Source organism: Rhodococcus sp. D-46 (assembly GCF_011290655.1).
Lineage (GTDB): Bacteria > Actinomycetota > Actinomycetes > Mycobacteriales > Mycobacteriaceae > Rhodococcus_F > Rhodococcus_F qingshengii.
Window position 1 is genome coordinate 283,394 of sequence record NZ_JAANTF010000008.1, and the last position, 112,111, is coordinate 395,504.

Here is a 112,111-nt window from a genome sequence, read left to right on the forward strand (position 1 = left end):
GTCTTCATCACCGGTGCTGCGGCTGGAATCGGGCGGGAGACGTCGCTGTTGTTCGCGCGCAACGGATACCGCGTCGGCGCGTTCGACATCGACGACGCCGGCCTTGCCTCCTTGAAGGCCGAGATCGACGGTTTCGGTGGGAGCGTCGTGACGGATGTCCTGGACGTCACCGATCCGGCCGGATGGGCGCAGTGTCTGGCCGATTTTGCCGGGGAGTCCGGGCGTCTGGACATCCTGATCAACAATGCGGGCGTGCTCTCCTCGGGACGGTTCGAGGATATTTCTCTTGCGGCGCATCGCCGAATGGTCGACATCAACATCACCGGCACCCTCAACGGCACGCACACGGCTTTCCCGTACCTCCGCGATACCGTCGGCGCCCAGGTGGTCAATCTGTGCTCCGCTTCGGCGATCTACGGCCAGCCCGAACTGGCGACGTACGGTGCAACCAAATTCGCGATCCGCGGCCTGACCGAGGCGCTCGATCTGGAATGGGCACAGCACGACATCCGTGTTCTCGCGCTCTGGCCGTTGTTCGTCCAGACCGCGATGGTCACTGGAATGGACACCGGAGCCACCAGATCGTTGGGTATCAAGCTGACTGCAACCGACGTCGCGCAGGAACTGTGGGCGGCCACACGCGGCGCCGGACGGATGCACAAGGTTCACTACCCGGTCGGAACTCAGGCGAAGCTCTTCCTCAGCGCGTCGCGGTTCTCGCCCGCGTGGCTCTCACGGCTGATGAACAAGCGCGTCACCAGCACTTAGTCGACCACACGATAGAGTGCACTGTCGGCTGTTGCTGGGCCAAGATGACGTGTGTGGAGGTAGTCGGGTGGTTCGTGTTCGGGTGGGGTTCGTCTTGTTGGGCGTCGGGTCGGCGCTAGTGCTCGCAGGGTGCGGCGGGGAGGCGGATTCAGCGCCGACCGTAGCGGCGCAGCCCAGTTCGTCCACCACTACCGCAGTGCCGACGACAACCACCACCGTCGCGCCCGTCGTCCCCACGACCACCGAACCACCGACCACGACGCTGCCACCGACGACGACACTCACGGACGTGCAGTTCGAGCGCAACGAGTCGTACTACTTCACCACTCCCGACGGAAACTTCCAGTGCGGCATCATCAAGTTGCCCACCAGAATCGAAGCCGGGTGCGAGGGAACGACCACTCCCGTTCCGCCGCGGCCGGAGAGCTGCATGGTCAACTGGGGCAACGGTATTCGCGTCACCGACGAGGGTGAGGGTGCTTTCATGTGTTCGGGCGGAGAGGTGTACACCTCTGGCGGCCCCGACGCCGATCCGGTGTTGGCGGCCGGTCAACCGCTGAGCAAACTGGGTTTCACCTGTACGACCACCGCGACAGACGTCTCGTGTGTCAACGATCAGACCACGCACGGCTTCACCGTGGCTGCAGATTCCAACGAGGTGTTCTGATGTCCGAAGTCGCAGCCGACGACGTGTCCGGCGGAGCCGGTGAACCGGGACCCACCGAGTGGGGCGAGAATCCCAACGGCGTCGGACCCTGGGCCGAGGAGCACGACACGGAACCGCCGACCGACGAGCGCTACGACCCGGTACTTCTGGCCGAGGGTGATCGTCGAAACGTCTTGGACGAGTATCGGTACTGGACGCGGGAAGCGATCGTCGAGGACATCGACTCGCGCCGTCACACGATGCATGTCGCCATCGAGAACTTCGCGCACGACGCCAACATCGGCACGGTGGTCCGCACGGCCAACGCGTTTGCCGCGGCCGCGGTCCACATCGTGGGGCGTCGGCGCTGGAATCGGCGGGGCGCCATGGTGACCGATCGATACCAACACATCGTTCACCATGCAGACATCGGCGAACTCGTCGAGTACGCCCGTGAGAATTCACTCACGATCGTGGCCGTCGACAACACCCCGGGGTCGGTGCCGCTGGAAACGGCAAGCCTGCCGCGGGAGTGCATCCTGCTGTTCGGTCAAGAAGGCCCCGGAGTGACCGATCATGCGAAAGAGGTTGCGTCCATGACGGTCTCGATCGCACAATTCGGTTCGACTCGCAGCATCAACGCCGGTGTCGCGGCCGGCATCGCGATGCACGCGTGGGTACGTGAGCATGCCGATCTCGCCGATTCCCGCTGATCTCGCTCGCGAATTCCGGCTAGCGTGTAGCGCCTCGACCAGACAGGATAGGTAGTTATGCAGGAAGTGTGGGCAGAGCGGGCCGATGCGGCTGAGGGCGCGATAGTCAGTCGTCACCTTCGGCGCCTGTGGGGAATGCCCCGGACAGCACTCGGCGTGGTTGCCTGGCCTGCTGTTCGACGCGAGCGGATGTTCAAGCCGTGGCACTACTGGTGGCAAGCGCACCTGCTCGATACTGCGATCGACGCACTCGAACGTGACCCGACCCCCAAGCGTCGTCGCCGGGTCGCGAAGGTTGCCCGCAGTGTGCGGGTCCGCAACGTCTCGGCGTGGACCAACAACTACTACGACGACATGGCGTGGCTGGGCCTCTCGCTCGAACGTGCGCAACGCATGTTCTCGGTCGATCACCGAACCGCGGTTCAGGCGCTCGAATCGCAACTCTTCGATTCGTGGTCCCCGGCCGACGGCGGCGGTATTCCGTGGTGCAAAGGCTCCGATTTCTACAACACACCGGCAAACGGACCCGCCGGAATCATGCTGGCGCGCACCGGAAAACTCTGGCGTGCGCAGGCAACGGCCGACTGGATCGACGAGACACTGCGGGATCCGGACTCCGGACTGATCTTCGACGGTATCCGCCGCGACGGCACCCTCGAGCGCGCGATCTATTCGTACTGTCAGGGCGTCACGCTGGGGTTGGAAACCGAGTTGTCGACACGATTGGGCGAACCGCGTCACCGCGAGCGAGTCCACAAACTCGTCGACGCCGTGTACGACGGCATGACCGAGTACGGAGTCATCACGGGCGGTGGCGGAGGCGACGGCGGACTGTTCAACGCAATCCTGGCTCGCTACCTCGCGTTCGTGGTGGTGAACCTGTCCTGGGAGACTCACGAGGACCTGCGAGCGCGCGAACTCGCAGCGCAGATCGTTCTGTCCTCCGCGGAAGCGGCCTGGAACAACAGACTGCAGATCGAAGGTCTGCCGCTGTTCGGGCACGACTGGACCAAGGATGCTCAGTTGCCGAGTCTGTCCGGCGACATCGCCACCTTCGCCGCCGGAACCGTGCGCTCGTCGAGCGTGCCCGAGCGAGACCTCTCGGTGCAGGTAGGTGGGTGGATGCTCATGGAGGCGGCATTTGTCGTCTCGGCGGCTGGATACCCGCGTAAGCGTTAGGCTTTTTCCTCATGGAATCCCGGCACGTGGTCGACACGGACGGCGTACGTCTTCACGTCGATGTCTGTGGGGCAGGGGCGGACGTTCTGGTTCTCTCCGGCGGCCCGGGATGCGTTCACTATCTTGCTCACGACGAGCTGGTTCCGGAAGGAATGCGCGCGTGGTGCCCTGAGCCACGCGGAGTCGGCCGGTCCGGTGGCGGCGCTCATACGATGGCGCAGGCCGTTGCGGACCTCGAACTCGTCCGCCGCACGTTCGAGATCGACAGCTGGGTCGTGCTGGGGCACTCGTGGGGATCCGACTTGGCGGTGCGGTACGCACTCGACTGTCCGGAATCGGTGTCCGGCGTCGTCGGCATCGCGGGGCACGGCCTCCACAAGGACCGGACATGGTCGAAGCAGTACGAAGCGGGAATCGAGCCGGACCCGCAGATACCTTGGGAACCTGTTGTCTGGCAATCGCTTCAAGAATCGTTCATCGAATGGATCCATGAACCACAGCTGTTTCGGCAGTTGGCCGACTCACCGGTGCCCATGACATTTCTCGCGGCGGCCGACGACATTCGCCCGTCGTGGCCGTTGCAGCAACTGGCCGAGCTCGTGCCTAACGGTAGTTTCGAGGTAGTCGACGGTGTCGCGCACAACTTCTGGCAGTCTCACCCGCTCCTGTGGAGGAAGATCGTCACCGAGGCTTGTGCGGCGCACTCTCGGCTCTCCTGATTTCCACCAGGATCCGCTCCGCGACGGTCTGGTATCCGAGGCTCCGATTGACGGTCAGCATCGGGTGATTCTCCGCGTTCACCGTTGTGTAAATCTTTCGCAGGGAGGGAAATTCAGCTGCCAATACAGTCGCTTGTTGCTCCTTGACCCACTGAGCGAGACCGTGCCCGCGGTGCTGGGGAAGTACCACGGTGTCGTGCTGCGATGCGTGGGTGCTGTCATGTTCGTCCACCGTCACCACTGTTGCTGCGGCTACTTCGCCGACGCTGTCGTCGACCGCGCAGCACACCAGGAGTACTTGAGAGCCACCCGTCATCTTCTGTTCCCACGATCTGACCTCGTCGGCTCCCCAATTACGTTCGGGTATCTGCAGTTCGGCGCCCGGCGCGTCGAGGAGTCGGTTCAATGCCTCCGAGAAGGAGTGGACCAGCTCGTCCGGGGTTCGGTTGCGCCAACTGACGATTCGATAGCCGGGGCGGGTGCTGTGTGCGGTGGGAGCACTGAGGTGCTGAACCTGGTTGGCCAACCGAAGCAACACGCGGTGACCGTCGAACGATCGCAGGAAATGCTCGGCTGCGCTTCCGACGAGCGCCGTCACTCTGATTCTTCGCACGCCGAACCCGGCGATGTCGACTTCGACGAGTTCGGCAAGCGCTCGTCCTACCCCTCGTCGCTGCGCGTGGGGTGTCACGTACATCCGAAACTCTGCGAGATCGGCTTCGGCCGAGTTGCGTCGTGCCTGGGCGATGCCGAGGACCTCGTCGGTGCCGGCGTCGCGTGCAATCCAACGCCGTACATCGGCCGAATTGTCTTCGGCCTCGATCATTTCCATCAGCGCAGTCGCTGTCGGCGCAGTCCCGGACAGGTGACGTTGGCCTTCGGCGAACACCTCACACCACTGATGAAGAACAGTTGCTGTCGCTCCGGACGGTACGAACTCGGCTACAACTACGCGGCTCACCCATGTGACGATACCGACCTGCCCACCCTGAGTTGGAATCACGCGAACCCTAACCCTGTCGGACTGCGGCGGCAGTTGCCAGCATTCAGGCATGTCTGATTCTCCGCGCCAACTGAGCCTCAACGCGTTCATCCACCCCGCCGGTCATCACGAAGCGGCGTGGCGTCATCCGTGGACAACCCCGGAACGTCTGTTCGACGTCACGTATTTCCAGGAGATCGCTCGCACTGCTGAGGCGGCGAAGTTCGACGGAATCTTCTTCGCCGACGGTCCCGCGTTGCGCAGCGACGTCGAGCACGGTCCCGCAGGGACATTGGAGCCGATCACCTTGTTGACGGCCATTGCAGTGGCGACCGAGCGAATCGGATTGATCGCGACGGCGTCGACCACGTACTACGAGCCGTACAACCTGGCTCGGCTGTTCGCCTCGCTCGACCACATCTCGAACGGACGCGCGGGGTGGAACATCGTCACCACGGGTACGGATCTGGCGGCAGCCAACTTCGGGCTGGCCAAGCACCCGGATCACGGGGACCGGTATTCGCGCGCACGGGAATTCGTCGACGCGGTGGTGCGGTTGTGGGACAGCTGGGAGGACGACGCGATCAGTCTGGACCGGGAGAACGGAATCTACGCGGACAGAAACAAGATTCACGAGATCAACTACGTCGGCCGGCATCTGCGGGTGCGGGGACCGTTCAACGCACCGCGAACTCCGCAGGGATACCCGGTGCTGGTGCAGGCCGGTGCGTCCAACGACGGTCGCGCGTTTGCCGGTCAGTATGCGGAGGCGATTTTCACAGCGCACCAGAGACTTTCCGATGCGCAGGCGTTCTACACCGACATCAAGTCGAGGGCTGCGCAGTTCGGGCGCAACCCCGATCATGTCAAGATTCTGCCGGGAATCAGCCCGTTCATCGGTGACACCGAGGAACAAGCCAAGGCGCTCGAGCGAGAATTCAACGAGTTGACTTCGCCGGAGTACGGGCTCGCGCAACTCGGTGCACTCACCGGGACCGATGTTCGGAATCTGGAACTGGATGCACCGGTTCCCGTCGAATTGTTCGCGGCGGCAGGTGATGTCACCGACAACAAGCAAAGTAGATTGCAGGTGATCGCCGGCATCGTCGAGCGTGAGCGTCCGACGGTTCGGGGACTGCTTCATCGTTTGGCGGGTGCGCGCGGACACCGGGTGTTTGCCGGAACCGCCGAGCAGGTGGCTGACACGATCGAGGAATGGTTCACCAGCGGTGCTGCTGACGGCTTCAACGTCATGCCGCCGTACTACCCGGGTGGGCTCGAGATCTTCACCGAGCGTGTGGTCCCGATCCTGCAGGATCGCGGTCTTTTCCGGACCGAATACTCGGGTACGACCCTTCGTGATCATTTCGGTTTGCCGAGGCCCGAGAGCCAGTTCTCGGGTAGTGCCTCTGCAGTGCAGTAGGCCCGCCCGCTGTTGTCGATAATGACAATGGTTACCATTAAGGAATGAAGCAGCTACCGGTAACCGTGCTGTCCGGATTTCTGGGCGCAGGCAAGACCACACTCCTCAACCACATTCTCGCCAATCGCGATGGCCGGAGGGTCGCCGTCATCGTCAACGACATGAGCGAGATCAACATCGACGCGGCCCTCGTCGCGGGCCAGGGTCATCTCGACCGCACGGAAGAGAAGTTGGTCGAGCTGACCAACGGATGCATCTGCTGCACGCTGCGTGAGGATCTGATCGACGCCGTCGGCGCCCTGGCCCGAGAGGGGCGATTCGATCAGTTGGTGATCGAATCCACCGGCATCTCCGAACCGATGCCGGTGGCGGCCACCTTCGACTGGGAATTCGAGGACGGTTTCAGCCTCGGCTCGCTCGCGAAGCTCGACACCATGGTGACCGTGGTGGACGCGTCGACCTTCCTCGGCGAGCTGGCAAAAGGCGAACGACTGGACGAGCGCAACCTCGAAGCCGGGGAGGGGGACGGACGCAGCATCTCCGATCTCCTGGTCGATCAGGTGGAGTTCGCCGACGTCATCTTGCTGAACAAAACCGACCTGGTGAGCCCGCGGGCGGCAGGAACCGTCGAGGCGACGCTTCGTAGGCTCAACCCCACCGCTCAACTGATTCGAACGGATCACGGCAAAGTCACCCTCGACCGTGTCCTCGAAACCGGTCTCTACAACCCGGAACTGGCTGCGCAGGTACCCGGTTGGGACGAGGAACTGGCCGGTGGGCACACCCCGGAAACCGAGGAATACGGAATACGCAGCGTCACATACCGCGCCTCGCGACCCTTTCATCCGGCGCGACTCGAGGCCGCGCTCGGTCAGTTCGCTGGACTCCTGCGGAGCAAGGGATTCTGCTGGATCGCCAGTCGGCCCGAGTTCGCCGCGATCTGGTCGCAGGCAGGCCCCAACCTCGTCATCGAACCGGCTCAACTGTGGGCGTCGGCGGCGGAGGTGCCAGGGCAGGAGATCGTGTTCATCGGAGTGAAACTGGACCCGGCGGCGCCGTCACGAATCCTCGATCCGGCTCTGCTGACCGATGACGAACTACGCGAAGGACCGCGGGCATGGACTCGCTACGAGGACCCGCTGCCGGCGTGGGACCAGGGACACCTGCACTGAGCAGTCAGCTTCTAGTCGAGGACTTCTTCGACCTCGACGTCTTCGGCCGGTCGGGCCATCTCCTTGCGGTACTGCCAGATTCCCAGCGCAGTACCGATGACCAAGCTGACCATCATCACGATCAGCACGGCGGGCAGCAACCACGGCACGCGATCGAGGAACGAGCCACCGTAGAAACCGAGTAGCAGGAGCACGGGCGCCCAGATGATCGCGCCGATGGTGCTCGCGATGGTGTAGCGCGTGTGGTTCATCTTGGCTGCGCCCGCGACCATCGGGCACAGGGTGCGCACCCACGGAACCCAGCGAGCAATCAGGACCGCCCAGAATCCGTGTTTTTCCAACAGGATGTTCACGCGGTGCAGGTTCTTCTCGGTGAAGTACTTGCCGCCCTTACGGGCTTTGATGTGATTGCCGGTCCGGTGGCCGATGACGTACCCGACCTGGTTGCCGGCAATGGCCGCGATCATCGCACCGACAGACAACGCCCACACGTGGCCCGCGCCGGATTCGTGGCCGGCGAGAACGATTCCGGCTGTGATCAGAAGCGAATCACCGGGGAGAAACAACCCGAGGATGATCGCGCACTCGATGAAGACGAACGTGACGACGATGATCCAGACCAACAGAGGCCCGGCAGTCTCGAGCGGGGAGAAACTGCCGGATGCGAGCGTCATCGTCGTCAGTTCTTCGCCTCGTTCTGCAATCAGGGGGTGGGGTCTTCGGGGACTGTCACCGTCGAATTGTCCGTAGTGGAAGTATTCGCCGTTTCACCACGTCTCGACGCCAGAATTCGCTTCCCGATTTCGAAGACGATCGGCAGAACCGACACCAGGACGATCAAGATGAAGATGTAGTCGACATTGTCGCGGATGAATTCGATCTGCCCCAGGAGGTAGCCGAGCAAAGTCACGCCGGCACCCCACAGGATGCCGCCGACGATGTTGTACGTCAGGAACAGTGAGTACTTCATCTTCGAAGCGCCGGCGACAACCGGAGCAAAAGTACGCACGATCGGCACGAACCGAGCCAGGATAATGGTGATCGGGCCGTGCTTTTCGAAGAAGGCGTGTGACTCGTCGATGTACTTCTTCTTGAAGAACCGCGCGTCGTCCGTCTTGAACAGGGCAGTTCCGCCCTTGGCGCCGATGTAGAACCCGACTTGGTCACCCAGAATCGCGGCGATCGGAATGGTCACCAGGAGCACCCACAGCGGCGCGAACGGTTCGATCTCGGTGGACTTGGACGCCGCGATCAGCCCTGCGGTGAAGAGGAGCGAATCGCCGGGCAAGAGCGGAAACAGCAGGCCTGATTCGATGAAGACCACCAGAAGCAATCCCACCAGAACCCACGTTCCGAAGGAATTCAAGAGGTTCACGGGATCGAGGAAGCCGGGCAGCAAGGCCAGGTTCGTCACGGATTCAGTTGCTGCCTGCACATTCACGGTGGCCAGAGTACCGGCCGAATCTGAGTGTTTCCCACCACCGCAGGTCATCGCGTCGGTGGCGGCGGGCCGAGACCGCAAAGAGACGTGACGAGTCGGACTTGCCATACTGCTAGGACCACACGAAGCGCTTTCACATCGCCGAGCGCTCCGAACGACACGTATATGGAGGACTCCCGCCGTGCCTATCGCAACTCCCGAGGTCTATGCCGAGATGCTTGGTCGGGCCAAGGAGCATTCCTTTGCCTTCCCCGCCATCAACTGTGTCGGCTCCGAATCCATCAACGCAGCCATCAAGGGCTTCGCGGACGCCGGCAGTGACGGCATCATCCAGTTCTCGACGGGCGGCGCCGAGTTCGGTTCCGGTTTGGGCGTCAAGGACATGGTCACCGGCGCTGTTGCGCTCGCCGAGTTCGCACACGTGATCGCGGCAAAGTACGACGTCACCATCGCGCTGCACACCGATCACTGCCCGAAGGACAAGCTGGACACCTACGTGCGTCCGCTGCTCGCGATCTCGCAGGAGCGCGTCGACGCCGGTCGTAACCCGCTGTTCCAGTCGCACATGTGGGACGGCTCGGCTATCCCGATCGACGAGAACCTGGCCATCGCCAAGGAACTGCTCGCCCTCTCGAAGGCTGCACGCATCATCCTCGAGGTCGAGATCGGTGTCGTCGGCGGCGAAGAAGACGGCGTCGAAGCCGAGATCAACGACAAGCTCTACACCTCGAGCGAAGACTTCGAGAAGACGGTCGATGCTCTGGGCATCGGCGAACAGGGCAAGTACCTCCTTGCCGCCACCTTCGGCAACGTCCACGGCGTCTACAAGCCGGGCAACGTCAAGCTCAAGCCCGAGGTTCTCGAAGAGGGCCAGAAGGTCGCCGCTGCCAAGCTCGGCCTGGCTTCCGGTTCGCAGCCCTTCGACTTCGTCTTCCACGGTGGATCGGGATCGTTGAAGTCGGAGATCGAGGACTCGCTGAACTTCGGCGTCGTCAAGATGAACGTCGACACCGACACCCAGTACGCGTTCTCCCGTCCGATCGCCGGACACTTCTTCACCAACTACGACGGCGTCCTCAAGGTCGACGGCGAGGTCGGAAACAAAAAGGCATACGACCCGCGCAGCTACCTCAAGAAGGCCGAAGCCGGCATGACGGCTCGCGTCGTCGAGGCGTGCAACGACCTGAAGTCGGCCGGACGCTCGGTGTCGGCAGGCTGATCGGTTTCACAACTGCGCTTCACAGAACAAAATGCGCGCCGGCGAAATTCTCGCCGGCGCGCATTTTCTGTTCAGGTACCTACTTGCTGGGATCGCAGACCTTCCACGTGCCGTCCTGGCGCTCGAGGTCGAACGTGCGCCACGACTGCTCGCCCGTGCTCGGCAAACTCGCCTGGACCTGAGCGATCGCGGTGTCGTCGGTGATGCGCACCGCGTCGACGGCTCCGACCTGCGGGATCGTCTTCTGCGCGACGGCATTGTCGTGGACCTGCGCGAACGCTGCGTCGGGAATGGTGCGGTAGTACTCGCCCAACGCCCCACAGGTCGACGTTCGCAGCGTTGCCAGATCGCCGGTCTGCAGAGCGTCGACGTACGTCGAGATGGCGGTCTGGACCTGAGCTTCGGGTGAGCTTTCACCGCTACCGCTGTTGGACGAGACGAATACGGCGACGCCGATCGCCGCGAGGACGGCGACGCCGGCCGCTGCTGCCGCGATGTACCAGCCCTTGCCGCTGCGCTTGGTCTTCTCCGGCGCGGCGGGCTCGATGCGAGTCGGCATCGGCTGAGCCGGCGGTGGGGTCGCTGCGACACCCACACGTTGAGGCGCAGCGCGCTGCGGTGGTGGTGGGGTCGGAGCCTGCCGGGGTGGTGGTGTCGGCTGCGTGGCTTTCGGAATCGCGACGGTGGCGGGCTCCGGCTTGGGCTGGGGTGTCGGTGCTGCTGTGGGTGCCTGAGTTGCCTTGGGGATCGCGACGGTTGGTGCGCTGGCAGCTTTGGCGTCGCCGTCCGTTTTCGAGGCCTTGTCTGTCTTCTGGATCGCCACAGTCGCAGGTTCGGTCGGGGCCGACTTCTCGGGCGCACCCTTCGGTGCTGCGCTCTTTGTCGAGTTGTCGTCTTTCGAGTCCGGCACGGGTAACCCTTCGGTCTTATGCAGCAATGACCATGTCAGGGTAACGACCGGTATGTAGCCTGCATAACTCCGACCGTCGGCGAGGCGGTCCTGTGGCAGAAAGGCGTAGCGGGCACAATGAGCGCATGACCCAATTCGGTGACCTGCTCGGACCCAAGCCCACTCTGCTTCCCGGCGACGACGACGCGGAATCGGCACTGCTCAACCACGCTGAACCGGCCCAGGTAGCGGCCGACCACCCCACTGCCTCCATTGCGTGGGCCTACCTGGCCGAGGCTGCCCTGGACAAGGGCGAAACCATCACGGCCTACGCCTACGCGCGTACCGGATACCACCGCGGACTCGACCAACTGCGTCGCAACGGTTGGAAGGGTTTCGGTCCCGTGCCCTACAGCCATGAACCGAACCGTGGTTTCCTGCGTTGCGTCGCAGTCCTGGCCAAGGCCGCGAAGACGATCGGTGAAGCCGACGAGTACGCGCGTTGCCTCGATCTGCTCGAAGACTGCGATCCCAACGCCGCCGAAGCGCTTGGCCTCGGTTAGCAGTTTCCGTCCGAGCCGGGCCGGCATCAAGGACCGGGCTCGCAAATCGGTGCGTCGACTTCAGACGTCGGCGCTACCGATCATTCAATGTGCCTTGGCGGCCGGATTGGCGTGGTGGGTTGCCACCACGGTGATCGGGCACCACGCGCCGTTCTTCGCGCCGATTGCCGCTGTGGTCTCGCTCGGTCTGTCGTTGGGTGCACGACTACGACGCTCGTTCGAGTTGGTTGCGGGAGTCACGGTCGGTATCGGAATCGGTGATCTGATCATCTCCGGTATCGGGAGCGGACCGTGGCAGATCAGTTTGGTTGTCGTGCTGGCGATGTCCGTCGCGGTGCTTCTCAACAGCGGGCCGATCTTCTCCATGCAGGCGGGAAACTCGGCTGTGCTGGTGGCGACGCTGATCCCGCCGGGCGGCAGCGGCGGTCCCGATCGCATGATCGATGCACTTGTCGGTGGCCTGGTGGGTATCGCGGTGGTCGCGATCATCCCCACCCATCCGGTACGACGCGCGCGCAAGGATGCCGCATCGATCCTCGGAACCGCTTCCGAGGTACTGCAATTGGTGGCAGACGGCCTCGTCGCGAATGACCCGGACCCGATCGTGAAGGCACTGCAGAAGGCGCGCGCAACTCAGAGTGCCATCGACGGGTTGCGCAGTAACCTTCTCGGCGGGCGCGAGATCAGCCGAATCTCCCCGCTGTACTGGAACAGTCGGCCTCGCCTCGAAAGGCTCATGGCGACAGCCGATCCCATCGACAACGCGATGCGTAACATTCGAGTGCTCGCGCGTCGTTCGTTGACGTTGGTCAGGGACGACGAGATCCTCGATCCGCGTCTGGTGGCTCAGGTCGAGCGCTTGTCGAAAGCCGTCGAAGTTCTCGAGGACATGATCCTGGCGGAGCCGGGGGAGCAGCCTGATCAGGCCGAAGCAGCGCGCGTCCTGCGCTCGGTCGCGAAGGAACTGAAACCGGCGATAGTGGAGAACGCGGGCTTGTCCTCGACGGTGGTGTTCGCCCAGATTCGATCGCTGGTCGTCGACCTGTTGCAGGTCGCGGGCATGAAGCGAATCTCGTCGATCGCAACTCTGCCGCCCACCGTGCCTCATCCCGCCTACGAGCCGGATCACTGACCTCTGCCGTTTCCCGCTCACTGAGCAACTCATTGTATGTATGCGAATGTATGCATATGCTCTGAGAAGGACTTGGGAGGGAACAGGACAAATGGGAGCAGGGCACGGTCATTCACATGGCCACTCGGCAGCAGATTCGGTCGGCGTAGGACCGTCACCGCAGCGCATCAGAAAAATGGCGATCGCGCTTGCGATCCTCGTTGCGTTCCTCGTGCTCGAGGCCACGGTCGGCATCCTGATCAACTCGTTGGCTCTGCTTGCCGACGCCGGTCACATGCTCACAGACGTGGTGGGTATGGCCATGGGACTGACGGCGCTGCTGCTCGCGAAGAGGGGCAGCACCACCGCGGCCAGGACCTTCGGTTGGCACCGCGCCGAAGTGCTGACCGCCATGGCCAATGCGGTGATGCTGCTGGCCGTCGCCGCCTGGGTCTTCTACGAGGCAATCGGCCGCATCGGTAACGAACCCGAGATCCCGGGCGGCGCCCTGATCATCACGGCGGCCGCCGGCCTGGCCGCGAACATCGTCGTGATGCTGATGCTGCGCGGCGATTCCAAGGACAGCCTGGCCGTGCGTGGCGCCTACCTCGAAGTGCTTGCCGACGCCGTCGGTAGCGTCGGCGTTCTGATCGCCGGTGGCCTTGTCCTGCTGTTCAACTGGACGTGGGCAGACGTCGTCGTCGGTGTTCTCATCTCGCTGTGGGTGGTGCCGCGTGCGATCAAACTGGCCGCAGCATCGCTGCGCATTCTGACGCAGGCGTCGCCGGCCGACGTCGACGTCGAAGCGGTCGAGGCCGACCTGGCGGCGCTGCCGAGCGTGATGGGTGTCCACGACCTACATGTCTGGACTCTCACCACCGGCATGGATGTCGCCACGGTCCACCTGACCAGTGACGCGAATTCGTCGAACGTTCTGGAATCCGCGCGCACCGTCCTCGAGAGTCACGGTCTTTCCCACGCCACCGTCCAGGTGGAATCGTGTGCCAACGGAGAGCACTGCGAGAAGAACGTCACTTGGTGAAGCGGGTGATATCTTTGCCCGGCTTCCAGAGGTCGACATACATGTGTTCGTCGTCGACAGTCGTGTGCACCACCTCGTCGATGTCGAGGACAAAGAGGTGCAGAGGCTTCGGAACCTCGTAGGTGTAGCTTGCGAGCACGGCTTCGAACTCGTCGCCGGTCACCTCGCGTGCGAGTCCGGCGATCTTCGCGTCACCGCCCTCCATGGTGTGCTCGCCGGGATTGCTGTGGAGGGCGTAGCGCCCGTCACGGATGAGGTCCTTCGCCTTGAGTGCGCCGAACATCGAACCGAGCACCAGACGCCCGTCGAGGATTTCGACTTCGGTGCCGCTGACCCGTGGTGAACCGTCCTTGCGCAGCGTTGCGAGGACGTGATGCTTGTGGGCTTTGAATCGTGCTTGGACCGCGTCGGCAAGAGCGGGTACTTCTTCGGAGAACTGCTTCCAGGTGACCATGACGGTCATTGTGCACCCCTATTCCTGACAACTTCTGTCAGTGATTCTCGGTAATGTTCGGTCCATGAGATCCGCGCGGTTACTCCAACTCATGCTGCGTTTGCAGGGGAGTCGCGGCGTCGTCGCCGAGCAGTTGGCCGACGAGTTCGGTGTGTCAGTGCGGACGATCTACCGCGACGTGGCCTCGTTGTCGGCTGCCGGTGTGCCGATCTGGACCGAGAGCGGCCCTGGTGGTGGCATCCGTCTGCTCGACGGATGGCAGTCCAAGTTGTCCGGCATGACGGACGACGAGACGTCCGCACTCATGCTGTTGGGTGTGCCGTCCATCGCTGCAGATCTCGGGCGATCCGACGCCGTCGGTTCGGCGGGGGCCAAACTGCTCCGCTCCCTGCCCGGTCCCCTGCGCGAGAGTGCACGACTGTGGCAGGACCGCATTCTCGTGGACGTTCCGGGTTGGTTCGGCGGCGTCGACGACATCTCGGCGCTTCCGATCGTCACATCCGCTGTGCTGGACTCGCGTCGACTGCGCTTCGCCTATCGCGATCGCGAGCGGACGGTCGATCCGCTGGGTCTGGTCATCAAAGCCGGTGTTTGGTATCTGGTGGCGGGGATGAACGGACGTACGCTCTCGTTCCGGGTCGGCCGCATCAAAAACGCCGTCGTAGAGGATGATTCGTTCGCCCGCCCGGCGGATTTCGACCTGCCGTCGTGGTGGGCAGCGTCGATGGCCGAGTTCGACCGGTCGCTGCTTCGCTTCTACTGCCGGGTGCGGTTGTCGCCCGAGGGGAGGCGCAGGCTCCCCGATGTGGTGGGAGAGCTCGCCGCTGCCGTCGGAGTGGGGCCCGAGGACGACGACGGATGGGTCAGTGCCGAGCTGAAACTCGAGAGCGAAGATGTCGCGCTCTCCCAGTTGATCGGGCTGGGAGCCGACGTCGAGGTGCTCGAACCCTCGTCTTTGCGTGAAGGGATACGCACCGTGGCGGAGCAGATGGTGCTCCGCCACACTCGCAGTGACTAGGCCGTTGCAGAACGCTTTGCGAGCAGGCGAGTGATACCCAGTTGAGCGGCGACGATGACGGCGCCAACCACCAGACCCAGTGCCGCCGACGCAAGTGTGTTGACGATCCACGCCAGTACCCCGCCGACTCCGGCGATGTCACTGACTGCTTCTTCGCCGTGATGAACGGCGTCGTAGAGCGGGTGGAAGCCCAGTTCGTCGATGCCGACCAACAGGATGTGGCCACCGACCCACAGCATCGCGGCGGTACCCACCACCGAGAGCACCGACATCACGTGAGGCATGCCGCGAACGAGGCCTCGGCCGACCTTGTGGGTGAAGCCAGACGACGTCTCGGCGATCTTCAATCCGATGTCGTCCATCTTCACGATCAGTCCGACGACGCCGTAGACGACCACGGTGATGACGACCGCCACGACGGCAAGGATCACCAATCGGCTCCAGAAGCCTTCGCCTGCGATGGTGTTGAGTGCGATCACCATGATCTCGGCGGACAGGATCAGGTCGGTGCGGACGGCGCCCGAAACCACTGCTTCTTCGTCGCGAGGATGCTCGTCAGCGGCCTCGTGGTGGTCACCGTGGCCGAAGATTGCACCCCAGATCTTGTGAACCGCTTCGTAGCTGAGGTAACAGCCGCCGACCATCAACAGTGGCGTCAGCAGCCAGGGGAGGAACTGACTCAGCAGCAGGGCGATCGGAAGGATGATCAGCAGCTTGTTGCGCAGCGATCCGATGGCGATGCGCTTGATGATGGGCAACTCGCGTTCGGCTGCGAGCCCACGGACGTACTGCGGCGTGACGGCTGCGTCGTCGATGACCACGCCGGCCGCTTTGGCGGTCGCCTTACCGGTTGCGGCGGCAACGTCGTCGATCGAGGCGGCAGCCATGCGAGCCAGGGCTGCGACGTCGTCGAGCAGGGCGAAGAGTCCGCCGGCCATCACAGACCTCCAGTGGAATCAGTGGAAAAAGGTGGCCGGACCGAACCGGTGACGCAGTTACTTGATCGCACGAGGTCTCTATCCATGATCGTCGTAGGTGAGGTCAGGTCACCTGGAACGATACCGGGGGCATCCGTCAGGGACGACCTCGCGAGGTCGGTTGCCCTACGTCACGAAAGGTCTTCCCGACCCGGTGCTCGCGTGTAAGACTGCACAGAAGATCGATCGAAACGGGGCACTATGCGTGAACCAGACACTGCACAGGTCGCCAAGACTTTCGACGCAATGGCGGCGCACTACGACCGACAGATCGGGCGCTTCGAACGCTTTGTGCTCGGTGACGCCCGGAAATGGGCCGTGGACCAGGCGCATGGCCGCGTGGTCGAGATCGCCGTGGGTACCGGACTGAACCTGCCTCTCTACGGAGACGACGTCGATTACGTCATCGGCGTGGACATCTCGACTGCGATGCTCGATCAGGCCAGGCTCAAGGTCTCCGAAGGAGTGAAGACCGAAGTCGACCTACGACTCGGAGACGTGCAAGCACTCGATGTTCCCGACGAGTGCGTGGACACGTTGGTCTCGACCTACGCCTTTTGCACGATCCCCGATCCGGACCGAGTTGCGAGCGAAGCATTTCGAGTCCTGGTACCCGGTGGTCGATTCGTCCTCGCCGAGCACGGACCGAGCAAGAACGTTGTTGCTCGTACGTTGATGAAGGTCGTCGAACCGCTTTTTGTTCGGTTCGGTGCCGATCATCTCACCCGTCAACCGGTTGAATACCTCGAAAACGCCGGTTTCCTGATCGACGAGGTGCAGCGCAGCGGCCGGGGCGGAATCGTGTTTCGGGTCGTTGCGCGCAAGCCGGATCCCGAATGGACGGCACTCGGTCACTGATGTCGGAATGCCGTCCATCGGGGATCGCTCAGCCCAGACGCTCCAGGATGGTCGCGTTTGCCAACCCACCTGCCTCGCACATGGTCTGGAGTCCGTAGCGCGCGCCGCGCTGCTCCATCGCGTTGACCAGGGTGGTCATGATCCGCGTTCCGCTGCCGCCCAGTGGGTGGCCGAGCGCGATGGCGCCGCCGTGGACGTTGACCTTGGAGAGGTCGACGCCGGTGTCCGCTGCCCACGAGAGGACCACTGGGGCAAAGGCCTCGTTGACCTCGAACAGATCTATGTCCGAGACCGTCAATCCCGCACGGGCCAGGACCTTCTGCGTAGCCGGGATGACCGCGGTGAGCATGTAGAGCGGATCGTCGCCGGCAACTGCGAAGCTGTGCAATCGTGCCTTCGGGGTGAGGCCGAGTTTCGCGGCGATCTCACTGGTCGTGATCAACACCGCCGAACTGCCGTCCGAAAGCGGGCTGCTGTTGCCCGCGGTGATGGACCAGTCGATCTGTGGGAATCGCTGTGCGTAGTAGTCGGATTCGAAGGCGGTCCGTAGGCCGGCCAGGGTCTCGACCGTGGTGCCGGGGCGGATGGCCTCGTCGACCGACAGCTGCGGGAGCGTGGCGAGTTCCTTGGTGAAGTAACCACTCTCGGTTGCCAGCGCGGCTTTCCGATGGCTCGACGCCGAGAACTCGTCGAGTTGGGTGCGGCTCAGTCCCCACTTGGCAGCGATCAATTCGGCGCTGATGCCCTGCGGTACCAGACCGTCCGGATAGCGCTCTTCGAAACCCACGCCGAGTGATTCGCGCCCGATGCTGCTCGAGCCCATAGGGACTCGGCTCATCGACTCGACTCCGGCAGCGACAACGATGTCGTACGCACCGGCAATGACGCCCTGAGCGGCAAAATGAACTGCTTGTTGGCTACTTCCACACTGTCGGTCGACGGTGGTTCCCGGTACCGACTCAGGGTAGCCGGCGGCGAGAAGGGCAGTGCGAGTGACATTCTGGCTCTGTTCACCGACTTGGCTTACCGCTCCACCGATGACGTCGTCGATCAGTGCTGCATCGATTCCAGTGCGTTCGACTACCGCCTTGAGGCTGTGGGCGAGGAGGTCGACGGCGTTGATGCCGTGCAGGGCGCCGTTCGCCTTTCCCTTGCCGATCGGAGTGCGAACGGCTTCGACGATAACTGCGTCTCTCATGACAAATTCCTTTCAGGGATGGCGGATTCAACAGGGACAACCGGGGTGGGTGTGGTCGCAGGCGTCATTCCCAGTGATGCCAGGGCAGACACAAGCGCGACGGCAAAGATCACCCACCAGGCCTGGCGGAAGGTGTCGTAGTCGACAGCAGAGCCGAGAACCGCGATCAGAACGCTCACGCCGAGAACGGTTCCGATCTGTCGGCTCATGCTGACGATTGCGCTACCGGTGGCCGATCTGGCAGGTGCCAGATCCGCCGTGGCCTGCGACAGAATGGTCGGCAGGGCAAGACCGACACCGATCCCGGCGATGATCCAGCCTGGTAGGAGTCCGGTCGCGTAGTTAGGCGTCGTATCAACCGAGACGAGAACGAGTACGGTTCCGACTGCCCACAGAAGGCTGCCGAGTGCGGCGACGCGTCCCGCCGAGTACCTGCGCGTCAGCGATCCGCCGGCGATGGCGAACAGCGGAACGAGAAGCGGACCCGGTGAGACGGCGAAACCGGTTCGCAGAGCGGAGTATCCCCAGGCTTCCTGGAGCCACAGGATGTTCGAGAGAAGACCCGCGGCGAATGCTGCGCTGAACAGGATGGCGGTGACGTTGGACCAGGCAAACGAGCGGATCTTCAGAAGATCCGGAGCAATCAACGGAGTCCGGTGACGAGAGTTGCTCCACCAGAACGAGAGTAGTGTCACGGTGGCCACGGCGAAGGCGATCAGAACGCGATTGTCGGTCCATCCCCAGTCCGGACCCTGGACGAGTGCCAGCGCGAGAGAGCCGATTCCGACGGTGAGGAGGGCAGCGCCGACGAAGTCGATACCGGCATCGGGGTCCTTGTGTGTTGTATCCGGTACGAGTCGGACTGCGAAGTAGAGCAACACGATGCCCACTGGAACATTGATCAGGAAGACCCAGCGCCACGAGGCCTCTACGAGGATGCCGCCCACGACAGGGCCGAATGCAGCTGCTGCAGCGCCGGCGGCTGCCCAGATGCGAACGCCGGATTGACGTTTCGCGGCGGGAAGCGCATTGATCAGAAGCCCGAGGCTGGCCGGGGTGAGCGCTGCGGCGCCGACTGCCTGGACGATACGGAAGGCCACCAGTGCCCACAAGGACGGGCTGAAGGCACAGGCGGCGCTGGCGAGGGTGAACAGTGCGAGGCCGGCGATGAAGGCGCGCTTGTGCCCGATCCTGTCCGCCCAGCGTCCGAGGGGTATCAACAGTGCGGCGTAGACGATCGCGTAGCTGTTGAGGATCCAACTGAACTCGCCGAGCGAGTGACCCGGGTAGCTCTTGGCGATGTCGCCGAAGGCCACGTTGACCACAAAAAGATCGAGGCTGGCGACAAACGGCGCCCCCGACAGTATCGCGAGCAGGGGTCCGGTCCGAACCGGCTGGCTATGAAGTTCCATAGTCAGCAATCTAGACTCTGGCTATGGTTATGGCAAGCCAGGGGGTATGGTGAATTGCATGGACGCTGTACGACTGACCGGAGTGCTCGAAGATCGCGACGCCTGGCGGGCCACGCACTGTTCGATCGGGCGGGCCATGGAAGTGGTCGGCACCAGGTCCGCGATGCTCATTCTGCGAGAGGCCTATTACGGCACAACGCGTTTCGACGACTTCGCGTCGCGAGTCGGCATCACCGAGGCGGTTGCGTCGGCGAGGCTGAAAGAACTCACTGAGGCGGGACTGTTCGAGCGTGTGCCGTACAAGGAGCCTGGAAAGCGGACGCGGCACGAGTACGTGCTCACCGAGAAGGGCCGTGACCTGCTGCCGGCGGTTCTCGCGCTGATGCAGTGGGGCGACAAGTATCTGCACGGCGGAAAAGGTGGACCGTTGGAGGTGGCCGACGACGCTACTGGTGAGCGCGTTCGCGTCGAGGTGCGCAGTGAGTCGGGTCGTGAAGTGCCTTTGGGGGAGTTGCGGGTCTCTGTCAACGAATCGCGTCGGCGGTTGCGCGAATAGCGATGCATCTCAACAGCTCTCGAGTGTAGGTCTTCTTGAAGTTGTCCGGTTTGTCTCTGGTTATCGAAAGTATGTTCGATTAAACTTTGAGCATGGACAGTCGGGATGCGTGGCAGCTGGATGGCGAGGACCTCAAGGGTGAGGTTCTGGATCTGGTGCGCGCCCGGCACGAGTTGCAGTCGCGGATGGTGTTGCTGATCGTGGAGATGTTTTCCCGTGAGGTTCTCGGTGGGAAGGGTTTTCGGGCGATCGCGCAGTGGTTGCATGGGTCGACGAATCTGGAGATCGGTGAGTGCAGTCTGCTGGTCGGGTTGGCGCGGTTGTTGATGCTCGAACCTGTTGTCGCGGATGCGTTTCATCGTGGTGACGTGGATGCGTTGAAAGCCCGTCAGGTGGCGTCGCTTTGTCAGCATCCACCGAAGAACATGACGCCGGCGGATGTGGACAAGGCCCGCGGGATCTTGTTGTGGTTGGCGTCGAAGAACATTGCTGATTGTGATGCGGTGCGGGCGGCGATTCGGCGGATCGAGAAGCAGTACGGCAAGCGCGAGGACGGCGTCCCGGTCGGCGAGGATTCGGAGCGTAACGAGTTCTACGCGTCGAAAGGCCTGTACGGCAGAGTAACTGTGAAGGGTGATCTGGATGCTGTGAACGGGGCCCGGTTGATGACGTTGTTGTCGAGCCTGTCGGCTCCGACACCGGAGAAGGACGGCGTCAAAGACACGCGTACGCCGGCATTACGGCGGGCGGACGGGTTTTGCGAATTACTGCGGCGGTACGAGCGGGCGGGGTTGGGTCCGATCGAAGGCGGAGTGAAACCGCACATCACGGTGACTGTGTCCGCGAAAGACATGACGGATCTGCAGGCTTTGAAAGACCTCCTGCCGTCCACTGAGGAGTTGGGGTTCGCGTGGGCGGATTGGGTGGGTCCGATCAGTATCGATACTGCGCGGATGTTGGCGTGCGATTGCACGGTGACGCGGATTTTGTTGGATGAGAATGGTGTTCCGCTCGACTGCGGCAAAGAAGCAAGGACCGCGACGGTGCCGCAGCGGCGGGCGTTGGCGGTTCGGGATGGCGGGTGTGCGTTTCCGGGGTGCGGGACGCCGTCGGGGTGGTGCGATGCCCATCATATTGTTCACTGGAACGATGGCGGCCCAACGGATCTCGACAATCTGATCTTGTTGTGCGGTCATCATCATCGGACGATGCATCACACGGAGTGGCGGGTGGAGATCGGGCCGGATCGCAAATCGGTGTTCTATCCGCCGATGTCGATCGATCCGCACCAGCATCCGATCGGCGGGAACAGCCCACCCACAGCGGCGTGAATCGCGACAACTGAAGACGTGAGCACCGGGGCACCTCTACGCCCCGGTGCTCGAGCTCGCGTTTGGGAGTCCCCGCGTTTGGGAGTTTTGTGGCAGGGCGTCAGCTCAGTGACTTCTTGAACCCGACATGGGAGGCCACAAATCCGAGTCGCTCGTAGAAGTCGTGAGCTTCCTTGCGAGTTTGATCCGAGGTGAGCTGCGCCAGGAACGCGCCGCGCCGGGCACCTTCTTCGCAGGCCCATCGGATCATCGAACTGCCGATGCCTTTACTTCGGTAGTCCTCGTGGACGCGAACAGCTTCGATCTGCAGTCGCGTGGCACCCATCCGGCTCATACCCGGAATGAAGGTCAATTGCATTGTGCCGATTACCGCGTCGCCGACCAGAACGGTGACGAGAAGTTGAGCCGGATCCTCGTCGATTCGCTTGAACGCGTCCTCGTAGATCGTTCGGGCTTCGGGGTTGGTCGTCTCCCGGGTGCTGCCGATCGGGTCGTCGGCGAGCAAGTCGATCAGTGCCTCCACGTGTCGAATCTCGGCCCGCGTGAGGGTGTACTCCACTCCGCCGGACTGAAATGACGTCGCAATCATCGATGCTCCCCTGAAGAAGAATGAATGTCTGAAATGTCAGACTCTCACGAGTCTCCTCCAGCGCACTCGATCACGTCCAAAAACGCATGAGGGCGTTACCGAGCATGGCGTAGTAGTCGGACACACCGCTCAATTCGAAGATCCAGTAGATCGCGTCGAAGAAGACGACATTGATCTGTGGGACGAACAGGAGCGCAACCAGCAGGAGCAGTCCGTACGGCTTGAACTGGTCGAGTTGGTGCCGTGTATTGGGTGCGAGGTAGGGCTCCAGCGCGTTGTAACCGTCCAGACCCGGGACTGGGAGCAGGTTCAAAACTGTTGCCATGACCTGCAAGAAAGCCAGGAAACTGAGGCCGGCCCAGAACGTCAGATGCTCGGCCGATGAGCCGTACGTACGTATGACGACGAGGAGGATCACGGCGGCGACGGCATTCGTGAACGGACCGGCGAGCGATATTCGGGCCTGCACCTTGGGCGGGAACATCCCGGTGCGCAGGTACACGGCGCCGCCGGGAAGCCCGATGCCGCCCAATGCGATGAACAGCACCGGCAGACCGATCGAGAGCATCGGATGGCTGTACTTGAGCGGGTTGAGCGTCAGGTAGCCACGAGCCTCGACGTCGGTGTCTCCATGACGCCACGCCAGATAGGCATGCGCGAATTCGTGCAAGCAGAGCGTGACCACCCAGCCGGCAACCACGAGGACAAAAACACCCGCGCGGCCCGCGATGGAACCCCACGTCGAGTTCCAAGCGACGATTCCGGCGATGACAGTGATCGCAACGACGCCGAGGAAGACAGGGCTCGGCCGAACCGCCGACCGTGCTGCTCCGGTTCTCACCTGACCAACAACCAAGTCTTGTCGTGCCGGTAGAAGGTCGAACGCTTCAGATCGCGTGGGTTGGCCACCCCGTCGCGTACCAGTCGCGCTGCCGGCGAGCCCAGTTGAATGGCTCGGCCTTCCAGCCAGCGTCGCCCGCTCCAGCGGCTCTTGCGGTCGACTGATGCCTTGATCCCGGGGAGCTTGGGGCTCGGCACTATCCGGATGCCGGGGACTGTGCCGGAGAACAGCTTGTTGTCGTCGACGTAGGCCTCGCCGATCAGTTCGTCTGCATCCGCCGGACCCGTGACAGTTGCTGCACCTACCAGCGCGATTCCAGCGTCGTCGCGAATGAGCGGCACGGTGTGGACTGTGCCTTTCAAGGCCGTGCGCGCAGCTCGTGCACCGGTCGCGAGTTTGTACGCGTCGGTTGCGTCGGACCTGTTCTCGGTGACGTAGGCGAGTTCGACGTTGAGTCGCTCCAATCGCATCAACCGCGTCAATGCCGCGGCAAACGCGCCGTCGTTACCCACGACGATCAAGCGAGGCTCCGTCACGACCTGCAGTTGGGACAGTGCCTCGTCGAAGTCTTGCTTCTCCGGAAGTTCAGGGACAGTGAACGACGTGAGTTCACCCAGGGGGAGTGGAACCGGCGAATCGCCACATTTGAGCACCACAGGGGTCAAAGCCACTCCTAGCTCGATCAAGACTTCTTCTCGGGTAGTGGGACCTCGCCACCCTTCCCCGAAATGGCCGTCCGAATCACTGCCGACGATCTTAGTGCGAGTGTCTGTGTCGACTCGCAATCGTGATGGTCACCGGCCAAATTCTGGACCGTCAGGTCTGGTCTGGTGCTCTGGGCTAGACTGCTCCTTCGGTCACTGCAACAGTTCGGCGCTGCATCATGTGCGCGGAAGCCAGGCAGTACCAATGCGGCGGGACAACTGCTGCACGTCGACCGTAGGAGACAACGTCATGCCGGCAATCGTCCTGATCGGCGCCCAGTGGGGCGACGAAGGTAAGGGCAAAGCTACAGATCTACTGGGCGAGCAGCTTCAGTGGGTCGTGCGATACCAGGGCGGTAACAACGCCGGACACACCGTGGTTCTGCCGAACGGTGACAAGTTCGCACTGCACCTCATCCCGTCCGGAATCCTCACCCCCGCCGTCAACAACGTCATCGGTAACGGTGTCGTCGTCGACCCGGGTGTGTTGTTGACCGAATTGGCAGGCCTGGAAGAGCGCGGCGTGGACACGTCCCGCCTGCTGCTTTCTGCTGATGCGCACCTGATCATGCCGTACCACGTGGCCATCGACAAGGTCACCGAACGCTTCCTGGGAGCGAAGAAGATCGGCACGACCGGCCGCGGTATCGGCCCGTGCTACCAGGACAAGATCGCCCGTGTCGGTGTCCGTGCCGCGGACGTCCTTGACGAGAAGATCCTGACCCAGAAGGTCGAAGCAGCACTCGAATTCAAGAACCAGGTGCTGGTCAAGATCTACAACCGCAAGGCACTCGACCCGCAGCAGGTCGTCGAAGAGGTACTGACGCAGGCCGAGGGTTTCAAGCACCGCATCTCGGACACGCGCCTGGAACTCAACCTCGCCCTCGAGCGCGGCGAGACCGTTCTGCTCGAAGGTTCGCAGGGCACTCTGCTTGACGTCGACCACGGCACGTACCCGTACGTGACCTCGTCCAACCCCACTTCGGGTGGTGCGGCGGTCGGTTCGGGAATCGGTCCCACCAAGATCACCACAGTGCTCGGCATCCTGAAGGCGTACACGACGCGTGTCGGTTCCGGTCCGTTCCCGACGGAGCTGTTCGACGATCACGGCGCATACCTGGCGAAGCAGGGCGGCGAGGTCGGTGTCACCACCGGACGCGCTCGTCGTACGGGATGGTTCGACGCTGTCATCGCGCGTTACGCGACGCGCGTCAACGGCATCACCGACTACTTCCTCACCAAGCTGGACGTGCTGAGCAGCCTCGACACCGTGCCGATCTGTGTCGCGTACGAGGTGGACGGTGTCCGCCACGACGAAATGCCGATGTCACAGAGCGACATTCACCACGCCAAGCCCATCTACGAAGAGATGCCCGGCTGGTGGGAAGACATCTCGGAGGCTCGCACCTTCGAGGAACTGCCGCAGAATGCGCAGAACTACGTGCTTCGTCTCGAAGAGCTTTCGGGTGCGTTCATCTCCTGCATCGGTGTCGGCCCCGGCCGCGACGAGACGATCGTCCGGCGCGAGATCGTCCGCTAGTTCGTTCCCTCGAAATCCCCGCTCATGCAAGCATGAGCGGGGATTTCGTGTTTCAAGCCAGCTTCGACAAGTGTGCGGTGACGGTCTTCCAGTCGGGAAACTTGGTGCTGCCGAACTTGATCCACTCACCCTCGAATCGATCTGCTCCGTTTGCTCCGCGGTCGTCGACGAGGTAGTCGCCTCGATTGAGGTGCTTGTGGTGCGAGAGGATCAGTCGTTTGTACGCGACGCTGCCTTCCTCCATTCCGAGGTGCTCTTGGACCCACAGAACCTTGTCGTGCCAGGCTGTGGCGTTCTTCCACGGCGCTGTCGAGAGGATGTAGGTGTCGAACTGTTGTGCCAGTTGGTGGTAGGCGTCGATAGCGCCGTCGAGAGGATCCATGCGAGAGAAGATGTGCGGCGCTTCGTCGAGGTCGTTCTTGTACTTCTCTCGGACGCTGTCGGTCAGGCGATCGATGCCCGACTGGAAGTTGACCAAGGTGTTGTCGAGATCGATATAGAGAATCTTTTTGGAAGCCGGCATGGGAACCCTCTCTGGAGACTTTCTGAGTGCGAAAAGAGTCCAGTTTTACGCAACTGGACTGAGATCAGTGAATTCTTCCCCCTGATCACAATCGCACGGGGGTCTGACAGCGTCGTTCTCGCGGTCTGAAGTCTTGTCGTGGAAGATGCCGCCGAGGGGTGCTGCCAGGCGAAACTGCTCCAACCGAATGTATGTACCTTCACCTTCGGCGGGCGCGAAGAAGTAGACGAGTGCCACGAAGAGTCCGATGCCGATCAGGGTTGCGAAGGTAGTCATGGACATATGATCAACTCGACTGGTATTGAGTTACATAGCCAAGTTGTCGATACTGGACTGCATGATGACTCGAGTTCTCGGTGCCCGTTCGCTTGCGCGCGATCTGGGATCCTGGCAGGAAGAGTCCGGACGCAGGCCCGCGTACCGTGCGCTCGCCGACGGTATCCGCCTGCTTGTGCACGACGGTCGCGTTCCGCTGGGGGTCGCACTGCCGAGTGAGCGTGAACTTGCGGCGGTACTCGAACTCAGTCGGACCACGATCACGTCGTCGTACTCGGTGCTGCGCGACGAGGGGTACCTGATCAGCAGGCAGGGTTCGCGAAGCACCGTGGCATTGCCTGCCGGCGCGCGGCCGAACGGGTTGATGTTCCGCTCCCATCAACCCGGGCCGAGTGGACCCGTCGTCGACCTCAGTTACGCGGCGATGGCAGCTCCCGCCGCTCAGGTCGAACTGGCGTATGCGTCTGCGCTGCAGGAACTTCCGAACTTCCTGCCCACGCACGGGATGGAACCGGTCGGGATCGCCGACTTGCGTGACGTGATCGCGCAGCGCTACACGGCGCGGGGTCTTCCCACCACCGCCGAACAGATCATGGTGACCTCGGGTGCGCAGCACGCGCTTCGATTGTTGCTGTCGGTGCTCACCTCACCCGGCGAGCGAGTGCTGGTCGATCATCCGACGTACCCCAATGCGCTGGAAGCGATTCGGCGAAACGGCGCTCGGCCCGTACCGGTTCCGGTCCGACCGGAGTTCGCAGCAGCCGGAGCCTGGGATCTCGACGGGATTCGTAGTGCAGCAAGGCAAACCGCTGCCAGAATGGCATACCTGATCCCCGACTTTCACAACCCGACCGGCCTCTGCATGGACTCTTCCGGCCGCGCCGAGCTTGCGAAGATTGCGCACGAAACGCGAATGACTCTGGTCGTCGACGAGACGATGGTGGATCTGTGGCTCGACGCACCACCGCCGGCGCCGGTCGCCTCACATGGGCGAGGCGCAGCGAAAACCGAAGTGGTGACGCTCGGTTCGACGGCGAAGTCGCTGTGGGGCGGGCTACGTGTCGGTTGGATTCGCGCCGATGCCGCGCTCATCACCCAGTTGGTGGGGGCGCGTGCCGCGGTCGACCTCGGTACTCCCGTCATGGATCAGTTGGCAGCCGCCTACTTGCTCGCCGACGACCGCTCGTTGCTCGAACAGCGTCGCGAAGTTCTGCGAGAACAGCGTGCGGTACTCCTCGGTGCGGTGGCCGAGCATCTGCCGGACTGGCGTCCCACCATCGGTTCCGGCGGAATGTCGGTCTGGATGCGAATGTCCGCGCCCGTCTCGACGGCGTTGGCGGCGGTGGCACCCAACTTCGGCGTACTCCTTGCCGCCGGCCCCCGTTTCGGCGTAGAAGGTGCGTTCGAACGATTCATCCGCGTGCCGTACGCACGTTCTCCCGAGGACCTCATTCGCGGCGTTGCGTCCATCGCCGCTGCGTACGACACTCTCGCGACGGATCGCGACACGGCAGACCAACGAATGGTCGTCGTCTGAGAACTGGGTACACACCCTGAAAGTGGTGTGAAACCAGGAGGTAGGGCATGACGGCGGTAGACGGTACAGGCGCAGCGGGAACCAGTGCGGCGGAAGCGCTCGCAGAACGATTGTTCGCGGCCACGCTCGGGGCATCGGAGCTGCAGGCCGTGTATCTGGGCGACCGGTTGGGCTGGTACCGCGCGCTGAGCGATCATGGCCCGCTCACGTCGACGGAGCTGGCGGACCGGACAGGGACCGTCGAAAGATATGCGCGGGAGTGGCTCGAGCAGCAGGCCGTCGCCGGTTATGTGGACGTCAATTCGGATGCCGATCGCCGGTACAGCCTGCCGCAGGCCCACGCCGATGTTCTGGTCGACGACGAGAACCTACTTTTCCTGGCGCCGCTGGCGAGGCTGTTCGTCGCGACGACGTCGTCGATGCCACGTCTACTCGACGCTTATCGTCACGGCGGGGGAGTCACGTGGGAATCGATGGGCCCCGATGCTCGCGAGGGTCAGGCGCTGCTGAACCGGCCGATGTATCTCCAGCAGCTCTGTCAGCAGTTTCTGCCGGTGGTCACCGACCTGCACGCCACACTTACGGACGGCGGGCAGGTCGCTGATCTCGGGATGGGGGAGGGCTGGTCGTCGATCGCGCTCGCCCTCGGATACCCGAAGATAGAAGTGCACGGCTTCGACGTCGACGCGGCGTCGGTGAACGCTGCCCGTCGTAACGCTCATGATCGGGGGGGTGGACGACCGCGTGCATTTCTCGTTGGTCGACGTCGCCGGACAGGCTCCTGAGGCCGGGCGAGCCGATGCCGGGACCTACGACGCCGTCTTCGCTTTCGAGTGCCTTCACGACGTTCCGGATCCGGTGGGTTTTCTGTCCACGGCTCGGGCGATTGCCCAGCCGGGCGCTCCGGTGATCGTGATGGACGAACGAACGGCGGATGAGTTCGATCCCGAGGCGGGTCCGATCGAGCAATTGCTGTACGGATTTTCGCTGACCTGCTGCTTACCGGACAGTCTTTCGCATCCGGGAAGCATTGCCACCGGGACGGTGATGAGGCACTCGACACTCGAAAGCTATGCCAAGGCGGCAGGTTTCGAGCGGGTGGACGTGCTGCCGATCGAGCACGAGATGTTCAGGTTCTACAGGTTGGGCTGACGCCCCGTGCGCCTTTTTGGTTGCAGTAACTACCAAAAAGGCGCACAGGGGCCGAAGGCCCTAGGTCCAGACCGTATCGATATCCGTCGCCTCACGCGCCGGCGCAGCAGGCGTCGTGGTGGGCGTGCGCGAGAAGCGCGGTGCGGGAGCATGCTGGGTGACGCCGTCCAGTTCGATGAGCGAACCGCGAGCCGCGATGTGTTCGTTGGACGGAGCCTCGGCGAAAGTCAGGACAGGGGAGACGCAGGCGTCGGTGCCGAGGAAGATCTTGGCCCACTCGTCGCGAGTCTTGGACAGGAACTTTTCGGTGAAGAGCTTCTTCATGTCGTCCCACTTGGACGTGTCCATCTGGTGAGGGAGCGTCGCGGGATCGAGTTCGAGGCCCTCGAGCAGCAATGCGTAGAACTGCGGTTCGATGGATCCGACGGCCATGTACTTGCCGTCGGAGGTCTCGTAGGTGTCGTAGAACGGAGCGCCGGTGTCGAGGAGATTGACGCCGCGCTCGTCGGACCAGACGCCGCGACCGCGGAATGCCCACATCATGTGGGAGAGCGCGAGGGTTCCGTCGACCATTGCCGCGTCGACGACCTGGCCCTTACCGGACGTCGAGCGCTCGACGAGAGCCGACAGAATGCCGAAGATCAGGAACATGGAACCGCCGCCGAAATCGCCGACCATGTTGAGCGGCGGCACGGGACGTTCACCCTTGCGTCCGATGGCGTTGAGGACACCGGTCAGTGAGATGTAGTTGATATCGTGACCGGCGGCGTTGGCGAGCGGTCCTTCCTGTCCCCAGCCCGTCATACGGGCGTAGACGAGGCGCGGATTGCGCTCCGAGACCACGTCGGGTCCGAGTCCCATGCGTTCCATGACGCCGGGGCGGAAACCCTCGATGAGGACGTCGGCGCGGCCCAGGAGATCGAGCACTTTCGCGACGTCGGCCGGGTCCTTCAGGTTGGCCTCGACGATGCGGCGGCCGCGCTTGATCTGGTCGGTTGCGTTCGAGTCCTGCGGAATCTGCCCTGCGCGCTGCACGATGACGATGTCGGCGCCCATGTCCGCCAACAGTGTCGCGGCGTGCGGGCCCGGTCCCAATCCAGCGAATTCCACGATCCGAATGCCCGCGAGCGGGCCCTTCTTCTCCACAGCTTCTGCAGACACACGCACTCCCAATTCAGACGGTGACAACACTTCTGACCCGACGGTAACGTGTCGAATCGATCAGGTGTGCTCCGGGGCACTGTGTCCACCGAGGGAGGCGCCGATCACTAGACGGCGGCACCCTCGAACTGAGCGTTGTAGAGACGGAAGTACGCGCCCGCCGCTGCGATGAGTTCGTCGTGTGTGCCCTGCTCGACGATCTTGCCCGCCTCCATCACGACGATCAGATCGGCGTTACGGATGGTCGAAAGCCGGTGCGCGATGATGAAGCTGGTCCGCCCGACGCGCAACGCGGACATTGCTTGCTGCACAAGCTGTTCCGTACGTGTGTCGACCGAGCTCGTCGCCTCGTCGAGAATCAGCAGCGACGGCTCCGACAGGAATGCACGAGCGATCGTGATGAGCTGCTTCTCGCCGGAGCTGATGTTCGACGCCTCCTCGTCCAGCACGGTGTCGTACCCGTCCGGGAGGGTGTGGATGAAGCGGTCGACGAAGGCAGCGCGTGCGGCTTCGTGAATCTCGTATTCGCTGGCGTCGAGTCGGCCGTATGCGATGTTGTCGCGGATCGTGCCGCCGAAGAGCCAGGTGTCCTGCAGAACCATGCCGACGTGCTTGCGCAAGTCGGAGCGGCGCATCTGCGAGATGTCGACGTCGTCGAGAGTGATTCGGCCGGAGTCGACTTCGTAGAAGCGCATGAGCAGGTTGACCAAGGTGGTCTTGCCGGCACCGGTGGGCCCGACGATGGCGACCATCTGCCCGGGCCGGGCCGTGAGGTACACGTTCTCGATCAACGGCTTGTCCGGCTCGTACCGGAACGAGACGTTCTCGAACTCGATGTGACCGACGTTGCGATGACGTCCGGCGGGCTCGGGGAGGAGCGGCACGTCGATGTCGGGCGACTGCTCGGGTTCGTCGAGAAGCTCGAAGACCCGCTCCGCCGACGCGGCTCCGGACTGCAGGCTGGTCGACATGGACGCGATCTGCGTCAGTGGCTGGCTGAACTGGCGCGAATAGACGATGAAGGCCTGAACGTCACCGAGTGACATGTTGCCGCTGGCGACCTTGAGAGCGCCGACCACAGCGAGCAGCACGTAGGTGATGTTTCCGACGAAGTTCATGACCGGCATGATCAGGCTGGAGAGGAACTGTGCGCCGAAGGACGCGTCGAGGAGCTTCTTGTTCTGCTCGGCGAATTCACGCTCGGCTTCGGCCTGATGCCCGTACACGCGTACCAGGTCGCGACCGCTGTAGTTCTCCTCGATCTGCGCGTTGATCTTGCCCGTCTCGGTCCACTGAGCCTTGTACAACACCTGTGCTCGCTTGGCGACCCTGGCAACGAGGAGCACCGATACCGGCACCGCGATCAGTGCGATCAGGGCGAGCATCGGAGAGATGACGAACATCATCGTCAGGACGCCGAGGACGGTGAGCACCGACGTCAGGAGCGAGGTCAACGTCGACGACAGCGTCGACGAGATGTTGTCGATGTCGTTGGTGACGCGGCTGAGGATCTCGCCGCGCGGTGTCTTGTCGAAATACGGAAGGGGGAGACGGTGAAGCTTCGCCTCCACCGAGGCACGCAGGTTGTAGATGGTCTTCTGGACGATGATGTTGAGGAGGAATGCTTCCAACCAGGCAAGCAGCGACGAGAGCAAGTACACGCCGATCGCGAGCATGACGACTTTGCCGATGGCGTCGAAGTTCAGACCCACACCGGGAACGACGTCGGTCGAGTTGGCGACAAGATCGGCGAACGTCGAATTCCCTGATGCCCGGATGGCGTCTGCGGCCTGCTCGCGGGTCAGTCCGGCGGGCAGGCTCTTGCCGATGAACCCGGCGAAGATGAGGTCTGTCGCGTGACCGAGGATTTTCGGCACTGCGACCGACAGCGCGATGCTGGCGATCGTCGCAACGACGACACAGAAGACTGCAAACTTGTGCGGCTGCAGAAGCGAGAGAAGCCGCTTCATCGTCGCCTTGAAGTGGCGAGGTTTGGTGTCCGTCGCGGTCAGCGCGGGCTTCGGCTCTTTGTCGGGGGTCTCGGGGTTACTCGACTTCGCATCCCCGTCCGCGGATTCAGGTTCGCTCGGGATCTTGGCGAACACCACCGTCGGGGCATCGTCGAAGTACTGGCTGTTGGGGCCGCCCCATGTCGGGTCCTGCGGGCTGGTCATGCGCTCATCTCCGCGGGAATCTGGGAAGCCACGATCTCTTGGTACGTCGGACAGTTGGCCAGAAGGAACTGATGGTCGCCGAGGCCGACCGGCGCACCGTCTTCGAGGACCATGATCTGGTCGGCATCGATGATCGACGCGACGCGCTGAGCCACGATGATGACCGTCGAATGAGTCGAAACCGTCCGGAGTTCGCGTCGGACCGCGGCGTCCGTATGCATGTCGAGAGCGGAGAACGAATCGTCGAAGACGAAGATCCGGGGTCTGCGGACCACCGCTCTGGCGATGGCGAGACGTTGTTTCTGTCCGCCCGAGAGATTGCCGCCGCCCTGCGCGATCGGTGACTCGAGACCGTCGGAGAGTTCCCGGACGAAGTCGTCTGCCTGGGCGATGGTGAGGGCTGCCCAGATGTCGTCGTCGGTGGCGGTCGGGTTTCCGTAGCGGATATTGCTCGCGATCGTGCCGGCGAACAGATAGGCCTTCTGGGGCACGTATCCGAAGTTGGCGAAGAGTTCGTCCTGATCCCAGCCACGGACGTCCAAGCCGTCGACCAGGACGGCGCCGGCTGTGACGTCGAAGAGCCGGGGGATGAGTGAGACGAGGGTCGATTTGCCACTGCCCGTACTGCCCACGATCGCGGTGACCGTGCCTGGCATGCATCGCATCGAAACATTCGACAGAACCGGCGTTTCTGCTCCCGGATACGTGAATCCGGCTCCACCGAACTCGACCACGCCGTATGGGCTGGTCGGGCGAAGGGGCTGGGCCGGCGCGGGCACGGTCGGCTCGGTGTCGAGTACTTCGGTGATGCGGTCGGCGCACACGGCTGCGCGGGGGATCACGACGGCCAACATGGTCGCCATGACCACCGACATCAGGATCTGCATGACGTAGGCGAGGAAGGCGCTGATCTGTCCGATCTGCATGTCTCCGGTGTCGACCAGATGCGCGCCGAACCACAGGACCGCCACGCTCGACAGGTTGGCGATCAACATGACGGTGGGCAGCAGAACCGCCTGGTACCGGCCGATGAGGAGCGAAGTGTCGGTCAGTTCCTTGTTGGCCTTGTCGAAGCGGATCGTTTCGTCGGGTTCGCGAACGAAGGCGCGAATGACACGCATACCGGTGAGCTGTTCGCGCAGTGATCGATTGATGTTGTCGATCCGCGTCTGCATCGTCCGGAAATGTGGGATCAGCTTGGCCACCACGACCGAGACGGTGATGCCGAGCAGTGGTACCGAAATCGTCAGGAGCCAGGACATCTGCAGGTTCTCGCGCAGAGCCATGATGATGCCGCCGATGCACATAAGTGGGGCGCTGACGAGCATCGAGGACGTCAGCATGACCAGGGCCTGGATCTGCAGGACGTCGTTGGTGTTGCGTGTGATCAGCGTCGGCGCACCGAAACTGTTGAATTCGCGATCCGAGAAACTGCCGACTGCCTTGTAAAAGGCGCCTCGAACGTCGTGGCCGAAGCCCATCGACGATTTTGCAGCCAGATAGGTCGATGCGACCGACGCGATGATCGACGCAAGCGAGACCAGGAGCATGATCCCGCCGGTGGACATGATGAATCCGGTGTCGCCTCGGGCGACGCCGTCGTCGATGATCCGCGCGTTGAGTGTGGGGAGGACCAACGACGCGATGGCCCCGAAGAGTTGCAGTGCGAGGACCCCGGCAAGCAACCAGCGGTACGGCGGCAGGTACGTCTTGAGGAGTTTTGCTAGCACGACGGTTCCCGGTGAGTTGCCTCGGTTGCCACTCGTTCGCGATTGATCACACGCACACGGTATGACAGATCGCGGTCGAGGTTGGCACCGACTCTGACGATTGCATCCTTTTGTCCTAATTGACTGTGATCTCGAACACACTCGAATTCGAGATTGGATTCAGGTCACAGCACCTGAACTGCAGGTTTACATATTCATCCAATGTGTCACGTTTTCGATTGGACAGAAACAAACTGGACGTACGTATTTAGCTTGGCTACAAAGACGTGCAGCGAACAAAACGTGCGCCGCGTCATAGATATTCATGCAAGGAGTCACATATGGGATCCCTCGGAAACCTCCTCAAGGCCAACGGTATGGGCTGGGGCATTCTCCAGCTTCTGCCCCTGGTCAACATGCTCAAAACCCTTCAGGGGCTGGACACCGCGAGCTCGAACTCCTGACGTTCGACCTCGAGAAATCTTCCGAAACAACACAGGAGTAGTCGCATGACCTCGATTCAGAATCTCGACGCCTTCCTCAAGAGCGTTCTTGCATTCGTGACCAAGTTGAACGCGGGATCGGCAGACGGCTCGGGTTCGGCCGGTTCGGCCGCCGAGTAGTTCTCGGTCCTCACTTCATCTCAACTGCATTCCGACAAAAGGAGGCCCGACATGGGTTCATTCGAAGACTTCAGCGGCGTCGTCAAGACGTTCATTCCGGTGCTCAAGGACCTGTTCACGGCACTCGGTGGTGGCTCTCTCACCCCTGGGACGGGATCGGCGGCCGATAAGTAAGTCCAGTTTGTCCGAAAGTGTGGCTCGCAGTTGTCTGCGGGTCACACTTTTCGGCATTTCGGTGTGAGCTAAATCACATTATGTGACATTCTAGAGGGTGAATTTGCGCTTTGAACTGCAATTATCCGTAAAGGTGTGACCGAAAGTCCGCATTGATAGCTATTAGGTAGCTAGACAAGTGTGGAAAGCCGGTCTATAAATGCAGGCAGCGCCAAGTAAGTGCGCTACATCACAGCTCGGGATGTTGTTCGGGGGGCGGTTCAGCCATCCGTGCGGCAGAAGTTCCCGAACCATCTCGGCCACCGCCTGCGGCCGGAATGGCGCTGGAACATCACACCACCTCACATACAGGAGAACCTCCTATGTTCGGATCACTCAGCACCCTCGGACCCCTGCTCACCGCGCTCGGAGCTTTCCTCAAGTCCGTTCCCACCGAATCGCTGTCCGGCAAGGGCGAGGGCTCGTCCACCGGTTCACTCTCGGGTCTGTCCAGCGGATCCGCCGAGTAGTCATCCCTTCCGGCAGGTCCATTCGGCTCTGCCGATCGGATTGCATGCAGGTGCCCTCTGTCCACTGTCGTGGCCGGAGGGCACTCGCGTTTGCGGAGATGGTCGCAGCTGCCGTTTTGGCATGTGAACACAGAACTGCGAGTGGCAGCACCTGCGTACGATGGTTCGACGACATCGGCATACGGTCACCGCGACGTCCGGTGCTCCCGAATTCAGAGGTAGCCGACCGCGAGGTGACGCATGGTAGGGACGAGTCGCTTTCTGTGCCTTCTCCTAGTGCTGGCCGTCGTACTTGCGGCATCGTTGATCGGCATCCTCACGCGCCCACCAGGTTTGCTCGCGACATTCTGGTGCGCCAACGCCATTCTGCTGGGAATGATGGTCAGATGGCCGGTCCTGATCGAATGGCGGACGTGGATCGCCGCGGCCGTCGGATACGTCTGCGCTGACCTGATTACGGGCAACTCGCTGTCGCTTGCCCTGCAGCTGAACGGGGCCAACCTCGCCGGAGTGACGCTCGGTGTTCTCGTTCTGTACTACTTGAAGCGCACACCGTTCCGATTGGTCGATTCGCAGTCGCTGGTATGGATGGTCTTCGTCTCGTTCGTCGCGGCGACTGGTACCGCGGCCACGGCCGGCGCCTTGGACCGGCTCCTACGCGGTCTGTCCTTTGCCGACACGTTTTTCCACTGGGGTGCCACCGAGGTCATGGCGTACCTGCTGGTCCTTCCTCTCATTCTCACTCTCACCATCCCGTCGAGCCTTGCCGAGTTCCGCAGGAAACTGACCGCCAGAACTGTCGCCGCTCTGAGCGTTCCGCTACTCGCCACTGCAGCCTGCGTGCCGATCGCCCTCAGTATCGAAGGGCCGATTGCGCTGGTCTTGCCGATTCCAGCTCTCCTCTGGTGTGCCACTCGCATCTCGGTTCCGAGCACTGCCTTCGTTTCAGTGGTCTGGTCGGTGTGGTCACTCATGATGGCGGGTAGCGGTCGACTCGACATCGGAGATCAAGCCGCCTCGACGTGGAACGAGGACGTCATCACATCCATAGCGGTCACGCTGATCGCGTTGGGGCCGATAGCGGTTGCCTGTGCGACCGAGGAACGCCGTGCTGCCGAGCGTGAGCTCTTCCTTGCCGTCGAATTCGACCATCTGACCGGGGTCCTCTCGCGCGGTGCGTTCCTCGGCCACGCGGAAGCGGAACTTGCCGACGCGGCTCGCACACAATCTCCGGTCGGCCTGCTGATGCTCGACCTGGACCACTTCAAGAGCATCAACGACACGCATGGACATATGACCGGTGACAGCGTTCTCGCGAACTTCGCCGAGCGGGCCGCTGACCGATTGTCGGACGGCGATCTGATCGGAAGGCTCGGCGGCGAGGAGTTCGCCGTTCTGCTTCCGGACTGCAGCTACGCGCGAGCAATCGATGTCGCCGAGGCGGTCCGCGGCGCGCAAGTCGAGTACTCGGCCGAATCAGATGTGACGAGCACCGTCAGCGTCGGCGTCGCGTGGGTCGATCATGCGACGCCGGCGCTGTCGACCCTTATGAGCGTCGCAGACGAGGCTCTGTACGACGCCAAGCGTGCTGGGCGCAACCTCGTGAAAGTGCACCGCGTCGGCAACGACACCGTGCCGCAACGGAATTCCGAGCCGGACACTGCCACCCGCACCTATCGCAAACCTGCGCTACCCCGAACGATCCGGCGAGGATTTGGCCGCGAAGGTGTGGTGGACGGCCGATAACCGCGCTGACCTGCATCGGGATTGGCATATAGTCGCACCCATGCAGCTTGATTCGACGCCTTCGCCCCTGCCGACGCTTCCGCTCCGATTCGGAACCCCACTGACCGAGAACTCCATCCGCGTGATGATGTTGGGATCAGGCGAGTTGGGTAAGGAAGTTGTCATCGCGCTGCAGCGTCTGGGGATCGAAGTGATTGCGGTGGATCGGTATCCCGATGCCCCTGGGCACCAGGTGGCTCATCGTGCTCATACCGTCGACATGACCGATCCGGAAGCACTGCTTGCCGTCATCGAGTTGGAAAAGCCTCACTTCGTGGTTCCCGAGATCGAGGCCATCGCGACGGATGCGCTTGCACTCGTCGAAGAACGCGGGGGTGCGGTGGTCATTCCGACCGCCCGAGCCACCCAGCTCACGATGAACCGTGAGGGAATCCGTCGGCTCGCGGCCGAGGAGTTGGGCCTGCCCACTTCGCCGTACGCTTTCGCGGACTCGCTTGCCGAAGTGCAGGCAGCGACAGACCGAATCGGTTTCCCGTGCGTCATCAAGCCAGTCATGTCCTCGTCGGGGAAGGGACAGTCGACGGTTCGATCCGCCGAAGATCTCGACGCCGCATGGGATTACGCGATGGCCGGAGGTCGTGTGAATCACGGCCGGGTGATCGTCGAAGGCTTTGTCGATTTCGATTACGAGATAACGCAATTGACAGTTCGAGCCGTCGGTGAGAGCGGTCAGGTCGAGACGTCGTTCTGCGAACCGATCGGGCACCTGCAGGAGGCCGGAGACTACATCGAATCGTGGCAGCCGCAGCAGATGTCCGCGGTTGCCCTCGCCTCGGCCCGAGACGTCGCCGAGAAGGTGACCACGGCTCTGGGCGGGCGAGGCATCTTCGGCGTCGAGCTATTCGTGAAGGGCGACGACGTCTTCTTCTCCGAAGTGAGCCCACGGCCGCACGACACCGGATTGGTGACTCTGCGGACGCAGCGACTTTCGGAGTTCGAACTGCATGCCCGCGCGATCCTGGGCTTGCCGGTCGACACGACGCTCATGTCTCCGGGAGCATCGGCAGTGATCTACGGCGGAGTGGAGGCAAAGGGGATCGGATTCGACGGCGTCGCCGAGGCGCTCGCGGTTCCCGAGACGGACCTGCGGCTCTTCGGCAAGCCGGAGAGCTTCACGCGTCGTCGCATGGGTGTTGCAGTGTCGACGGCCGCCGATGTGCCTACTGCACGCGACCGTGCTCGCGAGGCTGCGTCGAAGGTGCGTCCCGTCGGATGAGTCCAGCGGCCGAGGTCCTCGTCGGGCTGGTCATCCTGGTCGGTCTGATCGGTGTCGTCGTTCCGATTCTCCCGGGGACGCTTCTCGTTTTCGGTGCAATTCTGGTGTGGGCGATCATGACCGGTGGTGCCACGGCGTGGACGGTGTTCGCGCTGTCCGCGCTGGCACTGGTGGTCACCGGGATCGTGAAGTACACGTGGCCGGGCAAGCGGATGAAGTCCGGGGGAGTGCCCAACCTGTCGGTTGTGGTCGGCGGCGTCGTCGGCATCATCGGGTTCTTCGTGATTCCGGTCGTGGGGTTGTTCCTCGGATTCATCGTTGGAACGTATTTCGCGGAACTAGCGCGGCTGCGCCGTTACGACATCGCTTGGTCGTCGACGCTTCACGCGGTGAAGGCAGTCGGATTGTCCATGCTGGTGGAACTGTTCGGAGCGCTGATCGCGGCGGGGCTGTGGCTGGGAGCCGTTGCGTTCACCTGAGCGCAGCGGTACCAGGAGCGGGCGTTGTCGCACATGACCGCGGGCAGGTCGTCGCCGACAGCGTCGGCGATCACGTCCAGGTCGTGGACCTCGAACGCTCGACGTGCCCGTGTACCGGGTAGATCGGTGCCGAACATCAGCGCAGCGGGATTGACCGCGTGGATCTGGCGCAGCACATCGCTGACGTCGGAGATGGTGGTGCGGCCGAACCCGGTGGCTTTGACGCGCACTCCGCGGTCGACGAGGTTGAGGAGATACGGCAGTCCGCGGGTGGACATTCCCAAATGGTCGATGCTCACCGCGGGCAATTTGGCGAAGACCGGTTCCAACGACAGCAACAGCGTGGCATCGACGTAGAACTCGGCGTGCCAACCGACCAGATCGAATGCGCGGTTGGCAAGATCGGCAAGCAGACGCAGGTCGGTGGCGCCGCGGCGCAGGTTGAACCGGACGGCACGTACTCCCAGTGCGTCCAGAGCAACGATGTCTTCATCCGTCGCATCGAGCGGCAAAGCAGTGACGCCCACCCAGCCTTCGCCAAGTTCGGACAAGGCAGCTTTCAGGTATTCCTGGTCATTGCCCTGGTACGACGCGGTCACCACCGCGCCGCCGTCAACGCTGAGGCCCTTCAGCGAGGCAATCCGGGCCCGGTAATCGGCCACGGTGAAGGGCTCAGGCAGGTACCCGTGATTCTCGACCAGCGGGAAGCGCGGGTCGATGATATGCACATGGGCGTCAAACACGGGGTCTATTTTGCCCTGTTGCCCTGGGTCCCTGCACACACCACCGGCCCGATGTGACCTGGGTCGCGTCGGGCCGGTGGAGGGCTTCTGTTCAGTTACTTCCGCGCACTCAGTTCGCGCGGTCGGGCTCGGATGCCTTCAGCATGTCGTGACGCTCGACGACCTTGATGCGCTCACGGCCCTCCGGCTCGCCCAGGCTGCGCTCGTGCGCGTCGAGGCGGTACCAGCCCTGCCAGGTCGTGTACGGAACCTGCTTGCCTTCGAGGAACTCGATGACGGCGTTCTCGTCGGGGTTCGCGGCGCCCGCGAAGTCGACGGAGTCCTCGAGAAGATTCGCGACGGTTTCGTTGGCGTCACCCTTGGTGTGGCCGATGAGGCCGACGGGGCCGCGCTTGATCCAGCCGGTGACGTAGGTGGCCGGCATGAACCGGGCTGCGCCCTCGGCGTTGTCGTCGGCGACGACGCGTCCGGCGTCGTTGGGGACGGTGCCGGCCTGGTCGTCGAACGGCAACTGCGTGATGTTCTGCGAGAGGTAACCGACGGCGCGGTACACGGCCTGGACATCCCAGTCCTTGTACGTGCCGGTGCCCTTGACGTTGCCGGTGCCGTCGAGCTGAGTGCGCTCGGTGCGCAGGCCGACGACCTTGCCGTCTTCACCGAGGATCTCCGTGGGAGATTCGAAGAAGTGCAGGAACAGCTTGTGAGGACGGGCTCCGACGTCGCGAATTGCCCAGTCCTGCAGCGTATTCGCAACCATGTCGACCTGCTTGGAGTTGCGGCGAGCCTGCTCGGAACCCTCGTCGTAGTCGATGTCCTCGGGGTCGACGATGACCTCGATGGTCGGCGAGTGGTCGAGTTCGCGCAGTTCGAGAGGGGTGAACTTGGCCTGGGCCGGGCCGCGGCGTCCGAAGACGTGAACCTCGACGGCCTTGTTGTTCTTGAGGCCCTCGTAGACGTTGGCGGGGATCTCGGTCGGCAGCAGTTCGTCGCCGGTCTTGGCGAGAACGCGGGCGATGTCGAGGGCAACGTTGCCGACGCCGAGGACGGCGACCTTCTCGGCTTCGAGCGGCCACGTACGCGGTACGTCGGGGTGGCCGTCGTACCAGGAGACGAAGTCGGCCGCGCCGTAGCTGCCGTCGAGTTCGATGCCCGGGATGCCGAGCGCACGGTCGGCGTTGGCGCCGGTGGAGAAGATGACCGCGTCGTAGAACGACTGCAGGTCGTCGAGGGTGATGTCGGTGCCGTAGTCGATGTTGCCGAGCAGGCGTACCTGAGGCTTGTCGAGCACCTTGTGCAGGGCGGTGATGATGCCCTTGATGCGCGGATGATCAGGCGCGACGCCGTAACGAATCAGGCCGAAGGGCGCGGGCATGCGCTCGAAGAGGTCGATGCTGACGCCGCGGCCGGAAACTGCGGTGTCGGATTTCATGAGGGCGTCGGCGGCGTAGATGCCGGCGGGGCCGGCGCCGACGATCGCGACCCGGAGTGGGCGGTTGGAGTCAGTCATCGTGAGGACAGCTACCTTCTTCGAAGTTCGGACAACATATCGACAAGTATCCAATTTAGCCGAACCTAAGCACAGTGCCTCGGTTGCGGCCGAACGGATCCACACTCTCACTCGATCGGTTGTGGGTAAACCTATTCTTTCCTCCCATTCTCCTGTTGTCTCGGGTATCCGGGGTAGGGGCCTGATCCTTGACGGGCCACAATTTCAAGTTGTGGGGGACTATTGGCGTTATGAGTGACGAGCTGCGCGAATCCGACAACATCGATGGCAAGAAGGCGTCTGCGGGGCCGTTCCTCTTGGCTGTCGCCATCGTCGCCTTGATCCTGGGTGGAATCTTCGTCGCATCGTGGATCTCGCCGGCCGAGGAGAACGTCACCGAGTCGGACCGCGTGAGCCGCTCCGTCACCGACTACGTCGATGCCGAGAATCGGAATGACGCGGAGACGATCAAGACCCTGACCTGCGCGAGCTTCAATTCGAGCAACGGTCCTATGGCCGGCGTCGACGGGACGGTCGAGCTGAAGGGTGTGGACGGGGTCGCGGTCAACGGCGATCGCGCCCGGGCCGACGTGACGATCACCGGTGGCGGAGCGGGCGAGCGAGTCTCGACCTGGGCCCTGACCCGTGACGGCAACCGTTGGGTCGTCTGCAACTGACGGCCCGCTCAGGCGCTCACGGCAGTCTTGTGAAAACATGGACTACGTGAGTTACGCAGGCGATCTGACGCCGGAGCAAGCCTGGGAGCTGCTCCGCGAAAACCCCGACGCCGTGCTGGTCGACGTGCGGACCGATGCGGAGTGGAAGTACGTCGGTGTCCCCGATGTGTCCTCCCTCGGCAAGCAGGCTGCACTGATCGAATGGGTGAGCCACCCGACCGGCGCGCGCAATGACAACTTCGTCGACCAGTTGAAGGAAGCCGGCATCACTGCTGATTCCTCCGGGTCGGAGCGTCCGGTGATTTTCCTGTGTCGATCCGGACAACGTTCCATCGGTGCGGCGGAAGCTGCGACTGCGGCGGGCATCGGCCCGTCGTACAACGTGCTCGACGGGTTCGAAGGCGCATTGGGTGCCGACGGACATCGCGGACTTGTAGGTTGGCGGGCCATCGGCTTGCCATGGAGGCAGCAGTGAGCGGAATTCCCCAGGGTGGCGCATTTCAACGAGCGCTGCCGGACGACGTCGGTCTCGGCACCCTCGGTGTTCGCGGCGGACTGATGCGTACCGGGTTCGAGGAGACTTCCGAAGCGCTGTTCCTCAACTCCGGATTCGTCTACGAGAGTGCAGAAGCCGCCGAACAAGCCTTCACCGGCGAGGTGGATCATTTTGTCTACTCCCGCTACGGCAACCCGACCGTCAAGATGTTCGAAGAGCGTCTGCGTCTCATCGAAGGTGCAGAAGCCTGCTTTGCGACTGCCAGCGGAATGTCGGCAGTCTTCACGGCGTTGGGCGCACTGTTGGCCAACGGCGACCGATTGGTGGCTGCGCGCAGTCTCTTCGGATCCTGCTTCGTGGTGTGCAACGAGATTCTTCCGCGCTGGGGAGTCGAGGTCGTCTTCGTCGACGGTGAGGACAACGCGCAGTGGGAAGAGGCGCTGTCCGTGCCTACCACGGCAGTGTTCTTCGAGACGCCGTCCAACCCGATGCAATCTCTCGTCGACGTTCGACGGGTGTCGGAGCTTGCTCATGCAGCCGGTGCAAAGGTAGTGCTGGACAACGTCTTCGCGACGCCGCTTCTGCAGCGCAGCCTCGATCTGGGGGCCGACGTCGTGGTGTACTCCGGCACCAAGCACATCGACGGTCAGGGGCGCGTGCTTGGTGGCGCGATTCTCGGTACCGAGGAATACATCAGCGGTCCCGTTCGAGAACTGATGCGGCACACCGGTCCTGCGCTCAGCCCGTTCAATGCGTGGACTCTGCTCAAGGGCCTGGAGACGATGCCGGTTCGTATTCGGCACTCCGTGGCTTCGGCACTCGAGATCGCCGAATTCCTCGAAGGACACTCCGGCGTCAAGTGGGTCAAGTATCCGTACCTGACGTCGCATCCGCAGCACGAGCTCGCGAAGTCTCAGATGAGCGGTGGCGGAACGGTTGTCACGTTCGAGCTCGATGCGCCTGACGGAGAGGGCAAGAAGCGGGCGTTCGAGGTTCTCAACGGCCTGCGCGTCATCGACATCTCCAACAACTTGGGAGATTCCAAGTCGTTGATCACTCACCCCGCCACGACAACGCACCGGGCCATGGGGCCGGAAGGCCGTGCAGCAGTGGGTCTTACAGACGGCGTTGTCCGTCTGTCCGTCGGGCTCGAAGACACGGCTGATCTGTTGGCTGATCTGAAGCGAGCACTCGGCTGAATCGCTGGAGCGCCTTGCCTCGAACTTCCGACGGCAAGGCGTTCTACGGTGCGGGCGTGAGACCCAGTTGTTTGACGTCGATCGTCAACGCCGTCGTATTCAGTGTGAGACCTGAGCTTGTCGTGTCGGTGGGGTAGATCGTGAACAACACCTGCGCCGTCAGATTGGTGTTGTTCAGGGCCGACGTGACCGCGATGAGGTTCGGCGTCGGTGCTGTGCTGTCGTACAGCAGATTGTTGCTCTGATCCGTGACGTACGTGCGAAGGTCGATGTTGGCGGCTGCGAGCCCGCCGCTCAACTTGGTCTTGTCGACTGTCACGTTCGCTTTCAGACGTGGGCCGGTGGCCATCACCTTCGAATCGCAGAAATACGTGTAGTTGAATCCGGGCTTGAGCCGGTAGGTAGTGATGTCCGGGATATATACGAGTGGATTCGGATTGGTGGGCGCGTTGACGTAGACCTGCGAATACCAGCCCCCGCCGTTCGTGGTCACGCATGCTCCCAGATCCAGGGTCCCGGACTGGACAGCGGCGCTTGTCAGGGTCGCACTGTCGGTCCACTTCGCCAATGTGCCCGAGCCGCCGAGCAATACAGCTCCGGCCGCGGCGACTGCCATTGCAGCCTTCGTCGTCTTCTTCATCACGGCACCAGTGCCTTGATTTCGTCCGGAAGTTCGCTCGGGGTAGGAGATTCGGCCCAGACTCCCGTTGACGTGTCGATGACGGTGACTCCGGAAGGGGTGATTACGTATAGCTGATCGGTACCGGTGAGCCAATGCAGGACAGCGTCGCTGTCAACGGGACCTCGATATACCTCAGCGCCCGATGAATTCGACACGGACACAACCGTTCCGCTGGCAGTCGAGAGCTTCTGGGCGCTGAGACCGGTCGTGGTCGCCGGGGCGTCGACGGGAACCTCGCTCGGGGTGGTCGTAGTTGGTGGCACCGTTGTCGTTGTCGTTGTCGTTGTAGCGGTCGTCGTCTGGGGCGCCGTAGTTGTAGCCGGTGACGAGGTGGTTGTCGACGGTGCAGTTGTGCTGGTGGTTGTCGACGGTGCAGTTGTGCTGGTGGTTGTCACAGCCGGCGCCAATGTCGTGGTGGGCGTGGTGGATGAGGCGGTCGTGGAAGTGACGGCCGTAGTAGGAGTGCTCGGAGCGTCTGCCGCCAGTGCCGGCGCTGCCGATCGACTGAGAGCAGATGTCCCGCTGATCGGACCGCCACACGAGTAGAGCAGGCCGACGAGAATGCTGAATTGGTAGCCGGAGTACGACGGCGTGACCGACGTGCCGCTCAGTCCATGGATTTCGATGTTGTAGGTGCCGACTATGAGCGGGAACGCGACTGTTGTACCGCCCGAGCCGTATCTCATGGAGCCTGTAGTAGACGTTGCGGTGTAGTCGTTCGACCCCAAAAGGTTTCCGCTGGCGTCGCGAGCGATGAGGCGGTATGAGCTTCCGACAGTCGCGGGCCAAGTGATCGTTACTGCGACCGGAACAACGAGCGCAAAATTCACCGCGCAACTGGCTGTGCTTGGCGACGTGGGAAAGGTTGCAGCAGTGCCGAACTGAATGCTTGTTGCCGCGGCTGTGTCGGTGTACCCCGCCTTGGTACCACCGATCTGGGACACACCGACCACCGTGAGACCGACCGTAGCCAAGGCGACGATGGCCTTGAGGGCATGGGAGTCGCCGCGTATGTCCTGACGATCCCGCTGAGGTTCCTCCGCGTCGGAAGCCTCACGTCGACGGAACGCGATGTACAGGAGCCCGCCGACGGCAATCGCACCAAGCACAAGCCCACTCGGTCCGGACAGCCAGACTGCCACGTATCCGAGGCGGTTGATGCTGAAGAAGACGCGATCGGCTTCGGTGATGACGTAGGGATCGGGATCTGTGATCGGATTTGCGTCACCACGCAGTTGTGCGACGGCAAGGTTGTTGCCTTGCTGATCTATTGATTCCACACGATGGGTGATGCGCGTGCCTTGGCTGTCGGAGACGCTGACGATGTCACCGACCAGCACTTCCGAAGCAGGCACGGTGCGCGCGAATGCGAGAGCACCAGTATCGATCGTGGGTGACATCGATCCACTCCGAAAGATCAGCGGGGTGATACCGAAAGCCAGACCGGCGATGAAAATGATGATGGATACCAAGCCTGCGAGGGCTCCCAGGCTGAGCAGGACTTCCCGTACCCGGTTCTGCATCGAGGCCTTTGCATGTTTTTTCGTGTGTCGAGCCATTGCCATCACACCTTTGCCGTGAAGGTCAGGACGATGTTCGACGTGCTGTTCGTCGGCGGTGTCGGTGTTGTCGGAAGCTGCACCGAGACACATAAATTCTCGGTAGCCCCGACCGCCAGTGGGCGGTCGGGGCTACCGATGGCTTGATTCGCGGTGAGTGTCAGCGCGAGCGAGGACACAACGTTGGCGCCGTCAGTGCACTTGTTGGCAACAGTTCCGTTGGAGGAAACCGTCATTCGTAGAGAAGTCGTCAACGCACCGCTACTCGTAGACGTGATCGTGTACTTCAGTGGGACAGTTGCCGCTGTGCCCAGGTTGTTGACCTTGATCAGAGCGGTGTTCGAATCGCCGGGAATCATCCCGGTTTTGCCGAGTTCGCTGAAATTCAGGGTCGTGGTCAGGCCGGGATTGGTGGTGCTGTTCAACTGCAGATTGATCGACCCGGTCGTGATGTTTCCCGAAGTCGCAGTCGCGGAAGACGTCCAGGCGGCGAGCGTGGTCACGCCGCCGACGCCCAGTACCATCCCCAGTGCGAGCAGCGCGCGAAAGCGCGTGCTGGTCAGCAGGTGACGAATCCGGTGAGCCGGACGGTCAGGGCGCGAGGGCATCGTGCTGGCCTTTCTCGATCTGGGCGTTGTCTGCGGGCTCGAAAGGTGCAGGGTCAGTAGCCAATTGGGCGCGAGTTCGCTCCTTCCGGCCGTCACGGATGCCGCTGATCATCATGTACGACGCGTACAGCAGTAGAGCGGTCACTACGATCACCACGATCACGGTGCGCTGCTCTCCCGTCAGCCAGGTGTTCACGTAACCGAGATAAGGCAGGCTGTACCAGACCTTTCCCCGGATCTGCACCGGCCGCACTTCCTTCTCGTCAGGCTCACCGTTCGCATCGCCCTGGGTGATGAAAGTTCTTTCACCCTTCTGGTTTTCACTTGTGGCGATGATCCGGTGCGTGACGACGGTCGGCTGACCCGATTCCAGCTGGTACGTAATAGGTGTACCGATCCCCAGTTCGGACGGATCGACAGGTTTGACCACTACCAGTGATCCAGGGTTGTACGTCGGGCGCATCGAACCGGTCAGAATCGTGAAGCGCTGTGCTCCGGCAAAGAAGGGAACGACAATCGTTGCGACGATGACTGCCGAAATTGCCAGCAGCAGTGTCCAGCTGACAATCGAGGTGACCCACCACAGAGGGCCGGTACGTTCACCGCGTTTGGTCGAGTGTTTTGTCATACCGGACCTGCCTGGAACGTGAAGGTGGCCTTGTTCGTTTGACCGGAGACCGCACCAGAGTCCACCGCGAGCCGCAGACACAAGACGTAGGTGCCGCCAGGCACGAGCGGATCCGGCATGTACGCCGGTGAAACCGGGTGCTGCAGCGACGCGGTCATCGGTGCTGACAGCAGGGATGGAACCGCAGGAGCTGCCGTGTTCACGCCGGTCGGGCAGGCGCCTTCGTTGTCGACGCCGTACGTGGTCAACGTGAATCCCGGAAGTGGCGTGGTCGTCGACTGCATTCGCCACCGCAGAGGATCAGCCCCCGAATTCTTGACGGTGAGCGGTGCTTGCACCGTGTTTCCCGGGACAACGGGCGTCGCGGCCGTCGTCAAGTTCGCCAGGGTGTACGCCGCACTGGTTCCGGCAGATGTACCAACCGTGAGGTTGACGCTGGCAGCAGTTGCCGTGCCGCCATTCGCGCTCGCCGAATCGGACCACAGCGCGAGCGACTGCTGCGACGATGCGAACACCGCTACAGCAGCCACCGCGACTGCGATCGCTCCCCAGACCTTTTTCCTCATGAAATTACGGGGCCGGTGTCAGTGCTGTCTGAGTGACGACCAACTTCATCGCCGACAAGTTCAGCGACTGGTTCTGCGCGACCTGATTGGCCACCTCGTTGAAGTTCAGCCGGACTCCGACGTGGACGATCGTTCCGTTCTGGGCTTTGGTGATCTGCGAAATCGGGTTGCCACCAGTGTCCTTGATTGTCGTCACGGGCACGACAGCAGCGGCAAGCTCGGCGCTGTTCGCACCCGGAACGATTCCGGCCGTATCAGCGGTTAGAACAGCCGCGAGACGATCGCCCACTGCGGTCACAGTGACGTCGCAGGTGTATTCGATGCTTTCGGTCGTGACGATGCGGTAGGCCGAAATGTTGGTGATCGCGGTCTTCGTCGGGTTGAGGGAGTTCCAACCCCCGCCGACCGGTGCGCAAGAGCTCAGGTCGAGGGCGCCGGACGTGACGGGCCCGCCGCCACTGACGTCGGCCGAATCGCTCCAGACTGCGAGCGAGCCGGCACCGCCGAGGAGGAGGGCACCGGCCGCCGCAGCAGCGATCGCACCCTTGGTCTGCTTCTTCATGAAAATCTCATTTCATGTCTGGGACCCGAAATGGGGCCATTCAGACATGAGTATCAGACACGGCAAACGATTCGTTACCACTTTTCGAAAAATCAATTTTACGACTGGAGTCCAACTGTCACTCGGTGTCGAAATGATCTTTGACCTGCGTCTAACTACTCGTTTGTAAGTTTGGTGCGAATAAAACCGTTGGTTTGTTCAGTTGGACAAAGCGGACGAGTCGGAACTTGGCAAATCTGCTGTTTTTTACCAGTTAATTACCGAGTTTCGGTTTTGTTTTGCAATTTGAATCAATTGTTTGTGTTGCTACGGAATGGATCGGTTGTTGTTCCCACAAGATCGGCGACCGACTCGAGGACGATGGTCGGGCGGTAGGGATAGAGCTCTACCGACGCGCGGGTCGAGATCCCGGTCATCACCAGAATCGTCTGCAGTCCGGCTTCGAGGCCACAGACGATGTCGGTGTCCATGCGGTCGCCGATCATCAACGTATTGGCGGAATGAGCGCCGATGGACCGCAGGGCTGAGCGCATCATCAAGGCGTTGGGCTTGCCGACGTAGTAGGGATCGCGTCCGGTTGCCTTGGTGATGAGTGCCGCGACCGAGCCGGTGGCCGGCAGCGAGCCGTCTCGTGACGGTCCAGTGGCGTCCGGGTTGGTGGCGATGAACCGCGATCCACGCTCGACCAGTCGAATAGCGGTGGTGATCGCTTCGAAGGAGTACGTGCGCGTCTCGCCGAGTACGACGTAGTCGGGGTCGCTGTCCGTCAGCACGTAACCGATGTCGTGCAGGGCAGTGGTCAGGCCCGATTCGCCGACCACGTAGGCGCTGCCGCCCGGCCGCTGGTTGGCCAGGAACGTCGCGGTTGCGAGCGCTGACGTCCAAATCGACTTCTCCGGGATGTCGAGTCCCGAATTGAGCAGGCGTGCTCGCAGGTCACGCGGGGTGCGGATGGAGTTGTTGGTGAGCACCATGTACGGGATGTCGTTCGACGCCAGCTCTGCCAGGAACGTGTCCGCTCCAGGTATCAAGTGCTCCTCGTGGACGAGAACCCCGTCCATGTCCATGAGGTAGGTCCAACCGGTCTGATCTTCTGTACTGGTCATTACTCCAGTATGTGCGGGTGGCGCCCGATGTGGGCGGTCAAGCGAGAAGGCGCCACAGTCCGATCAGGCCGACGACGACAATCGTGTAGCGCAATGCAGTGGGGGACAGGCGCCGTCCGTAGCGGGCACCGAGAACGCCACCACCGAGTGAGCCGACGGCGATCAAACCGGCTGCTGCCCAATTGATCTGATCGAATGCCAGAGTGATGTACATCCCTGCTGCAACGATGTTGACGAGCAGCGACAGCAGGTTCTTCGCGCCGTTCATGCGCTGGAGGGTTTCCGGGAGGATGGCACCCATCACACCGATGAGAAGGATGCCCTGCGCGGCAGTGAAGTATCCGCCGTAAATGCCGACTGCAAAAGTGCCGGCGGTCAGGAGCATCAGCCTCTTGGTGGACAGCGTCGTTTCTTCGGTGGAACGCTTCTTGGCCCACGCCTGGATGCGTGGTTGGAGGAGGACGAGCGCGAGAGCGAGGACCAAGAGCACCGGAACGATGGTCTCGAACAGTTTCTCGGGTAGGTGCATGAGCAACCACGAACCGAGTAGTGCTCCGGCGAGGGACGCCGGAATCTGCCACTTCAGTCGGTCCCACTGTCCGGACAGCTCACGTCGGTAGCCCCAGGTACCCGAAACTCCGCCGGCGACGAGCCCGACCGCGTTGGACATGGTTGCGGTCACGGGCGGCATGCCGAAGGCGACCAGGGTGGGAAACGTGATCAGCGTTCCACTGCCGACCACGGCGTTGATCGCGCCCGCGCCGATACCGGCCAACAAGATGAAGAAAGCGTCGAGTCCACTCACTCCGCAGACGGTACGGCAGAGGAAAAGTCAGTCCGGACGGCGGTCCCGGTCTTCATTCGAACGCTCCATTCAACACGCCGAACGCGGCTGCGGACACCGTTGGAATCAATGCGATTTCAACATCGTGGACCCTTCATTTCCCTTGCAGTGCAGGGAAATACAACATTTGACGACTCGACATTTCGCGTCTAGTCTTTGCTCACCATCCAGAGCGACCGAGAGACCTGGCTCGTCGACGTCGCAGCAACCCCCCGAGTGATCGGGAGCGGGTGCTACCGCCAGGACCGATGGAAGGCATCACATGGGTACCACTTCGCACGCTGCGCACAAGCGACGTCACATCGATCTGTGCCGCACCGCTTCGTGTCACTGTCGCTGACCGAACTCTCGTCGTCTTCGCAACTCGAGCACACCAACTCGAGGACACAGCTGCGTTCCCATTTCCCCGAAAGGTCTATTCGTGATGTCCACTCCGTCAGGTAGCGCGCCGTGAGCGCGCCCACCGATGTCCGCCCCGAAAAGTCGGTGTCCGAGTCGCAACTACCCGACTCGGAGCTTGTCGTCGCTCGCACCTGGCACCCGCTGCGCTGGGTGATCAGTGCGGTCGTGCTGGTCCTGCTTGCTCAGTTCATCCACGGGCTCGTCGTCAACCCCGGCTGGGACTGGCCGACGTTCGCGCAGTACTTCACCGCGAAATCAGTGCTCGCCGCGTTGTGGATGACGATCAAACTGACCCTGTGGGGGACGATCCTCGGGTTCGGTCTCGGTGTTTTCCTGGCACTCGGTCGGTTGTCGAAGAATCCGGTCCTGCAGGTGATCGCCTGGACCTACATCTGGGCCTTCCGCTCGATTCCACTCATCGTGCAGTTGCTCTTCTGGTTCAACATCACTTACCTGTACCAGACACTTTCTCTCGGAATACCTTTCGGTCCCGAGTTCTTCACCTTCCAGGTCAGCGGTGTGATCGGCGGATTCACCGCGGCAGTCATCGGTTTGGCGCTGCACCAGGCTGCATACTCGGCCGAGATCATTCGCTCCGGAATCATCTCGGTGGATCACGGTCAGATCGAAGCTGCTCACTCGCTCGGCATTCCGCGCAGTCGCCAGTTCTTCAAGATCGTTCTCCCGCAGGCAATGCGGGCGATCCTCCCCAACGCCGCCAACGAGGTCATCGGACTCTTCAAGGGAACGTCGATCGTCTCCACCATGGCAATCGCCGAACTGTTCTACCAGGTGCAGGTCATCTTCGGACGCAACGGACGAGTCGTGCCCCTGCTGATGGTCGCCACGATCTGGTACATCATCCTCACGACGTTGCTCTCGATCGGTCAGTACTACGTGGAGCGCCACTATGCACGAGGATCCGCCCGTGCTCTTCCGTTGACTCCGGTACAGAAGGCGCGCAAGAAGTTCGAAGAGATTCGCGATGCGCGTCTCGATATTCCGAGAGGTGCGACCCGATGACCGCAGAACTGGCCGAAGAGACGGTGTATGCCGTCGAAGCGCGCGGAATTCACAAGTCCTTCGGCACGCTGGAAGTACTTGCCGGCGTTGATCTCCTGGTCCGCAAGGGCGAAGTGACCGTCATTCTCGGTCCGTCGGGTTCCGGTAAGTCCACCTTGCTGCGAACCCTCAATCACCTCGAAAAAGTCGACCGCGGAACCGTACGGATCGACGGAGAGCTGATCGGATACCGGCGCAAGGGAAATCGACTCCACGAACTGCGTGACCGCGAGATCCTGAAACAGCGTTCGCACATCGGATTCGTGTTCCAGAACTTCAACCTGTTTCCGCACCTGACCGCGTTGGAAAACGTGGTGGAAGCGCCGCTCTCGGCCCAGAAGCGTGATCGTGACGAGGTGTACCGCGAGGCCCGCGCACTGCTCGAGCGAGTGGGAGTGGGGGACAAGGCGGACGAGTATCCCCGCCAACTCTCCGGTGGCCAGCAACAGCGCGTCGCGATAGCGCGAGCGCTGGCACTGCGGCCGGCGGTCATTCTCTTCGACGAGCCGACGTCGGCGCTCGACCCGGAACTGGTGGGCGAGGTTCTCGAAGTCCTGGCTCAGCTGGCCCGTGACGGCGCCACCTTGGTGATCGTCACACACGAGGTCGGATTTGCTCGGGAAGTGGCGGACACTGCGGTCTTCATGGACGGCGGCGTCATCGTCGAACAGGGCCCGCCTTCGCAGGTGATCGACAATCCGGTCCACGAACGGACCAAAGCCTTTCTCTCCCGCGTCCTCTGACGCGACCCAGACTCTTCCCGGAAGGAAAAATTGATGTTCTCCACATCCCGTCGCGCGACTTTTCTGATCTCGGCGCTTGCCACCGTCGGATTGCTCAGCGCTGCATGCAGCAGCGCGGACGCCGAGTCCGACGGCGCCCAGGTCACCGCTGCTGCGGGTTACAACCTCACGGCCGATCAGAACCGCATCACCACCGACAAGGTGGATTCCATCGCCGCCGAGCTACCTCAGGACATCCGCGATCGTGGCACGCTGCGCGTCACCGGTAGTGCCGGTTCCGCTCCGCCGCTCCGTTTCTACGCCGACGACGACACCACCCTCATCGGTTCCGAGACCGACTTCGCCTATCTGATCGGTGACGTTCTCGGCTTGAAGGTCGACCTGCAGACAGCAGATTGGGCACAGAACTTCGTCCGGATCGACTCCGGTGAGGCCGACGCCTTCCTCTCCAATGTGACTGTCACAGAAGAGCGTAAGGAGAAGTACGACTTCGCGACCTACCGTCTCGACACCCTCGCCTTCGAAGCCAAGAAGGGTGCCGGAATCTCCATCAAGGAACCCAAGGACGTCGCGGGCAAGAAGATCGCCGTCTCCTCGGGCACCAATCAGGAAGCGCTGCTGGTCAAGTGGAGTGAGCAGAACGTCGCGGCCGGCCTGGCGCCTACCGACATCTCTTACTACCAGAACACCACCGACTACTACCTCCCGCTGCAGTCCGGCCGGATCGACGCCTACTTCGGCCCGAACCCGTCGTCGCAGTTCCACGCCAAGCAGTCGGGGGAGACCGAGGTTGTCGGTGAGTTCTCCGGGGCCGGCGACACCCTGCAGGGGCAGATCGCGGTGCTGGTGAAGAAGGACAACGGCCTGATCAAGGCGATCAACGACGCGATCAACCACACGATCGAGAACGGCACGTACCAGCAGATCCTCGAGCGCTGGAACATCACCAGCGAAGCCGTCGACACGTCCCTGATCAACCCGCCCGGCCTTCCGAAGACCAAGTGAGCTCTCGTCCATGAGTGAGATTTTCGATGTGATCGTCATCGGCGGAGGACTCGTCGGGTCCTCCGCCGCCTGGCGGCTCGCGGCACGCGGACGTAGCGTCGTTCAGCTGGAACAGTTCGGGCCGGGGCACAAGCACGGTGCGTCGCACGGTACTTCGCGCATCTATCGGCAGGCGTACGACAATCACCTGTACACAGGTTTGGCGGCCGGCGCGCTGCCGCTGTGGCGGGAGTTGGAGACCACGACGGACATCGGGTTCCTGGAACTCACCGGTGCCGTCGATCACGGCCTGCCGCAGGCAGTGCAGTCCAAGGCGAAGATACTTCGCGAGGCGGGCATCAAGGGTGAGATCCTCACTCCTGCCGAGGCGTCCGCCCGTTGGCCGGGGCTGCGATTCGACACCACGGTGCTCCATCATCCCGACGCAGGCCGGTTGCACGCGGACCGCGCAGTGACCGCTCTGAAGGCAGGAGCGGTGTTTGCGGGCGCCGAGGTCCGTCACGATGTTCGGGTGTTGGCACTCGCGCGGGCGTCCTACGGCGTGGACGTGGTGACGGACAGTGGAACGCTCGCAGCTCGTCAGGTCGTGATCGCGGCCGGTGCGTGGACTGCAGATCTGATCGCAGACAGCGGTCTCGGCTCCGAGATCGTACTGCCGACATTGCGCACGACACAGGAACAACCGGCACACTTCGCACCGCTCGATCCCGGAGTCGAGTGGCCGAGTTTCGTTCACCACACCGGCGCAGAATTGGAGACCGCGGGGATCTACGGGCTCGGTTCCGAGGACGGGATCAAGATCGGCGAACACGCGACCGGGCCGGTGGTGACTCCGCAGACCCGTGACTACACCCCTGGTGTCGACGGAGAGCAGCGATTGGTGGAGTACGCCGAGTCGTGGTTACCCGGTGTCGACACCACCCGTGTCGAGTCGCTCACCTGCCTGTACACGAGCACGCCGGACAGTAACTTCGTCATCGACCGAGTCGGCGCCGTCACGGTGGCAGCGGGATTCTCGGGGCATGGGTTCAAGTTCGGTCCGGCCCTGGGTGAACTTGTGGCGGACCTCGTCGACGGAACCACCCTCGCTCCGGAAGTTTTCAGGCTGGGGGAGCGTTGACCAGATTCATGGAGGAAAGTGTTGTGGCACTGGAGCTCGGAACTCGACAGCTCGAGGGTGTCGGAGCGGTAGAGGTCTATTCGGTATCGCAGGACGATCCCTTGGCAGCTCCACTGATCGCGGAGTTGGCACTCGAATACAGTTCGCGTTACGGCGGGACTCACGAAGCGATGCTCGAGGATCTCACGACGTATCCGGCAGAAGAATTTGCCTACCCGCAGGGTGCGCTTCTGGTGCTCACCCACGACGGTCTGCCGATCGCCGGTGGTGCGTTTCGTCAATTCGATTCCACCACTGCCGAACTGAAGAGAATCTGGACATCGGTCGACCATCGGAAGCGCGGCCTCGGCAAGGCCGTCGTTCGCGAGTTGGAACGAGAGATCGAACTTCGTGGATACAACCGGGTGTTTCTCACGACGGGTCCTCGGCAACCCGAGGCCGTCGCGCTGTATCTGTCCAGTGGATACACACCGCTTTACGACGCGTCACTCTCGCCCGAAGAGGTGGGCATCCACCCGTTCGAGAAACAACTTCGGGTCCTCGAAAATGTGACTCGAGCAGCAATTCCTACCGACCGGGTTGACAACACCCGGGTTTAACCTCGTAGACTTGCGAACGACCATCCAGAGCGACCGAGAGACCTGGCTCATTGAAGTCGCAGCAACCCCCCGAGTGATCGGGTGCGGGTGCTACCGCCAGGACCGATGGAGGAACACGAAATGAAGGCAGTCGAAGGCGGTTTCGATACCGCCTGGTCGCGTCGTCACGTAGACCTGTGCCGCACCGCGGGATCTTTCTGTACCAACTGACCTCGGTCAGTCATTCACACTCAGGCGAGTCGTCGACAAGTCTGTTTTCTCTTCTCTCACAAGTGATTCGTGCTCGATCGCCTTTCTCGTCTCAGGCGACGGGTGCGCTCTTCGGCATGCCTCTTTAGGAGTTCTTGGTGTCTTCGCCCTCATTCGGTGCCCGCAAACGCGCGACCGTAATCGCCGGTATCGGTGCTGTCTCGGTTCTCGGCACCGTCCTCGCCGGCTGCAGCAGCGGGAGTGACAGTGCTGCCGACGCAGGCCCCGCCCAGTCCGGCGGAACCCTTCGCTACGGTCTGTCGCAGGCGCCGACGTGCGCCGATCCGGCCCAGGCCGGCAGTAACCAGACCGTGTATGTCACTCGGACCGTGGTGGATTCGCTGACCGATCAAAATCCCGACACCGGAGAGATCACCCCGTGGCTCGCCAAGAGCTGGGAGATCAGCCCCGACGCCGCTAGCTTCACGTTCGTCCTTCGCGACGACGCCACCTTCAGCGACGGCACCCCGGTGACGGCGGATTCGGTGAAGAAGACCTTCGACTCGGTCAAGAACCTGGGACCGAACGCGTCGTTGGCGAAGAGTTACCTGTCCTCGTACACCGGTACCGACGTCGTAGATGCTCACACGGCGAAGATCAATTTCTCCGGACCCAATGTTCAGTTCCTGCAGGCAACTTCGACACCACAGCTCGGAATCCTCGCCGATTCCACCACCGCGCTGGCATCCGAGCAGCGCTGCCCCGGTGCAGCGGTGATCGCCTCCGGACCGTTCGTGTACACCGACTGGCAGCAGGACAAGAGCGTCAAGATCGCCAAGCGTGCGGGATACAACTGGGCCTCGGATGCGGTCGCGCATCAGGGCGAGGCGTACCTCGATGGCGTCGACTTCACGGTGGTTCCCGAATCCGGTGTGCGGGCGGGCAGCGTGGCCTCCGGCCAGCTCGATGCGGTCAGCGATGCGCTTCCGCAGGATGCGCCGCAAATCGAGGGCGCGGGTGGACGAATCCTCACACGGCCGAACCCGGGTGTGAGCTTCTTCTTCCAGCCCAACGTCAGTCGCGGCGTTCTCGCTGATCAGGCTGTTCGTCAGGCCATCATTCCCGCGATCAACCGCCAAGAACTCGTCGACACCGTTCTGGATCCGTCGTTCTTCCCGGCCACGAGCCCGCTGGCTCACACCACTCCGCTCTACAGCGACGAATCCAGTGTCGTGACGTACGACGCCGACAAGTCGGCGAAACTCCTCGACGCGGCTGGTTGGAAGACCGGCAGCGACGGTATCCGCGAGAAGGACGGGCAGAAGCTCACTTTCAGCGTCACCTTCAGTCCGGTGTTCTCGGGTAACCAGGCCATCCTCGAGCTCGTGCAGCAGCAGCTCAAGAAGGTCGGCGTCGACCTGCAGCTCAACCTGGTCTCGAACGGTGAATGGACCGAGAAGGGAGTATCGGGTGATTACGATTCGCTGTATTACAACAGCACTCGCGCGGACGCCGACATCTTGCGGGCATCGTTCAGCACCGAAGGCCGCAACCTGAACCGTCGCGGCGCAGATCCGGAGCTCGACAAGGTACTCACAGACCAGCTTGCAGCCACGGACAACGGCCAACGCGGCGAACTGGTATCCACCGCACAGGAATTGATCCTCGACCGTGGACTCTCCATCCCCACCATCGAGCTCTCGCAGGCCATCGGCGCCGGATCGAGTGTGCAGGACCTGAACTTCGAAGCCTCCTCGCGCCTGCAGTTCTACGACGCATGGTTGTCGGGTAAGTAATCATGACTCGATACGTACTCACCCGACTGGGCCAGGCCGCAGTGGTTCTGTGGGCCGCCTTCACCATCTCGTTCGTGATTCTGTTCCTCCTGCCGAGTGATCCCGTCAGCATGGCTGCCGACTCGTCCGGTCAGGGTGTTGCAGTGGATCAGGCTGCGCTCGATCAGCTTCGGGCACGGTACGGCTTGGACCAGTCGGTGTGGGTGCAGTACTGGACGTCGCTGACGAATGCTCTTCGCGGCGATTTCGGTACGTCCATCTCCACCGGTCAGTCGGTGACGGATGCCATCTTCTCGGCGCTGCCGAGCACTCTGGTCTTGGCAACCACCGCTTTGGTTCTGGCCGTGTTGTTCGGAGTGGCGATCGCGTTCTTCGCTACCTACACCCGCAAGCGGTGGCTCGCGAATCTGTTGTTCTCGCTGCCGCCGCTGGGTGTGGCAGTGCCCACTTTCTGGGTGGGCCTGATTCTTCTGCAACTCTTCTCGTTCCGTCTGCACATCTTCCCGGCATTCGGAGACAAGGGATTCGCAACGGTGATTCTTCCGGCGATCACCTTGGCGATCCCGACCGGCGCGGTGATCGCGCAGGTACTCACGACCAGCCTGCAGTCGACGCTGCGTTCGCCGCACGTGGAGACTGCGTATGCCAAGGGCGCCAGCCGCTGGCGCGTGCAGACCCGTCATGCGTTGCGACTGGCGAGCATTCCGGCATTCACCATCGCCGGTGTACTGGTCGGCACGCTGCTGGCGGGCTCGGTGGTTGTGGAAACGGTGTTCTCTCGCGCGGGCGTCGGCCGTCTGACACAGACGTCGGTGATGGCGCAGGACATCCCGGTGGTGCAGGGAGTCGTTGTGTTCGCCTCTCTCGTGTTCGTGCTCGTCAACCTCGCGGTCGACCTCTTCTACCCCTTGATAGATCCACGGATCATCCAGACGAAGAAGAGTCACACCGAAAAGTCGAATACCGAAAGCTCGACCGATCTGGAGCCGGCTCATGTCTGACACATTGATCGAACCCCTACTCCTCGATCCGAGCGTCGAGGCGAAGGCACCTGTTGTTTCGCGCCGAAAGTCCACGGCCATCGGCTGGATCCGAAAGCCCGGCTTGGTGATTCCGGTGTTGATCGTGTTGCTTGCCATCGGCTTTGCCGTCGCACCCGGATTCTTTGCCAGCGGCGATCCGTTGTCCGGTGTCCCGGCGGACAAACTGCAGGGCCCGAGCCTGGCTCACTGGTTCGGAACCGACAATCTCGGGCGTGACCTCTACACACGGTTCGTGCACGGTGCCGCGCTGTCCCTGACCGCAACCTTGGTGGCGGTCGGAATCGCACTGGTGGCGGGATCGATAATCGGTTTGCTTGCGGGCTTTGTCGGTGGCGTCGTCGACGCCGTGCTGATGCGCATCGTCGACGTGCTGCTGTCCATTCCGGCGCTGCTGCTCTCGTTGGCACTGGTGACCGCACTCGGCTTCGGCACCATCAACGTCGCCATCGCGGTCGGCGTCAGTATGGTCGCGAACTTTGCGCGAGTGATGCGTGCCGAAGTGATGCGGGTGCGCGGCGCTCAGTACGTCGAGGCCGCGTTCAGTTCGGGTGTGCAGTGGCTCGGTGTCCTGCGTCGGCACGTGCTTCCCAACTCCTACGCGCCGGTGGTCGCGCTGTCCGCTGTCGAGTTCGGGCAGGCAGTACTGGCGGTGTCGGCTCTGAGCTTCTTGGGATTCGGCGCCGTTCCGCCTACCCCGGAATGGGGATCGCTGGTATCCGAGGGACGTAATTTCCTCGCCAATGCCTGGTGGATGACCACACTTCCCGGTCTCGCGATTGTCGCCGTGGTCATCTCGGCACACCGTATCGGCCACGAGATCGAAAGGAACAACCGGCGATGAGCACGACCGAGGAACAGTTGCTTTCCGTCACCGACTTACAGATCGCCTACGGCGCCGAGCCCGCGGTATCCGGCGTGAGCTTCACCGTCGGTCGGGGCGAAGTAGTTGCGGTGGTCGGGGAATCGGGTTCCGGTAAGTCGACCACGGCCCACGCGATATTGGGTCTGCTCGCCGGCAGTGGCCACGTCACCGGCGGGACCGTCGAGTTCGAGGGTGAACAGATCGACTCGTATTCCGACCGTGCGTGGCAGCGAATCCGCGGCGCGCGTATCGGTTTGGTGCCGCAGGATCCGACGACCTCGCTCAACCCGGTGACGAGGATCGGCGACCAGGTTGCAGAAGTCCTCCGGATCCACGGCCTCGCAGACCGTCGCAAAGCCCGGTTGGACGCCGTCGAGGTGCTCGAGCGCGCGGGTATCGACCGGCCGGAAATCCGAGCACGCCAGTACCCGCACGAGCTCTCCGGCGGTATGCGGCAACGCGTTCTGATCGGTATCGCGCTTGTCGCGAACCCGGCCCTCGTAATCGCCGACGAGCCGACCAGTGCTCTGGACGTCACGGTTCAACGGCGCATTCTCGACCATCTCGACGAGCGGATTGCCGAATCCGGTGCCGCCGTGCTCCTGATCACGCACGACCTGGGTGTGGCCGCAGACCGCGCGGACCGGATCCTGGTGATGCAGGGCGGCAGGATCGTCGAATCCGGCCGCACCGCGGATATTCTGGACAACCCGCGAGACGAGTACACGAAGAAACTTCTGAGCTCTGCGCCGAGCCTGTCCTCGGGACCAGTCGTTCGCCCGGTCCGCCAGGACACCAGCCCGCTGCTGACCCTGACGGGAATCACCAAGCACTTCAACGTCGGACGCGGGAGTTCGATCACCGCGGTGAACGAAGTGTCGCTGACTGTTCCGAGGGGTCAGACGGTGTCGCTGGTGGGGGAGTCGGGCTCCGGCAAGTCGACCACGGCGCGCATCGCCGTGCGGTTGGAGCAGGCGGATGCCGGCACCATCTCCTTCGACGGACACGACATCACGAAGGTCAAGGGCAGCGATCTGCGCGAGCTGCGCCGAAAGATCCAGCTCGTGTACCAGAACCCCTATGCATCACTAGACCCGAAATTGTCCGTCCAGGACATCGTTGCGGAGCCGCTGCGGGCCTTCAAGGTTGGTGGACGCAGCCAGCAGCAGACTCGTGCGGCAGAGTTGCTCGATCAGGTTGCACTTCCCGAGCAGTTTCTGAGCCGCAAACCGGCCGAACTCTCGGGCGGCCAGCGTCAACGGGTGGCGATCGCTCGTGCGCTCGCGTTGAAGCCGGACCTGCTCGTTCTCGACGAACCTGTGTCCGCTCTCGACGTCTCGGTGCAAGCGCAGATTCTGGCGCTACTCGACGAGTTGCAGCGCGAACTGGGCCTGACCTATCTCTTCATCTCCCACGATCTTGCGGTTGTTCGCCAGATCAGCGACGTCGTCGGCGTCATGCAGGCCGGGCGATTGCTCGAAATCGGCACTACCACCGAGATTTTCGACAATCCCCGAAACGAGTACACACGCACACTTCTCGACGCGATCCCCGGGCGGGATCATTCGACACGAAAGGCCGAACATGTCCGAGCGTAGTTCCGGAGCATTCCTGGTCGGCCTCGAATTCGAGGGAACCGGAGCTCATCCGTACTCCTGGCGACGCGAGGATTCGCGCGCCGAAGATCTGTTCACGCCCTCGTACTGGGTGGACCTGGTGACCGCCGCGGATCGGGGTGGGGTGGATCTGGCGTTCCTCCCTGACTCGTTCGGACTGCAATCCGAAGGCCGGCACGCAGTGCGCGGGAGATTGGAGGCGGTGGCAACTGCGGCGCGGCTGAGTGCCGTGACCTCGCGCATCGGTCTGATCCCCACTGCGACAGTCACGCACACCGAGCCGTTCCACATTTCCAAGGCCGTCGCGAGTATCGACTACTCGTCTGCTGGGCGGGCCGGTTGGCAGGTCGCGGTGTCCGACACCGCCGAGCAGGCGGCGTTGTTCGGCCGAAAGACAGTGCAGGGTCCTGAGTCTGCGTGGGAGGAAGCGTCCGAGGCTGTCGAGGTGGTCAGTCGGCTGTGGGACAGCTGGGAGGACGACGCCGAGATACGGGACGCTGCGAGCGGACGATTCATCGATCGGGACAAGCTGCACTACATCGACTTCGAGGGAAAGAACTTTTCCGTCAAGGGCCCGTCCATCACGCCGCGCTCCCCGCAGGGGCAGCCGCTGATCGCCGTCGACGCGAGCAGGCCGGAGGCACGCGAACTCGCGGTTGCGCGCGGAGATCTGATTCGGATCTCGGCAACCGATCTCGCCGAGGCCAAAACTACGGCCAAGCTGGTCCACGCGAGTGCCGCCGCCCTCGGGCGCAGCGTCAGGGTTCTCCTCGACGTCGACGTGCTTCTCGGCGCTGATCGCGGAGCCGCCGACGACGCTCTGGCGGAACTCGAGGAATGGGCGGGAGCGCCGTACGCCCCGCACTCGCTGTTCTATCGCGGTGACAGTGCCGGCCTGACTGTCCTCCTTCGCGAGATCGGTGGGCTGGCCGGGGTCGACGGTGTTGTCCTGCGTCCCTTGGCTTTGGCTGCCGCAGTGGAGAAGATCGCGGCGGACGTGGTGCCGACTCTCAATCCGCGACCGACTACCGGCCCGACGCTGCGCGAGCGGTTGGGTTTCGAGTTGCCCGTCAATCAGTTCGCGTAGCGCGAGCAAAGAACAGGAACACCGATGACACAGAACAGGATTCGCAAGCAAGTTCACCTGGGTGCTCACTTCCCCGGCGTGAACAACACCACGGTGTGGACCGATCCGGCGTCCAAGAGCCAGATCGAGTTCAGCTCGTTCGAGCATCTCGCCCGCAGTGCCGAACGCGGATTGTTCGACTTCTTCTTCCTCGCAGAAGGGTTGCGCCTGCGCGAGCATCAGGGCAAGATTCACGACCTCGACGTGGTCGGCCGCCCGGATACGTTCAGTATTCTCAACGCGGTTGCCGGTGTGACAACGCATCTCGGCCTGGCCGGGACGATCAACACCACGTTCAACGAGCCGTACGAGTTGGCCAAGCAGTTCTCGACGCTCGATCATCTCTCCGACGGCCGCGCCGCCTGGAACCTGGTCACCTCCTCGGACGCCTTCACCGGCGAGAACTTCCGCCGCGGTGGCTATCTGGAGCATTCCGAGCGGTACGCACGCGCAAACGAGTTGGTCGACGCAGTACGGACGCTGTGGGACAGTTGGAGCATCGATCGTCCAATCGTCGACCGTGAGCGCGGCGTTTTTGCCACCGACCAGCAGGTCGGTCAGTTCCACCACGCCGGTAAGCAGTTCGATATCACCGGACGCTTCGAAGTTCCTCGGAGTCCGCAGGGGCACCCAGTTCTGTTGCAGGCAGGTGATTCCGACGAAGGACGCGAGTTCGGCGCGGCCAAGGCGGACGCGATCTTCACCGGGCACGGAACGCTCGAAGCAGGCAAGGCGTTCTACGCCGACGTGAAGGGACGCTTGGCCAAGTACGGACGCACGCACGCAGACCTCAAGATTCTCCCCGCCGCCACCTTCGTCCTCGGTGACAACGCCGCGGACGCACAGGAGAAGGCGTATCACATCCGGCGGCAGCAGGTCGGACCCCAGACTGCCATCGCTTTTCTCGAACAGGTTTGGGGCAGAGACCTTTCCCAGTACGACGCCGACGGCCCGTTGCCGAAGGAAGATCCGTCGGACGACGTCAACATCACCCGCGGACGCGTCCGCCACGTCAAGGATCCGCGAGCGGTCGCAGATCAGTGGCGTGCCAAGGCCGAGGCCGAAAACCTCAGCATCCGTGAACTCATCATCGAAGTGACTGCCCGCCAACAGTTCGTGGGTAGCGCCGCCGAGGTCGCTGCCGAGATCGACAGCTACGTCCAGGGCGACGCAAGCGACGGATTCATCCTCGTTCCCCACATCACCCCCGCGGGCCTCGACGAGTTCATCGACACCGTCGTACCGGAACTACAGGACCGCGGCAGTTTCCGGACCGAGTACTCAGGAACCACCCTGCGCAGCCATCTCGGGCTGCGTCACCCGCACGAGCAGGCTGAAGGAGTCCGCGCATCATGACCGTTACCGACACTTCCACCAGCACCTTCACCGGCGATTGGAATGCCTGGCACGCCTCGCGCGACGCCACCTTCGGCGAACCCCTCGGCTGGCTGAGCCTGACTGCGTTGCATTGGCTGGTGGACACCGATTCCACCTTCGCAGACCTACCTGGTGCATGGCGCGCCGACGCGAATGCCGTGGTCGTCACAGCAACGGCGGCAGACGATCTCTCGATCGACGGAGCCGCAGTGGACGGTTCAGCCACTCTGAATCCGATCGAGGGGGCGCCGGGACTGATCGTCAAGCAGGGCGCGCGGTTGGTCGAGGTCATCCGCCGCACCGGCGAGGTGGCTCTGCGGATCCACGATTCGTCGGCCCCGGCTTTGGCGCAGTTCAGTGGTATCCCGACCTTCGAGCCGAACCCGCAGTGGCGCATCGAGGGTGTCTTCACAGCTTTCGAGGAGGCTCGCACGGTGACGACAGGTGCGGTCGTCGAGCGCCTCGAGCATCATCACGACGCCCGCGGAACCATCAGCTTCGAACACGACGGTGCAACGCATACGCTGATTGCGTTCGCGGGCAGGGACAACGGCTTTCACATCCTGTTCACCGACGCGACCAGTGGTGTGTCCACCTACCCGGCCGCCCGCTCGCTGCACGTGAGCGCACCTGAACCCGGTGGCGCGGTAGTCCTCGATTTCAATCGGGCGTCGAACCTGCCCTGCGCGTTCACCGATTACGCGACGTGCCCGGTGGCCCCCGCCGAGAACCGCCTGGCGTTCGCGGTGGAAGCCGGCGAGAAGACACCGGACACCCGCTCCGAAAGCGGGCCGAGGTGAGCGCGCCGCTGTCCGTACTCGACCTCTCGCCGATCAGTGAGGGCGGAACGGCCCGCCAGGCTTTGCGGAACTCGCTGGACCTCGCTCGTTCTGCCGAAGCGTGGGGATACAAGCGTTACTGGGTCGCCGAACACCACTTCGTCGGCGTTGCCTCTTCGTCGCCAGCAGTGCTTGTCGGGCTGATCGCGGCCGCCACCAACACCATTCGTGTCGGCTCGGCCGCCGTGCTGCTGGGCAACAACACGGCGGCTCAGGTGGTCGAGGCCTTCGGTACCGTCGAAGCGTTGTATCCGGGTCGTATCGATCTCGGTATCGGGCGCAGCGGACAGCGTCGGGTGGAGGCACTTCGCGCCGTCGCTGCCGGAACGCCTGCGCCGGCAGAATCGAAGCGAGAGAACGTCGTACGCGACGGCGTCGTGATCCCGGCACCCTTCGATCCAACCGGTCTTCTCACGTCACCGCGGTTGCAGGCGTCGTTCGAGGCATTGGCGTTTCCGGGCGCGCAGGCGCCCGATTTCAAGCAGCAGGTCGACGACATACGCTCGCTCCTGAACGGTACCTACAGAACCCGCGACGGCATCGAATTGCACGCCAGTCCCGGCGAGAATGCCGACGTCGAACTGTGGGTGTTCGGAAGCAGTGCGGGCCCGAGTGCCGAGCTCGCCGGACGACTCGGATTGCCGTTCGGTGCGAATTACCATGTGGCGCCGTCGAGTACGCTCGATGCCGTCGAGGCATACCGCACAGCATTCCGTCCGTCGGACGTCCTGTCGGAGCCGTATGTCGTCGTCTCCGCGGATGTTGTTGCTGCGGAAGACGATGCGACGGCGAGAGAGTTGGCGTCTACGTTCGGGCACTGGACGCACAGCATTCGCAGCGGGCACGGCGCCATCCCGTACCCCGATCCCGCGACAGCGCTCCCACTTTCCGACGCCGACGAAGCAGTGGTGGAGGATCGGCTGATCACGCAGTTCGTCGGTTCACCGTCTACCGTCGCCGACAGGCTCGACAGTTTGCAGAAGCTCACCGGAGCGGACGAATTGGTAATCACCGGGGTGACCCATCGGCACGAGGATCGTCTGCGCTCGTACGAGCTGCTTGCCAAGGAATGGGGACTACCCGCACTACTGGCAGCGTGAGTTTGCCTTGGTCCATTAGTGTCGAGTGATGTTTTCACCTCGAGATGCCCTTGCGGTTGCTCTTGACGTAGCGCGTGAGGGCATGGAGCTCGGGGAAATGCCGATCGGCGCAGTCGTGTTCGACGACGACCGTGTGCTCGGACGGGCGTATACGCAAGAACGGGCACTCGGCCGACGGGTAGTCCATGCGGACCTTCAAGCGCTCTTGCAGGCCGACGAGGCTCTCGGATTCACTCGAGCGTCCGGTGAATTGACATTGGCGGTCAATCTCGAACCATGTCTCATGTGTATGGGTGCCGCGATCACGCTCGGCGTGACCCGGGTGTGGTTCGCTGAATACGCCACCGGCACTGGCCCCGCCGGGATGCGGGACTGGGCGCGCAGTCTCACCTGACGCCATGGCTTGTAAGGAGGGCCGTGAGGCTCACGCCCCGATAGCGCCCGCGATCATCGGCCACGACGCGCGCATGTCGGCTTCGAAGAGCCCCCAGGTGTGGGTGCCTTCGGGTCGGAAGCTGAACGTCGCGGGAATGCCGAGCTGACCGAATCGCCCCTGCAGGGCAGCGGTGCACATGTTGGTGATGCCTTCGAGGACCGCGCCGGGAACGACGCCGGCGGCCATCGCCAGCGAGTTGATTCCGTCCACCGGGCCGGGGAGGCCGTTGCCGGTCGAGATGAACAGCGCTGTGCCACGCAGTTTCTCGGCGTTGATCAACGGGTCGTGCGCCGCCCACTGCGGGCTACCCCACGGCCCCCACATGTTGGCCGCGTTGCCGCCGCCGAGTATCTCGACCATCGAGCGCACCGCTGCCTGGCCGAGCGGGTCGCCGGCGCGCGGACAGCCGCTGTACGAGCCGACTGCGCGGTAGGTGCCCGGCGACTGGATCGCGAGGTCCAGAACCGGTCCGCCGGCCATCGACACACCACCGAGTGCGTTGACACCGGTCGTGTTGTACCGAGCGTTGACCGCCGCCGGTAGTTCCTTGGTGAGGTACGTCTGCCACTTGTTACGGCCCAGCACCGGATCGTCGGCGTTCCAGTCGGTGTACATGCTGAACTTGCCGCCGACCGGCATGACCACGTTGACGTGTTTGTCGTCGAAGAAGTCACGAACTCCGGTGTTGTTGAACCACGAGATCCCGTCCTCGCCGCCGCCGACACCGGTCAACAGATAGAAGGTCGGGGCCGGGCCTCCTCCGGCCGGCGAAATCACGTCGTTGGCGATCCAGCGGTCCATCGAGGGGGAGTAGACGTCGATGCGACTGACCACGGAATCCGCACTCGCGGTCGGCGCGCTGAGGCCGAGAAAGCCGGCGGCCATGGCCACCGCCATCGTCAGCCGAACCGTGAAACGACGTGTCTTCATATTTCCCCCCAGGCGCAAGCCGGACAGCGTATTTGTGCCTTCCAACAGTGGCACAATGCGAAGAGGAGTGACGAATGTCCGGGTAACAGTCGTATAAGAAGATGGAGACAATTGCGTGGGATCGCAGTCGCACCACCCCGAATCCGACGTGATTCGGCTGGCCTTCGGGCTGGCCGCGATCACGGCTGGTGCGGCGCGCAGAACCGCTGGTCTCGCACTTGATTCCGTGCAGCGGATCCCTGTCGTCGGTGACGCACTCGACGGCGCGATCACCCAGGTCACCACTCGCGGCACGGAAGCGATGCACTCGACCGTGGAGTTCGCCGACTCGACCTTGCGGACGGTGATCAAAGCTGTCGTCGACGCTGCTCTGTCCGAAGTCGACATCACCAAGATCGTCGTCGACCACGTGGACATCGACAAGATCGCCGAGAACATCGACGTGGACAAGATTGCCGAACGGGTCTCGCTCGAACCGATCATCGACCGGGTCGACGTGGACGAGATCGCAAGCCGCCTCGACGTCAAAGCGGTGATCGATCGCCTCGATCTCGACGGGATAGTCGACACGGTCGACCTCGAACGCCAGGTCAACCGCATCGACCTCGTCAAGATCGCCGACCAGGTCATCGAGGGCGTCGACCTGCCCCAGATGATTCGTGAATCGACCGGTTCACTCTCCACGGAAGCCGTGCACGGAGCTCGAGTGCAGGGCATGCAGGCGGACGACGCTGTCGCCGGCTTCGTCGGGCGACTCTTCGGCCGCGACAACGCACCGTCATCAGATAAACCGTCATCAGATAAACCGTCACCAGAAAAACCGTCGACAGAGACCGATCCGAAGACAAACGCAGGCGAACGCTAGTGGCCCAGGAGAGTTCCGGCCCAGCCGGCATCGTCACCCGTGGACTCGCCGGACTGATCGACCTGGGCGTCGTCCTGCTCCTGATGGGTTCCGTGTACGTGGGCTTCGCCTTCGTCCGACTGCTCTTCTCGCCACAGAGTTTCACTTTCTCGGAACCGGGAATCTTCCTGTCCACGACGGCATTTCTCGGTGTCTCGGTGGCGTATCTGACCGCCTGCTGGGCGACCACCGGTCGGACCGTCGGGTCCCTCGTGATGGGGCTGCGGGTGATCACGTCCGGGCATCGCCTCGTGCGCTGGCCGTTGGCCTTCATCCGTGCGGTGCTCTGCGTGCTCTTCGCCTTCGGATTGCTGTGGTCGGCGGTCGATCGACGACGACGTTCGTTGCAGGACATCGTTCTGCGCACCGAGGTCGTCTACGACTGGCGTCAGGACCCGGATCTGGTGGCACCGCACGGAGGTGAGCACGCATGAGTGAACCGAACCGCCCGGACGAGCGCTTCACCCTTGCCAGCGAGCGCACCTTCCTCGCCTGGATGCGTAGCTCACTCGCCCTGCTGGCCGGAGGCATCGCCGTCGTCCAATTGGTACCGGAATGGAGTACCGGGTGGGTTCGCACGACTCTCGGTCTGACCCTGATCGCACTCGCGGCGGCAGCCGCACTGGTAGGTATGCGACGCTGGCTACAGGTGAAGAAGGCGCTCGAGGACGGAGCGGCGATGCCGGAACCGCACGCATTGTGGCTGTTTGCACTGGCACTGGCCGGGGTTGCCGTCGCAGCCGGCGTGGCAACGGTGGTCACCAGCCTCGCTCGCTGAGATACGCAGAGAAGTCCCAGCGGTGTCTGGATAGTCTGCAAAGAACGTGAAGCATGTCAGAGAAGTAAACGAAACAGACGACAAGGGAGTGCACGGTGGCGCAGGAACTCAAGCTCGGATACAAGGCATCGGCTGAGCAATTCGGCCCTCGCGAACTGGTAGAGCTGGCAGTTCTGGCAGAGCAGCACGGCATGGATTCCGTTGCGGTGAGCGATCATTTCCAGCCGTGGCGCCACAACGGTGGCCACGCACCGTTCTCGCTCGCCTGGATGACCGCCGTCGGTGAGCGCACCGAGCGCGTGCAGATCGGCACGTCCGTGATGACGCCGACGTTCCGCTACAACCCGGCAGTCATCGCTCAGGCGTTCGCGACGATGGGATGTCTCTACCCGGGACGCATCATGCTCGGCGTCGGCAGCGGTGAGGCTCTCAACGAGATCGCCACCGGCTTCCAGGGCGAGTGGCCCGAGTTCAAGGAACGCTTCGCGCGGCTGCGTGAGTCCGTGCGGTTGATGCGTGAGCTGTGGCTGGGCGATCGTGTCGACTTCGAAGGCGAGTACTTCACCACTCGTGGCGCGTCGATCTACGACGTTCCCGAGGGTGGGATTCCCGTGTACATCGCGGCCGGCGGACCCGTTGTCGCCCGGTACGCGGGACGTGCCGGTGACGGCTTCATCTGCACCTCCGGAAAGGGCATGGAGCTCTACACCGAGAAGCTGCTTCCAGCCGTTGCCGAGGGCGCAGCCAAGGCCGAGCGCGACGTCGCCGACATCGACAAGATGATCGAGATCAAGATCAGCTACGACACCGATCCGGAGGCTGCACTCGAGAACACCCGCTTCTGGGCTCCGCTGTCCCTGACGCCGGAGCAGAAGCACAGCATCGAAGATCCGATCGAAATGGAAGCCGCTGCCGACGCTCTGCCCATCGAGCAGGTGGCCAAGCGTTGGATCGTCGCTTCCGATCCGGACGACGCCGTCGAGCAGGTCAAGGCCTACGTCGATGCCGGTCTCAATCACCTGGTGTTCCACGCACCGGGCCATGATCAGCGCCGGTTCCTCGAACTGTTCGAGCGTGACCTCGCGCCTCGCTTGCGTGCTCTGGGCTGATCCTCGAGATCAACTGAACGGTGTCTGCCACTCGACGTGTGGCAGGCACCGTTCGTCTTTCTCGTAGCCGCCGGTTGTCGGCACGAGCGTGAGCGTGACCACGATCAGTGGCAAGGTGGGCGGCGGCCCACACTAGGCTGTTGGGCATGCCAGAAGCGCCCGCTGCCGTGTCGAGTGTCTACGTTGCCTCTCCTGAAGGTGACACCGGAAAATCCACCATCGCGCTTGGCGTGCTGCAGATGCTGTGCGCGACCGTCGCCCGGGTCGGTGTCTTCCGCCCGATCGCCCGCTCTACCGAGGAAACCGACTACATCCTCGAACTGCTGCTCGAGCACACCACCGCCGATCTCTCCTACGCCGACGCACTCGGCGTCACCTACGAGCAGGTTCACGCCGATCCTGAAGCCGCGCTGGCCGACATCGTCGCGAAGTACCACACCGTGGCCGAGCAGTGCGACGCCGTCGTCATCATCGGAAGTGACTACACCGACGTAGCAAGCCCGAGCGAGCTGAGCTTCAACGCCCGCATCGCCGTGAACCTCGGCGCGCCGGTTCTGCTGGCGGTTCGAGGCGCTCGGCGCAGTGTCGAGGAGGTCGCCCAGCTCGCGCATCTATGCGCCGCCGAGTTGGCCGCCAACCACGCTCATCTGCTCGCGGTCGTCGCCAATCGTTGCGATCCCGACAAGCTCGACGAGGTCACCGCAGCGCTGTCCGACATCGGAGTTCCGACGTGGAGCCTGCCGGAGATTCCGTTGCTCGTCTCGCCCACGATGGCCGAGTTGATGGAGGCCACCGGCGGCGAGTTGTATTCGGGTGACCCGGAACTGCTGCACCGCGAAGCGCTCAAGGTGATGGTGGGCGGCATGACCGCGGAGCACATCCTCGAGCGTCTGGTCGAGGGCATGGTCGTCATCGCACCGGGCGATCGCTCGGACGTACTGCTCGCATTGCTCAATGCACATGAGGCGGAAGGATTTCCGTCGCTCGCGGGCATCATCATGAACGGCGGAATCACACCGCACCCAGCCATCGCAGCGTTGATGGCCGGCCTCAAACAGCGTCTTCCGATCCTGACGACAACCCTCGGTACCTTCGACACCGCAAGCGCCGCAGCCCAAACCCGCGGACGCGTGGCAGTCGGTTCGCAGCGCAAGGTGGACACCGCGTTGAGCTTGATGGAACAGCGCGTCGACGCCGACGTCCTGATGGACCGACTGGCACTGCCGATCCCGTCCGTCGTGACCCCACAGATGTTCGAGTACAAGCTGATCGACCGCGCTCGACGCGATCGCAAGCACATCGTCCTGCCTGAGGGTGACGACGACCGGATCCTGCGCGCGGCCGGCCGGTTGCTGCAGCGCCAGGTTGCCGACCTGACGATCCTCGGTGACGAACCCAGTGTGCGTCGACGCGCAGCGGAACTCGGCGTCGACATCAGTGGCGCGCAGGTACTCGCACCCGCGCAGTCCGAGTACACCGAGCGCTTCGCACAGGAATACACCGCGCTGCGTGCTCACAAGGGCATGACCATCGAGCGGGCCCGCGAGGTGATCGCCGACATCTCGTACTTCGGAACGATGATGGTGCACTTGGGAATTGCCGACGGCATGGTGTCCGGCGCTGCGCACACCACCGCTCACACGATTCGACCCTCGTTCGAGATCATCAAGACCGCCCCCGGTGTCTCGACGGTCTCAAGCATCTTCCTGATGTGCCTGGCCGACCGCGTTCTCTCCTACGGTGACTGCGCCGTGGTTCCGGACCCCACGTCGGAGCAGTTGGCGGACATCGCGATCTCGTCCGCACAGACGGCGTCGCAGTTCGGGATCGATCCGCGCATCGCGATGCTCTCGTACTCCACCGGGGATTCGGGCAGCGGAGCCGATGTCGACAAGGTTCGCACCGCGACCGCTTTGGTGCGCGAGCGTCGACCGGATCTGTTGGTGGAAGGACCCATTCAGTACGACGCCGCCGTCGAGCAGAGTGTCGCCGACAAGAAGATGCCGGATTCTCTGGTGGCGGGCAAAGCAACGGTGTTCGTGTTCCCGGACCTGAACACCGGCAACAACACGTACAAGGCAGTGCAGCGTAGCGCCGGTGCTATCGCCGTCGGGCCGGTTCTGCAGGGACTGAACAAGCCGGTCAACGACCTCTCGCGTGGAGCGTTGGTCCAGGACATCGTCAACACCGTGGCTATCACGGCAATACAGGCACAGGGAGCGCAAGCGTGAGCGACGGCACCGTACTGGTCATCAATTCCGGCTCGTCATCCATCAAATTTCAACTCGTGCATCCGGATACGGCGGAATCGGTGGCACACGGACTCATCGAGCGCATCGGTGAGCCCGACGGCCACATCGTCTACAACCACCGCACCGGAGTCGAAGACCGGAGCCTTCCGATCGCCGATCACCGCGCAGGTCTGAAGATGGTGCTCGACATCGTCGCCGAGGTCGGGCGGCCGCTGAGTGAGGCCGGAATCATCGCAGTCGGTCACCGAGTCGTGCACGGTGGTGACATCTTCTATTCGCCGACTCTCATCGACGACGGCGTCGTGAAAGCCATCGCGGATTTGTCGAACCTTGCGCCGCTGCACAATCCGGCCAACGTGATCGGTATCGAGGTGGCGCGCGAGGAACTGCCCGACGTTCCGCACGTCGCAGTGTTCGACACTGCCTTCTTTCACACACTGCCCGCGGCGGCGTCCACCTATGCGATCGATCGGGATGTGGCCAAGGCCAACCAGATTCGCCGGTACGGCTTCCACGGGACCTCACACGAATACGTGTCTGGACGGGTCGCGGAGTTCCTCGGCAAGGATCCCGCCGAGCTGAATCAGATAGTCCTGCACCTCGGAAACGGCGCTTCGGCCTCGGCAATCAAGGGCGGCAAGGCCATCGACACCACGATGGGCCTCACCCCGCTCGAGGGTCTTGTCATGGGCACCCGCAGCGGCGACATCGACCCAGGCATCATCTTGCACCTCAATCGCAACTCGGGAATGAAGGTCGACGAGATCGACGACCTCCTCAACCGGCGCTCCGGTTTGAAGGGACTGTCGGGAGTCAACGATTTCCGTGCCCTGCTCGCACTGATCGAGGGCGGCGACCAAGATGCACAACTTGCGTACGACGTCTACGTACACATGCTTCGTAAGTACATCGGCGCCTTCATCGTTCAACTCGGTGGCGTCGACGTCATCACCTTCACCGGTGGCGTCGGGGAGAACAACATCGACGTGCGACGCGACAGCCTGGCCGGGCTTTCCCGTCTCGGTATCGAGGTCGACCCGGCTCTCAACGAGGCGAAGAGTCGCGACGAGCGTCGTATCTCCGCATCCTCGTCGGCCGTCGAGGTGCTGGTGGTCCCCACCAACGAGGAGTTGGCGATCGCCCGCGCGGCGAAGGCTTTGGTGGCCGCACTGTAGGTTTCTGCAGCACTGTAAGCCTCGGGGAGTCCGTCAGAAATTGCTGCGCGGACGCACCGCATTCGCCCGGTCCACGAGGGCGTAGCGGTGCGTGCGGGAGGTCGTGGCGCGAGCGAGGGCGCGAAGGCAGGCTTCGGCTCCGGTGCGCAGACCTTGCTCGGTGAAGGGCAGGTCGAGGATGGGTTCGAGTTCGGTGTGCGAGCGATTGCCGTAGCGAATCCAATCGAGTGCCGTGCCCAACACCAGGGTTCGCATCTGCAGGCTTCGGCTCTCTTCAGCAGGTAGCGCCCGAACACGACGGGCGGCTTCCCGCAGAGTCGATTCGTCGAGTTCGGCGATCGGAACGCCGGACAGCATCGTCAGAGCGCTGGACATCCGTGCGACGTTGTAGTGCCGGGAAGACGTGGGTACTTCGTCGAGGGCGGCGATGGCTGCCTTCTTGTTGCCGTGATCGGCGAGTTGTCGGGCGAGCCCGAATGCTGCGCTCACGTAGTTTCGTTCGGTCCGCCAGACGGTGCGGTAGTACTTCTCGGAGAAGCGGCACCATTGGTCCGGGTCGTCGCTCTCCCAGTGCTGGAGAATCAGTTCTGCCGTCGCTGCCAACGCCAGCTTGGGGGCAGCCTCGCCGGGCAGTGCGGTGAGAACTGTCTCGAAGTGACTGAAAGCGGGCTCGAATCGGTCCAGTTGTAACGCCGCAAGTCCTCGATACCACTCGATCTTCCAGTGGTCCCCGATGTTCTGCTGGAGTTCGCCCAGAACTGTCAGTGCGGTTTCCGGATCACCGAGATCGAGATGAGCTTTGGCCTCGGCCAGTCGAACTTCGCCCGAGACGGCGGCCGCCGGTGTGCCCGATGTTCGGTCGATTCCGTTCTCGCGGGCGTGTTTCAACGCATCGAGGGTCTGCGACGGTTCGCTGTGCACCGCTGCCGCCAGCAACGGCGCGCTGGGATCGGTGGGGTCGACCAACGGAATGGGAAGTGCGTGCGCAACTTCGCGCGGATCGAGAGCGGCGTCGTGGCTGACACCGTCCACGTACACATCCGTTTGCCCGACCAATTCATCGGTGCCGAAAGACGTTCGCTGCCTGCTGAACACGAGCGAGAGTCCGGGATTCTCCTGCCCGGTCTGCTCGGCGAGGATTTCTCGCAGAACGCCGGTGAGTTGTCCCGCGATTTCCTCGGCGGACTGAAATCGCTTCTTCGGATCCGGGTCGGTGGCGCGTAACAGTAGACGGTGGAAGAACTCGTGGTCGCGCAGTAGTGGCTCGTCCTCGGGTTCGGGAAGGCCGTCGAGGTACCGTCCGTGCTTCGAAGGCATGTCGAGGGTGAGAACCGCGAGTGTTCTTCCGACGGTGAAGATGTCGGAGGCGATGGTCGGACCGGTCTCGATGATCTCGGGTGCTTGATAGCCGGCGGTACCGTACAGGTACCCGTAGTCTTCGATTCCGGACACGGCGCCGAGATCGATCAGCTTCAACTGATCCTCGGTGACCATCACGTTCTCGGGTTTGAGGTCGTTGTAGGCCAGGCCGGTGGAATGCAGATAGCTCAGCGCCGGAAGGATTTCCAGTACGTAGCCGATTGCCTGCTCGATCGGCATGTGCTTGCCGTCCGGGAATTCGGCCAGCACCTCTCGCAATGATCGCCCACCCACGTACTCCATGACGATGTACCCCATGGGTGTGCCGTCCGGGCGCGGATGCTCGACGAAGTTGAAGATCTTGACGATGCTGGGGTTGGCGACCTCGGCGAGGAACTGACGCTCGGCCACCGCAACGGCTTGCGCTTCGGAATCACCGAAATGCAAGAGCCCCTTGAGAACTACCCACCTGTCGCTGACATTGCGGTCGATCGCGAGGTAGATCCATCCCAGGCCGCCGTGCGCGATGGGCCCTTGAACCTCGTACTGACCGGACACCAATTCGCCCTCTTCGAGGAGTGGACGGAAGTCGAAAGTGGAACCGCACTTGGGGCAGGTGCCGTGCTGAGTTGCCTTGGTGCTTGCGCTCTTACGACCGACTGGTTCGTTGCATTTCCAACAGAACCGTTTCCGCTCGGGGACGGTCGGGTCACTCATCACCGCAGATGCGGGGTCGATCTGCGGGACGGGGGGAACCTCGACCAGGCCGCCGCCGAGACGCAGCTTTCGCCCCGACCGGCTGCGGCGGGATCGAGTGGAGCGGCCGGTCGGGGAGGAGGATGCGGAGGGCGTGGTACCCCGTATCTGCGCTGAAGTCGGCTCGAGACGCTCGTAGGCGCCGGTGGCTTCGGGCTCGGGCCGCTCGTAGGCGCCGGTGGCTTCGGGTTCGGGACGCATGGAAGCCTGCGTGGCGTCGGGTTCGGGGCCGGTTTCTTCGGTCATGTCAGCCTCAATCCCGGTAGACGGCGGGCGGGGGACCGGGCGAAGGACCGAGGACGCTGAGCCAGCGGTCGTAGATACGGTTCCAGGTCCCGTCCCCGCGGATCCGATCCAGGGTTCCGTTGACGAATCGGACCAAGTCGGGGTTGTCCTTGTTCACTCCGATTCCGTACGGTTCGACGCCCAGTGAGCCACCGACCATCATCAGATACGGGTCTTGCGAGGCGAGGCCCGCGAGGATCGTGTCGTCGGTGCTGATCGCGTCCACCTGCCCCTGCTGGAGGACGACGAGGCAGTCGGACCACATCGGGACGGTGACGACGGTGGCTTCGGGTTGGAGTTGCTGGATTCGAGTCGCCGAGGTCGTTCCCCGGGCCGCGCAGACCCGCTTGCCTGCGAGGTCGTCGATGCCGCGGACGGATGACCCCTGCAAGACCTGAATTCGTTGTTCAGCGGAGAAGTACTGCGTCGAGAAGTCGACCTTCTCGCGCCGCTCGCACGTGATGGTCATGGTCTTGACGACCACGTCGACCATCGATTCCTGGAGTGCGGCGATCCGATCGTCCGACGTCAGGATTCGGTACTCGATCTTCTCCGGGTCACCGAGCAGATCTCGGGCGATTTCGCGGGCGATGTCCACGTCGAAACCCTCGAGGCGCCCGGTGGCCGGATCGCGAAAGCTCATGAGGTTGGAACCGGTGTCCAGGCCCACGATCAGCCGCCCGCGGGCGCGGATGGCGTCGAGGCTCGGCGTGGGTGGCTGCGGAGATGCGTCTGCGGGGGTGGGCCGCAGGCTCGCGGTGAGGTTGGTGCACGACGCGGTAGTCGTCGGTGTCGGGCTGGGAGCGATGGTGGCCTCGGCCGGCAGCGGCGGTTCCGTGTACGACGTGGCGCCTGCGTTGTCCAAGTCTTCGGCTCGATCCGCACCGCAACCGGCGAGCACCAGCATGGCCGCTGCCAGAACCGCGACACATACGGCCGGGCTCTTCCTCCGCATCACCGGTACTCCCGTCACTGATACTCCCGCAGTCGAGGCCAGAATCCGATGAAGATTCCGGCAACTCCGAGAACTGCCAATACAGACATGCCCGGTGCAGAGGCAGCCAACACCCGGGAGGCGTACGAGACGTCGGACCGAAGATTCGTGCGCGAATCCACGATTCCCTGCCAGAGTTCGTGATCGAGCTTTCCGTACTCCGCGGCCGAATCCTGTTCTCCGGCGCCGATGGTGATGGCTGCGGCGGACGTGAAGTCGCCGTTTCCGAGACGGTCGTACATGCGCGTGTGCGCAGCCACCCACTGCTGGCGCGAGTCGAGTGCGGCGGTCAGCACTTCGCTGTTCACTCGGGCGCGTTCGTCGCTTTGCAGGCCCTCGAGGATGTCCCGCAGAGCATCGACCTTGCGGGTGAACGTCACGTTGTCCTCGGCGGTCGAATCCCGCCTCGCCAGCGTGAGGGTTTCCACGGTGCGTGCTTGCTGCGCCATGATTCGTGCCTCGGTCAGTTCGTGCAGTGGCTCGGCCCCGGCGTCGAGCGCGCGCCCGGTGGCCAGCGCGGAGACCAGTCCGACCGTGAGCAGCCACAGCAGAGCTGCAGCGACCGCGAGCGAGGCAAGGATCAACCCGAGATTGAAGCGTCGGCGACTCTTGCGGGAGAAGTACATCTGTGTCGCCACCAGCGCGCACAGCACGAAGACGAACGCCACGATCGGCCACCACGGTGGAGTCTCGAAATCGCGCTGTACTTGGGAGACCAGCGTCTCCTGCGAGGCGTGCAGTTGCTGGGCCATCGGCAGCAGCGAGGTCTGCATCAACTGCGAGGCCTCGCTCAAATATGCTGCCCCGACCGGGTTTCCGACGCGATTGTTCGCCCGTGCAGTTTCGACCAGCCCGGTGTAGACCGAGAGGTCGGTCGAGATGGTGGTCAACGCGCTGTGACCGGCAAGATCGGTCGAGTCGAGACCGGCCGACGCCTGGACGATCTCCGCAGAGGCCTCACCGATCGACTGCGTGTATCGGTCGCGGACTTCGGCGGGTTCGAGGCCGCCGGAGATGAAGGCGGTGGCCGCGGCGGCGTCTGCCAAGGACAACGCACTGTAGAGATTCTGGGCCGAGTTGGCGAGAGGCTCGGTTTCGACGAGGAGGAGGTCGAGGTTCGCCTGGCGGTTCTCGATCGCTGCGGTGGCGAGGAGTCCGGCGATCAAAGTGATCGCGATCAGGATCAGTCCGACGACGGTCAACCGGCCAGGCGTCGAGGACATGAAGGCCTGCAGTTCGCGCCGCAGAAGTGCCTGCTCGTCCTCCGCCGACACTGATGTGGCCTCGGAGGGCGGCAGCGACCGGGGTTCGATGGACGGGACGACACGGTCGACCATCGAGCACCTCACTTCGCTGTAGGCGGGCTACCGAGAAATGATGCCGCCGAGAAATGATTCAGGGCATCTTCGCGAGCATATAAGCATCACCTACACCTGGAGCAGTTTGAAACGGTTAGTGTGGGACAACGGCGAGAGCAGGCGGAGCGAGGTAGTCGATGCGTGGTGACGGTGACGGTTGGTCCATCGGATCGGACGGTACTCGGCATTGGGGTAAACACGGAGCTGCAGGACTGCTTCTGCGTGCCCCCGATTCGGACGGAACACCCATGGTCTTGCTGCAGCATCGTGCGGCGTGGAGCCATCAGGGCGGAACGTGGGCACTGCCCGGCGGTGCGCGGGACTCACACGAGAGCACGACGCACGCTGCCGTCCGGGAAGCACACGAAGAAGCAGGTATCGCCGAGGACGCCGTCCGTGTCCGCGGGGAAGTAGTGACGATGCGCGCCGAGAGCGGGTGGACTTACACCACCGTCGTGGCTGACGCGGCGCATCCACTGTCGACGGTTGCCAATGGTGAGAGCACCGAGTTGCGGTGGGTACGCGAAGCCGACGTCGACTCACTGCCGCTGCATCCGGGCTTCGGTTCCTCATGGCCCGACCTCCGGACCGAGCCTGTTGTGGCCGTGGACGGCGATCCGCACACCGTCGTGCTCGAGGACGGCGGATTCGGATGGTTGTCGGGTAGTGCCCACCAAGGCAGTTCCCACCAAGGCAGTGAGCAGTCAGGCAGTGACCAGAACCTGTCCGAGGCGAGCAGTACCCAGTCGTAGCAGTCGAGTCTTCACAGTTCATACACAGCAGAAGGGCCGGACTCCGCGGGAGTCCGGCCCTTCGGTGTTTCGGTCGTCGACCGAAACGAGGCTCAGCTGAGCGAGTTCAGCGCCGTGATGAAGCTGACCGCGGTGATACCGAGCTTGAGCAGCTCGCTGATCTTGCCGAGGTTCAGGTCTTCGAGCGATTCGGTGCTGAGCGAGCCGGTGTCGAGGGATCCCATTTAGTGCTCCTAGGTTCAGTTAGTAACTGGAGGTAAACTACAACAAACCGAATGGGATGTGACACGCAATCGAAGCAACTGTGAGCAAGATCACTTAATCCGACTTTTCGGACATCCAATCGCACCTAGGAACTGGGAGTTTGTTGTCTGATCGGACAACTTCCGTTCACAATTCGAGTCAGGCGTGCTGACCCGTAACTGTGCGGAAATCGCCCGGCAAACACTTGACGAACGCCAGTTACCGGCTTTCAGCGCCCAGCGACGGCTGCGGCGAGGCGTTGCGCGGCCGCCTGGGGATCCGATGCTTGCGTGATTGCACGCACGACGACGATGCGCGTGGCGCCGGCATCGAGCAGCTCTGGCAGACGTTCCTCGTCGATGCCGCCGATCGCAAACCAGGGCCGCGGCGGTGCGGCGTCGGCGGTCGATCGAACCAGTTCCAAACCGGACGCACTTCGATTCGGTTTGGTCGGTGTCGCCCAGACCGGCCCGGTACAGAAGTAGTCGACGCCCTCCTCGATGGCGGCCAGACTCGCCTGCGCGCGACTGCTCGTCGAACGGCCGATGACGACGTCTTCACCGACAACGGTTCGCGCGTAGGGGACGGGAATGTCGTTCTGGCCGAGGTGGAGGATGTCGGCGCCGGAAGCCATCGCGAGATCCGCGCGATCGTTGACGGCCAACAATGCGCCGTGGCGTCGCGCTGCGGCCGCGAGAATGCCCAGCGCCACCAGTTCGTCCTTGGCCTCGAGCGGGCCGAACTCGCGCTCACCGGCAGAGCCTTTGTCACGCAATTGGATGATGTCGACTCCGCCGGACAATGCTGCCTCGGCGAACTGCGCGAGGTCGCCTTTCTCGCGGCGCGCGTCGGTGCACAGGTACAGCCGTGCTGCTGCCAGGCGCTCGCGCCGGTCGATGTCGTTACTGGGATGTGTGGGGTGCACGGAGCAAACGGTAGCCTCTAGGGAGCAAGGTTCGACACGGGAGTCCTGAAACGTCGTCGTCACTTTTTGTCGTGACTGCGAGGTTCGTAGGGCTGAGAGGGGATCGCGACCAGATCCCGACCGTCAGACCTGACCCGGATCATGCCGGCGCAGGAAGTGGAGGTGGAGTTTCGTGAGTACACACGCTCGTACGGTGTCGGTTGTCGGCGGCGGTGTCATCGGTCTCGCTATCGCGTGGCGAGCAGCCCGCGACGGGTGGGCCGTTCGGTTGTACGACCCGTCCATTGGATCAGGTGCTTCGTGGGTGGCGGGCGGAATGCTTGCCCCGCTTTCCGAAGGCTGGCCGGGTGAAGAAACCGCGTTGACAATCGGTGCAGCGTCCCTGGAACGGTGGCCGACGTTCGGCGAGGAGCTCGGAAAATTCGGGCAATCGGTCTTCACCGCGGACAGCTCGCTGACGGTTGCACTCGACGCTGCCGACGCGCAGGACCTGCAGACCATCGCCGAGTGGGTGAGCTCGCAGGGGCACGAACTCGAAGTTCTCGGTCGCGCGCGCATCCGTGAACTCGAACCGATGCTGGGCCGGGGCATCCGGTCGGGGTTGATGGCTGTCGGTGAGTCCGCCGTCGACAACAGACTTCTGCTGGCGGCGTTGCAGAAGGCCTGTGCGGAATCCGGCGTCGAATTGATCGCGCGGGCCGTCGACGACCTCGCCGAACTCGATACCGATCAGATAGTGCTCACCGCCGGTATCGCGTCACCCAAGCTGTGGCCCGGGCTACCGGTACGCCCGGTCAAGGGCGAAATCCTTCGCTTGCGCAGTAGGCCTGGAGTCACCCCGGCGCCCAGCCGCACCATCCGCGGAAGCGTCCACGGGCGGCCCGCCTACCTCGTCCCGCGCGGTGACGGAATCGTCGTCGGCGCAACACAATACGAGTCTGGTGAGGACACACAGGTCACGATGGCCGGAGTACGGGACCTGATCAACGACGCCGAGGCACTGATGCCGGCGATCGGCGAATACGAACTGTACGAGTGCGCGGCAGGTCTGCGTCCCATGACGCCGGACAACCTGCCGTTGATCGGGCGCGTGTCCGATCGTGTTGTCGTCTCCACCGGGCACGGCCGCAACGGAGTCCTGCTGACGCCCGTCACCGCCGATGCGACGGTCGCGTTGCTGAACGGCACATCTTTGGTCGAGGTAAAAGGAACCGAACCCGAGCGGTTCGCAGTAGCTAAGGAAAATTCATGAGTGAGCAGGTCCCGATCGGGATCACCGTCAACGGCGAAGATCTCGAGTTCGATCGAGCAGTCACGGTGACCGAACTTCTGACGCACCTCGAGTTGCCGAGCAAAGGCATCGCCGTCGCCGTCGACGGTGCGCTCTTTCCTCGCGGGCGTTGGGACGAATCCGTCGGACGTGGTTGGGAAATCGAGATCCTCACGGCGGTGCAGGGTGGCTGAGCAGGACCTTCTCACTATCGCGGGCCGCAGTTTCGGTTCCCGGCTCATCACGGGGACAGGCGGCGCCGCCAACCTTGCGGTCCTCGAGGAAGCGCTTGTCGCCTCCGGTACCGAACTGACCACCGTCGCGATGCGGCGAGTCGACGCGGCAGGCGGCACGGGTGTTCTGGACCTGCTTCGTCGCCTCGGAATCGAACCGTTGCCGAACACCGCCGGGTGTCGGGGCGCCGCCGAAGCGGTCCTGACGGCGCAGTTGGCACGCGAAGCGCTCGAGACGAACTGGGTCAAACTCGAAGTCATCGCCGACGAGCGGACTCTGCTGCCCGACGCAATCGAACTCGTCTCCGCCGCAGAACAATTGGTGGACGACGGATTCACCGTCCTGCCGTACACGACGGACGATCCGGTGCTGGCGCTTCGCCTCGAAGAGGTCGGCTGCGCGGCAGTCATGCCGCTCGGTTCACCCATCGGGACAGGGCTGGGTATCGCGAATCCGCACAATATCGAGATGATCGTCGAGCGCGCCGGCGTGCCCGTCATCCTCGACGCCGGAATCGGAACGGCCAGCGACGCCACCCTTGCCATGGAGTTGGGCTGCGACGCCGTCCTGCTTGCGACAGCGGTGACGCGGGCCAAGAATCCCGCGTTGATGGCGTCGGCGATGCGGCACGCAGTGGTAGCAGGTTTCGAAGCGCGTCACGCCGGCCGGATTCCCAAGCGGTTCTGGGCCCAAGCATCGTCCTGACGGACCATTTCCGGGTGTTTTCTCAGGGTTTATGCCCGGATTGTCCGGCTTCGTGTCCTACCTGAGTACCACTCGGAACTAGACCTGTGGCCGATGTGCTGGTCATTGCTGGTAGGGCAAAGTTCTCCTCATGATTGAACTGAGGGGATTGACCAAGGTTTACGGACCGACGAAAGCGGTGGACGATTTGTCGTTCACGGTCAAGCCGGGCATCGTGACGGGCTTCCTGGGCCCGAACGGTGCAGGCAAGTCGACGACGATGCGGATGATCCTGGGTCTGGATCAGCCGACGTCGGGTGCGGCGTTGATCGAGGGCAAGCCGTACCGGGAGCTCAAGACGCCGTTGCGGACGGTGGGTGCGTTGCTGGATGCGAAGTGGGTGCACCCCAATCGCAGTGCGCGGGCGCATCTGCAGTGGATGGCTGCTTCGAACGGGATCCCGAAGTCCCGCGTCGACGAGGTGCTCGGGTTGGTCGGGTTGTCCGAGGTGGCGGGCAAGAAGGCCGGCGGGTTCTCGCTCGGTATGTCGCAGCGTCTGGGGTTGGCGGGTGCGTTGTTGGGGGATCCGAAGGTGTTGTTGTTCGACGAGCCGGTCAACGGTCTCGATCCGGAGGGCATCGTCTGGATTCGTAAGTTCATGCAGCGGTTGGCGGCCGAGGGCCGCACGGTGCTGGTGTCGAGTCACCTCCTGTCGGAGATGGCGCTCACGGCGGAGCAGTTGGTGGTGATCGGTCGGGGTCGGTTGATTTCGGATTCGACGGTCGCGGAGTTCGTGGATCGTTCGTCGGAGTCGACGGTGCGCGTGCGCAGCCCACAGCTCGATGCGTTGCGCAGTGTGTTGCTCTCGCAGGGGCTGACGGTGCGTGAGGACGGTTCCGGCGTTGCCCCGGCATTGGTGGTCGTGGATTCGACCACCGATGTGATCGGTGGTTTGGCTGGTTCGCAGGGGATCGTGTTGTACGAGTTGGCTTCTCAGCAGGGGTCGCTCGAGGATGCGTTCATGAAGTTGACCGGGGACGATGTCCAGTACCACGCATCCGGTATCGATCCGGGTGTCGGTGCACACCACGCAAATACACAGCAGGCAAACACGCAGCAGGCTATGGGAGGTGCACTGTAATGGCTGTTCTCAGTGCTGAACGTATCAAGATCACCACGACCAAGTCGCCGCTGTGGTGCTCGGTCATCATCGTCGTGCTCGCGCTCGGCTTCGCGGCCATCATGGGCGCGGTTGCCAAGTCGGCTCTGACGTCCTCCGACGTCCAGGGAGCACCGGACCTCGACACCGCCGTTGCCACGGCCGGCATCTCGGGTTTCGGAATCATGGTTCTCATGATCATGGCGGCCCTCGCGGTCACCAGTGAGTACCGCTTCGGGACCATCCGCACCACCTTCCAGGCCGTTCCGAACCGTGCCTCGGTTCTGATCGCCAAAGCCGGCCTCATCGGTGCTTTCGGTGCTGTACTGACATTTGTTCTCGCCTTCGGCGCGTACGCCATGGCCAAGGCCATCGCCGGTACCGAGGCGAGTGCCGGATTGACCCTGTCGAGCGGCAGTGACTGGCGCGCGATCTACGGCATCCCGATCTACGCCTTCCTGTGCGTGATTCTCGCTGTCGGCGTCGGATCGATCATTCGCCAGTCGGCCGGCGCAATTGCGTTGCTCCTGCTCTGGCCGCTGCTCATCGAGAGCCTGTTCGGACTGTTCGGCAGCTTCGGCGAGAAGATCACCCCGTTCCTGCCGTTCGCGAATGCAAACCACTTCCTCAGTGCGAGCAGCGGTGGCGTCGACTTCCACTGGGGACCCTGGGGCAGCTTGATCTACTTCGCGGCCTTCGTTCTGGTGATTTTCGGAGCAAGTATCGTCATCGTGAATCGTCGCGACGCCTGATCTTGTCGCTCCCTCGGTAGGTGTTGTCGGGAGACCTACCGAGAACCAGGAGTGACAGCAGAGTAGGGACCCAGTACGAAAAACCATTCGTACTGGGTCCCTTTCCTGTGCTTCGGCCGATATCCTCCGAAGATGAGACTCTTCGGTGTGGTTGTGGTCGCAATGGCTGGAGCACTCGTGGTGAGTGGATGCTCGTCGGGAAGTGAAGCGGCCGTCCCGACAGACCCGGTTGCATTCTCCGAGACCGTCACGGTCGACGCCGTGACCGGGCATCTGGAGCAACTCGAGAAGATCGCCGCCAACAACGAGGGCAATCGATCGGCCGGTACCCCCGGCTACGACGCCAGTGTCGACTACGTGGCAAACCTGCTCGAAGACAAGGGTTTCGAGGTCAGCACCCCGGAATTCGACTTCAGCTCCTTCGATCCCGGCACCGAATCCCTGAAAGCCGCTGACGGCTCCGATGTTCCGGTGCGGGCGCTGACATATTCCACCTCCACGGGACCGACCGGAATCACGGCGCGTCTGGTGGCGATTCCCGCCGACGAGACCCCCGGTTGCGAGGCCACCGACTACGACGGCCGCGACGTGAACGGTGCCATCGTGCTGGTCACCCGTGGAGTGTGCCCGTTCGGCGACAAGCAGAAGATCGCCGCTGATCGCGGCGCGGCGGCGTTGCTGGTTGCCAACAACGAGGACGCAATGCTGGGCGGGGCTACCTTGGGTGAACCCGAAGACGCCCGCATTCCGACCGGCGGGGTGAGCAAGGCGTCGGGCGAGGCTCTTGCCGCAGCGCCCGGAGACCTCACGCTGATTCTCGACACGTCGACGGAAACGACGAAGTCGCGCAACGTGATTGCACAGACCAAGACCGGCGCGACCGACAACGTGGTTGTCGTGGGCGCCCACCTGGACAGTGTGCCGGAAGGTCCCGGAATCAACGACAACGGAAGCGGCACCGCAGCCGTGCTGGAAACCGCGCTGCAGATGGGAAGCGCACCAAGCATCGAGAATGCCGTGCGTTTCGCTTTCTGGGGAGCGGAAGAAGTGGGATTGGTCGGCTCCACCCGCTACGTCGAGGGTCTGAGCGATCAGGAACGGGCCGACATCGCCCTGTACCTGAATTTCGACATGCTCGGTTCGCCCAACGCCGGATACCTGGCTTACGACGGCGACAACTCGGATGCCGTCGGGGAGGGGCCCGGGCCCGAGGGGTCGGCGGGCATCGAGCGCACCTTCGTCGATTTTCTCGCCGGGCGAGGGATTGCGGCGGACGGAACGGACTTCGACGGGCGCTCCGACTACGGCCCGTTCATCGAGATCGGGATCCCGGCGGGTGGCGTGTTCAGCGGCGCGGACGAGCGCAAGACGCCGGCACAGGCCGAGAAGTGGGGCGGAGAGGCGGAGGAGACTTTCGACCCGAACTACCACAGTGCCCAGGACAACCTCGCGAACATCGATCGCGAAGCGCTCGCTGCCAACGCTTCTGCAGTAGCCTTCGGAGTTGCGACGTATGCCCAGGATTTGAGCGGGCCGAACGGAGTTCCCGTCGGCGATGCCCGGACACAGGCCAGAACCGAATGATCGACTGACCGAATGATCGACTGACCGAATGATCGACTGTGCGAGCGACCAGGAGGCCACTGTGCGAGAACGGCGGCAGCACACTGTCTGTAACTCTGAGTTACGCTTGAGTTATGGCTGATCTGTCCCCGGAGAACACCGACACGGCAGGTGCTTCTTCCTCGTCGGTTCGAGGCGTCGTCGACGTCGTCTTGAACTCTGCGGCAGAACTTAACCGTCGGCAGCAGCTCATCGACGCGCTACGACGCCTCAGGCGGGCACTACCCGGTGATCCAGGGTTTGGGGATCCGCTCTCGCTCGCCGGCCCCGGCGGTGCCCGCGCCGTGGCGCGCGTCGCTGACAGATTGCTCGATCAGAAGCCGGCAGCCACTCGCGAAGTGAGCCTCGGAGCACTGCAGGTGTGGCAGGCAGCGCTGGAAAAGATGGGCCGCGGACGTGGCGATCAAGAACTGACCATCGTCTTCACCGATCTGGTGGGCTTCTCCACCTGGTCGCTCGCAGCCGGTGACGGCGCGACGCTGACCCTTCTGCGTGCGGTGGCGCAGGCCGTGGAAACTCCGATCACCGACAACGGCGGACACGTCGTCAAACGGATGGGCGACGGTCTGATGGCAGTGTTCATTCGCCCGGATGCGGCTTTGAAGGCGGTGTTCACCGCGCAGGACGCGCTCGCGGAAGTCGATCTCGACGGATACACCCCACGCATGCGCGTCGGCCTACACACGGGTACCCCGCGTCAGATCGGTGACGACTGGCTCGGCGTCGACGTGACCATCGCCGCCCGCATGATGGGCCTGGGCGGCGACGGCAACGTCATGATGTCGGCGACAACTCTCGAGGAACTCGAAGCCGGCACCCTGGAGGATCTCGATCTCACGATCCGGCCATGGCGGCGAGGGTTTTTCGCCACAACGCCCAACGGAGTTCCCGTCGACCTGGGAATCTGGCGCGTGCGCCGGAACTAGCGCACTAAACCTGGAGCCGCCAGAGCGGGGACACCGGACCATGTCCCGCGCCGAGGTCGTACGACGCCTCGAGACACTTGGTCACCCACTCTTTGCCGAACGCCACCGCGTCCGGAACGGAATAGCCGTGTGCGAGAGCGCAAGTGATCGCAGCAGCCAGCGTGTCTCCGCCACCGTGATCGTTGCCGGTGTCGATCCGGGCACTGCTGAATTCGAGGAAACGGTCGCCGTCGAACAACAGGTCGGTGGACAACTCCGAAGTACGAAGGTGGCCACCCTTGACGATGGACCATTGAGCGCCGAGCGCATGCAGCGCTTCTGCCGCTTGGCGGGCGCTCTTGTCGTCGACGACCTCGATACCGGTGATCAACCGAACCTCGTCGAGGTTCGGAGTGACCACCGTGGCAGCCGGAATCAAGGTGTTGCGGACCGCGTCGAGAGCTTCTTCGTGCAGCAGCGGATCGCCGTGCATCGACGCGCACACCGGGTCGACCACGAGCGGAATCGGACGGTCGCGGCCGATCCCAACCTCGGCGGCAACCGCGGCCACCGCTTCGATGATCGTCGTCGACGCGAGCATTCCCGTCTTCGCCGCACCGACGCCGATGTCCGAGACCACGACGCGCACCTGGTCGGCGACGATCTCCGGCGGAATCTCGTGGAATCCGCTGACTCCCACCGAATTCTGGACCGTCACCGCGGCGACGGCCACGCAGGCGTGCACTCCGCACATCGCCATCGTGCGGGAATCGGCTTGAATGCCGGCTCCGCCACCGGAGTCGGTTCCGGCGATGGTCAATGCCCGAATCGGGGTCTGTCCGGCGGGGGTCAGGGGCAGCAGCTTCACGACGACGAGCCTACCGATCGGACCTGGGGAAACGGCAGCTCGGTCCCACCTCTCGCGGGAACGACGGCGCGAACTGCGATTGCGATCCGGTCGTTCCCGGTGCAAAAATTGGTCGAACCCGGGACAGCGTCGTCGGTAGCTGATTCTATGAGTGGCATGGATCACAGTTATGGAGAGCGTGCGAACGCAGCTGTCGCCGATCGCGCAGGTGCACATCGTGCCGTGGAGGTCGCCGCAATGAACGACATCGAAAATTCGAAAACCGGAACCTCACCGGAAGTCACGCTCGTGGACAATCCGTCGCACGAACGATTCGAACTGCTCTCCGACGACGAGTTGGTCGGCATCCTCGGATACCGCGACGAAGACGAGATTTCGGGGAGCGGAGCCGAAGCGGGCGACGTGGTTGCGTACATGCATACCGTCGTCAAAGAGGAGTACGGCGGGCAGGGACTGGCAGCCGTACTCGTGCAGTTCGCAATGGACTGCGCCCGTGAACGTGATTGGTCGGTACGGCCCGTGTGTACCTATGTTCAGCGGTACCTCGGCGAGCATCCCGAGTATCTGGAACTGCTCGTCGAGGACTAGAAGCCCGAGGGTGCAAACAGACGATCAGGCTCCGAGATTCACGATCACCCGAGATTCACGATCACCGGAGCGTGATCGCTGGCGCCCTTGCCTTTTCGCTCGTTTCGATCGATCTCGGCCGCCTCGACGCGAGCTGCGAATGCCGGTGAGCCGAGGATGAAGTCGATTCGCATGCCCTGCTTCTTCGGGAAGCGAAGCTGCGTGTAATCCCAGTACGTGTACACGCCGGGACCGGGTGTGTACGGGCGAACTACGTCCGCGAACCCGGACTCGGTGAAGGCGGTGAACGCAGCTCGTTCCGGCTCCGACGTGTGGGTCTTGCCCTCGAAGAAAGCGGGATCCCACACGTCGTCGTCCGTGGGAGCGACGTTCCAGTCGCCGACCAGGGCGATCTGCGCGTCGGGATCCTGCTTGAGCCAGCCCTCCGCGTCGTCGCGCAGCTTGGCCAGCCAATCCAGCTTGTAGGCGTAATGCGGGTCTTCCAGCTCACGGCCGTTGGGGACGTACAGGCTCCACACCCGCACACCGCCACAGGTGGCACCGATCGCACGTGCCTCGCGGACCGGGTCTGCCTCGGGATCCTTGTCGAACCCGGGCTGATCCTCGAATCCGATCTGCACGTCGTCCAAGCCGATGCGGGAAGCGATGGCGACACCGTTCCACTGGCTCAACCCGACGTGGGCGACCTCGTAGCCGATTTCCTTGAAGCGTTCGTACGGAAACTGCTCGTCCTTGCACTTGGTTTCCTGCATTGCCAGGACGTCGACGTCGGATCGACCGAGCCAGTCGATGATCCTGTCGGTACGGGCACGGACGGAGTTGACGTTCCAGGTAGCGATGCGCACGAGGGCAAGCCTAGCGTCAGCCGCCGACAGGATCGGTGGCGTATCGGTAGCGGTGGTGTTCGACGAATCCGAGCTGCTCGTAGAGCGCGATCGCCGCGAAGTTGTCCGCCGAAACCTGGAGGTACGCGTGCGTCGCACCGTTCTCACGACCCCAGGAGAGTAGATCTCCGCAGATCAGCGACCCGATTCCGTGACGACGGTGTTCAGGGGCGACGTGAATGCCGGTCAGTCCTACCCAGCGTTTGTGGTCGGGTGCCTCGGTGAGCGCAGCGCGCCCGATGGCAAGCGTCGTGTCGGTGTTTCCGATCGCGCCGAAAGTTGCAGTGCCCACGACAGCCGTGAGGACCGCCTCGACGTACGCCGGATCGCCGTGGGCGTCGTACATCGACAGCCAGTTGTGGTCGGGGCGGTCGGCGAACGAGGTGACCGGAGGACCGAGCGGCAGCGTGACATTGCCCAGATCGGCGGCCATCACGATGGTTTCCTTCTCGCTGCTCCACCCGTCCGGAGCGGTGCCGAGTCGATCGGGGAGGAGCAGCAGGGTCGGCAGTCCGCGGTCACCGAACCACTGGCGTATCCGCTCGATGGTGCTCGCGTCGAAGCCGGCAACCGCCCCCGCACCACCGAGCGGCAAAGCCGAATTGGCGCGGCCGGTGACACCGTGACCGGCGCGCAGCAACCAACCGTCGATCCACGCCTGCTCGACCCCCGGCCACGCCGCCGCAGCAGCCGTTTCGAGGTTTCGAATCTCGCCGATGCGAATCGGGCGGGCCGAGAGACTCTTGAGCGCGATCACCTGATCGGCGGAGACCTGGACCAGCCGACCGTCGCCGGCGCGAACGGCGATGGGATCGGCGCCCTCGAGGATGCCGATGACGTCGGTCATGGGATGCGAATAGCCGGGTGGGAGCTTGTATCGCAAAACCACCCGGCTACCGATCGAAATGTTGCCGTTCAGAGCAGAATTCTCAGTCTTCGTAATCGTCGTCGTCGTGACCGAACGGATCGTCGACGGTCCCCGGCGTCCAGGTCAGACCGGGCTTGCCCCAACCGGAACGCTTGATGATCTTCTTGGCAGCGCGCGCGTTGCGGCCGATCAGTACGTCCGTGTAGAGGAAACCGTCGAGATGCCCGGTCTCGTGCTGGAGCATCCGTGCGAAGAATCCGGTGCCCTCGACCTCGATCGGGTTGCCGTCGGCGTCGGTGCCGGTGACCTTCGCCCAATCGGCGCGACCCGTCGGGAACTGCTCGCCGGGAACGGACAGGCAACCCTCGAAGTCTTCGTCCGGGTCGGGCATCGTCTGGGGGATTTCGGACGTCTCGAGTACCGGGTTCACGACGACGCCGCGTCGACGCTCGCTGCTGCGGTCGTCACCGGGGCAGTCGTAGACGAAGACTCGCAGTGGAACACCGACCTGATTGGCCGCCAGACCGACGCCGTTGGCAGCGTCCATCGTCTCGTACATGTCTGCGATCAGTTCGGCGATCTCGGCCGGGGACTGAGTGACCGGCTCTGTCGCCTTGTGCAGTACCGGGTCGCCGACGATTCGGATGGGGAGGATAGCCATGCGGACAAGGATAGTGCGGCGCGCCCGCGTAGTTATCACGGCCCGCACACTCGATCATGGTTCAATGGTTGCTGAAGAACAGCGATGTAATTCGTTGCTCGGTCGGAACGTGGGCCGCGGGGGAAATTGTGAGTTACCTTCGGGCCAGGGGACCGGGAAACTCACGGCCGCGAGAATTCGGTCGGAAAAAGAACACCGGGCATACGAGTCTCGCTGACGCCGAGCACAGCAGTCGAGGAGTGACATGGACGGCGCAACCGCGCGTAGTCGGAACCAGTCCGAAGGCACTGGCGCCGACGATTCGGTAGTAGATACAGCAGGCATGCACGAGGTCGGCGAAGACGGCCTCACCCGCCGGGAGCACGACATCCTCTCTTTCGAGCGTCAGTGGTGGAAGTACGCCGGTGCGAAGGAAGAAGCCATCAAGGAGTTGTTCGACATGTCGGCAACCCGCTACTACCAGGTTCTCAACGCCTTGGTCGATCGCCCCGAATCCTTGGCGGCTGATCCCATGCTGGTCAAGCGCCTGCGTCGTCTGCGTGCCAGCCGTCAGAAGGCCAGGGCCGCGCGTCGCCTCGGCTTCGAGGTCACCTGAATCACGCGTACATATGATCGGGCTGTCCACGCACTGGCGATAAGGTCGACATCGTGAGTACCCCGAAAGAGCAGCCGTCCGGACCTCCGCTTCGCGCAATCGCCATGGTGTTGATCGCGTTGGCGATCGTGTTCATCGGTCTCGGAGCAGCCTCACTGGGTGGATCGAGCGACGGTGGATCGGGCGACGAGAACACCGCAGCACAGCAGACCGAATCCTCGGCGTCTGCCACGACGAGCGCCCCCGCGCCTGCCACCACCAAGCCTGCAGCGACGACGCAACCCGCTTCGGGCGATACCACCACCACGTCGCGTCCCTCGGGAACTGCGACGACCACGACTTCCAGCTCCGCGAGCGGCGCCGACACGTCGAATGTCAGCGTTCGAGTTCTCAACAACAGCACCGTCTCCGGTCTGGCAGCAGGCACCGCCGAGGAATTGACGGCAGCAGGTTGGAACGTCGAGGAGACGGGTAACTACAGCGAGGGCACCGTCAGTACGACGACGGTGTATTACGGATCGTCCGCGGCGGAGAAGGCAGCGGCGCAGAAGATCGCGGCTGAACTCGGAGTCTCCGCAGAGCCTCGATTCGCCGGCATCGCGAACGCGTCACCTGGCGTGATCGTGATCGTGACCTCCAACTGACCGGTCGTGAAGGTGGAACTGACCCGTCGGTTCCAGCTACTACACGCGCCGTTATGATCAGAAGCACTTTCTCGCCACCTCAAAGGAGCGGTTCGATGGCCCCCAGCAGCACCCGGCGTATGTCCTGGCGCGTCGTTGCCCCTGTAGTCGCGATTGCCGCTTTCGGCTTGACCGCTTGCAGTAACAGCGAAGAGCCCAGCAGCGTCCCCGGCACGACTCCTCCGGTGTGGACCGGTGCAGCCGATCCCAGCGCGCACGAAAGCGCGGGCGGCCACGGTTCCGAGACGGCTCACGCCGGCGCTTCTGCCGAAACGGTCACCGCAACGCTGAACGGCACCGACGGCGCCAAGGTCGGAACGGTCACGTTCGCGCAGGAAGGTAGCGACGTCAAGGTCACCCTCGACGCCAAGGGCCTCACCCCCGGCTTCCACGGATTCCACGTCCACCAGGTCGCCAAGTGCGAGACCAATTCCGTTGCCCCCAGCGGCGGAGAGCCGGGTAACTTCCTCTCGGCAGGCGGACACTTCCAGGCCGAGGGTCACACGGGCCACCCGGCGAGCGGCGACCTCACTTCGGTTCAGGTCCTCGAAGACGGCACCGCCACACTGGTCACCACGACCGATGCATTCACCGTCGACGAACTGGTCGCAAACGGTGGAACATCCGTCATGATCCACGCCGGAGCGGACAACTTCGGCAACATCCCGACGCGTTACGCGCCGGCACCGGATCAGCAGACCCTCGACACCGGTGACGCCGGCGGACGCGTTGCTTGCGGTGTCATCACCAAGAGCTGACAAACTCACCTGAGTTTTGCATCACTTCCGGCGACTACCACGCAGTAGCCAGCACGGTGTTTTTACCGACACTGTGATTGGATTCTCTGCGTGGTAGTTCCATTTCCAGGTTCGCCGCGCCCGACGCTGGGCGTGGAGTGGGAGATCGCGCTGGTCGATCGCAAGACCAGAGATCTCTCCAACACAGCAGCCGAGGTGTTTTCGGCGGTCGAAGAGCTTGCCGGCTCCGAAACCCCGCACATCACCAAGGAACTACTGCGAAATACCGTCGAACTCGTCACGGGTATTCATTCGACGGTCGGCGAGGCGATGAGTGATCTCGACAGGTCACTGGATCTGCTTCGCCGCGCTGCGAATCCGCTCGGCGTCGACCTCATCAGCGCGGGCACGCACCCGTTCGCGCAATGGTCGACGCAGCTGGTCACCCGGACACCCGACTACGACGAACTCATCGAACGCACGCAGTGGTGGGGTCGGCAGATGCTGATCTGGGGCGTGCACGTTCATGTGGGTGTCTCGTCCGCGGATCGCATTTTCCCCATCATCAACGCACTGCTGCAGCGCTATCCGCACCTGTTGGCGCTGTCGGCGTCCTCGCCGATGTGGGCCGGTGTGGACACCGGCTATGCGTCCAATCGCGCGTTGATGTTCCAGCAGCTCCCCACCGCGGGCCTTCCGTACCAGTTCGAGAACTGGGCCGAATACGAGTCGTTCATCGACGACCAGATGAAGACCGGTGTGATCACCAAGATCGGTGGCATGCACTGGGACATCCGTCCCGCGCCGAAGTGGGGAACCATCGAGGTCCGGGTGTTCGACGGCGTCTCGACACGCGCTGAACTGGGTGCTCTCGTTGCTCTGGTCCACTGCCTCATCGTCGATCTGGACCGCAGACTGAGTGCCGGTGAGACTCTGCCGAACATGCAGCCGTGGCACGTCAAGGAAAACAAGTGGCGCGCAGCGAGATACGGACTGGACGCCGAGATCATCCTCGACTCCGACGCAAACGAGTGCCTCGTCACTGACGATCTGGATCGCCTGCTCGACGACTTGGCGCCGATTGCGGTCTCACTCGGCTGCGCGGACGAGTTGGCGTCGGTGGCGGACATTCCCCGTCGCGGCGCGTCCTACCAGCGGCAACGTCGTGTCGCGGAAGCGACGGGCGGCGATCTGGTTGCGGTCGTCGACGCCTTGGTCGCAGAGTTGGGCACCTAGCAGGTTCACAGTGCGAAGGACTGTTTCGCGGACTGGAAATCCGGGCATACCAACCGTTTGTCCAGTGGGTGTCCATATTCAGTTCACACGCCGTTTACTATTGTCCGGTGTTGATAGACAGTTGGTCCCAACGAGGGGGCGCACCCGGACAGTCGGACCGTTCGTGGTCGAGTTCTCACCGACTCCTTCTGATCGGCACAGCAGCATTGACCGTGCTGGTCCTGGGCGTGCAGGCGTTCGCGTCGTACAAGGGCTATCTCGGTCCGGTGGAAAGCCTGTTCGGTGACTACTTCCTCGTTCCCCGCTCCGCGACCATGCCTTGGGTGGGCCTCGCTCTCGCGCTCGTCGGACTGAACAACAAAGAACGCATCTACGCGGTATCCGCGGCCGTCGTGATCGACGTGGTCGTCGGCGCGATCCGCTGGTTCTCGGGTGGACCGCTGACGATGGGCACCGGCGGCACCTGGGTGCTGACGGCCATCGCGGTGTACGCGGTGTGGAAGTTGTCCGGTGAGCGTCGACTCAGCGTTCTGCACGGCGTCGCTCTCGGCGCGTTGCTCATCATCGCGGCCAAGGTTGCCGAGACGTGGCTGGAGATCACCATTCTCGTCGGCACCGACGTGTGGGACGAGTACGTGTTCCTCGCCGACCAGGCTCTCGGGAATCCGTCGTGGGTGATGGGCCAGATCGTCGACGCCATGGGCCCCGTCGGTGCAGCAGCCCTCGACTGGATCTACGTCGAACTGCCGGTCGCGGTGATCGTGGTTGCTCTCTATCAAGTACGTAAGGGATGGCCGTCGCATCACCTGCTGCGCACGTTCCTGCTCATCGGGCTGATCGGCCCGATCTTCTACGTCCTGTTCCCGGTGGTCGGCCCGGTGTTCGCCTTCGGTCCGCGTGGGTTCGGATTCCAGATCGGTGACTACTGGCCGAACATCGTGCCCAACTTCGACTTCGCATCACCGTCGTCGCTGCCGTTCGACGACGCCGCACCGCGAAACTGCATGCCGAGCCTGCACACCGCGTGGGCAGTCGCGCTGTTCATCCACTCGCGCAGCGGACCGTGGTGGATTCGCAGCCTGGGATCGTTCTGGCTCGTTGCGACCCTGACCGCGACGCTCGGCTTCGGATTCCACTACGGCGTCGACCTCATTGCCGGTGCCGTCCTGTGCTTGACCCTCGATGCGGCGCTACGGGATCCGGAGCGCGGCTGGGGGTGGTTCCGAGTGCGTCTGTTGATCGGTGGCTCGGCACTCCTGGCGGGATTGTTGCTCTCGTACCGGTTCGCTGCGGTGCAGATGGCCGAGTACCCGGCGATCTTCGGGCCGCTGCTGATGGCTGTCCTGGTTCTCATGTCGGTGGCGTACTTCGCCACCTTCTTCGCCCGCCCCGGCACTGCTCTTGCGGTGTGGGGCGAGCGCGACGGCGAGTGGGATGCCGCTACAGCAGAGAGTCCGGGTCTTCCAGCTCGTTGATCTTCATGAGGTCGTCCTCTTCGCGCTGTTCGCGGTAGGCGACTCGGCCGACGCTGTGCGCGATCACGGGCGCCGTCAGCAGCGTGAAGATGCCCACCAGGACCAACATCCAGATGTCGACGCTCCCACGAAGCAGGAACACGGCGCCCATCAGGACCAAGATCAGTCCGACCACCTGAGGTTTCGTGGCCGCGTGCATACGACGCAGAGTGTCGGGGAAGCGAACGATTCCCACCGCGGCGGTCAGCGCGAGCAGCGCGCCGAGGAAGATGGAGATGGCCCCGATCGTGTCGAGGATGTTGCCGATCACTGGTCACTCACCCGGAAGCGCGCGACGGACACGGAACCGATGAAGCCGACCAGCGCCAGCGCGACGATCGCGGGAACGATGGTCGTGTCTTTGCTGTACGCGGCCCAGACCGCGAGTCCACACATCGAGACCGCGATGATCGTGTCCAGGGCGACGAGGCGGTCGAGTGAGCTCGGACCGTCGAGCAATCGGAACGTGGTCAGTACGGCGGCGATCAGCAGAATCACTCCGGAAATGATCAAGATCGTGGTGATGAACCCGTTCATGGTTGGTCCTCCTGCCGGGGTGCATCGAATTCGTAGTCGCGCTGGTGCCATGGGCTGGGTTGCCAGTCCGAATCACGTTCGAACGACGCGATGAACAACCGCTCGAGGTCCTCCACCGAGCGGTAGAACGCGCTGACGGCTTTCTGCGAGCCGACGTCGAGCACGTGGACGTAGACGATGCGTCGGTTCTGGTCGATCTCGAGAACCATCGTGCCGGGGATCAGGTTGAGAACGTCGATGCACAGCGTGAGAACCAGGTCGGACTTGATCCCGAGTTGGTACCGCAGAACTCCGGTGACCGGCGGCGGCGACGGACGGATCGCCAGCCACGCGACCTGGATACTCGACTGGATCGCGTAGTACACGATCATCCACAACAGACGCAGAATCGACAGCAGATGTACCCGACCCTCGACCGGTACGCGGGGGAGGGGAAGCAGGACCATGATGATCAGGCCGACGGCGAGTCCGCCGAAGATGTTGCCGAAACTGATGTTGCCCCACAACAGGATCCATACGACCATCAGCCACAGCAGGATCCCGACGCGGAGTACCTGTTCGCGTTTCATCGCGGAGCCTCCTCGGTATTCGGGACGTCGGTGTTCGGGGCCTCGGTATTCGGAACGGCTGCGGGGTCGTCTGCAGCGACGGGAGCTTCGTCGACCGGCACGGGCCGGTGGTTGCCGAGAACCGCGTCGATGTAGATGGACCGGTCCTGCAGATCCTTCGCCGCTCTGTCGCTGATGTCGATGATCCGGCCCGCGAACACCGTCAGTGCCAGACCGACGATGACAAGTCCGACCGTCGGAATCAGCATGAAGAGCGGAATCTTGCCGACATCCTCGCGGTCGACGAACGCGATGTCCTCTTCGGACTCGTCGATCAACGCTGACGGGCTGACGTCGGCGAGGTCACCTTCGGGCGCGTCGGCCCGGGCTCGCCAGAAAGCCTTGGTCCACACGCGGGCGACGGCGTAGAGCGTCAGCAAGCTGGTGATCGTGCCGCCGGCAACGAGGATCCAAGCCAACGCGCTGGCGTCGGCCGCACCGGCCTGAAGGAGCGCGACCTTGCCGATGAAGCCCGAGAACGGCGGGATACCACCGAGATTCAGCGCCGGGATCAGGAAGACGATCGCGAGGATCGGGCTGGCCGCCGCCAGACCGCCGAGACGGCGCAGCGACGACGACCCGGCTTGTCGTTCGATCAGACCCACGACGAGGAAGAGCGTCGTCTGCACGATGATGTGGTGGGCGACGTAGTAGATCGCGCCGGACAGCCCGGACGTCGTGGACAGTGCGATACCGAAGATCATGTAACCGATATGGCTGACCAGTGTGAACGAGAGCAGACGTTTGATGTCGCTCTGCGCGATGGCACCCATGATGCCGACCACCATCGTGAGCAGGCCGCACACCATCAGTACGTTGTCGAGTTCTCCTTGCGGGAACAGCAGTGAGTGTGCGCGGATGATCGCGTACACACCGACCTTGGTGAGCAACCCGGCGAAGACGGCGGTGATCGGTGCGGGCGCGGTCGGATACGAGTCCGGTAGCCACGCGGACAGCGGGAAAACCGCGGCCTTGATGCCGAACGCCACGAGCAGGACAGCGAAGATGGCGGTTCGTGTGCCCGGCGGAATGTTGTCGAAGCGCAGGGCCATGTCGGCCATGTTGAGGGTGCCGGTCGCCGCGTAGGCGAAGGCGATGCCCGCCAGGAAGATCAGCGAGGACACCATCGAGACCATCACGTACGAGACGCCGGCCCGGACGCGGTCGGCGCTGGCACCGAGCGTCAGGAGCACGAAACTCGCGGCGAGCAGAACCTCGAACCCGACGTAGAGGTTGAAGAGGTCACCGGCGAGGAACGCGTTGGAGATTCCGGCAGTCAATGCGAGATAGGTCGGCAGGAAGATCGAGACCGGCTGGGCCTCGCTGCCGTCGCGAATACCCTGACCGATCGCGTAGATCATGACGGCGAGCAACACCACCGACGAGACCACGAGCATCATCGCCGAGAGACGGTCGACCACGAGTGTGATGCCGATGGGGGAGTCCCAGCCGCCGACCTGAACGGCCGTCGTACCGTCGCGGTCGGCGAGGTAGAGCAGCAAGCCCGACACCGCGACGACGCCGACGAGCGCGATCAGTGTGATCACGCGCTGGAAACGAGGACGTCGGCCGACGACCAGCGTCGCAGCTGCGGCCAGCATCGGGATCAAGACGGGCAGGGGCGCAAGGGCTCCCATCAGGTTGTCCGAGATGGTCATGCGCCTCCACCTCCCTCGATCTTGGTCTGGCGAGCGTCTTTGCGCCGCTTCTCGGATTCCTTCTTACGAGCAAGGTCGGTGGCCCAGTCGGGTACCGGTTCGTCCTCGAAGTCGCCGTCGTGGAGGTCGTCGTAGCATTCGATGTCCTCGAGGTTGACCAGTTGTTCGAGGGGAATAGGGTTGCCGTCCTTGTCGAATGCGTCGCCGCCGATGCTCGGGGCACCGGTGACCGGGTCGTCGGAGCGGTCGTGGTCGGGAGCGTCGGCAGGCAGGCGACGCTTGAGAACCTTGGTGTCCTCGGGATCGTCCTCGACGGCGTCGGCGGTGTTGATCTTGTAAGACCGGTACGCCAGTGCCAGAACGAAGCCGGCGATACCCATCGTGATCACGATCGCCGTCAGGATCATGCCCTGGGCGAGCGGATCCGCTATCTCCTCGTGGACCGAATCTCGGCCGACGATGGGCGGATTCCCGTCCGATCCACCAACAGTGAGGATCAAGAGGTTGATGGCGTTGCCGAATAGAAGTAGACCGAGCAGCATCCGAGTGATGCTTCGTTCGATCAGCAGGTAGACACCGGCCGACGTGAGGACGCCGATCAGGATCAGCATTCCGATGTTTGCGCTCATGGTGCTTTCACCTCGATTTCTGCGTCGAGGCGGGCGCCGAGACTTCGGAGTACGTCCAGGACCAGGCCGACCACGATGAGGTAGACGCCCAGGTCGAAGAACAGTGCGGTGACCAGTTTGACGTGACCGATGAGCGGGAGTGTGAACTCGAAGACGGCGGACGAGAGCGCCGGGGCGCCGAGGAACAGCGACACCAGGGCGGTGCCCGCGGCCAGCGCCAAACCGAGGCCGAGAATCTTGCCCGCGTCGATGGGTACGGCTTCACCGAGTTCGTAGCGTCCGCCGGCGAGGTACCGAAGTACCAGCGCCAGGCCCGCCGTCAGGCCTCCGGCGAAACCGCCACCGGGGGCATTGTGACCGGAGAAGAAGAAGTAGATCGACAACACCATGATGGTCGGGAAGATCAACCTCGTGGTGACCTCGAGAACCAGCGAACGGTGTCGAGGATCGATGAGGTCTCCGCCGCGCAACCACGTCGTGTCCGAGTTGGCAGCTGCCTTGTCGACGATGACGGAGGGGGCGTCCGCGACGCGCGGCGCGATACCGAACCGGCGGTTGCGGAAGACGAGGCTGGCGACGCCAGTTGCCGCGACCAGCAGCACCGAGATCTCACCGAGGGTGTCCCATGCGCGGATGTCGACGAGTAGGACATTGACGACGTTCTTGCCGTTGCCCAGGTCGTAGGCCGCGTCGGGAAGCAGTTCGTAGATCGGACGAGTGTTTCGGGCATTGGTCGCGAAGGCCGCGATGGTGGTGACGGTGATACCGACGGCGACGGCGAGTGCGGCACGCGGCCACTTGAAGCCGATCGCCTTGCTCTCGTCGACTTCGGCGGGGAACTTCCGGAGCACGAGCACGAAGATCACCAGTGTCAGTGTCTCGACGAGGAACTGGGTCAGCGCGAGGTCGGGTGCGCCGTGCAGCGCGAACAACACGCCGCAGCCGTAGCCGGTCAGTCCGACGAGGATGACGCTGGCGAGTCGGTTGCGCATCAGCGTCGCGGCGATGGCGGCCGAGATCATCATCAGCGCGATCGTGAACTGGATGGGTGAATCCCACATCCGAAGGTCGACTCCGCCGCCATCGGTGTCGATGATCAGCAGGAACAGCGGCACAACGACCAGCGTCGCGAGAATCGTCGACTGTGTGCGGGGGAGCGAACCACGCTGAGTGGCACCGGTCAGGCGCATCGAGATGGTGTCCATGCCGCGCAGGGTCGCGTCGTAGATACGGTCGGCGTTGCCGAGCGGCGGGTGCTCGAAGTGCAGTCGGCTGATCTGACGCTGCGCGATGTAGAGCGCGATGCCGCCGGCGATGACGATGCAGGTGAGCAGCAGCGGAGTGTTGAATCCGTGCCACAGCGCGAGGTGGTAGTCGGCGTGCGGTCCGGGGGCCAGCGTGGTGGAGTACGGCGTCAGCAGCTTCTCGAGCTGGGGCGAGAGAATGCCGGCGGCCAGACCGAGAACAGCGAGCAGGCCTGGCGCGAACAGGAACAGCCAACCCGGCTTGTGCATCTTGCTCACGGCTGGGCTCGGCTTGCTCAGGGTCTTACGTCCGAAGGCGCCCCAGATGAAGCGGACGCTGTAGCCGACGGTGAGGATCGAGCCCAACACGATCACCGTGACGACGGCGATGGACGACCAGTGGCCGAGCGCGTTCGTTTCGAGCACCGATTCGAGTGCGGCTTCCTTGCCGACGAATCCGAGTAGCGGTGGCAGACCGGCCATGCTGGCGGCAGCGAGGCTCGCGATGATCGCGAGAGCGGGTGCCGCTTTACCCAGGTGAGCAAGTTTGCGCAGGTCACGGGTGCCGGTCGTGTGATCGATGATGCCAACGACCATGAAGAGTGCGGCCTTGAACATCGCGTGCGCCACGACCATCGTCATGCCGGCCAGGGCGGCGTCACGCGTGCCGATGCCGACCAGGACCATCATGAAGCCGAGTTGGCTGACCGTTCCGAAGGCGAGGACGAGTTTGAGGTCGTACGCGCGCATGGCTCGCCAACCGGCGAGGATCATCGACAGCAGACCCAAACTGATGATGGTGATGCGCCACGGCGGCGAATCGGCGTACCCGGGAGCCAGGCGCGCGACGAGGTAGATACCGGCCTTGACCATTGCAGCAGCGTGAAGATAACCGCTGACAGGGGTTGGCGCGGCCATTGCACCGGGAAGCCAGAAGTGCAGGGGCACGATTGCCGATTTGGAGAGCGCACCGATCAGGATCAGGACGATCGCGACGGACGGGAGCCACCCCGTCGGCGGGTTCGCGACCAGTTCGGACAGGTTGTAGCTGCCGCCGACCTGGCCGAGGATGATCATGCCGACCAACATCGCCAGACCACCCGCGGTGGTGACCAGCAGTGCCTGGGTCGCGGCGCGGCGGCTGGTGGCGCGTTCGGCGTAGTGACCCACGAGCAGGAACGACAGGACCGTCGTCAGTTCCCAGAACACGTAGAGAAGCAGCATGTTGTCGCTGGTCACTAGCCCGAACATGGCACCCGCGAAGGCGACCATCTCGGCGGCGAAGATACCGAGTCGAGGTTCGTCGTCGGTGAAGTAGCGGGCGCAGTAGACCAGGATGAGCGTGCCGACACCCAGGACGAGCACGGCCATGATGGCCGAGAGCGCGTCGAACCTGAAGTCGATGTCCATCGACAGCCCTGGAACCCAGGTGATGTGCAGCGTCTCGACGGTGCCCCATTTGTCGATGACCCAGCCGAGGCCGGCGAGGGGGACTATCGCGAGGGGGAAGAAGCCGTTTCGCCCTAACCTGCGCACCACAAGCGGAGCCAAGAGGGCGGCAACGGCATGGGCAAGCAAGATAGCGAGCAAAAGGCACTCCGTCGTGTTGTCAGCGGGCGGCGGGGTGTCCGAACAAAATCGAACCTATCGGATTAACGAGACAATTCACCTTGTCGGAGAGGTTGTCTTTGCGTACATATTACCGGGCGTGGCAGTTTCGATGTGCAGCGAGTCGATTCGGACATCATCGGCACTCGCTGATACACGTAGGTTGGACGACGTGAATCCGTCGACACCCACCACGATCATCCGTACCGCTGCCCTTGCACACATTCGTGACCGCAAGCTGATCCAGACCCGCTCCGTGGGCAAGACGGCGTTCTACATGGCCGGCGGAAAGATCGACCCGGGGGAGACGCCCGAGCAGGCACTGCACCGCGAAATTCGGGAGGAACTCGACGTCGATCTGGTCGACGGGACGGTCACGTTCCTCGACGTCTTCGAGGCTCACGCTTTCGGACATTCCGCGGACACGGGCCTGCACATGAGTTGTTATCTGGCGGAGATGGCCGGAGACCCGCACCCGACCAGCGAGATCGCCGAGTTCCGCTACTTCACGCTCGCCGAGTACGCAGCGATGGACGAGGTGGCGCCCGGATCGCTCAAAGTGTTCCATCGCCTGGCGTCGATGGATCTGATCGACTGATCGGCGGAGGAACGGATCGATTGATCCGCCCCAATCGGAGACTCACGTAGGCGCAGACGGCCACGATGATCAGCGCCACGGCGTCGAGTATCAGAATGTCGGTCGAGATTTCGAACGGGCCGACCGTCGTGATGCCGTTGAAGGGCTTGTTCTCGTCGAGCGGCGTGTACGCCGTCCATCCGTAGTCGAACTGCGGATAGACGAGCAGGGCCAGCGCCGTCGGGCCGAAGATGACACCGAGTCCGACGAGTGCTCGCGACGCTCCGGTCCGCGGTGGCTCTCGGTACATCGCGCTGGCGATCGCGTATGTGACGACCGCAGCGGTGAAGGCGACAAGAAGATCGCTGATCGTGAGAACGTCACCGATCTTCGGCGACGGCGACGTGGCGTAGCTGACGATCCCGGCGACCGTGACCGTCAGGAGCAATCCGTAGCCGACGACCCGCGAGGGAGCGATCGCGCCGATCGCTGCCGCGGCGACGATGACGAGTCCGATCACGACGGCGGTGGAGGCGGGGGTTTTCGACCATTCCATGGCTTCGGTTGCGGGACGGTTCGCCGAGACCGCCGCCAGAGTTGCGACGGCAGCGGTACACATCAGCAGGATTCGACTGCCGTCGCCCAGCACCCGCGCGCAGATCACCGTGATCACCAGCGCGACGAGTAGTAGAGGCACCGCCGCCGTGACGGTGGTGATCTCGAACCACCAATTCGCAGCGACCCCGAAGAGAGTGAGCACCGCCGCGATAGTCACCGGTCGAACGGCCATCCGTTCCTTGGGGTGGTCCTTGTCGAAGTCGTGGAACCAGAACGCGGCGACGCAGGCGGCGGCCAAAGCGAGCGCGAGCAGTGTTGCCCCCAACACTGGTGGTTGAAACTGGTTGGTGTTGTCGGCGATGTAGTCCGCGTACCGCCGAGGAATAGCGTCTTCGTCGAGGAGTGAATCCGAGACATGCACGGCAACAATCGTTCCCGCGACGGAAGCGGCTCGGACCCGGGGAGCGGCAGCAACCGTGACCGCGCCGACAGCGACTCCCGCACCGACGGGTGAGAGTGCCTCGAAGTTGTGATCGTAGAGCCCGGGCAGTTCGAGTAGGAGTCCACCGAAGACCGTCATGGCCGCGGTCCGCAACCGGCAGCGGGCCATCATCGCGGCTGTCCCGACCGCGACGACAGCCAAGACGCCGGCGCCTATGGTCGAGATGGACCAGAATCGGTCGCCCGTCGAAATCGACGTCGACTGGCTGTTCACGAACGGTGCCAAGGCGACGACGGTGACGACGAATGCCGTCACACCACTCAGCGCGACGAGCAGCGTCCTGCGGGCGATGGGCACTGCTCCAAAATAGTCAATCCGGTACCAGTTGCACCGCAATAGCAGGTCTCAGTCCGGTGACGGTGTGTCAGTCGACTGGCTCCGGTTCGATCCGAGATTCCGTGGTGTCGACGGGTGGATGGGACCGTCGGAGGATCGCTGCACCGCAGAAGCCGATGATCAAGGCGAAGAGGATTGCAGCGCCGACGGTCTGAGGGGTGACGTAGTCGATGGTGATGCCTATTCCGCGTCCGAATAGTCCTCCGTTGGCGCTGACGTGCGCCGGGATGGGAAGTTCCATCAATCGCTGAATGTCTGCCGCTGTCAACTCTGGCGGCGCGGTGAGCTGATCGGTGAGAATGGCGATCGACGAGAAGGTCATTGCGGCAAAGGGAATGGCGAGTCCGAGTGTGGCGTCGACCAGGCTGCCGGGAGCCAGGGCACCGAACAGCAATCCGGCGGCGAGACCCAGCGAGGCGATCTTCAGTGCGATTGACCAGACACCGTGCGCGGAGTCGAAGGGCAGTAGTTCTGACAGCGGTACCGCAACGAGAACGGCGATGGGAACGAGGTTTGGCACCTGCTTGTGCAGTCGCAATCCGACGGCGACCGGCAGGGCTGCGAAAAGCACCAGTACCCAGGGGGACTTCAGGTCTCCCCAGTGGCCGGAACCCTTCGCGATGTCGACGAACAGCGGAGCCGACGCAGCGGCCAGAGCGGTTGCGGCCCAGAGGAACTTGCCACCAGCACCGGAGGTGTCGCCGAGACGGTAGGCGGCGATCCATGTCAACGCGAGCGCAGCGCCCGCTGCCAAGACCATGACGATCCAGGCAGTTGCCTCGGACGCGTACTGCTGGCGATCGATCACGGCGCCGAGCACTCGATGCCCGATCGCCAGCGCGGCGATCACCACGAGCGCGATGCGGATTTCGCCCGCGTCGGGCTTGCGGATCCGGAAGCCGGATTGCGCGGTCACTGCACAGGCGATTGCTGCTGCGGCCGTGGCGCCGATCAGCCACCACGACGGCTCACCTACCGAAGACGTACTCATTCGGCCCGTCCCGCCGGCGAACGTGCGAACCGCGAGGAAGGCGGCAAGCACGCCGAGGAGGGTGGCGTTCTTCGTGGCGGTGCGATCCCAACTGACGGCAACCACACAACCCAGAATCGCACCGGCTGCAACACTTTTGACGATGATCACGGCGATCAGCAGGTCCAGTGACGCAACCTCGGGCACGACTGCCCGAATGATCGCGATGACGGCGACCCCGACGGTGATCGCGATCCAGGCTGCCCGACGGGAGCCGCGACGCTGTGAGAGTGCGCAGGCAAGCACGGCAACCACGGCGCCGAGCCCGACAGCGGTGGGTCCACTGCTGATCCAGCGATCTACTTCCGACGGGGAGGCCACGATGGCCCAGTCACGGAGAACCGGATTGGTCAGGGCCAGCGCAGCGAGTATCCCGGACAGGAGCGCAGCGACGGTGGTGAGGATCGCTCGAAGATCGAGTGGCATCGGGCCAACCTATCGCGGCGCCGCGACATCGGTCGTGAGCGGCGTGAGTGCCGGAAACCAGATGTCGGTGAGAACGTCTGCTGCGACGTCCGCACCCGCGGTGATCGCGCCCTGTTCCGCCCAGCGAATGAAGAAGCGCTCGACCTGTGTCAGCAGGAGTTCGACCCGGAGTTTCGCCTCGTCGTGTCGGCTCTGCGGCCAACGGGCGAGGTACGACGGCATCGCGTTGGGCAGTGCAGAGATGCCTTCGCGGGCCAGTGTGCGGAACTCGGGTTCGAGGACCATGGCCTCGTCCCACGCCCGCATCATGTGGTGGTGATCGCGGCACCAGTCGAGAGCGCGGTTGATCCAGCCGGCGAATTCTTCGCGCGAACCGGAATCGAGTACGTGGTCGAGATCCTGGAATATGGCGAGGGTGCTGGATACGACGGTGTTCGAGCCGAGCGCCTTGAGGATGTCGATCTTTCCGGGAAAGTGCAGGTAGAAGGTGGCTCGGCTGCAACCGACCCGGCCGGCGATGTCCTCGACGGTGACAGCCGCGTATCCGCGTTCGGTGAAGAGCGCGCCGGCGGCATCCACGAGGTCTGCGCGGGTTCGCTGCTTCTGCTTCTCTCGCAGCGTCAGTCTGCCGGAGGTATCTGTCATTAGCAGGATCCTAATGCCGCGGGGGCTCTCACGGGTCAGTTGCACGAGACTCTCCGTCTTTCACTTGACAGTCCGTTAGTGAAAGCTACTCTGTGGTGTAGCGCACATTCGACCGATCAGAGGACGCCATGACCATCTCGGACACAACACGCACGCCTGACCTGCCGGCCGGATTCGACGTCACCGATCCTGCTGTCCTCGGGGAGCGGATCCCTTTCGAGGAATTCGCCGAACTGCGTCGCAACGCACCCGTGTGGTGGTGTGAGCAGCCGCCGACGGTCGGTGGATTCCAGGACGAGGGCTACTGGGTGGTCTCGCGTCACGCTGACGTCAAAGAGGTCAGCCAGCGCAGCGATGTGTTCTCGAGCTGGGAGAACACCGCGATCGCGCGTTTCGCCGACGACATGCCACGTGAGGCCGTCGAGATGCTCCGGCATCTTCTGCTCAACAAGGATGCACCGGAGCACACCAAGCTCCGCAAGCTGATTTCGAAGCTGTTCACGCCTCGCGCGATCAACGGCATGCGCGACGAATTGGACCGTCGTGCACGGAGCATCGTCGACACCGCTGTGAGCGAAGGCCCGGGCGACTTCGTGAAGCAGGTTGCCAGCGAGCTGCCGCTCCAAGCGATCGCGGATCTGATCGGTGTACCGCAGGACGATCGGGACAAGCTGTTCAAGTGGTCCAACGAGATGATGGGCTACGACGACCCGGAATACCAGGGTGATCCGGCAGTCGCGTCCACCGAGGTCCTCGGATACGCGTACCAAATGGCAGACGCACGTCGTACCTGCCCGGCAGACGACATCGTCACCACTCTGGTCCAGGCCGACATCGACGGCGACTCCTTGAGCCCGGAGGAGTTCGGGTTCTTCGTGCTCATCCTGGCGGTCGCAGGGAACGAGACCACTCGCAACGCCATCACGCACGGAATGATCGCGTTCCTGGACAACCCCGAGCAGTGGGAGCTGTACAAGAAGGAACGTCCCAAGACGACGGCCGACGAGATCGTCCGTTGGGCGACACCCGTCACCGCCTTCCAGCGCACCGCGCTCGAGGACACGGAATTGGCAGGAGTGTCGATCAAGAAGGGGCAGCGCGTGGTGATGCTGTACAGCTCCGCGAACTTCGACGAGGACGTCTTCGAGAACCCGATGACGTTCGACATCACTCGTAACCCCAATCCGCACTTGGGCTTCGGCGGAACGGGCGCGCACTTCTGCATCGGTGCCAACCTCGCTCGTATGGAGATCGACTTGATGTTCAACGCGATCGCCGACAACGTCCCGGACATCACCAAGATCGGTGATCCGCGCCGTCTGCGCTCGGGTTGGATCAACGGCATCAAGGAGTTCCAGGTCGATTACAAGAGCACAGGCTGCCCGGTCGCTCACTAGAGTCGGTAGGTGAGAGGTACACCCCACGATCTCGAGGAGCCACCGCATGACTTCGATCAACGACAAGGCAACAGCTCTACTGGCGTTGCACCAGCCAGGCAACCCGGTCATTCTCCCGACGGTATGGGACGCGTGGTCGGCGAATCTTGCGGTGGCTGCAGGTTTTGCAGCCCTGACGGTAGGCAGCCACCCGGTTTCCGATTCCATCGGCAAGCCGGACAACGAGGGCATCACCTTCGACGAACTTCTGCACCGGATCAAGCAGATCACCGGTGCGGTCGACGCCCCGATCTCGGTGGACATCGAGGGTGGTTACGGGCTCGAGCCGGCAGTTCTCATCGACGGGTTGATCGATGCCGGCGCTGTCGGACTCAACATCGAGGACACCGTTCACAGTGAAGGCGGACGCTTGCGCGAGGCGCAGGAGCACGCCGACTTCGTGGGTGGGCTTCGTCAGGCCGCCGACGCAGCCGGAGTTCACGTTGTCGTCAACGCGCGCACCGACCTGTTCGTGAAGCAGGTCGGTGACGAGTCCGATCGCGTCGATCGCGCCATCGCACGCCTCAAGCTGGCGGCCGACGCCGGCGCCGACGTTCTTTACCCCGTCGGGCGGCATGACGGCGCGACCCAGCGCCGCCTGACGTCCGAGCTCCCACTTCCGATCAATGCGATCGGAATCCCGGACCAGGACGACCCGGCAAGTTTCGGTCCGCTCGGAGTGGCACGTGTGAGCTTCGGTCCGTTCTTCCAGATGGCATTGGCCAACCGTGCGAACGAGATCTTGGGACGCTGGAAGTAAGAATGCAGACACTGATGTCGCCCGGCCCGCTTCTCGACGATCGCGGACATTTGGTCGAGACGGGTTGGGCCCCATCGGAGATTCGCAAGTATCGACGCTCTGCGATCACCGCTCCCAAGTTCCGGATCAAGGAGTGGGACTACTACTGCGTTCTCACTGCGGATTACGGCATCGCGTTGACCGTCGCCGACAACGGGTACATGGGCTTGCTCGGAGTCTCCTGGCTCGATTTCCGAACACCACACGAGATCACCGAAAACGTGATGCTGCCGTTCCCGATGGGAAGGCTCGGTCTGCCCGAAAGCGCGGACGACGGTGATGTGGTGGTGTCGAAAGGTAAAGCTCGCTTCGAGTTTCGCCATGTGGACGGTGGGCGCCACCTGATTGTCGACTACCCGGCTTTCGACGGTGGACGAGGTCTTCATGCCGATTTGTTCCTGGCGAGTCCTGCCGATGACCGGATGGTGATCGCCACACCGTTTCCGAAGGCGTCCCGTTCGTTTTACTACAACCAGAAGATCAACTGCCTGCCCGCTGCCGGGACCGTGCGAATCGGGAGCGACGACTTCACATTTCGCTCGGAGGACTCGTTCGGCGTTCTCGATTGGGGCAGGGGAGTCTGGACTTACGACAACACCTGGTACTGGGGTTCTGCATCCGGACTGGTGAACGGCGAGCGGTTCGGATTCAACATCGGTTACGGCTTCGGTGACACTACGGCGGCCAGCGAGAACATCGTGTTTGTCGGAGGGCGGGCCCACAAACTGGACAGGATCGACTTCGGCATCCCGCAGGGAACGTACGACGGCGCTCCGTGGAACTTCTCGAGCAACGATGGTCGCTTCGAGATGACTTTCGAGCCGATCATCGACCGTGCCGCGACTTTCGACGTCGGGGTGCTGCGTTCGATTCAGCATCAGGTGTTCGGAAAGTTCTCCGGCACAGTGATCCTCGACGACGGTACCTCCGTGGTGGTTCGAGATCTCCTCGGATTTGCCGAGGAGGTTCGGAACCGCTGGTAGGCCGTACGTCTCCGCGAAGATGGCGGAACGCAGCATGAGCACCGGGGCATGATCGTGCCCCGGTGCTCGCGTCTCGAGTTGTTTCACTTCAGGCTGCTGTCGGTGGGCTGTTCCCGCCGATCGGCTGCTGATACGGATCGATCGACATCGGTGGATAGAACACTGTTTTCCGATCCGGCCCGATCTCCACCCGCCATTCGGTGTGGTGCATCGTCCGGTGGTGATGACCGCACAACAAGATCAGGTTGTCGAGATCCGTTGGGCCACCATCGTTCCAGTGAACAATATGATGGGCATCGCACCACCCCGACGGTGTCCCGCACCCCGGAAACGCACACCCACCATCCCGAACCGCAAGAGCCCGGCGCTGCGGAACCGTCGCCGTTCTCGCTTCCTTACCGCAGTCGAGCGGAACACCATTCGCATCCAACAAGATCCGCGTCACGGTGCAGTCGCACGCCAACATCCGCGCGGTATCGATACTGATCGGGCCCACCCAATCCGCCCACGCAAACCCGAGTTCCTCCGTGGACGGCAGGAGGTCTTTCAACGCCTTGAGGTCGGTCATGTCTTTCGCCGACGCAGTCACCGTGATGTGCGGTTTCACCCCGCCCTCGATCGGACCCAACCCCGCCCGCTCGTACCGCCGCAGTAGTTCGCAGAACCCGTCCGCCCGCCGCAGCGCCGGCGTGCGGGTGTCCTTGACGCCGTCTTTCTCCGGCGTCGGCGCCGACAAACTCGACAGCAACGTGATCAACCGGGCCCCGTTGATCGCATCCAGATCACCCTTCACAGTGACCCGCCCGTACAAGCCTTTCGAGGCGTAGAACTCGTTACGTTCGGAATCCTCGCCGACCGGGACGCCGTCCTCGCGTTTGCCGTACTGCTTCTCGATCCGCCGAATCGCCGCCCGCACCGCATCACAATCCGCAATGTTCTTCGACGCCAAACCCAACAGAATCCCGCGAGCCTTGTCCACATCCGCCGGCGTCATGTTCTTCGGCGGATGCTGACAAAACGATGCCACCTGACGGGCTTTCAACGCATCCACGTCACCGCGGTGAAACGCATCGCCCACCACGGGTTCGAGCATCAGCAACCGCGCCAACCCGACCAGCAGACTGCACTCACCGATCTCCAGATTCGTCGAACCATGCAACCACTGAGCGATCGCCCGAAAACCCTTCCCGCCGAGAACCTCCCGGGAAAACATCTCCACGATCAGCAACACCATCCGCGACTGCAACTCGTGTCGGGCGCGCACCAGATCCAGAACCTCACCCTTGAGGTCCTCGCTATCCAGTTGCCATGCTTCCCGACTGTCCATGCTAAAAGTCTAATCGAACAAAGTTTCGAACATAAGACTTGTATCTCGAAAATTGTTCCTATGCAATAATTTTCGACAATTCCGATTTTTGGGACTTTTCGGATGTTCATTCGATCTGCGGCAGTCACGGCGAAGGAGGTCTGGATGTGTCGCGGTCGGTGATGCTGCTCATGTCATGCAGATTCGGAAGTTGCACATGGAGGAACCAGACATCGATGTTGCGTTGGTGCGGCGATTGCTCTCGAGTCAGATGCCACAGTGGGCCAATCTGCCGTTGCGCTTGGTCGAGTCGATCGGCACCGACAACGTCATGATCCGAGTAGGCGATTCACTCGTAATCCGTATGCCCCGCACCCCAGGTGCGGCAGAGGGAATCACAAAGGAGCAACAGTTGGTGCCGCATCTGGCTCCACACCTGCCGGTCCCCGTGCCCGTTCCGGTAGGTGTGGGTGAGGCGGCCTTCGGATACCCGTGGCAATGGTCGGTGCACCCGTGGGTGCCAGGGCGAAACCCTGTGCCCGGCATGGTCGATGACCACCTGGCCATCCAACTCGCAGACTTCGTGAACAGTCTACGTCGGATCGACACACTCGGATTGCGCCCACAGGGATCGCTGCATTCCTACCGGGCCGATCCGATTGAGCGACGAGATTCAGCGACTCGAGCGAGTATTGCAGCGTGTGGCGACCTGCTGAACGGAGCGCTGACGGAGGCGGCGTGGGAAAAGGCGCGCCACGTCATCGACTACGCAGGCCCAGCGGTGTGGATGCACTCGGATCTGCACCCGGGAAACATCCTGGTGAGCGACCGCAGCCTTTCGGCCGTGATCGATTGGGGTGGACTCGCTCTCGGAGACCCGGCAATCGACTGCCTCATTGCATGGACTCTGCTGACGCCGAGCACTCGGCATACATTCCGGCTTCATGTTGACGTGGACGAGGGCACTTGGACGCGTGGCCGCGCATGGGCTCTGTCGATTGCATTGGTTGCCTTGCCGTACTACCGCGACACGAACGAGCAGATCACGGCCTGGGCGAAACATGCGATCGCTCAGGTCGTTGACGACATCCGCACTGAACCCTGAGACCACCTGCGCCGTCTCCGGTTTCGCAACAATCCTTGGAACTCGAGCAGAGAAGGTTATCGGCCTTTGTCCACGGCGTTCGGCGACCGATCAGCCGATCGCGCTCAGGTCCCCGTACACCGTCCGGCCCTCCAGGACGGTGGCGAGCACCGTGATGTCGGCCAGCTCGGCCGGCTCGACGTCGAGGGGATTTGCCGACAGCACAACCAAATCCGCGTAGGCACCGGGAAAGATGGACCCGATGTGATCTTCGCTGAACAGCTGCCACGCGGCGTTGACCGTGTGGGCGCGCACTGCGGCATCCACGGGGATCCGTTCCTGGGGTGCCACGACGCGGCCGCTGGGCGAAAGTCTGGTGACGGCGTCCTGCATATTCCGTAGCGGATTGGCGGGGGTGACGGGACCGTCGTTGTGGAAGGTGAACCGTTGCCCGGCCGCGAGTGCAGATCCTGCTGCGGCCCAGACGGATCCGTATTCGGGGCCGAACAGGTCATCCACCAGAACGTCACCCCAGTAGTGCAGGTGGTCGATGAAGATGCTGACCGTGACGCCCAGTTCCGCCGCGCGGACGAACTGATCCGGACGCATCGCGCCGACGTGTTCGAGACGCAACCGGTGATCGGGCCGGGGGTGCTCCTTCAGAAGTTGCTCCCACGCATCGAGAACCATGGTGATCGCGTCGTCACCATGGGCGTGGCACGCCATCTGCCACCCTTTGGCGAAGTAGGCGGAACTGATGTCGTGGATCTGTTCGCCGGTGTAGTTGGCGTGCCCGTGCGTGCAGGCGATCCCGAGCGCGCGGGTGGCTTCGGTATCGAGATACGGGAAGCTGGTGGCGATGTTACCGACCCACGGTGAACCGTCGGACCAGACCTTGATGCCGATCTGGCGCACCAGGTCGTTTCCGTCGCCCGGTGACGCCTCGGTAGTGCGCGCGTCGTTGGACATCTCGTAGAGCCGCAGGCGGGTGGTGAGGAGTCCGGCGTCGGCTATCGCTGCCAGGGCGGGCCGCATCTTGGGGTCGAACGACAATTCGGCGATGGTGGTGATTCCCGCGGCGTTCAGCCGGGCGCATTCGGCCGCCACCAGTGCGGGGAAGTCGTCACCGATGGTGACTGCGTGGCCCGCGACTGCGAACACCGCGGGCATTTCGTACGCGGATCCGTCGAGTGCGCCCGTCGCGTCGTGGCCGTACGATCCGCCGATCGGATCGGGGGTATCGCGGGTGATGCCGGCCTGCACTGCTGCCGCCGTGTTGAAATACGCGACGTGTCCCGAGTTGTGCATGATCACGAGGGGGTACTCCGGCGCTACGGAGTCCAGCCAGTCGATGGTCGGGTCGGGTAGGCCCTTCTGCAGCAACGGGTCCCAACCGTTCAAAGAAGCGCCGGCAGCACCTCGCGAACGAACAGTGTCGACGACGGCAGCAACTACGGCGTCCGCCTCGGCGATCGTGACAGGCCGAATGTCGACGACGTCAGGCCCGAGCACGATGGCTTCTTCCAAAGGGTGACCGTGTGGCTCGATGAACCCCGGCAGAACAGTGGCACCTCCGACGTCGACGACGCGGGTATCCGGCCCCACCAGTTCCTCGACGTCCGTGCGCGCGCCGACGGCTGTGATCCGGCCGCCCGTCACGGCGAGCGCCTGGGCGCGTGGTGCTTCCTCGTGCATGGTCACGATGTCGCCGTACAGAACCAGATCAGCAGCCATGGTCAGTCCTTATCGGTTGTCCGCGTACGCCTGTAGGTGTGCCACCTGCTCGGGATCGAGTGAGGGACGTACCTTCTCACGGGCGGTTGCCACGTCCGCGGCCGTCACGTCGGCCGCGTCCATGCTCCGACGCATGGCGGCGAGTGCAGCCTCACGCAGGAGAGCCGAGCAGTCT

The 112,111-nt window shown here is 63.1% G+C and carries 114 protein-coding genes, 1 pseudogene and 3 riboswitches (2 of these 118 cut by a window edge); of the genes and pseudogenes, 67 read left to right on the top strand and 48 right to left on the bottom strand.

What is annotated here, in order from left to right; all coding sequences use genetic code 11:
• The 5 genes from G9U53_RS22225 to G9U53_RS22245 form a co-directional block, all read left to right on the top strand.
• A protein-coding gene (locus tag G9U53_RS22225) for an SDR family oxidoreductase (RefSeq protein ID WP_165639204.1) crosses the window boundary here: on the top strand, positions 1–768 show its 3' portion. 15 nt of this gene lie to the left of the window's left edge; only the last 768 of its 783 coding nucleotides appear in the window; its start codon lies beyond the left edge, outside the window; it ends in the stop codon at positions 766–768.
• A 67-nt stretch (positions 769–835) separates the two neighbouring features.
• Entirely contained in the window at positions 836–1,435 is a 600-nt protein-coding gene (locus G9U53_RS22230; protein WP_064074646.1) for a DUF6636 domain-containing protein, read from the top strand.
• Positions 1,435–2,127: an RNA methyltransferase gene (locus G9U53_RS22235; RefSeq protein WP_165639205.1), complete on the top strand. Its 693-nt coding sequence runs from the start codon at positions 1,435–1,437 to the stop codon at positions 2,125–2,127. The genes G9U53_RS22230 and G9U53_RS22235 overlap by 1 nt, the downstream gene beginning before the upstream one ends.
• Positions 2,128–2,184: 57 nt before the next feature.
• Positions 2,185–3,306, top strand: a complete 1,122-nt coding sequence (locus tag G9U53_RS22240) for a glycoside hydrolase family 76 protein (RefSeq protein WP_003944321.1) — start codon at positions 2,185–2,187, stop codon at positions 3,304–3,306.
• Positions 3,307–3,317: 11 nt separating this feature from the next.
• Positions 3,318–4,025 (top strand): alpha/beta hydrolase, encoded by a 708-nt coding sequence (locus G9U53_RS22245; protein ID WP_165639206.1) that lies wholly within the window; start codon positions 3,318–3,320, stop codon positions 4,023–4,025.
• On the opposite strand, the gene G9U53_RS22250 is transcribed toward G9U53_RS22245, so the two are convergent.
• Entirely contained in the window at positions 3,988–4,986 is a 999-nt protein-coding gene (locus G9U53_RS22250; protein WP_347570821.1) for a GNAT family N-acetyltransferase, read from the bottom strand. The genes G9U53_RS22245 and G9U53_RS22250 overlap by 38 nt on opposite strands.
• 91 nt (positions 4,987–5,077) lie before the next feature.
• Between G9U53_RS22250 and G9U53_RS22255 the strand changes: the two genes are divergently transcribed.
• Positions 5,078–6,430, top strand: coding sequence for an LLM class flavin-dependent oxidoreductase (locus tag G9U53_RS22255; RefSeq protein ID WP_063314834.1), 1,353 nt, complete (start codon positions 5,078–5,080; stop codon positions 6,428–6,430).
• 44 nt (positions 6,431–6,474) lie between these two features.
• Positions 6,475–7,602: a GTP-binding protein gene (locus tag G9U53_RS22260; protein ID WP_054187136.1), complete on the top strand. Its 1,128-nt coding sequence runs from the start codon at positions 6,475–6,477 to the stop codon at positions 7,600–7,602.
• A gap of 11 nt (positions 7,603–7,613) precedes the next feature.
• On the opposite strand, the gene G9U53_RS22265 is transcribed toward G9U53_RS22260, so the two are convergent.
• Complete coding sequence (locus tag G9U53_RS22265) at positions 7,614–8,276, bottom strand: DedA family protein (RefSeq protein WP_003944306.1); 663 nt, start codon at positions 8,274–8,276, stop codon at positions 7,614–7,616.
• Between the two features lie 29 nt (positions 8,277–8,305).
• Positions 8,306–9,043, bottom strand: coding sequence for a VTT domain-containing protein (locus G9U53_RS22270; protein WP_003944390.1), 738 nt, complete (start codon positions 9,041–9,043; stop codon positions 8,306–8,308).
• A gap of 181 nt (positions 9,044–9,224) precedes the next feature.
• Here G9U53_RS22270 and fbaA point away from each other — a divergent pair, with 181 nt between their 5' ends.
• Complete coding sequence (fbaA, locus tag G9U53_RS22275) at positions 9,225–10,262, top strand: class II fructose-bisphosphate aldolase (protein ID WP_007726777.1); 1,038 nt, start codon at positions 9,225–9,227, stop codon at positions 10,260–10,262.
• A gap of 79 nt (positions 10,263–10,341) precedes the next feature.
• On the opposite strand, the gene G9U53_RS34220 is transcribed toward fbaA, so the two are convergent.
• The gene (locus G9U53_RS34220) at positions 10,342–11,172 is read right to left on the bottom strand and encodes a nuclear transport factor 2 family protein (RefSeq protein ID WP_165639208.1); all 831 of its coding nucleotides are present in this window, start codon (positions 11,170–11,172) and stop codon (positions 10,342–10,344) included.
• Positions 11,173–11,297: 125 nt separating this feature from the next.
• Between G9U53_RS34220 and G9U53_RS22285 the strand changes: the two genes are divergently transcribed.
• The 3 genes from G9U53_RS22285 (at position 11,298) to G9U53_RS22295 (ending at position 13,867) form a co-directional block, all read left to right on the top strand.
• Complete coding sequence (locus G9U53_RS22285; protein WP_007726781.1) at positions 11,298–11,714, top strand: DUF3151 domain-containing protein; 417 nt, start codon at positions 11,298–11,300, stop codon at positions 11,712–11,714.
• Positions 11,701–12,846 carry an FUSC family protein gene (locus tag G9U53_RS22290; protein ID WP_039972702.1) on the top strand — a complete coding sequence of 382 codons (1,146 nt, stop codon included), beginning with the start codon at positions 11,701–11,703 and terminating at the stop codon, positions 12,844–12,846. Before G9U53_RS22285 ends, G9U53_RS22290 begins: the two co-directional genes overlap by 14 nt.
• A 91-nt stretch (positions 12,847–12,937) precedes the next feature.
• Positions 12,938–13,867 (top strand): cation diffusion facilitator family transporter, encoded by a 930-nt coding sequence (locus G9U53_RS22295; protein WP_007726784.1) that lies wholly within the window; start codon positions 12,938–12,940, stop codon positions 13,865–13,867.
• Here the strand turns inward: G9U53_RS22295 and G9U53_RS22300 are convergent.
• On the bottom strand, positions 13,857–14,321 hold the full coding sequence (locus G9U53_RS22300; RefSeq protein WP_047269507.1) for a pyridoxamine 5'-phosphate oxidase family protein: 465 nt from the start codon (positions 14,319–14,321) through the stop codon (positions 13,857–13,859). The two genes, G9U53_RS22295 and G9U53_RS22300, sit on opposite strands and share 11 nt — an antisense overlap.
• Positions 14,322–14,385: 64 nt before the next feature.
• On the opposite strand from G9U53_RS22300, the gene G9U53_RS22305 reads away from it, so the two are divergent.
• The gene (locus G9U53_RS22305; RefSeq protein ID WP_075832528.1) at positions 14,386–15,339 is read left to right on the top strand and encodes a YafY family protein; all 954 of its coding nucleotides are present in this window, start codon (positions 14,386–14,388) and stop codon (positions 15,337–15,339) included.
• Here G9U53_RS22305 and G9U53_RS22310 read toward each other — a convergent pair.
• The gene (locus G9U53_RS22310; RefSeq protein ID WP_054826588.1) at positions 15,336–16,277 is read right to left on the bottom strand and encodes a DUF808 domain-containing protein; all 942 of its coding nucleotides are present in this window, start codon (positions 16,275–16,277) and stop codon (positions 15,336–15,338) included. The genes G9U53_RS22305 and G9U53_RS22310 overlap by 4 nt on opposite strands.
• Before the next feature lie 240 nt (positions 16,278–16,517).
• On the opposite strand from G9U53_RS22310, the gene G9U53_RS22315 reads away from it, so the two are divergent.
• Positions 16,518–17,174: a methyltransferase domain-containing protein gene (locus G9U53_RS22315; RefSeq protein ID WP_058038537.1), complete on the top strand. Its 657-nt coding sequence runs from the start codon at positions 16,518–16,520 to the stop codon at positions 17,172–17,174.
• Positions 17,175–17,202: 28 nt separating this feature from the next.
• Here the strand turns inward: G9U53_RS22315 and G9U53_RS22320 are convergent, their stop codons facing one another.
• Together G9U53_RS22320 and G9U53_RS22325 are read right to left on the bottom strand one after the other, a co-directional pair.
• Entirely contained in the window at positions 17,203–18,372 is a 1,170-nt protein-coding gene (locus tag G9U53_RS22320; RefSeq protein ID WP_058038536.1) for a thiolase family protein, read from the bottom strand.
• Positions 18,369–19,784: an MFS transporter gene (locus tag G9U53_RS22325; protein ID WP_165639209.1), complete on the bottom strand. Its 1,416-nt coding sequence runs from the start codon at positions 19,782–19,784 to the stop codon at positions 18,369–18,371. The genes G9U53_RS22320 and G9U53_RS22325 overlap by 4 nt, the downstream gene beginning before the upstream one ends.
• 58 nt (positions 19,785–19,842) lie before the next feature.
• Here G9U53_RS22325 and G9U53_RS22330 point away from each other — a divergent pair, with 58 nt between their 5' ends.
• Both G9U53_RS22330 and G9U53_RS22335 read left to right on the top strand, forming a co-directional pair.
• A complete protein-coding gene (locus G9U53_RS22330) occupies positions 19,843–20,340 on the top strand; it encodes a helix-turn-helix domain-containing protein (RefSeq protein WP_003944415.1) in 498 nt (165 codons plus the stop codon).
• A 92-nt stretch (positions 20,341–20,432) separates the two neighbouring features.
• Positions 20,433–21,671, top strand: a complete 1,239-nt coding sequence (locus G9U53_RS22335; RefSeq protein WP_058038534.1) for an HNH endonuclease signature motif containing protein — start codon at positions 20,433–20,435, stop codon at positions 21,669–21,671.
• A gap of 100 nt (positions 21,672–21,771) precedes the next feature.
• Here the strand turns inward: G9U53_RS22335 and G9U53_RS22340 are convergent, their stop codons facing one another.
• The 3 genes from G9U53_RS22340 to G9U53_RS22350 all read right to left on the bottom strand — a co-directional run bounded on the left by G9U53_RS22340 (position 21,772) and on the right by G9U53_RS22350 (position 23,772).
• Positions 21,772–22,260 (bottom strand): GNAT family N-acetyltransferase, encoded by a 489-nt coding sequence (locus G9U53_RS22340; protein WP_007726792.1) that lies wholly within the window; start codon positions 22,258–22,260, stop codon positions 21,772–21,774.
• 70 nt (positions 22,261–22,330) lie between these two features.
• Entirely contained in the window at positions 22,331–23,101 is a 771-nt protein-coding gene (locus G9U53_RS22345) for a site-2 protease family protein (protein WP_003944319.1), read from the bottom strand.
• Positions 23,098–23,772: a hypothetical protein gene (locus G9U53_RS22350; protein WP_080961056.1), complete on the bottom strand. Its 675-nt coding sequence runs from the start codon at positions 23,770–23,772 to the stop codon at positions 23,098–23,100. The genes G9U53_RS22345 and G9U53_RS22350 overlap by 4 nt, the downstream gene beginning before the upstream one ends.
• Positions 23,773–24,055: 283 nt before the next feature.
• On the opposite strand from G9U53_RS22350, the gene G9U53_RS22355 reads away from it, so the two are divergent.
• Positions 24,056–25,345 carry an adenylosuccinate synthase gene (locus tag G9U53_RS22355; RefSeq protein ID WP_003944351.1) on the top strand — a complete coding sequence of 430 codons (1,290 nt, stop codon included), beginning with the start codon at positions 24,056–24,058 and terminating at the stop codon, positions 25,343–25,345.
• A gap of 52 nt (positions 25,346–25,397) precedes the next feature.
• Here G9U53_RS22355 and G9U53_RS22360 read toward each other — a convergent pair whose 3' ends face one another.
• Positions 25,398–25,868 (bottom strand): hypothetical protein, encoded by a 471-nt coding sequence (locus G9U53_RS22360; RefSeq protein WP_054826000.1) that lies wholly within the window; start codon positions 25,866–25,868, stop codon positions 25,398–25,400.
• A 45-nt stretch (positions 25,869–25,913) separates the two neighbouring features.
• Entirely contained in the window at positions 25,914–26,144 is a 231-nt protein-coding gene (locus tag G9U53_RS22365; RefSeq protein ID WP_003944349.1) for a hypothetical protein, read from the bottom strand.
• 61 nt (positions 26,145–26,205) lie between these two features.
• On the opposite strand from G9U53_RS22365, the gene G9U53_RS22370 reads away from it, so the two are divergent.
• Both G9U53_RS22370 and G9U53_RS22375 read left to right on the top strand, forming a co-directional pair.
• Positions 26,206–27,681 carry a PLP-dependent aminotransferase family protein gene (locus tag G9U53_RS22370; RefSeq protein WP_019749471.1) on the top strand — a complete coding sequence of 492 codons (1,476 nt, stop codon included), beginning with the start codon at positions 26,206–26,208 and terminating at the stop codon, positions 27,679–27,681.
• A 47-nt stretch (positions 27,682–27,728) separates the two neighbouring features.
• Positions 27,729–28,833: pseudogene (locus G9U53_RS22375) on the top strand (class I SAM-dependent methyltransferase).
• Between the two features lie 60 nt (positions 28,834–28,893).
• Here G9U53_RS22375 and G9U53_RS22380 read toward each other — a convergent pair.
• The 3 genes from G9U53_RS22380 to G9U53_RS22390 all read right to left on the bottom strand — a co-directional run bounded on the left by G9U53_RS22380 (position 28,894) and on the right by G9U53_RS22390 (position 33,898).
• Positions 28,894–29,994 (bottom strand): CaiB/BaiF CoA-transferase family protein, encoded by a 1,101-nt coding sequence (locus G9U53_RS22380; protein WP_042924245.1) that lies wholly within the window; start codon positions 29,992–29,994, stop codon positions 28,894–28,896.
• 107 nt (positions 29,995–30,101) lie between these two features.
• Positions 30,102–32,168: an ABC transporter ATP-binding protein gene (locus G9U53_RS22385; RefSeq protein WP_003944426.1), complete on the bottom strand. Its 2,067-nt coding sequence runs from the start codon at positions 32,166–32,168 to the stop codon at positions 30,102–30,104.
• Entirely contained in the window at positions 32,165–33,898 is a 1,734-nt protein-coding gene (locus G9U53_RS22390) for an ABC transporter ATP-binding protein (protein ID WP_021333951.1), read from the bottom strand. The genes G9U53_RS22385 and G9U53_RS22390 overlap by 4 nt, the downstream gene beginning before the upstream one ends.
• 320 nt (positions 33,899–34,218) lie before the next feature.
• On the opposite strand from G9U53_RS22390, the gene G9U53_RS34005 reads away from it, so the two are divergent.
• From G9U53_RS34005 to G9U53_RS22410, 6 genes are all read left to right on the top strand, one after another.
• Positions 34,219–34,341: a hypothetical protein gene (locus G9U53_RS34005; protein ID WP_003944443.1), complete on the top strand. Its 123-nt coding sequence runs from the start codon at positions 34,219–34,221 to the stop codon at positions 34,339–34,341.
• Positions 34,342–34,551: 210 nt separating this feature from the next.
• Positions 34,552–34,674, top strand: a complete 123-nt coding sequence (locus tag G9U53_RS34010; RefSeq protein ID WP_019749478.1) for a hypothetical protein — start codon at positions 34,552–34,554, stop codon at positions 34,672–34,674.
• A 362-nt stretch (positions 34,675–35,036) separates the two neighbouring features.
• On the top strand, positions 35,037–35,183 hold the full coding sequence (locus tag G9U53_RS22395) for a hypothetical protein (protein WP_007726811.1): 147 nt from the start codon (positions 35,037–35,039) through the stop codon (positions 35,181–35,183).
• A 240-nt stretch (positions 35,184–35,423) separates the two neighbouring features.
• Positions 35,424–36,929, top strand: a complete 1,506-nt coding sequence (locus G9U53_RS22400; RefSeq protein ID WP_207624490.1) for a GGDEF domain-containing protein — start codon at positions 35,424–35,426, stop codon at positions 36,927–36,929.
• Between the two features lie 40 nt (positions 36,930–36,969).
• Entirely contained in the window at positions 36,970–38,205 is a 1,236-nt protein-coding gene (gene purT / locus G9U53_RS22405; protein WP_165639210.1) for a formate-dependent phosphoribosylglycinamide formyltransferase, read from the top strand.
• Positions 38,202–38,684 (top strand): DUF456 domain-containing protein, encoded by a 483-nt coding sequence (locus G9U53_RS22410; RefSeq protein WP_042924222.1) that lies wholly within the window; start codon positions 38,202–38,204, stop codon positions 38,682–38,684. The genes purT and G9U53_RS22410 overlap by 4 nt, the downstream gene beginning before the upstream one ends.
• Here G9U53_RS22410 and G9U53_RS22415 read toward each other — a convergent pair.
• Positions 38,588–39,427, bottom strand: a complete 840-nt coding sequence (locus G9U53_RS22415) for an amidohydrolase family protein (RefSeq protein WP_223304639.1) — start codon at positions 39,425–39,427, stop codon at positions 38,588–38,590. The genes G9U53_RS22410 and G9U53_RS22415 overlap by 97 nt on opposite strands.
• 109 nt (positions 39,428–39,536) lie before the next feature.
• Positions 39,537–40,934 (bottom strand): FAD-dependent oxidoreductase, encoded by a 1,398-nt coding sequence (locus tag G9U53_RS22420; RefSeq protein WP_003944405.1) that lies wholly within the window; start codon positions 40,932–40,934, stop codon positions 39,537–39,539.
• 230 nt (positions 40,935–41,164) lie between these two features.
• Here G9U53_RS22420 and G9U53_RS22425 point away from each other — a divergent pair, with 230 nt between their 5' ends.
• Genes G9U53_RS22425 through G9U53_RS22435 form a run of 3 tightly spaced genes read left to right on the top strand, consistent with a single transcriptional unit; the run spans position 41,165 to position 43,285 of the window.
• Positions 41,165–41,590: a hypothetical protein gene (locus tag G9U53_RS22425; RefSeq protein ID WP_007726820.1), complete on the top strand. Its 426-nt coding sequence runs from the start codon at positions 41,165–41,167 to the stop codon at positions 41,588–41,590.
• Between the two features lie 46 nt (positions 41,591–41,636).
• Positions 41,637–42,065: a rhodanese-like domain-containing protein gene (locus G9U53_RS22430; protein ID WP_007726822.1), complete on the top strand. Its 429-nt coding sequence runs from the start codon at positions 41,637–41,639 to the stop codon at positions 42,063–42,065.
• A complete protein-coding gene (locus tag G9U53_RS22435) occupies positions 42,062–43,285 on the top strand; it encodes an O-succinylhomoserine sulfhydrylase (protein ID WP_172403504.1) in 1,224 nt (407 codons plus the stop codon). The genes G9U53_RS22430 and G9U53_RS22435 overlap by 4 nt, the downstream gene beginning before the upstream one ends.
• A gap of 43 nt (positions 43,286–43,328) precedes the next feature.
• Here G9U53_RS22435 and G9U53_RS22440 read toward each other — a convergent pair whose 3' ends face one another.
• The 8 genes from G9U53_RS22440 to G9U53_RS22475 form a co-directional block, all read right to left on the bottom strand.
• Positions 43,329–43,925, bottom strand: a complete 597-nt coding sequence (locus tag G9U53_RS22440; protein WP_054782213.1) for an alternate-type signal peptide domain-containing protein — start codon at positions 43,923–43,925, stop codon at positions 43,329–43,331.
• Positions 43,925–45,490 carry a hypothetical protein gene (locus G9U53_RS22445; RefSeq protein ID WP_207624491.1) on the bottom strand — a complete coding sequence of 522 codons (1,566 nt, stop codon included), beginning with the start codon at positions 45,488–45,490 and terminating at the stop codon, positions 43,925–43,927. The genes G9U53_RS22440 and G9U53_RS22445 overlap by 1 nt, the downstream gene beginning before the upstream one ends.
• A gap of 41 nt (positions 45,491–45,531) precedes the next feature.
• The gene (locus G9U53_RS22450) at positions 45,532–46,134 is read right to left on the bottom strand and encodes a SipW-dependent-type signal peptide-containing protein (RefSeq protein WP_165639212.1); all 603 of its coding nucleotides are present in this window, start codon (positions 46,132–46,134) and stop codon (positions 45,532–45,534) included.
• The gene (locus tag G9U53_RS22455) at positions 46,118–46,762 is read right to left on the bottom strand and encodes a signal peptidase I (protein ID WP_165639213.1); all 645 of its coding nucleotides are present in this window, start codon (positions 46,760–46,762) and stop codon (positions 46,118–46,120) included. Before G9U53_RS22455 ends, G9U53_RS22450 begins: the two co-directional genes overlap by 17 nt.
• Positions 46,759–47,328 (bottom strand): hypothetical protein, encoded by a 570-nt coding sequence (locus G9U53_RS22460; RefSeq protein ID WP_070160733.1) that lies wholly within the window; start codon positions 47,326–47,328, stop codon positions 46,759–46,761. Before G9U53_RS22460 ends, G9U53_RS22455 begins: the two co-directional genes overlap by 4 nt.
• Before the next feature lie 4 nt (positions 47,329–47,332).
• Positions 47,333–47,890 carry an alternate-type signal peptide domain-containing protein gene (locus G9U53_RS22465; RefSeq protein ID WP_047269467.1) on the bottom strand — a complete coding sequence of 186 codons (558 nt, stop codon included), beginning with the start codon at positions 47,888–47,890 and terminating at the stop codon, positions 47,333–47,335.
• A 290-nt stretch (positions 47,891–48,180) separates the two neighbouring features.
• Positions 48,181–48,996 (bottom strand): HAD-IIA family hydrolase, encoded by an 816-nt coding sequence (locus G9U53_RS22470; RefSeq protein WP_003944345.1) that lies wholly within the window; start codon positions 48,994–48,996, stop codon positions 48,181–48,183.
• Positions 48,997–49,033: 37 nt separating this feature from the next.
• Positions 49,034–49,801, bottom strand: coding sequence for a sulfite exporter TauE/SafE family protein (locus G9U53_RS22475; protein WP_003944404.1), 768 nt, complete (start codon positions 49,799–49,801; stop codon positions 49,034–49,036).
• 199 nt (positions 49,802–50,000) lie between these two features.
• Positions 50,001–50,095: riboswitch (SAM riboswitch) on the top strand.
• A gap of 195 nt (positions 50,096–50,290) precedes the next feature.
• On the opposite strand from G9U53_RS22475, the gene G9U53_RS22480 reads away from it, so the two are divergent.
• From G9U53_RS22480 to G9U53_RS22545, 15 genes are all read left to right on the top strand, one after another.
• Entirely contained in the window at positions 50,291–51,265 is a 975-nt protein-coding gene (locus G9U53_RS22480) for an amino acid ABC transporter permease (protein ID WP_003944440.1), read from the top strand.
• A gap of 23 nt (positions 51,266–51,288) precedes the next feature.
• Positions 51,289–52,047, top strand: a complete 759-nt coding sequence (locus G9U53_RS22485; protein ID WP_269456395.1) for an amino acid ABC transporter ATP-binding protein — start codon at positions 51,289–51,291, stop codon at positions 52,045–52,047.
• Positions 52,048–52,080: 33 nt separating this feature from the next.
• Positions 52,081–53,052: an ABC transporter substrate-binding protein gene (locus G9U53_RS22490; protein ID WP_007726832.1), complete on the top strand. Its 972-nt coding sequence runs from the start codon at positions 52,081–52,083 to the stop codon at positions 53,050–53,052.
• A 10-nt stretch (positions 53,053–53,062) separates the two neighbouring features.
• Positions 53,063–54,172, top strand: coding sequence for an FAD-dependent oxidoreductase (locus G9U53_RS22495; protein ID WP_007726834.1), 1,110 nt, complete (start codon positions 53,063–53,065; stop codon positions 54,170–54,172).
• A gap of 8 nt (positions 54,173–54,180) precedes the next feature.
• The gene (locus G9U53_RS22500) at positions 54,181–54,771 is read left to right on the top strand and encodes a GNAT family N-acetyltransferase (protein WP_039972708.1); all 591 of its coding nucleotides are present in this window, start codon (positions 54,181–54,183) and stop codon (positions 54,769–54,771) included.
• A gap of 17 nt (positions 54,772–54,788) precedes the next feature.
• Positions 54,789–54,883, top strand: a riboswitch (SAM riboswitch).
• Between the two features lie 8 nt (positions 54,884–54,891).
• Positions 54,892–54,981, top strand: a complete 90-nt coding sequence (locus G9U53_RS34225; protein ID WP_310504006.1) for a putative leader peptide — start codon at positions 54,892–54,894, stop codon at positions 54,979–54,981.
• A gap of 137 nt (positions 54,982–55,118) precedes the next feature.
• Positions 55,119–56,756 carry an ABC transporter substrate-binding protein gene (locus tag G9U53_RS22505; RefSeq protein ID WP_003944291.1) on the top strand — a complete coding sequence of 546 codons (1,638 nt, stop codon included), beginning with the start codon at positions 55,119–55,121 and terminating at the stop codon, positions 56,754–56,756.
• Positions 56,757–56,758: 2 nt separating this feature from the next.
• A complete protein-coding gene (locus G9U53_RS22510; protein ID WP_003944382.1) occupies positions 56,759–57,757 on the top strand; it encodes an ABC transporter permease in 999 nt (332 codons plus the stop codon).
• Positions 57,750–58,640: an ABC transporter permease gene (locus G9U53_RS22515; RefSeq protein WP_007726838.1), complete on the top strand. Its 891-nt coding sequence runs from the start codon at positions 57,750–57,752 to the stop codon at positions 58,638–58,640. The genes G9U53_RS22510 and G9U53_RS22515 overlap by 8 nt, the downstream gene beginning before the upstream one ends.
• A complete protein-coding gene (locus tag G9U53_RS22520; protein ID WP_007726839.1) occupies positions 58,637–60,259 on the top strand; it encodes an ABC transporter ATP-binding protein in 1,623 nt (540 codons plus the stop codon). Before G9U53_RS22515 ends, G9U53_RS22520 begins: the two co-directional genes overlap by 4 nt.
• The gene (locus G9U53_RS22525; protein WP_058038523.1) at positions 60,246–61,364 is read left to right on the top strand and encodes an LLM class flavin-dependent oxidoreductase; all 1,119 of its coding nucleotides are present in this window, start codon (positions 60,246–60,248) and stop codon (positions 61,362–61,364) included. Before G9U53_RS22520 ends, G9U53_RS22525 begins: the two co-directional genes overlap by 14 nt.
• Positions 61,365–61,388: 24 nt before the next feature.
• Positions 61,389–62,759, top strand: a complete 1,371-nt coding sequence (locus G9U53_RS22530; RefSeq protein WP_058038522.1) for an NtaA/DmoA family FMN-dependent monooxygenase — start codon at positions 61,389–61,391, stop codon at positions 62,757–62,759.
• The gene (locus tag G9U53_RS22535; RefSeq protein ID WP_058228021.1) at positions 62,756–63,580 is read left to right on the top strand and encodes a DUF1684 domain-containing protein; all 825 of its coding nucleotides are present in this window, start codon (positions 62,756–62,758) and stop codon (positions 63,578–63,580) included. Before G9U53_RS22530 ends, G9U53_RS22535 begins: the two co-directional genes overlap by 4 nt.
• The gene (locus G9U53_RS22540) at positions 63,577–64,719 is read left to right on the top strand and encodes an LLM class flavin-dependent oxidoreductase (protein ID WP_165639214.1); all 1,143 of its coding nucleotides are present in this window, start codon (positions 63,577–63,579) and stop codon (positions 64,717–64,719) included. Before G9U53_RS22535 ends, G9U53_RS22540 begins: the two co-directional genes overlap by 4 nt.
• 28 nt (positions 64,720–64,747) lie before the next feature.
• Positions 64,748–65,113, top strand: coding sequence for a nucleoside deaminase (locus G9U53_RS22545; RefSeq protein WP_075832552.1), 366 nt, complete (start codon positions 64,748–64,750; stop codon positions 65,111–65,113).
• 30 nt (positions 65,114–65,143) lie between these two features.
• Here the strand turns inward: G9U53_RS22545 and G9U53_RS22550 are convergent, their stop codons facing one another.
• A complete protein-coding gene (locus G9U53_RS22550; RefSeq protein ID WP_003944347.1) occupies positions 65,144–66,085 on the bottom strand; it encodes an alpha/beta hydrolase family protein in 942 nt (313 codons plus the stop codon).
• Positions 66,086–66,200: 115 nt separating this feature from the next.
• On the opposite strand from G9U53_RS22550, the gene G9U53_RS22555 reads away from it, so the two are divergent.
• From G9U53_RS22555 to G9U53_RS22580, 6 genes are all read left to right on the top strand, one after another.
• A complete protein-coding gene (locus G9U53_RS22555) occupies positions 66,201–66,950 on the top strand; it encodes a hypothetical protein (protein ID WP_042452124.1) in 750 nt (249 codons plus the stop codon).
• Positions 66,950–67,423: an RDD family protein gene (locus G9U53_RS22560; protein ID WP_003944375.1), complete on the top strand. Its 474-nt coding sequence runs from the start codon at positions 66,950–66,952 to the stop codon at positions 67,421–67,423. Before G9U53_RS22555 ends, G9U53_RS22560 begins: the two co-directional genes overlap by 1 nt.
• Complete coding sequence (locus tag G9U53_RS22565; protein WP_003944317.1) at positions 67,420–67,767, top strand: DUF202 domain-containing protein; 348 nt, start codon at positions 67,420–67,422, stop codon at positions 67,765–67,767. The genes G9U53_RS22560 and G9U53_RS22565 overlap by 4 nt, the downstream gene beginning before the upstream one ends.
• Before the next feature lie 95 nt (positions 67,768–67,862).
• Entirely contained in the window at positions 67,863–68,876 is a 1,014-nt protein-coding gene (gene fgd / locus G9U53_RS22570; protein WP_003944371.1) for a glucose-6-phosphate dehydrogenase (coenzyme-F420), read from the top strand.
• Positions 68,877–69,022: 146 nt separating this feature from the next.
• On the top strand, positions 69,023–71,107 hold the full coding sequence (gene pta / locus G9U53_RS22575) for a phosphate acetyltransferase (RefSeq protein WP_042452123.1): 2,085 nt from the start codon (positions 69,023–69,025) through the stop codon (positions 71,105–71,107).
• Positions 71,104–72,303, top strand: coding sequence for an acetate kinase (locus G9U53_RS22580; RefSeq protein WP_007726849.1), 1,200 nt, complete (start codon positions 71,104–71,106; stop codon positions 72,301–72,303). Before pta ends, G9U53_RS22580 begins: the two co-directional genes overlap by 4 nt.
• Positions 72,304–72,336: 33 nt before the next feature.
• Here the strand turns inward: G9U53_RS22580 and G9U53_RS22585 are convergent, their stop codons facing one another.
• From G9U53_RS22585 to G9U53_RS22595, 3 genes are read right to left on the bottom strand one after another with little or no spacing between them, the layout of a single operon-like run.
• Complete coding sequence (locus G9U53_RS22585) at positions 72,337–74,664, bottom strand: serine/threonine-protein kinase (RefSeq protein ID WP_058228018.1); 2,328 nt, start codon at positions 74,662–74,664, stop codon at positions 72,337–72,339.
• Positions 74,665–74,671: 7 nt separating this feature from the next.
• Entirely contained in the window at positions 74,672–75,658 is a 987-nt protein-coding gene (locus tag G9U53_RS22590) for a glutamate ABC transporter substrate-binding protein (RefSeq protein WP_063315129.1), read from the bottom strand.
• Positions 75,659–75,672: 14 nt separating this feature from the next.
• Entirely contained in the window at positions 75,673–77,034 is a 1,362-nt protein-coding gene (locus tag G9U53_RS22595; RefSeq protein WP_042452116.1) for a hypothetical protein, read from the bottom strand.
• 158 nt (positions 77,035–77,192) lie between these two features.
• On the opposite strand from G9U53_RS22595, the gene G9U53_RS22600 reads away from it, so the two are divergent.
• On the top strand, positions 77,193–77,807 hold the full coding sequence (locus G9U53_RS22600) for an NUDIX hydrolase (protein WP_073513511.1): 615 nt from the start codon (positions 77,193–77,195) through the stop codon (positions 77,805–77,807).
• A 92-nt stretch (positions 77,808–77,899) separates the two neighbouring features.
• Here the strand turns inward: G9U53_RS22600 and G9U53_RS34015 are convergent, their stop codons facing one another.
• Positions 77,900–78,031: a hypothetical protein gene (locus G9U53_RS34015; protein WP_003944354.1), complete on the bottom strand. Its 132-nt coding sequence runs from the start codon at positions 78,029–78,031 to the stop codon at positions 77,900–77,902.
• Between the two features lie 248 nt (positions 78,032–78,279).
• Positions 78,280–78,975, bottom strand: coding sequence for a thiamine phosphate synthase (thiE, locus tag G9U53_RS22605; protein ID WP_007726855.1), 696 nt, complete (start codon positions 78,973–78,975; stop codon positions 78,280–78,282).
• A 26-nt stretch (positions 78,976–79,001) separates the two neighbouring features.
• Positions 79,002–79,148, top strand: a riboswitch (TPP riboswitch).
• On the opposite strand from thiE, the gene thiO reads away from it, so the two are divergent.
• From thiO to G9U53_RS22640, 7 genes are all read left to right on the top strand, one after another.
• Positions 79,148–80,227 (top strand): glycine oxidase ThiO, encoded by a 1,080-nt coding sequence (thiO, locus tag G9U53_RS22610; RefSeq protein ID WP_003944311.1) that lies wholly within the window; start codon positions 79,148–79,150, stop codon positions 80,225–80,227. Its footprint overlaps the riboswitch before it by 1 nt.
• On the top strand, positions 80,224–80,439 hold the full coding sequence (gene thiS / locus G9U53_RS22615; RefSeq protein WP_003944402.1) for a sulfur carrier protein ThiS: 216 nt from the start codon (positions 80,224–80,226) through the stop codon (positions 80,437–80,439). The genes thiO and thiS overlap by 4 nt, the downstream gene beginning before the upstream one ends.
• Positions 80,432–81,184, top strand: coding sequence for a thiazole synthase (locus tag G9U53_RS22620; protein ID WP_007726857.1), 753 nt, complete (start codon positions 80,432–80,434; stop codon positions 81,182–81,184). The genes thiS and G9U53_RS22620 overlap by 8 nt, the downstream gene beginning before the upstream one ends.
• A 130-nt stretch (positions 81,185–81,314) precedes the next feature.
• On the top strand, positions 81,315–82,304 hold the full coding sequence (locus tag G9U53_RS22625; protein WP_058038516.1) for an ATP-binding cassette domain-containing protein: 990 nt from the start codon (positions 81,315–81,317) through the stop codon (positions 82,302–82,304).
• On the top strand, positions 82,304–83,074 hold the full coding sequence (locus G9U53_RS22630) for an ABC transporter permease (RefSeq protein ID WP_047268852.1): 771 nt from the start codon (positions 82,304–82,306) through the stop codon (positions 83,072–83,074). Before G9U53_RS22625 ends, G9U53_RS22630 begins: the two co-directional genes overlap by 1 nt.
• A gap of 132 nt (positions 83,075–83,206) precedes the next feature.
• Complete coding sequence (locus G9U53_RS22635) at positions 83,207–84,658, top strand: M20/M25/M40 family metallo-hydrolase (RefSeq protein ID WP_172827075.1); 1,452 nt, start codon at positions 83,207–83,209, stop codon at positions 84,656–84,658.
• 113 nt (positions 84,659–84,771) lie between these two features.
• Positions 84,772–85,623, top strand: coding sequence for an adenylate/guanylate cyclase domain-containing protein (locus G9U53_RS22640; protein WP_007730127.1), 852 nt, complete (start codon positions 84,772–84,774; stop codon positions 85,621–85,623).
• Between the two features lie 4 nt (positions 85,624–85,627).
• On the opposite strand, the gene thiD is transcribed toward G9U53_RS22640, so the two are convergent.
• A complete protein-coding gene (thiD, locus tag G9U53_RS22645) occupies positions 85,628–86,470 on the bottom strand; it encodes a bifunctional hydroxymethylpyrimidine kinase/phosphomethylpyrimidine kinase (protein ID WP_003945044.1) in 843 nt (280 codons plus the stop codon).
• Positions 86,471–86,707: 237 nt separating this feature from the next.
• Between thiD and G9U53_RS22650 the strand changes: the two genes are divergently transcribed.
• The gene (locus G9U53_RS22650; RefSeq protein ID WP_042453439.1) at positions 86,708–87,058 is read left to right on the top strand and encodes a GNAT family N-acetyltransferase; all 351 of its coding nucleotides are present in this window, start codon (positions 86,708–86,710) and stop codon (positions 87,056–87,058) included.
• A 44-nt stretch (positions 87,059–87,102) separates the two neighbouring features.
• Here the strand turns inward: G9U53_RS22650 and G9U53_RS22655 are convergent, their stop codons facing one another.
• The 3 genes from G9U53_RS22655 to G9U53_RS22665 are packed head-to-tail and all read right to left on the bottom strand — an operon-like array spanning position 87,103 to position 89,471.
• The gene (locus G9U53_RS22655) at positions 87,103–87,903 is read right to left on the bottom strand and encodes an exodeoxyribonuclease III (protein ID WP_042452111.1); all 801 of its coding nucleotides are present in this window, start codon (positions 87,901–87,903) and stop codon (positions 87,103–87,105) included.
• Between the two features lie 16 nt (positions 87,904–87,919).
• On the bottom strand, positions 87,920–88,831 hold the full coding sequence (locus G9U53_RS22660; RefSeq protein WP_082893330.1) for a GNAT family N-acetyltransferase: 912 nt from the start codon (positions 88,829–88,831) through the stop codon (positions 87,920–87,922).
• Positions 88,832–88,871: 40 nt separating this feature from the next.
• The gene (locus G9U53_RS22665; protein WP_003945053.1) at positions 88,872–89,471 is read right to left on the bottom strand and encodes a peptide deformylase; all 600 of its coding nucleotides are present in this window, start codon (positions 89,469–89,471) and stop codon (positions 88,872–88,874) included.
• A 244-nt stretch (positions 89,472–89,715) separates the two neighbouring features.
• On the opposite strand from G9U53_RS22665, the gene G9U53_RS22670 reads away from it, so the two are divergent.
• The 5 genes from G9U53_RS22670 (at position 89,716) to G9U53_RS22690 (ending at position 94,197) form a co-directional block, all read left to right on the top strand.
• Positions 89,716–90,066 (top strand): DUF3263 domain-containing protein, encoded by a 351-nt coding sequence (locus G9U53_RS22670; protein ID WP_007730120.1) that lies wholly within the window; start codon positions 89,716–89,718, stop codon positions 90,064–90,066.
• A gap of 53 nt (positions 90,067–90,119) precedes the next feature.
• On the top strand, positions 90,120–90,710 hold the full coding sequence (locus G9U53_RS22675) for a LytR C-terminal domain-containing protein (protein ID WP_054827817.1): 591 nt from the start codon (positions 90,120–90,122) through the stop codon (positions 90,708–90,710).
• A 95-nt stretch (positions 90,711–90,805) separates the two neighbouring features.
• Positions 90,806–91,507 carry a superoxide dismutase family protein gene (locus G9U53_RS22680; protein ID WP_007730117.1) on the top strand — a complete coding sequence of 234 codons (702 nt, stop codon included), beginning with the start codon at positions 90,806–90,808 and terminating at the stop codon, positions 91,505–91,507.
• Positions 91,508–91,597: 90 nt separating this feature from the next.
• Positions 91,598–92,722, top strand: coding sequence for a glutamate--cysteine ligase (locus G9U53_RS22685; RefSeq protein ID WP_165639215.1), 1,125 nt, complete (start codon positions 91,598–91,600; stop codon positions 92,720–92,722).
• A gap of 107 nt (positions 92,723–92,829) precedes the next feature.
• Positions 92,830–94,197: a phosphatase PAP2 family protein gene (locus tag G9U53_RS22690; protein ID WP_042926204.1), complete on the top strand. Its 1,368-nt coding sequence runs from the start codon at positions 92,830–92,832 to the stop codon at positions 94,195–94,197.
• Here G9U53_RS22690 and mnhG read toward each other — a convergent pair.
• From mnhG to G9U53_RS22720, 6 genes are read right to left on the bottom strand one after another with little or no spacing between them, the layout of a single operon-like run.
• A complete protein-coding gene (gene mnhG / locus G9U53_RS22695; RefSeq protein WP_085989592.1) occupies positions 94,163–94,504 on the bottom strand; it encodes a monovalent cation/H(+) antiporter subunit G in 342 nt (113 codons plus the stop codon). The two genes, G9U53_RS22690 and mnhG, sit on opposite strands and share 35 nt — an antisense overlap.
• Positions 94,504–94,773, bottom strand: coding sequence for a monovalent cation/H+ antiporter complex subunit F (locus G9U53_RS22700; RefSeq protein WP_003945061.1), 270 nt, complete (start codon positions 94,771–94,773; stop codon positions 94,504–94,506). The genes mnhG and G9U53_RS22700 overlap by 1 nt, the downstream gene beginning before the upstream one ends.
• Entirely contained in the window at positions 94,770–95,342 is a 573-nt protein-coding gene (locus G9U53_RS22705; RefSeq protein ID WP_003945063.1) for a Na+/H+ antiporter subunit E, read from the bottom strand. Before G9U53_RS22705 ends, G9U53_RS22700 begins: the two co-directional genes overlap by 4 nt.
• Positions 95,339–97,039 carry a Na+/H+ antiporter subunit D gene (locus G9U53_RS22710; protein WP_003945059.1) on the bottom strand — a complete coding sequence of 567 codons (1,701 nt, stop codon included), beginning with the start codon at positions 97,037–97,039 and terminating at the stop codon, positions 95,339–95,341. The genes G9U53_RS22705 and G9U53_RS22710 overlap by 4 nt, the downstream gene beginning before the upstream one ends.
• Positions 97,036–97,668, bottom strand: coding sequence for a Na(+)/H(+) antiporter subunit C (locus G9U53_RS22715; RefSeq protein ID WP_003945054.1), 633 nt, complete (start codon positions 97,666–97,668; stop codon positions 97,036–97,038). Before G9U53_RS22715 ends, G9U53_RS22710 begins: the two co-directional genes overlap by 4 nt.
• Positions 97,665–100,502 (bottom strand): Na+/H+ antiporter subunit A, encoded by a 2,838-nt coding sequence (locus G9U53_RS22720; RefSeq protein WP_007730104.1) that lies wholly within the window; start codon positions 100,500–100,502, stop codon positions 97,665–97,667. Before G9U53_RS22720 ends, G9U53_RS22715 begins: the two co-directional genes overlap by 4 nt.
• A 190-nt stretch (positions 100,503–100,692) precedes the next feature.
• Here G9U53_RS22720 and G9U53_RS22725 point away from each other — a divergent pair, with 190 nt between their 5' ends.
• Complete coding sequence (locus G9U53_RS22725) at positions 100,693–101,118, top strand: NUDIX domain-containing protein (RefSeq protein WP_165639216.1); 426 nt, start codon at positions 100,693–100,695, stop codon at positions 101,116–101,118.
• On the opposite strand, the gene G9U53_RS22730 is transcribed toward G9U53_RS22725, so the two are convergent.
• From G9U53_RS22730 to G9U53_RS22745, 3 genes are all read right to left on the bottom strand, one after another.
• The gene (locus tag G9U53_RS22730; RefSeq protein ID WP_223304380.1) at positions 101,075–102,454 is read right to left on the bottom strand and encodes a hypothetical protein; all 1,380 of its coding nucleotides are present in this window, start codon (positions 102,452–102,454) and stop codon (positions 101,075–101,077) included. The genes G9U53_RS22725 and G9U53_RS22730 overlap by 44 nt on opposite strands.
• A 67-nt stretch (positions 102,455–102,521) precedes the next feature.
• Positions 102,522–103,949, bottom strand: coding sequence for a hypothetical protein (locus G9U53_RS22740; RefSeq protein ID WP_073512164.1), 1,428 nt, complete (start codon positions 103,947–103,949; stop codon positions 102,522–102,524).
• A 9-nt stretch (positions 103,950–103,958) separates the two neighbouring features.
• Positions 103,959–104,594, bottom strand: coding sequence for a TetR/AcrR family transcriptional regulator (locus G9U53_RS22745; RefSeq protein WP_165639217.1), 636 nt, complete (start codon positions 104,592–104,594; stop codon positions 103,959–103,961).
• A 128-nt stretch (positions 104,595–104,722) separates the two neighbouring features.
• On the opposite strand from G9U53_RS22745, the gene G9U53_RS22750 reads away from it, so the two are divergent.
• The 3 genes from G9U53_RS22750 to G9U53_RS22760 are packed head-to-tail and all read left to right on the top strand — an operon-like array spanning position 104,723 to position 107,812.
• On the top strand, positions 104,723–105,991 hold the full coding sequence (locus G9U53_RS22750; RefSeq protein ID WP_003945041.1) for a cytochrome P450: 1,269 nt from the start codon (positions 104,723–104,725) through the stop codon (positions 105,989–105,991).
• Positions 105,992–106,037: 46 nt separating this feature from the next.
• Positions 106,038–106,790, top strand: coding sequence for an isocitrate lyase/phosphoenolpyruvate mutase family protein (locus G9U53_RS22755; protein WP_165639218.1), 753 nt, complete (start codon positions 106,038–106,040; stop codon positions 106,788–106,790).
• Between the two features lie 2 nt (positions 106,791–106,792).
• Positions 106,793–107,812 (top strand): DUF2804 domain-containing protein, encoded by a 1,020-nt coding sequence (locus G9U53_RS22760; protein ID WP_029254792.1) that lies wholly within the window; start codon positions 106,793–106,795, stop codon positions 107,810–107,812.
• Positions 107,813–107,900: 88 nt separating this feature from the next.
• Here the strand turns inward: G9U53_RS22760 and G9U53_RS22765 are convergent, their stop codons facing one another.
• Positions 107,901–109,139: an HNH endonuclease signature motif containing protein gene (locus G9U53_RS22765; RefSeq protein ID WP_165639219.1), complete on the bottom strand. Its 1,239-nt coding sequence runs from the start codon at positions 109,137–109,139 to the stop codon at positions 107,901–107,903.
• Positions 109,140–109,335: 196 nt separating this feature from the next.
• On the opposite strand from G9U53_RS22765, the gene G9U53_RS22770 reads away from it, so the two are divergent.
• Positions 109,336–110,223, top strand: coding sequence for an aminoglycoside phosphotransferase family protein (locus G9U53_RS22770; RefSeq protein ID WP_207624492.1), 888 nt, complete (start codon positions 109,336–109,338; stop codon positions 110,221–110,223).
• Positions 110,224–110,313: 90 nt separating this feature from the next.
• Here G9U53_RS22770 and G9U53_RS22775 read toward each other — a convergent pair whose 3' ends face one another.
• Together G9U53_RS22775 and G9U53_RS22780 are read right to left on the bottom strand one after the other, a co-directional pair.
• Positions 110,314–111,936 (bottom strand): amidohydrolase, encoded by a 1,623-nt coding sequence (locus tag G9U53_RS22775; RefSeq protein WP_165639221.1) that lies wholly within the window; start codon positions 111,934–111,936, stop codon positions 110,314–110,316.
• A gap of 9 nt (positions 111,937–111,945) precedes the next feature.
• A protein-coding gene (locus G9U53_RS22780) for an AAA family ATPase (RefSeq protein ID WP_165639222.1) crosses the window boundary here: on the bottom strand, positions 111,946–112,111 show its 3' portion. The gene runs 2,012 nt beyond the window's last position; 166 of the gene's 2,178 nt are visible here — the last part of the coding sequence; its start codon lies off the right edge, out of view; its stop codon occupies positions 111,946–111,948.

What these genes read in the sequence shown, in the direction of transcription:
- G9U53_RS22335 (WP_058038534.1), top strand. Translation starts at nt 20,433, where the DNA reads ATGGACAGTCGGGATGCGTGGCAGCTGGATGGCGAGGACCTCAAGGGT.
- G9U53_RS22260 (WP_054187136.1), top strand. Translation starts at nt 6,475, where the DNA reads ATGAAGCAGCTACCGGTAACCGTGCTGTCCGGATTTCTGGGCGCAGGC.
- G9U53_RS22365 (WP_003944349.1), bottom strand. Translation starts at nt 26,144, where the DNA reads ATGACTACCTTCGCAACCCTGATCGGCATCGGACTCTTCGTGGCACTC.
- G9U53_RS22710 (WP_003945059.1), bottom strand. Translation starts at nt 97,039, where the DNA reads ATGACCATCTCGGACAACCTGATGGGAGCCCTTGCGCCCCTGCCCGTC.
- G9U53_RS22590 (WP_063315129.1), bottom strand. Translation starts at nt 75,658, where the DNA reads ATGCGGAGGAAGAGCCCGGCCGTATGTGTCGCGGTTCTGGCAGCGGCC.
- G9U53_RS22775 (WP_165639221.1), bottom strand. Translation starts at nt 111,936, where the DNA reads ATGGCTGCTGATCTGGTTCTGTACGGCGACATCGTGACCATGCACGAG.
- G9U53_RS22360 (WP_054826000.1), bottom strand. Translation starts at nt 25,868, where the DNA reads ATGCCGGCTTCCAAAAAGATTCTCTATATCGATCTCGACAACACCTTG.
- G9U53_RS22285 (WP_007726781.1), top strand. Translation starts at nt 11,298, where the DNA reads ATGACCCAATTCGGTGACCTGCTCGGACCCAAGCCCACTCTGCTTCCC.
- G9U53_RS22320 (WP_058038536.1), bottom strand. Translation starts at nt 18,372, where the DNA reads ATGAGAGACGCAGTTATCGTCGAAGCCGTTCGCACTCCGATCGGCAAG.
- G9U53_RS22440 (WP_054782213.1), bottom strand. Translation starts at nt 43,925, where the DNA reads ATGAAGAAGACGACGAAGGCTGCAATGGCAGTCGCCGCGGCCGGAGCT.
- G9U53_RS22410 (WP_042924222.1), top strand. Translation starts at nt 38,202, where the DNA reads ATGAGTCCAGCGGCCGAGGTCCTCGTCGGGCTGGTCATCCTGGTCGGT.
- G9U53_RS22705 (WP_003945063.1), bottom strand. Translation starts at nt 95,342, where the DNA reads ATGAAACGCGAACAGGTACTCCGCGTCGGGATCCTGCTGTGGCTGATG.
- G9U53_RS22510 (WP_003944382.1), top strand. Translation starts at nt 56,759, where the DNA reads ATGACTCGATACGTACTCACCCGACTGGGCCAGGCCGCAGTGGTTCTG.
- G9U53_RS22245 (WP_165639206.1), top strand. Translation starts at nt 3,318, where the DNA reads ATGGAATCCCGGCACGTGGTCGACACGGACGGCGTACGTCTTCACGTC.
- G9U53_RS22550 (WP_003944347.1), bottom strand. Translation starts at nt 66,085, where the DNA reads ATGAAGACACGTCGTTTCACGGTTCGGCTGACGATGGCGGTGGCCATG.
- G9U53_RS22565 (WP_003944317.1), top strand. Translation starts at nt 67,420, where the DNA reads ATGAGTGAACCGAACCGCCCGGACGAGCGCTTCACCCTTGCCAGCGAG.
- G9U53_RS22355 (WP_003944351.1), top strand. Translation starts at nt 24,056, where the DNA reads ATGCCGGCAATCGTCCTGATCGGCGCCCAGTGGGGCGACGAAGGTAAG.
- G9U53_RS22500 (WP_039972708.1), top strand. Translation starts at nt 54,181, where the DNA reads ATGGAGGAAAGTGTTGTGGCACTGGAGCTCGGAACTCGACAGCTCGAG.
- G9U53_RS22325 (WP_165639209.1), bottom strand. Translation starts at nt 19,784, where the DNA reads ATGGAACTTCATAGCCAGCCGGTTCGGACCGGACCCCTGCTCGCGATA.
- G9U53_RS22630 (WP_047268852.1), top strand. Translation starts at nt 82,304, where the DNA reads ATGGCTGTTCTCAGTGCTGAACGTATCAAGATCACCACGACCAAGTCG.
- G9U53_RS22520 (WP_007726839.1), top strand. Translation starts at nt 58,637, where the DNA reads ATGAGCACGACCGAGGAACAGTTGCTTTCCGTCACCGACTTACAGATC.
- G9U53_RS22235 (WP_165639205.1), top strand. Translation starts at nt 1,435, where the DNA reads ATGTCCGAAGTCGCAGCCGACGACGTGTCCGGCGGAGCCGGTGAACCG.
- G9U53_RS22315 (WP_058038537.1), top strand. Translation starts at nt 16,518, where the DNA reads ATGCGTGAACCAGACACTGCACAGGTCGCCAAGACTTTCGACGCAATG.
- G9U53_RS22740 (WP_073512164.1), bottom strand. Translation starts at nt 103,949, where the DNA reads ATGCCACTCGATCTTCGAGCGATCCTCACCACCGTCGCTGCGCTCCTG.
- G9U53_RS22600 (WP_073513511.1), top strand. Translation starts at nt 77,193, where the DNA reads ATGCGTGGTGACGGTGACGGTTGGTCCATCGGATCGGACGGTACTCGG.
- G9U53_RS22680 (WP_007730117.1), top strand. Translation starts at nt 90,806, where the DNA reads ATGGCCCCCAGCAGCACCCGGCGTATGTCCTGGCGCGTCGTTGCCCCT.
- G9U53_RS22535 (WP_058228021.1), top strand. Translation starts at nt 62,756, where the DNA reads ATGACCGTTACCGACACTTCCACCAGCACCTTCACCGGCGATTGGAAT.
- G9U53_RS22665 (WP_003945053.1), bottom strand. Translation starts at nt 89,471, where the DNA reads ATGGCTATCCTCCCCATCCGAATCGTCGGCGACCCGGTACTGCACAAG.
- thiS (WP_003944402.1), top strand. Translation starts at nt 80,224, where the DNA reads ATGAGTGAGCAGGTCCCGATCGGGATCACCGTCAACGGCGAAGATCTC.
- G9U53_RS22255 (WP_063314834.1), top strand. Translation starts at nt 5,078, where the DNA reads ATGTCTGATTCTCCGCGCCAACTGAGCCTCAACGCGTTCATCCACCCC.
- G9U53_RS22760 (WP_029254792.1), top strand. Translation starts at nt 106,793, where the DNA reads ATGCAGACACTGATGTCGCCCGGCCCGCTTCTCGACGATCGCGGACAT.
- G9U53_RS22525 (WP_058038523.1), top strand. Translation starts at nt 60,246, where the DNA reads ATGTCCGAGCGTAGTTCCGGAGCATTCCTGGTCGGCCTCGAATTCGAG.
- pta (WP_042452123.1), top strand. Translation starts at nt 69,023, where the DNA reads ATGCCAGAAGCGCCCGCTGCCGTGTCGAGTGTCTACGTTGCCTCTCCT.
- G9U53_RS22755 (WP_165639218.1), top strand. Translation starts at nt 106,038, where the DNA reads ATGACTTCGATCAACGACAAGGCAACAGCTCTACTGGCGTTGCACCAG.
- G9U53_RS22310 (WP_054826588.1), bottom strand. Translation starts at nt 16,277, where the DNA reads ATGGCCGGCGGACTCTTCGCCCTGCTCGACGACGTCGCAGCCCTGGCT.
- G9U53_RS22330 (WP_003944415.1), top strand. Translation starts at nt 19,843, where the DNA reads ATGGACGCTGTACGACTGACCGGAGTGCTCGAAGATCGCGACGCCTGG.
- G9U53_RS22385 (WP_003944426.1), bottom strand. Translation starts at nt 32,168, where the DNA reads ATGACCAGCCCGCAGGACCCGACATGGGGCGGCCCCAACAGCCAGTAC.
- G9U53_RS22465 (WP_047269467.1), bottom strand. Translation starts at nt 47,890, where the DNA reads ATGAAGAAGCAGACCAAGGGTGCGATCGCTGCTGCGGCGGCCGGTGCC.
- G9U53_RS22650 (WP_042453439.1), top strand. Translation starts at nt 86,708, where the DNA reads ATGAACGACATCGAAAATTCGAAAACCGGAACCTCACCGGAAGTCACG.
- G9U53_RS22595 (WP_042452116.1), bottom strand. Translation starts at nt 77,034, where the DNA reads ATGGTCGACCGTGTCGTCCCGTCCATCGAACCCCGGTCGCTGCCGCCC.
- G9U53_RS34010 (WP_019749478.1), top strand. Translation starts at nt 34,552, where the DNA reads ATGGGTTCATTCGAAGACTTCAGCGGCGTCGTCAAGACGTTCATTCCG.
- G9U53_RS22770 (WP_207624492.1), top strand. Translation starts at nt 109,336, where the DNA reads ATGGAGGAACCAGACATCGATGTTGCGTTGGTGCGGCGATTGCTCTCG.
- G9U53_RS22495 (WP_007726834.1), top strand. Translation starts at nt 53,063, where the DNA reads ATGAGTGAGATTTTCGATGTGATCGTCATCGGCGGAGGACTCGTCGGG.
- G9U53_RS22700 (WP_003945061.1), bottom strand. Translation starts at nt 94,773, where the DNA reads ATGAACGGGTTCATCACCACGATCTTGATCATTTCCGGAGTGATTCTG.
- G9U53_RS22750 (WP_003945041.1), top strand. Translation starts at nt 104,723, where the DNA reads ATGACCATCTCGGACACAACACGCACGCCTGACCTGCCGGCCGGATTC.
- G9U53_RS22670 (WP_007730120.1), top strand. Translation starts at nt 89,716, where the DNA reads ATGGACGGCGCAACCGCGCGTAGTCGGAACCAGTCCGAAGGCACTGGC.
- G9U53_RS22370 (WP_019749471.1), top strand. Translation starts at nt 26,206, where the DNA reads ATGATGACTCGAGTTCTCGGTGCCCGTTCGCTTGCGCGCGATCTGGGA.
- G9U53_RS22470 (WP_003944345.1), bottom strand. Translation starts at nt 48,996, where the DNA reads ATGACCAGTACAGAAGATCAGACCGGTTGGACCTACCTCATGGACATG.
- G9U53_RS22625 (WP_058038516.1), top strand. Translation starts at nt 81,315, where the DNA reads ATGATTGAACTGAGGGGATTGACCAAGGTTTACGGACCGACGAAAGCG.
- G9U53_RS22745 (WP_165639217.1), bottom strand. Translation starts at nt 104,594, where the DNA reads ATGACAGATACCTCCGGCAGACTGACGCTGCGAGAGAAGCAGAAGCAG.
- G9U53_RS34015 (WP_003944354.1), bottom strand. Translation starts at nt 78,031, where the DNA reads ATGGGATCCCTCGACACCGGCTCGCTCAGCACCGAATCGCTCGAAGAC.
- G9U53_RS22445 (WP_207624491.1), bottom strand. Translation starts at nt 45,490, where the DNA reads ATGCAGAACCGGGTACGGGAAGTCCTGCTCAGCCTGGGAGCCCTCGCA.
- G9U53_RS22400 (WP_207624490.1), top strand. Translation starts at nt 35,424, where the DNA reads ATGGTAGGGACGAGTCGCTTTCTGTGCCTTCTCCTAGTGCTGGCCGTC.
- G9U53_RS22455 (WP_165639213.1), bottom strand. Translation starts at nt 46,762, where the DNA reads ATGACAAAACACTCGACCAAACGCGGTGAACGTACCGGCCCTCTGTGG.
- G9U53_RS22425 (WP_007726820.1), top strand. Translation starts at nt 41,165, where the DNA reads ATGAGTGACGAGCTGCGCGAATCCGACAACATCGATGGCAAGAAGGCG.
- G9U53_RS22300 (WP_047269507.1), bottom strand. Translation starts at nt 14,321, where the DNA reads ATGGTCACCTGGAAGCAGTTCTCCGAAGAAGTACCCGCTCTTGCCGAC.
- G9U53_RS34005 (WP_003944443.1), top strand. Translation starts at nt 34,219, where the DNA reads ATGGGATCCCTCGGAAACCTCCTCAAGGCCAACGGTATGGGCTGGGGC.
- G9U53_RS22585 (WP_058228018.1), bottom strand. Translation starts at nt 74,664, where the DNA reads ATGACCGAAGAAACCGGCCCCGAACCCGACGCCACGCAGGCTTCCATG.
- G9U53_RS22635 (WP_172827075.1), top strand. Translation starts at nt 83,207, where the DNA reads ATGAGACTCTTCGGTGTGGTTGTGGTCGCAATGGCTGGAGCACTCGTG.
- purT (WP_165639210.1), top strand. Translation starts at nt 36,970, where the DNA reads ATGCAGCTTGATTCGACGCCTTCGCCCCTGCCGACGCTTCCGCTCCGA.
- G9U53_RS22515 (WP_007726838.1), top strand. Translation starts at nt 57,750, where the DNA reads ATGTCTGACACATTGATCGAACCCCTACTCCTCGATCCGAGCGTCGAG.
- G9U53_RS22265 (WP_003944306.1), bottom strand. Translation starts at nt 8,276, where the DNA reads ATGACGCTCGCATCCGGCAGTTTCTCCCCGCTCGAGACTGCCGGGCCT.
- G9U53_RS22240 (WP_003944321.1), top strand. Translation starts at nt 2,185, where the DNA reads ATGCAGGAAGTGTGGGCAGAGCGGGCCGATGCGGCTGAGGGCGCGATA.
- G9U53_RS34225 (WP_310504006.1), top strand. Translation starts at nt 54,892, where the DNA reads ATGAAGGCAGTCGAAGGCGGTTTCGATACCGCCTGGTCGCGTCGTCAC.
- G9U53_RS22450 (WP_165639212.1), bottom strand. Translation starts at nt 46,134, where the DNA reads ATGCCCTCGCGCCCTGACCGTCCGGCTCACCGGATTCGTCACCTGCTG.
- G9U53_RS22715 (WP_003945054.1), bottom strand. Translation starts at nt 97,668, where the DNA reads ATGAGCGCAAACATCGGAATGCTGATCCTGATCGGCGTCCTCACGTCG.
- G9U53_RS22490 (WP_007726832.1), top strand. Translation starts at nt 52,081, where the DNA reads ATGTTCTCCACATCCCGTCGCGCGACTTTTCTGATCTCGGCGCTTGCC.
- G9U53_RS22765 (WP_165639219.1), bottom strand. Translation starts at nt 109,139, where the DNA reads ATGGACAGTCGGGAAGCATGGCAACTGGATAGCGAGGACCTCAAGGGT.
- G9U53_RS22460 (WP_070160733.1), bottom strand. Translation starts at nt 47,328, where the DNA reads ATGAGGAAAAAGGTCTGGGGAGCGATCGCAGTCGCGGTGGCTGCTGTA.
- G9U53_RS22530 (WP_058038522.1), top strand. Translation starts at nt 61,389, where the DNA reads ATGACACAGAACAGGATTCGCAAGCAAGTTCACCTGGGTGCTCACTTC.
- G9U53_RS22395 (WP_007726811.1), top strand. Translation starts at nt 35,037, where the DNA reads ATGTTCGGATCACTCAGCACCCTCGGACCCCTGCTCACCGCGCTCGGA.
- G9U53_RS22640 (WP_007730127.1), top strand. Translation starts at nt 84,772, where the DNA reads ATGGCTGATCTGTCCCCGGAGAACACCGACACGGCAGGTGCTTCTTCC.
- G9U53_RS22420 (WP_003944405.1), bottom strand. Translation starts at nt 40,934, where the DNA reads ATGACTGACTCCAACCGCCCACTCCGGGTCGCGATCGTCGGCGCCGGC.
- G9U53_RS22340 (WP_007726792.1), bottom strand. Translation starts at nt 22,260, where the DNA reads ATGATTGCGACGTCATTTCAGTCCGGCGGAGTGGAGTACACCCTCACG.
- G9U53_RS22545 (WP_075832552.1), top strand. Translation starts at nt 64,748, where the DNA reads ATGTTTTCACCTCGAGATGCCCTTGCGGTTGCTCTTGACGTAGCGCGT.
- G9U53_RS22295 (WP_007726784.1), top strand. Translation starts at nt 12,938, where the DNA reads ATGGGAGCAGGGCACGGTCATTCACATGGCCACTCGGCAGCAGATTCG.
- G9U53_RS22305 (WP_075832528.1), top strand. Translation starts at nt 14,386, where the DNA reads ATGAGATCCGCGCGGTTACTCCAACTCATGCTGCGTTTGCAGGGGAGT.